This is a genomic window from Amycolatopsis echigonensis, assembly GCF_002846615.1.
Lineage (GTDB): Bacteria > Actinomycetota > Actinomycetes > Mycobacteriales > Pseudonocardiaceae > Amycolatopsis > Amycolatopsis echigonensis.
Genome location: NZ_PJMY01000003.1, coordinates 344,815 through 457,796 on the forward strand (window position 1 = coordinate 344,815; position 112,982 = coordinate 457,796).

Here is a 112,982-nt window from a genome sequence, read left to right on the forward strand (position 1 = left end):
CCCAGCGTGAGCCACTCCGCGTACTCCTCGAGCCGGGAAGCAGCCGAGTCAGGATCCAGCCTCAGCTCCCGCAGCTCCACCAGAATCGCCCCGCGAGGCGTGTCCTCCGGCAGCCCCAGCGCACGGCACAACGCCGCCTCGCCGATCTCGGTCTCCCAGCACCCCCGGCTCCCGCAATAGCAAGCCCGCCCGCCGGGCCGGATCGCCATGTGCCCGATCTCGCCGACGTACCCCGCGCCCCCGCGCAGCGACGATCCCTGCGAAATCACCCCGCCGCCGACGCCGACGTCCGCCGAGACGTACACCGAATCCGAAGACCCCCGAGCCGCCCCTCGCAAATGCTCGGCGACCGCGCCCAGCTCGGCGTCGTTGGCCACCAGCACCGGAATCCGCAGCACCGCCGACAGCCGGTCTCCGAGCGCCACGTCGGTCCACCGCAGGTTGGGCGCTTCGTGCACCAGGCCGTCGGCCCGCCGCACCACCCCGGGCACCGACACCCCGGCCGCGATCGGCTCCACGCCGAGGTCCCCGGCCAGCACCCGGGTCGACTCGATCACGTGGGTGATGACCTCGTCCGCCGTGCGCGTCCGGCCGTGCAGGTTCCAGCTGTTGCGCCCGAGGATCTGCCCGCCGAGCCCGACCAGCGCGATCGCCACGTGCTCGACCTGCAGGTCGACCGCGAGCACGACCGCGGCGTGCGGCTGCGGGAGGACCAGGAGCGAGGGGCGGCCCGCCCCTCGCCCCGGCCTCGGCACTTTCTCCTCGACCACGCCCGCCTCGGCGAGGCCGTCTACGAGGGTTTTGATGGTGCTCCGGTTGAGCCCCAGTTCGGTGGCCAGTGCGGCCCGCGTACTGGGCCCGCCGACGTGCAGCAGGCGCAACAGGGTCGTGCGGTTGTGCCGGCGCACCTCGTCCGGACGGGCGACGGGCGGGCTGCTCACCGGCTCATCTTCCCATCAGCCCTCAGCGGGCCGACGCTTCAGCCCGCCGTCGCGACAGCGCGTCGACAGTCGCGGCCAGCAAGAGCACCAGACCGGTGATGATGTTGACCACCGCGGCCTTCTGCTGGAGCAGGCCGAGCCCGTTGTTCACGATCGCCAGCACCGCGCCGCCGATCACCGCGTCCATGATCCGGCCCTTGCCGCCGAACAGCGAGGTGCCGCCGATGACCGCCGCGCCGACCGCGAACAGCAGCGTGTTCAAGCCGCCGGACTGGCCGCTGACGGAGCCGACCTTCGACGAGTACACGATCGCGCCGATCGCCGCGAAGGACGAGCTGATCACGAACACGCTGGTGCGCAGCTTCGGCACGTTGATGCCGGCCCGGCGCGCGGCTTCCTTGTTGCCGCCCACCGCGTACAGGTGCCGGCCGTACTTGGTGCGGTTGAGCACGTACGTGCCCGCCACCAGCAGGGCCAGGACGATCGGCACCACGTACGGCACGCCCGAGATCACGACGAGGTCGTTCGACGCCCGGTTGATGGTGAGCAGGTAAGTCGCGACCGCGGCGAGGACCGCGACGGCGGCGACCTTCGCCAGCACGATCGGCGTCGGCTGGACCACCAGCCCGCGCTTCAGCCGCGAGAAATGCTGTCCGAGCGCGAGGACCGCGTATCCGCCTGCCGCGACCACGAACAGCACCCAGCTGCCGAGGATCGAAAGATTGCCGTTGGCGACCGCGTTGAGCGTGTCGCTCGTGCTGATCGGCAGCGTGCCGCCTTCGCCGACGAACTGCAGGATCACGCCCTGCCACACGATGAACAGCGCCAGCGTGACGACGAACGACGGCATGCCGATCTTCGACACCAGGAAGCCGGTGATGCAGCCGATCGCGGTGCCGGTGCAGATCGCGATGACCATTTCGACCCACGCGTTCACCGGCGCGCCGATCAGGATCACCACGATGCCGACCAGCGAAACCGCCGCCCCGGCCCAGATTTTCTGCAGCAGCGCCAGCACCACCGCGAGCACGAGCACCGCGATGAACGTGATGAAGACGCCGGTTCCCATGACGCCCAGCAGGTTTCCGTTGCGGACGTAGTGCAGCGCCATCAGCGACGCGCACACGCCGGACGCGGTGCCCGCCGACAGGTCGATCTCGCCGAGCAGCAGCACGAACACGATGCCCATCGCGATGATGGTCTGCCCCGCGCCCTGCTCCAGCAGGTTCGCGATGTTGCGGAGCGTGAAGAAGTCGCCGGAGAGCGCGCTGAACAGGACGGCGAGCGCGATCACGCCGAGCACGGCGGGAATCGAGCCGAGCTGCCCGTCCTTCATCCGCGCGAAGTAGTCCTTGATCGCCTCGCCGGTGGACATCGAGGTGGTGTCGATGCCGAAGTCGGCGATCGCCCCCGCGGGGGCCTCCTGCTTCTCCGGCTTCGCGGAAGTTTCGGTCATGGCGGGTTCTTTCTCGCTGCTCACAGCGCGACGGCTTCGGGGCGGGCCAGGCCGAGATCGCCGGAACGGCCCGCGGTGATGAGTTCGACGACCTGGCTGTGCGTCACGTCCTTGGTCTGGACGTCCGCGACGAGCCGGCCGAGGTAGAGCACGTCGATCCGGTCGGCGACCTCGAAGACGTCGGCCATGTTGTGGCTGATCAGCACGACGCCGAGGCCCTGTTCGGCGAGCCTGCGCACCAGGTCGAGCACCTGCTTGGTCTGCGCGACGCCGAGCGCCGCGGTCGGCTCGTCGAGGATGACGACTTTGCTGTTCCACAGCACGGATTTCGCGATCGCGACGGTCTGCCGCTGCCCGCCCGAGAGCGCGGAAACGGGCGTGCGGACCGATTTCACCGTGCGCACGCCCAGCGACGCCAGCGTCTCGCGCGCGGCCTTCTCCATGCTGGCCTCGTCGAGCAGCCAGCTGCTGCCGCGCTCGCGGCCGAGGAACATGTTCTGCACGATGTCGAGGTTGTCGGCGAGGGCCAGGTCCTGGTACACGACCTCGATGCCGAGTTCGGCGGCGTCCTTCGGGCCGCGGATGTGCGCGTCGGCACCGTTGAACCGCACGGATCCCGTGTCGTACGGGTGAATGCCCGCGATGCATTTGACCAAAGTGGACTTGCCGGCCCCGTTGTCGCCGACGAGCGCGGTCACTTCGCCCGCCCGCACGCCGAAGTCCACGTCGTGCAGGACGTGGACCGGGCCGAAGCTCTTGTTCAGGCCGGTGATGTCGAGAATGGGCTCGCTCATGGATTCGCTTGTCTCTCGCGTGGGTGCCGGGCCGGAACGCGTGTCGGGGGAACGCGTCCCGGCCCGGCTGCTCTGGCGGGGAGTTACGGCGTCAGGAGATGCCGTTTGCGGTGCACTTGGCGGCGAGGTCGCCGGTGCAGATGTCGGACGCCTTGACGTAGCCCTGCTGGACGACGGTCTTGACGTCCTTGATCGTGATCAGCTGCGGCTGAAGCAGCACCGACTTCAGGTCGCGGTTGTTCTTCGGGTCGTGCAGCTTGCCGGTCGCGATCGCGTCCGCGGCCGCCTTGTCGCCCTTGGCCAGCGCGGCGGCCAGCTTGGCGGTGTTCTCGGCCTCTTCCTTGATCGGCTTGAAGATCGTCAGCGTCTGGTCGCCGCGCAGGATCGCCTGCAGGCCGGCCGGGGTCGCGTCCTGGCCGGTGACCGGGACCTTGCCGTTGAGCCCGTTCTTCTTCAGCACGGTGATCACCGCGCCGGCGAGCTCGTCGTTCGCCGCGACGACGCCGTCGACCTTGCCGTTGACCCGGGTGAAGATCTGCTCGAAGGTGGTGCCGCCGACCTGGGCGTCCCAGTTGTCGATGGCCTGCTTCTGCACCAGGTTCAGCGTCTTGGCGTCGTACAGCGGCTTGAGGATCTTGTCGTGGCCGTTGCCGAACAGCGTCGCGTTGTTGTCCGTCGGCGCGCCCTCGATCTGGACGACGTTGGCTCCCGGCTTGCTCTTCAGCGCGTCGGCCAGGCCCTGCGCCTGGATCTCGCCGACCTTCTCGTTGTCGAACGAGACGTAGTAGTCGGCCGAACCGCCGAGGCTCGGGCGGTCGTAGTCGATGACCGGGATGCCCGCGGTCTTGGCCTTGGCCTCGATCGCCGCGCCGACCGCCGGGTCGGACGGGGCGATGATCAGCACCTTGACGCCCTGGCTGATGAAGCCGTCGGCGAGGGTGGAGAACTTCTGGTTGTCGCCCTGGGCGTTCTCGATGTCGGCGCTGAAGCCCTGCGCGGAGAGCGCGGCCTGCAGCATCGGCTTGTCGAAGGCTTCCCAGCGGGCGGAAGTGGCGGTCTCCGGCAGGATCACGCCGACCTTGCCGCTGGCGCCGCCGCCCGCGGGAGCGGAGGCGGAGCTGTTGGTGCCCCCCGAGTTCCCGGAGCCCGCACTGTTGGCGCCGCACGCCGAAAGCGCCAGGCCGGCGCTCACCGTCGCGGCGAGGAGGGTAAGGGTTCTGCTGCGCATCCTCGTTCCTTCTCCGATCATGCTCGCGGGGTGATCGGGGAAGCCCCGGTGCACCGTCGCAGATATGTTGTGGCCGACAACATATGCCGCCGAGCGGCTCTGCGGAAGATGGCGGGATCGAGTAACTGACACCAAATGGACACGGTTCGGCAACGCAGCCCTAATCTGCGCCCTGAACTGACGGAGTGATCCGTGCCACGCACTGAGCGTAACGAGAAGGTGTCCGGACTTGTCCGGTCCGGGGCACGACGGTGCCCGTCGAGGCGCCCGGATCGAACCGGACGAACCGTTCTACCAGGAAAAGGAGGGTGCGCGAGGCGCGGCGAGACGGCCTTCGCCCCGCCGCGCGGCCCGGAGAACTACCAGGAGCGCAGCGTGACGATCCGCTCTTCCAGCTGCTCCACTGTCGCCATCGCGGTGGGCGGGCCGCCGCACTGGCGGCGCAGCTCGTTGTGGATCGCGCCGTGCGGTTTCTTCGTGCGGTGGTGGTACACGCCGACCAGCGCGTTGAGTTCCTTGCGCAGCGCGCCGAGCCGTTCGCTCACCGACTGCGGCCGGGGCGCCGGGGCGGCCTGCTCCTCGGCCTTCGGCTTGCGCCGCTTCTCGTCCGAGATCTGCTCTTCCTGCCGCTTGCGCAGCAGCGCGCGGACCTGGTCCGGCTCCAGGAGGCCGGGGAGGCCGAGGTACTCCTGCTCCTCGTCGGAGCCGGAGAAGACCGCGGTGCCGAACGAGTTGCCGTCGTAGATGACCTGGTCGAGCTCGGCCGAGGCGTGCAGCGAGGTGAACGCCTTCTCCTCCTCGCCCGGTTCGTCCTCGGTGCGGTTGGCCTGGGCGAGCAGTTCGTCGTCCCAGCCTTCCTTCTCCCGGTGCGGTTTGCCGAGCACGTGGTCGCGCTGCGCTTCCAGCTCGCTGGCCAGCTCCAGCAGCACAGGCACGCTCGGCAGGAAGATGCTCGCCGTCTCGCCCTTTTTCCGGGCCCGCACGTAGCGGCCGATGGCCTGGGCGAAGAACAGCGGGGTGGACGCACTCGTCGCGTACACGCCGACGGCCAGCCGGGGGACGTCGACGCCTTCCGACACCATCCGGACCGCGACGATCCAGCGTTCCGTGGTCTCGGAGAACTCCTTGATCCGCCCGGACGCCTTCGGGTCGTCGGACAGCACCAGCGTCGGCGTTTCGCCGCAGATCCGCTCCAGGATCTTGGCGTAGGCGCGCGCGGTGTCCTGGTCGGTGGCGATCACCAGGCCGCCCGCGTCCGGGATGCCCTGGCGCACCTGGCTGAGCCGGGTGTCGGCGGCCTGCAGCACCGCCGGGATCCACTCGCCCGCCGGATCGAGCGCGGTGCGCCAGGCCCGCGCGTTCTGCTCCGCGGTGAGCGGTTCGCCCAGCCGCGCGGTGAACTCCTCGCCCGCGCTGGTCCGCCACGACGCCTCGCCGGAGTAGGCGAGGAAGACGACCGGCCGGACCACGCCGTCGGCGAGGGCGTCGGCGTAGCCGTAGGAATGGTCTGCCTTGCTGCGCTGGAACCCGCCCGCGTCCGGTTCGTAGGTGACGAACGGGATCGGCGAGTCGTCGCTGCGGAACGGGGTCCCGGTGAGCGCGAGGCGGCGCACCGCGGGCGTGAACGCCTCGCTGGTCGCATCGCCCCAGGACTTCGCGTCGCCCGCGTGGTGGATCTCGTCGAGGATCACCAGGGTCTTGCGGTTCTCCGTGCGCACCCGGTGCAGCGTGGGGTGCGCGGCGACCTGCGCGTAGGTGACCGCGACGCCGCGGTAGTCCGACGACGTGACGCCGGTGGTGTTGCGGAAGTTCGAGTCGATCGGGATGCCCGCCGCCGCGGCCGAGGCCGCCCACTGGTGCTTCAGGTGCTCGGTCGGGGTGACGATCGTGACCGCCTCGACCGTGCGGTCCGAGAGCAGTTCGGCGGCGATCCGGAGGCCGAAGACGGTCTTGCCCGCGCCCGGCGTCGCGACCGCGAGGAAGTCCTTCGGCTTGCTCGACAGGTACTTCGTGAGCGCTCGGCGCTGCCAGGCGCGCAGCGGGCGCGCGGTGGAGTCCGTCGCTGCGGGCGGCGCCCCGAGGACCGGCTGGGTCGTCTCGGACAAAACTCGGTTCACCCCCTCCTCGGGCCGCTCAGCGCGGCCGTGACGTGCGAAAACCCCCACTGTGGCACCGGCTTCGCCGCCGGGCGCCGCGATGAGGGCACGTCGGCCAGCTTACCTTCCGAGTCCCCGGGCGCCCGCCACCGCCACGGGTGGTGTCGCCCGACACGCCCCCTCTCGGCGGGGGTGACGAGCCAAAACCGCGCGCATGGACCATGCTGGAACACACCATGGGCGAGGTGACACCGGACGCCGGCGAGGCAGTGCCGAACGGCGAGGCAGTGCCGAAGAAGAGCGTGCCGGAGAAGACCGTGCCGGAGAAGACCGTGCGCAGGGGGCCGTGGCGGCTCCTCACCCGCACGCTCGCGAAAGCATGGGACGGCAACATCTTCTCGGAAGCCGCCGAGGCGGCCTTCTGGCAGACGCTGTCGCTGCCGCCGCTGCTGCTCGGGCTGCTGGGCAGCGTCGGGTTCATCGGCGAGTGGTTCGGCCAGAACGTGGTCACCGCCGTGCACGACCGGATCATCACCTTCAGCCACACCATTTTCAGCGCCAACGCGGTGCAGGAGATCATCGAACCGACGGTGAACAGCATCCTCACCGTCGGCAAGGGCGAGATCGTGTCGGTGGGCTTCGTCATCTCGCTGTGGGCGGGCTCGTCGGCGATGTCGTCGTTCGTCGACGCGATCACCGTCGCGCACGACCAGTACGGCGTCCGCAATGAGGTGTGGCAGCGGATTTTCGCCCTGCTGCTGTACCTGTGCGCGCTGATCGGGCTCGTGATCGGGCTGCCGCTGCTGGCGATCGGGCCGGATCTGCTGCCGGAGTTCTTCCCGGTCGACTGGCGTCCGACGGTCTCGTCGTGGGTCGGCGCGCTCTACTACCCGGTGCTGGGCGTGATGATCGCGCTCGCGCTGACGACGCTGTACAAGCTCGCGCTGCCGCGGCGGCTGCCCTGGCACCGCGGACTGCCGGGCGCGGTGCTGGCCGGCGTGGTGTTCCTCGTGTCGAGCATCGGGCTGCGGATCTACCTGAACTGGATCACCAAAACCGGCTACACCTACGGCGCGCTGGCCGCGCCGATCGCGTTCCTGCTGCTGATGTTCTTCATCGGCCTCGCGGTGGTCGGCGGCGCGTATTTCAACAGCGCGATCCAGGAGCTGTGGCCGGCGAAGGCGACCCGGCGGCAGCGGCGCAAATGGCGGCGGCTGGAGATGGAGCGCGCGAACGAACGGATGCGCGCCGAGGAGGGCCGCCGGCTGTGGGACCGCACGACGATGCCGTTGCGGCGGCCGAAACGGCACTCCGAGAACGACGCCGACGCCGACGCCGGCCCCGGCGAACAGAACGGCGCCGAGGCGAACCACACCGGAGCGGAGACCGTGCAGCTCGCGAGGCCGGAGCGTTCGGACGAACGCGCCGGTTCCGAGTCGTCTTCCGGCCCGGAACCGCGCCAGGGCCGTCCGAGGCAAGGCTGACTCAGCCCTGGCGGAACCGCCACGTCTTGCTGTCGAAGGCGACGCAGACGCTCGGCGACATCACGACCACGCGCAGGGTGCCGTCGCGCTCGTCGTAGTCGATGCCCTCGACCTCGAAGGTGCCGCTGCAGCCGCTTTCCAGCGGAAGCTGGCCGAGCGAGGTGACGTGCCCGGTGACGTCGGAGCCGGAGACCGCGCCGGAGAGATCGACCTGCAGCAACGGTTTGGTGGTGCCGAAGAGGCTGCCGTCCGGGTCATCGGACGAGCACATGAGCCGGGTGGCGGAGACGAAATCGCAGCCCTGGACGTCGCGGACCGGGTGGTCGAGCCGGATCGCCGACGCGTACGGCAGGTTCTGGCCCGGATCGGTGGCCGCGACGCCGGGCATCGGGTAGACGAGCAGGCGGTCCATGGTGCCCCATTCGCCGGACACCAGCCAGCGCGCGTCGGGCGACACCGCGGCGAACGAATTGTTGTTGGCCTCCCACGATTCCAGCGCGTGCTGGTAGTCGGCGCGGGAGCCGTCCGGGGCCTCGACGCGGAAGAGTTTCGCGCCGCGGTCGTCCCGCTGGTAGGGCTCGACATACCAGCCCTTCGCGGACCCCGGGTCGCCGATGTGGTTCCAGCCCTTGGCGGCCAGACCCGGGTCGATCGTGCCGATGCCGGTGTAGCGGATGCTGGTGCCCGACGGGCGTTCGACGGTGGCGAGGCCCTGGCTCTCGTCGAGCGGACGGGCCCGGTCGGAGCCGACGGTGGTCCATCCGGTCACCGCGTCCGCGGCGCCCGCCGCGACGGCGCTGAAGGCGGACAGCAGGACGACGAGGGAAAGCACGATCCCGGTTGCGCGCATGCGGGGACACTCCTGCGGGGAGGCGACTGGCCGGACTGCAGGTCTACCAGTTCCTCCCCGGGTGCACAGCCACCGAGTGAAGGATTTTCACCTTTGTTCCCGCGCACCGGGACACGCGGGAAACTCGCTCAGTCGTCGCCGCCGGGACGGAGGCCCTCGTAGATCTTCTTGCACTTGGGGCAGACGGGGGACCCCGGCTTGGGCGACTTCGTGACCGGGAAGACCTCGCCGCAGAGCGCCACCACGTGCGTGCCCATGACCGCGCTTTCGGCGATCTTGTTCTTGCGCACGTAGTGGAACATCTTCGGCGAGTCGTCGTCGGTCGACTCGGTGCTGTCGGTCTCCGGCTTGGTCAGCGTTTCGGTGCTCACCCCACCATCATGCCTCAGCGCCGCGCCCGCGGTCATGCCCGGATACGCTCGCCTGACCTGCCCAGGGAGCCCTCAGGAGCCCGGATGCCGCACGAGTCCGCACCCCGGTGGCACACCTGCCTCGCCCGGCTCGGCGGCGACCACCACGTCGGCCAGGACGCCTGGGCCGACCTCGAAATGCGCTACCGCGAGCCGCACCGCCGCTACCACGACCTCGCCCACGCCTCCGCCGTCGCGCACGACGCCGAGCAACTCGCGGCCGACCTGCCCTTCCATGAACGCGCCGTCGTCGTACTTGCCGCGTGGGCACACGACGTCGTCTACGACGCCGTACCCGGCGAAGACGAACAGCGCAGCGCGGAATGGCTTCGCCGCTGGCTCACGCGCGCAGGGGTTGCCGACGCGCACATCGACCAGGCCGAAGCCCTCGTTCTCGCCACTGCCGCGCACGAAGCACCTGAAGGCGACTTCGCCGCAGCAGCACTCCTCGACGCCGACCTAGCCATCCTCGGCGCACCGCCCGCCGTGCACGCCGCGTACGTGGACAACGTGCGAGAGGAGTACGCGCGCTACCCCGACGACGCTTGGGCGACCGGCCGCGCCGCCGTTCTGGAAAACCTCCTCGCCCGGCCCGCGCTGTACCTCACCGAAAGCGCCCGCTCACGCTGGGAAGCCGCCGCGCGCCAGAACCTGCGGGCAGAGCTGACCCGATGCCGCATTGTGCTCGGCGATCGCAGATGATGTCCGTTTGTGACCACCCAGACCACTCCCCTGTTCGTGCACGAGGAAGTCGCCTCGGCGTTGCGTGACGGCCACCCCGTCGTCGCCCTCGAGAGCACGATCCTTTCGCACGGCCTTCCGTACGGGCGGAACCTCGACGTCGGCCGCCGCGTCGAGCAAACCGTGCGGGACGGCGGCGCCGTACCGGCCACCATCGCCGTGCTGGACGGACGGCCAGTCATCGGCCTCTCCCCCGCCGAACTCGAGCGCGTCTGCGCCCCGGACGCGGGCCTGGACAAGCTGTCCCTGCGCGACCTCGGCCCCGCCGTCGGCCTGGGCCGCTCCGGTGCCACCACCGTCGCCGGCACCTCGGCACTCGCCGCGGCAGCCGGGATCGGCGTCTTCGCGACCGGCGGCCTCGGCGGCGTGCACCTGGGCGCGGCACAGAGCTGGGACGTCTCGGCAGACCTCGGCGTGCTCGCCAAGGTGCCGACCGTGGTCGTGTGCTCCGGCGTGAAGTCGGTGCTGGACATCGCCGCCACCCTGGAAGTGCTGGAAACGAACTCGGTGCCCGTCCTCGGTTACCGCACCGACGATTTCCCCGCGTTCTACCTCCGCTCCTCCGGCCACCCGGTCGGCTGGCGGGTCGAGGACGCGAAACAAGCCGCGGCGGTCATCTCCGCCCACCGCCGCTACGCGAATTCCGGTGTGCTGTTGACCAATCCGATCCCGGAAGAGTCCGAAATGGACCGTGCCCTGCACGACCGGCTGTTGCAAGAAGGCCTGGCGAAACTGGCCGACGCCGACGTGCACGGCGCGGACGTGACCCCGGTGCTGCTGGAGCACTTCCACAGCGCCAGCGAAGGCGTCAGCATCGACGCGAACGAAGCTTTGGTGCTCTCGAATGCCAAACTCGCGACCGAGGTAGCGGTGGCCCTGTCGTGACCGGAATCGTAGTAGTCGGCGACGCAGGCCTGGACGTCGTCGCCCGGCACGACCAACCCCTCCCCCACGGCGGCGACGCCCGAGCGGCAATCCGCTTCACCGGTGGCGGCGCCGGCGCGAACACCGCGTTGTGGCTCCGTTCCCTGGGCGCGGAAACGACCCTGATCGCCCGGATCGGCAACGACTCCGGAGGCCGCCTGATCCGGGCCGAACTGGAAGCCGCAGGGGTCCGCTGCGCCTTCGCGACCGACCCCGAGGCCGCGACCTGCTGTGTGGTCGTCCTCGTAGACGGCGAAGGCCAACGCAGCATGCTCGCCGACCGAGGCGCCAACAAACGCTTCGCCCCCGAGGACGTCACCGCGGACGCCCTGACCGGCTCCACCCACCTGCACCTGTCCGGCTACGTCCTGCTCGACCCGTCCTCGCGCCCCGCGGGCCTGGCCGCCCTGGCCGCCGCCAAAGAAGCGGGCCTGACCACTTCGGTGGATCCCCAAGCAGCCGCCCACATCCACGACCCGGCAGCCTTCCTGGACGACGTACGCGGCACCGACCTGCTCATGCCGAACACCGAAGAACTGGTCGCCCTGACCGGCTCCGCGGACCCGTCCTCCGCCACGGAGCTACTGGACGCAGTCGGCGCGGTCGTGGTCACCGCAGGCCTAGCCGGAGCAAGCTGGATCGACGCGAACGGCGTCGCCTCAGCACCCGCAGTGGAAACGAACTGCGTCGACTCGACCGGCGCGGGCGATGCCTTCGACGCAGGCGTCCTCACCACCTGGCTGGCCGGAAAGTCCACAGTGGACGTCCTGCGCGCAGGCACCCAACTAGGCGCACTGGCCGTAAGCCGCATCGGTCCCCAGCCCTAACGACAGCGTTCCGTGAGGGGCCCCTTCAGGTACTTAGATTCCCTCAAGGAGCCCTTCACGGACCACCCAACCGCCGCCGGCGCTCCCAGACCAGCCAAGCACCCACACCACCCCCGCACCCCGATACGAAGCCGGAAATGCGGACGGCGGGTGCTTGTCAAGGCATCTTTCCCGCCTTGACAAGCACCCGCCGTCCGTCAGCACAATGGGCTTCGGGGTGCCCCCACGCACAACGGGGCGCAATGTCGCCGCCAGGCGACGAGCAGCCCCGGGACCTACCCGTCAATCACCCGATGCTTCCGCCCCTCGATCGCCCGGGCGTCCCGCGCATACCGGTTGACCTTCTCCGACTTCCGAGGCGGCCGGTCATTGGCGATCAGCACCGCGATCCACGGCAACGGCACCGAAATCACCAAGAACAAAATCGCCAGCCACCACGTGTGATACGTCAGCCCGGCCAGCACGAGGCACGGAATCCGGCACACCATCATGATGACGTACTTCCGCTTCCGTGCCGCGAGCTGATCGTCCAGCGACGGCTCGGCCTCGGTGATCAGCACAGGCTCGGGGCGGGGATCAGCTCCGTGGGGTGCGTTCACAGCACCACCTCCGCGTTCCATCGTCTCACTCACCGCCCTTCCGCGACACCCGGGCGAGCGAACCGGGACAAAGCGGCGACGACCAATGTCTCGACCCCGGTCCGCAGCGTCGGATGCAGCACCGGCGCGAACTTGGACGAGTGGTTCGACGGCACGTCGGTCTCGAACCGCCCCTCGGTCATCGCGGTGATCACCTGTTGCGCGTCGAAGCCACCGACCAGCCAGAACACCGACGGTACGCCTGCCGCGCGGCCGAACTCGCTGAAGTCCTCGCTGCCGGTCACCAACGGCGCGGGCATCGTCGCCTCAGCACCGAAGTGCCCGCGGAACACCTCGGTCAGCTCATCCGACGCGGCAGCGTCGTTCGCCGTGACCGGGTACGACGCGACGACCTCCACAGTCGGCGGCTGAGGCGCTCCCGCAGCGGCGGCTTCACCGTTCACGATCCGCTCGATCGCCTTGCGCAGCCGCACCAGCACCGCGTCGTCGAAGGCGCGAGTATTGACCTCCAGCACGGCATGGTCGGCGATCACGTTCGCCGCGGTCCCCACGTGCATCGAGCCGACAGTCACCACGGCAGGCTCAGTCGCAGCGGTCTCGCGCGACACGATCGTTTGCAGCTTGAGCACCACAGACGCGGCCAGCACCGCCGGGTCGACCGTGGTTTCCGGCCGCGAACCATGCCCGCCGCGGCCGTGCAGGGTGATCCGCAGCGTGTCGGTCGCGGCCATGATCACGCCGGGACGAGTCAGCACCCACCCAGCCGGACCAGGCACGATGTGCTGCCCGAAGACCACGTCGGGACGGCCGACACGCTCGAAAAGACCGTCCCGAACCATCCCGGCAGCGCCGTCGCCGGCCTCTTCCCCGGGCTGGAACAGCGCGAGCAACGTGCCTGACCACTCATCCCGCGAAGCCGCGAGGAGATGCGCCGCCCCGGAGAGCCACGTCGCGTGCATGTCGTGCCCGCAAGCATGCATCAACGGCACATCGCGCCCCTCGGAGTCAACACCGCGCGCAGTGCTCGCGTACGAGAGCCCCGTCTGCTCCTCGACCGGCAACGCGTCGATGTCCGCACGAAGCAGCACAGTCGGTCCTTCGCCGTTACGAAGCACGCCGACGACGCCGGTGCGACCGATGCCGGTGTGCACCTCGAAGCCGTCTTCAGTCAGCCGTCGGGCCAGCTCCGCTGCCGTACGGGTCTCGGTGAACGCCAACTCGGGATGACGGTGCAGATCGACGTACAGCGCTTCAAGCTCCGGCAGTGCCGCTTCAAGCGGAGCCAGGACACGCTCGGTGGTCTCGGTGGTCACGATGCTCATCGTGGCAGGCTTACCCATCGTGAGCACCAACACGCCTCTTCCCGACCTTTCCGACGACGTCTGCGCGCGGCTGCGCGAAGCGTTCCGGCGCACCGGCTACGACGCTGACGGCGTCGTCGACGCGCTCGGCGGCGCAGCGCACACGGCGCTCGGCCGCGGCGAGCCCGAACCCGCCCGCCGCGCGAGCCTCGACGCCGGGGACCTCGGCGTTTTCATCCGGCTGTTCCTGCTCGGTCTCGCCGAGCCGGAGAAGGCGGTCTCGTCGGCGTTCGCGCCGCTCACCGCGGACGACGCGGTGGCCGCGGGCATCCTCCGGGCTGTCGGGGACGAGTTCCGCGCCGCGCTCGACATCCGCCCGCACGGCGACGACGACGGTTCGTGGTGGGTCGTCTCCGACCTCGACGCCGACATGCTCGGCCACGTCGTGCCCGAGGACCACGTGCTCGGCGTCGGGCACGCGTCGCTGAGCCTGATCCGCGCGACCAGCCGCCGCCCCGTCGGCACCCTCCTCGACCTGGGCACCGGCAACGGCGTCCAGGCACTGCACGCGACCAGACACGCACAGCGGGTGACCGCGACCGACGTGTCGGCCCGCGCGCTCGCCCTGGCCGCGGGCACCTTCCGGCTGAACGAGCTGGAGGTCGAGCTGCTGCGCGGCGAATGGTTCGCGCCGGTCGCGCGCCGCCGGTTCGACCAGGTGGTGTGCAACCCGCCGTTCGTGGTCGGGCCGCCGCGCGTCGACTACACCTACCGCGACTCCGGCCTGGCCGGCGACGACGCGAGCGCGCTGGTCGTCCGTCAGCTGCCGAGCTTCCTCAACGACGGCGGCACCGGTCAGCTCCTCGCGTCGTGGCTGCACCGAAACGGCGAAGACTGGGGCGACCGCGTCTCGCGTTGGCTGCCGCCTGAGACCGACGCCTGGTTCGTACAGCGCGACGTCGCCGACCCAGGCCTGTACGTCGGCACCTGGCTGCGTGACGAAGGCATCGACCCGCGCTCGCCCGAAGGCCGCGCCAAGGCTGCGGCCTGGCTCGACTGGTTCACCGAAAACGACGTACAGGGCATCGGATTCGGCTTCGTGACGCTGCGGCGCGCAAACGGTCAGACGCCGACTGTTGTCTGCGAAGACCTGCGACAGGCTTACGACGACCCGCTGGGCCCTGAAGCAGCGAACTGGCTCGACCGCGTCGAGTGGCTGCGCACACACGGCGACAACGTGTTGGACGTAGCGTTTCGGGTACCCGACACAGTGCTGCTCGAACGCGTCGACTCTCCCGGCGATGAAGGCTGGGAAACGACCGTGCGCCGGTTGCACCGCACGGACGGACCCGGTTGGCAGCACGAGGTCGACGAACTCACCACGCGGCTGCTCGCGGGTTGCCGCGGCGCGCTGCCGCTGTCGGATCTGCTGGACCTGTTGTCCGCCGCGCAGGGCCTCGATTCGGCCGAACTGACCGCCGCCGCTTTGCCGATCGTCCGCGAACTCGTGCGACACGGCATGCTCGTGCCGGGTTCGCCGCAGTGAGGGCGGTCGCGGCGCGGGTAACCCGCGCGAGCGTGACCGTCGCGGGGGAGACTGCCGGAGAGATCAAAGAACCGGGCCTGCTCGTGCTGCTGGGCGTGCACCGGGACGACGATCCCGCAAAAGCCGAAACGATGGCGCGCAAACTTCACGAACTCCGGTTGCTGCGGGACGAAGAATCGTGCGCGACGACCGGTGCCCCGCTGCTCGTGGTGTCGCAGTTCACGCTCTACGGAGACACCCGCAAGGGCCGCCGCCCGTCGTGGACCGCCGCCGCCCGGCCGGAAATCGCCGAACCCCTGGTGGACGCCGTGGTCGCGGAACTGCGCGGCCGCGGCGCGACCGTCTCGACCGGACGGTTCGGCGCGGAGATGGCGGTGGAGAGCGTGAACGACGGCCCGTTCACCGTTCTCGTTGAGGTCTAGACCACATTGGATCAGCCCGCGTAACATCGAAGACACAGCGCGCGATTCGCACGCATTTCCCGGAGCGGACGGGTTCTCAGCAAAACCTCAGTTTTGGTGGAGCAACCGCGGGGCGGGTACGCCCGTCCTCATTTCAGCGAGCCGGGAACGTTTCACCTTCCCGGAGCGTTGAGACCGATGTCCAGCCAAGCCGGCTGGGCCCGCGGACACGGGATTCCACAGGCCCCGTTCCGCAGGCGCCGGCGAGACACGTTCAGCCCGTGACCGGGGAGGCAGAATGTCAGTCCAGACTCTCGAACGCGAAGCGCGCGGGATTCGCGAGCGCGGGATTCCAGCACAGCAGTCCGAGGAGCGGGTGAGCGTGGGGGCGCTCACCGACGCCGACCTCGACGCCCAGAGCCCCGCCGCCGACCTGGTGCGCGTGTACCTGAACGGCATCGGCAAGACCGCGCTGCTCACCGCGGCCGACGAGGTCGAGCTGGCGAAGCGGATCGAAGCCGGGGTCTTCGCCCAGCACATGCTCGACACCGCCGAGGACCTCACGCCGCAGCGCCGCAAGGAACTGCGCGCGCTGGTGCGCGACGGCCACACCGCGAAGAACCACCTGCTGGAGGCCAACCTCCGGCTCGTGGTGTCGCTCGCGAAGCGCTACACCGGACGGGGCATGCCGCTGCTCGACCTGATCCAGGAGGGGAACCTGGGCCTGATCCGCGCGGTGGAGAAGTTCGACTACTCCAAGGGGTTCAAGTTCTCCACGTACGCCACGTGGTGGATCCGCCAGGCCATCACCCGCGGCATGGCGGACCAGGGCCGCACCATCCGGCTGCCGGTCCACCTGGTCGAACAGGTGAACAAGCTGGCCCGCATCCGCCGCGACCTGCACCAGCAGCTGGGCCGTGACGCGACGCACGAGGAACTGAGCGCCGAATCGGGCATCCCGGTGCACAAGATCTCCGACCTGCTCGACCAGTCCCGCGACCCGGTGAGCCTCGACATGCCGGTGGGCACCGAGGAGGACGCCCCGCTGGGCGACTTCATCGAGGACTCGGAGGCGACCGACGCCGAGAGCGCCGTGATCTCCGGTCTGCTGCAGGACGACCTCCGCCGTGTCCTGGCGACGCTGGACGACCGCGAACAGCACGTCATCCGGCTCCGCTACGGCCTCGACGACGGCCAGCCGCGCACGCTCGACCAGATCGGCAAGCACTTCGGCCTCTCGCGGGAGCGCGTGCGGCAGATCGAGCGCGAGGTCATGGCGAAGCTGCGCCAGGGCGAGCGGGCCGACCGGCTGCGGGCGTACGCCAGCTGAGTTTCTTCCCTCTCCGGGACCGGGATTCGGGACCCGGTCTCCGGCGAGGGCGGAGAAGCCGGTCCGCGAGCTGATTCAGGCTTCCGTAGCGGACTGACCGGGCGCGGGGTCCGGTGAGCCCGGCCGCGGCGAGCACGCGGGCAGGCAGGTCGCGGTTTTCCGTGGGGACCGGGTGGGGCCGGTCAGGCGGGACGGAAACCTTCGGCCAGAAGATTGTTTCGATGGGCAGCGGTTCGCGCCGCTGGTTGCGCGGAACCCCCGGTTCGGCTTCCGGACCGGGGGTTTTGTCTTGTCCGGGCCCCGGATTCGCCGGCCCGGTCGCGGCGATGACCGGGGTTCGGATTGTCGGCACATCGCCTCATCGCCATCACCAGCCTCAGTAGCCCCCAAAAGCCACTTGAGTCACTTGAGCCACTTCTGGTGGACAAGATCCTCCTTTTCTGTCTTTATTTATCCGATTTGTCCAAGTTCTACTGGCACCCACCGCAATCCCGTCACCACTCCGCGCACCCGATCGTGGAATTCGTTGCTCATTCGCGTTTGGCCGTTCTGGGCAGTGGGTAGCAAGCGTTCGCGATCCCCGCCGTGCGGCGTCCGGTCAACGCGCCGGCGGGGTCCCGTTAGTCACGCGGGGCGGGTGTGTGCGCATCCGGCCCGCTTTCCCCGGGAGGTCGGGTCCGTCGGGGTGGGCCCGGCCTCCCGACCTTGCCCTGCGAAAACCCGCGGGAACCACCGTCGGCGTGCGCTATCCCACAGCGCCCCCGCGCCGGTGCGACCGGGCGAAACCCGCTGAGTACCGTGGGCCAATCCCGATCAGGGCAAAGGAGCCTCGCTGTGCCGCCCACCACGTTCCAGCACACCGAAGTCCTGCCGCTCGGCAAGGACACCACCACCGAGTACCGGCTGGTCACCGCCGACGGCGTCGAGACCGTCGAAGCCGCCGGGCGGAAGTTTCTGAAGGTCGACCCGGAGGCGCTGACGACGCTCGCGCGCACGGCGATCACCGACATCCAGCACCTGTTGCGTACGTCACACCTGCAGCAGCTGCGCGCGATCGTCGACGATCCCGAAGCCAGCGGCAACGACCGTTTCGTCGCGATGGACCTGCTCCGCAACGCGGCCATCTCGGCCGGCGGCGTGCTGCCGATGTGCCAGGACACCGGCACCGCGATCGTCATCGGCAAGCGCACCGAGGGCGTGCTGTCCGGGGGCGACGACGAGCGCGCGCTGTCGAAGGGCATTTTCGACGCCTACCAGCAGCTCAATCTGCGCTACTCGCAGATGGCCCCGCTGAACTTCTGGGAAGAGCGCAACACCGGCACGAACCTCCCGGCGCAGGTCGAGCTCTACCACAAGGATTCTGATGCGGCAGACCCGTCGTATGAGTTCCTGTTCATGGCCAAGGGCGGCGGCAGCGCCAACAAGACGTTCCTGTACCAGGAAACCAAGGCGGTCCTGAACCCGAAGCGGCTCGCCCGGTTCCTGGACGAGAAGCTGCGCAGCCTGGGCACCGCCGCGTGCCCGCCGTACCACCTGGCGATCGTCGTCGGCGGCATGTCGGCGGAGTTCAACCTCAAGGTCGCGAAGCTCGCCTCCGCGCGCTACCTGGACAACCTGCCGACCGAGGGTTCCGAACTGGGCCACGCGTTCCGAGACCGCGACCTCGAGCAGCAGGTGCTGGAGATGACGCGCCAGTTCGGCATCGGCGCGCAGTTCGGCGGCAAGTACTTCTGCCACGACGTCCGCGTGATCCGCCTGCCCCGCCATGGCGCGAGCTGCCCGGTCGGCGTCGCTGTGTCGTGCTCGGCCGACCGCCAGGCGAAGGCGAAAATCACGAGCGAGGGCGTGTTCATCGAGCAGCTCGAACGCGACCCGGCCCGCTTCCTCCCGGACGTCACCGAGGACGACCTGTCCGACGAGGTCGTGTCGGTCGATCTCAACCAGCCGATGGACCAGATCCGCGCGCAGCTGTCGCAACTGCCGGTGAAGACGCGCCTGTCGCTGACCGGCCCGCTGGTCGTGGCACGCGACATCGCGCACGCCAAGATCGCCGAGCGCCTGGACGCCGGCGAGGAGATGCCCCAGTACCTCCGTGACCACCCGGTCTACTACGCGGGCCCGGCGAAGACCCCGGACGGCTACGCGTCCGGCTCGTTCGGTCCGACGACGGCCGGCCGGATGGACTCGTACGTCGCCCAGTTCCAGGCAGCGGGCGGCTCGCTCGTGATGCTGGCGAAGGGCAACCGCTCGAAGCAGGTCACCGCCGCGTGCAAGGAACACGGCGGCTTCTACCTGGGCTCGATCGGCGGTCCGGCCGCGCGGCTGGCGAAGGACTGCATCAAGAAGGTCGACGTCCTCGAGTACGCCGAGCTCGGCATGGAAGCAGTCTGGAAAATCGAGGTCGAAGAGTTCCCCGCGTTCATCGTCATCGACGACAAGGGCAACGACTTCTTCTCCGAAACCAGCGAACCGGTGCTGCAGATCAGCTTCCGCTGATTCCCCTCACGCGCGCGCCGAGGTCAGCCGGGAAACATCCCGCCCAACCGGGCGAGGGTCTTCTCGATGGCCTCGGCGTTGCGCCGGGGAAACCCCAACAACCGAATCGCGAGCGGCGACCGCGCGGTAGACCAATCGAACGTCTCGGTGACTTCAGTGCGCCCGTCCCCCGCCGGCTCAAGCAGCCAGCGCCACCGATGCCCGGAGAAGTGCCGCCAGGCGATCAGCCGATTCTCCTCGAACTCGACCACAGTGTTCTGAATCCGGTACGGCGCACCCATCCGCATCTCCATGCCGAACCGCGCCCCCAACGACAACCGCGCCGGCGCCGACCCCCGGCTGGCCCGCACCGTCCCCGACCCGTCAATGAGCGGATGCTGAGCCGGATCAGCAAGCAACGCGAAAATCTGCTCCGGCGCAGCAGCGACAACGGCACTGCGCGAAACCTGGCGAGTTCCCATAGCCGCAGAGCCTAGGGCCCGACCGCCACAGAGGCCATCGGCGCACCCACGAAACGCCACCCTTCGCCGCATACGTCCGCGCCACAGTGTCCACTGTGGACTAGCCACCCCTGCCGCCCGTGAGGGACCCCTTCACGGACCACCCCGCACCCGCGCCCCCAACGCGACCACGCTCCCAAGCCACGCACCAAAACCGCAGCCGACGCATCCAACAATCGAGGCACCCACACCACCCCCGCACCCCGATACGAAGCCTCCCTGCGGTCTGGGGGTGCTTGTCAAGGCATCTTTCCCGCCTTGACAAGCACCCCCAGACCGTCAGCACACTTGGGCTTCGGGGTGCCCCACGCAACTATCCAAAGCAATGTCGCCCCCCAGGGCGACGAGCCGAACGATCCCCCGACAGCACCGTCCGACCCATCACCAACCCGGCATCACCGAGGCGGAGACTGCTTCAACACCACAGTCCTCTGCCCCAACGGCGCCCCCAACGCCACCGAAATCACCGGATGCCGCAAATCCATCGTGCACATCTGCCCGGTCTGCGCCTTGGTCTCGCTCAAATCCACGACCACCTTCTGCGCAGTCTGCTCGACAGCTTCCCCGAGCGCGTGCCCGCAGCCGCCTTCCTCTGCGCGCACCACCAGCACCGTCCCCCCGTTGTCCGAATAAACCTCCTTCGGGAACGTCTTGGGCAGCGCGGTCCCGTCCACCCGGTTGTCCGGAACCCGGACCGCTCCTCGCGGCGGGTCGAACTGGGGTTTGCCGGGCGGCGGCACCGAGGGCGAGCTGCTTGCGCTGCCGCCCTGCGGCGCGGTCTCGGACCCGGACGCTGGTGCGTTCGCCATGTTCGTCGGGCCGCCGCACGCGGCCGCCATCGTGAGCACCAGTGCCGCGCCTGCCAGTCGTGTCGTTCCGATCAGCTTCCTCGAGTACCTCATGATCCTTGGACGGCGCGAGCGCCGCGGCGGGTTGCACCCGATCTTCACGGACCGGGCTTCAGCACCAATTCGCGTCCGCCCAGCGGCGCGGCGAGCCGGACCGGCAACGAAATCTCCCGCACGTGCATTGGGCACATCTGCCCGTGCGGCGGCTTGGTGATCGTCACGACCACGACCACCTGAGTCGCCGTCTGCTCCCCTGCCTTCGCACTGATCTTGTCGCATCCGCCCTCCTCGGCCTGGATCACGACGACCGTGCCGCCCTCGGCAAGCGTGACGTCGTGCGGGTAGCCAGCCGGCAGTGCCGAAGCGTTGATCTGCTCCGGAGCAAGCGAGGTATCCCCAGGCGGCACACCCTGCGTAGGACGGCTATTCGGCGGCGCTGAGGTCGGCGGCGGCGCAACCGACGACGAAGACGGCGGCGGCGAGGAAACCGACACCGAACTGGACGGCGGGGACGCCGAGGAACTCGGCGCAGCCACGGTTCCGTTGCCCCCGCACGCCGCGACCGTCAGCAGCAGCGCGCTCGCTCCCACGATTTTCCCTGTAGTCCGCATGCAACGCGGACGGAATTACGGCCCCGGAGGTTGCACCCGAGCGCAAAACTGCTTCACCGAGCCGAAGCCTTCCCTCGCACCAGTCCCAGCAGCACCACTCCGGCCAATGTCACCACCAGCAACAGCACCGTGCTCGCCGACGCGAGAAACACCTGTCCCCGGTCAGTCAGGGTGAAAATGGTCGCCGGGAGCGTCCGCCAGTCCGGCGGGTACAGCATCATCGTCGCGCCCAATTCGCCCATCGACATCGCCAGCGCCAAACCGGCCGAAGCCGACATAGCGGGCAGCAGCACCGGCAACCGGACTCGCAGCAGCACTCGCACCGGACGCGCGCCGAGGCTCGCCGCGGCCTGCGCGAGCAGCGGATCAACGCGTTGCAGCGCGGCGGAAACCGTGCTGTAAGCGAAGGGCAGCAGGATCATCAGGTGTCCTGCCAGCACGATCCAGCGCGTGCCGTTGAACGCCAGCGGCGGACGGCTGAACGCGACCAGCAACGCGAGGCCGAGCACCACCGACGGCACCGCGATCGGCAGGTGGAACAGCGAATCCGCGATCCGGCGCAACCGCGGCGGCGCGTGGTCGACGGCCAGCGCGGCCCAGGTTCCGATCAGCACCGAGACCAGCGAAGTGATCACACCGGTCTGCACGCTCACCGACAGGCTCGCGAACGTCTCGCCGGACAGTGCCTCGGCGTAATGCGCCCCGGTGAGCCCGCTCGGCAGCACGCCGGTCCAACTTCCGGCGAACGACGCCAGCACGATCATCACTAGCGGCGCGGCCACCACGGCGAGGAAAACCACGCCGAACACCAGCCACACCAGCAACCGGCTACGCCGCGTCCACAGCAGCACGACGGCCTCCTCTCCCGACCACTCGCCGGTAAACCGCGTAGAGGACCAGCGACAGCACCACATTCACCACCGCGACCACCGACGCGGACGGGAAGTCGAACGTGACGATCCCCTTGCCGTACACCAGCATCGGCAACGTCGAGACGCCCTTGGCGCCGAGGAACAGCACGATGCCGAACTCGTTCATCGTCAACAGCAGCACCAGGCACGCCCCGGACGCGAGCGACGGCAACGCTTCCGGCAGCACGACCCGCCACAACACGCGACCTGGCCGCGCACCGAGACTCGCCGCCACGTCCAATTGCGCCGACGGAACTTGGCTGAACGCGGCGAGCGCGGGCCGCATCACGAACGGCGTGTAGAAGGTGATCTCAGCGAGCAGCACCCCCCACGGCGAGTACAGAAACCCCGCGGTGCCAAAGACTCCCGCACCGCCGTAAAGGAACGTGAAGGCCAGTGCGATCAGGAACGACGGGAACGCCAGCACCGTGTCCACCAGCCGGGCCAGCACCGTCGCCCCGGGAAACGGGACGAACGCGACAACCAGCGCGAGAAATCCGCCGAGCAGCACGCAGCCGACGGTGGACCCCAAGGCCAGCAACACCGTCTGCCACACCGCGCGGCCGAATTCCGGCGACGACAGCACTTGTGCCCACACCGAAAGCCCGAAACTGCCGTCCTGCGCGGTGAACGACTGCAGGATCACCAGCACCAGCGGGTAGCCGAAGAAGCCGGCGACCACGATCGCGGGCGGGAGCAGCCAGCCGATCCGGTACCGGCGAGGCCGGGTGCCGCGACGAATGGGGGCGACCGAGGCGGCGTCGAGGGCGAGGCCGGTCATCCGCCCACCCCCACCAGCGGACATCCGTCCGGAATGGACACCCCGACCCGGTCGCCGACCGCGGGCAGCGCCGGACCGTCCGGCACCTCGGCGCGGATGTCGCAGATCTCGTCGGTGAGCCGCAGGTCGAGCCGGTATCCGGAGCCGCGCCACTGCACCCCGCGCACCAGTGCCGGGAACGTGCCCGGTCCGAGTTCGCCGACCGAAATCCGGTGCGGCCGCACGCCGAGCGCCACCGGCCGCTCCGGCTGGAGAGTGCCGGACGGTTCGGCGGACAGTTCGCGCCCGGCCAGCCGGACCGTCGCGACCGTTCCGTCCGCGCGCACCAGTTCCACCGGGATCAGGTTCGCCGCACCGAGGAAACTCGCGGTGAACTCGGTGGCCGGGCGGCGGTACAGCTGTTCGCACGGGCCGAGTTCGACCAGCCGGGAGTCGCGCAGCACCGCGATCCGGTCGGCGAGCGCGAGCGCTTCGCTCTGGTCGTGGGTGACGTAGATCAGCGTCGTGTCCGGCAATTCGGCTCGCAGCCGCAGCAGTTCCGCGACCATGTCCTCGCGCAGCGCGGCGTCCAATGCGGACAGTGGTTCGTCGAGCAACAGCACATTGGGCCGGATCGCGAGCGCCCTCGCCAACGCGACCCGCTGCTGCTGCCCGCCGGACAGCTCACGGGGATACCGCCGCGCGTACTCGCTCATCCCGACCAGTTCGAGCACCTCGCCGACGCGCCGCGTCACGTCCGCCCGGCGCGTCTTCCGAGCCTTCAGTCCAAACGCGACATTGTCGGCGACCCGCTGGTGCGGGAACAGCGCGTAGCTCTGCACCACCACGCCGAGTCCACGCCGATGCGGCGGCAGGTCGGTGACGTCCTGGCCGTCGAGCAGCACCCGTCCGGCGCTCGGCCGGAGGAACCCGGCGAGCGCCTTGAGCGCGGTCGATTTGCCGGAGCCGGAGGGCCCCAGCAGGGCGAGCGTTTCGCCGCGCGCTACCGAAAGATCCAGCGGGGCAAGCGCTTGCGTCGCTCCGAAGTGGACGGATACGCCGCGGAACTCGACTGCCGGAGTCACTGTCCGGTGGCCTTCCGGTACGCGGCGAGGTCGGCGTCGAGGCGGCCGAGGACGGCGTTCCAATCCGGGTTCCACACGTCCACTCCGGACATCGCGGCGGTGATCTTCTCCGCCTTCGGTCCCTGCGGCTTGACGTCGGTGCGGGCCGGGATGCCGTACGCGTCGCTGGCCTTGGCCTGGGTTTCCGGCGAGAACAGGAAGTCGAGCAGCTTGCGGGCGTTGTCCGCGTGCGGCGCGTTGTTGACCAGACCGGCGAAGTACGGCAGCGCGAAGGTGGACCGCTTGCCCTGTGCGTCGGCCGGGAAGAACACCGAGAACCCGCCGCTCTTGTCGATTTCGGCGAGGTTCATCTGCAGGTCCCCGTTGGCGACGAGCACCTCGCCCTTCGCGACCTTCGGCTGCAGCTTGCCGGTGGACGACGACGGACCGACGTTGTTGGCCTGCAACCGGCCGAGGTAGTCGAGCGCGCCCTGGTCGCCGAAGACGTGCTGGGCCTGCAGCAGCACCGCGGTGCCGTCGCCCGCCTCGCCCGGCGTCGAGTACTGGAGCTTGCCCTTGTACTTCGGGTCGAGCAGGTCGTTCCAGGTCTTCGGAGCCGGGTTCGCCTGCTGCGGGTTGTAGATGAAGCTGAGGTAGTTGTTCATCATCGCGTAGTAGCGGCCCTGCGGGTCCTTCTGCGCGGCCGGAACCTGGTCGACGCCCTTCGGCGCGGACGTGGCGAGCAGGCCTTCCTTCGCCGCTTGCTGAACGAACGGCGGGAGCGTCACGAGGACGTCGGCCTGGGTGTTGGCCTTCTCCTTGCCCACGCGCGAAACGACTTCGGCGGAACCGGCGGTGACGGCCTGGACGGTGATCCCGGTCTGCTGTTTGAACTCGGCGAACCGGGCGTTGTACCAGTCCTCGAGCCCGTCGGCGGTGTAGACGGTGACGGTCTGGTCGCCGGACGCGCCGCCCGCCGTGCCGCCGCAGGCGGACAACAGGGCGGCGAGGGCCGCGACGAGAGCGACGACGGTCGCTTTCCGGAGGTTCATGACTGGGTGGCTCCTTCGAGGTCTAGCACGGCGGGGAGAGCGGAGACGGAGTCGAGAACGTGGGTGGCGCCTGCGGCTTCCAGGTCGCCTCGGTTGCTGGCGCCGGTGAGCACTCCGGCGGCGATTCCGGCGCCGGCGGCGAGGCCGGTGCGGACATCAGTGGGGGTGTCGCCGACCACCGCGATGTTGCGGACGTCGGTGACCTGCAGTTTCAGCGCGACGGCGAGAATCAGGTCGGGATACGGGCGGCCGCGCACGCCGTCGCCGGGAGCGAGCGCGAAGTCGGCGAGGTCCTGCCAGCCGAGCGCGTCGAGCAGCGCACGCTGTGTCGCGGGCGCGAATCCAGTGGTGAGAGCAACTCGGACGCCCTGGTCGCGCAGGCTTCGGATGGTCTCCTCCGCGCCGGGGATCGGCTTGCACTCCCCGGCCGCGACCAGCCGTCCGTACGAGCCCTCGAATTCGGTGTTCGCGCGCTGGGCGAGGTCTTCGTCGCCGAGCAGCGCGCGGAACACGGTGATCTTCGACTGGCCCATGGTTTCCCGGACGTAGTCGAGCATTCCGGCGTATCGTTCGTCCTCTTCGGACACTCCGGCGGCGGCGATCGCCGCGGTGAAAGCGCGTTCGACCAGTCCGTCGTCCGCGACGGTCGTGCCGGCCATGTCGAGCACGACGAGTTCGGTGGTCACCAGCCCAGCTCCTTTGCGGTGTCTTCGGCGATTGCGGGCGAGCAGGTCATTCCCCGGCCGCCAGGGCCGGTGACGAGGAAAGCGTTGCCGGACAACCGTTCCCGGTGCACCACCGCGGTCCGGTCGGTTGCCTGCGCGTACACGCCGGCCCAGCGACGGCGGATCTTCGGCAGCGGCCGGCCGAGCAACGCGCCCGCCACTTCGGCGAGGTGTTCGTACGGGTCTTCGGTGACGTCGAAGGGAAACGGCTGCGCGTACTCGTGCGTGTCGCCGATGGTGAGCGAGCCGTCACGACGCTGCACCATCAGCAGTTGCATCGCGTTCTGCGCGGCGATTTCGCCTTGCGGCTGGCGTTCGTTCATCGCGTCGAGGGCCGCGCCGCGGTAAGCCGGGTAGTAGCGGAAGCTGTCGCCGTCCGCGACGCTGGTGGGCAACGGTTCGCCGAGCGGTTCGGTCTGCGCCATCTGCAGCCGGACCCGCCGCACCGGGATCTCGCCCGCGATCTCGCGGACCAGCCCGCCGAGCCACGCGCCGGTGCAGAACACCACGACGTCGCCTTCGTGCCGCTCGCCGTGGTCGTCCACGACGCCGTGGTCGATGAGGTTCCGCACCTCACGGCCCGGCAACCAGCGGTACCGCCCGCTCGCTTCGAGGGCTTCGCGGAGCGCGGGCTGTGCGGTCCGAGGCTCGACCGCCGCGTCCCGCTCGCACCACAACGCTCCGGTGAAGTTGCCGCGCAGAGCGGGGTTCAGCGCCCGAGTCTCCTTCGCGTCAAGGAGTTTGAAGCCGCGCTCAGCCGCCCCCGGCCCGGCGACGACCTCCTGCGCGACGGCCAGTTCGGCCTCGGTGCGGACGACCGTCAGCGAGCCGTTCGGCCGGAAGCCCAGCGCGGGCACGCGTTCGCCGATCCGCTCCCACAGCTCCCGGGCGCGCACCGCCGTCTCCAGCTCCGGACCGGCGGCGCGACCGCCGACCCAGACCAGTCCAAAGTTGCGGACGGACGCTCCGCGCGCCTCCGGCTCGCGTTCGAGCTGGAGGACTTCGTGGCCGCGTTCCACGGCCTGCCAGGCGTGCTGGGTGCCGAGCACGCCGCCGCCAACGATGAGGATTCGCACGGCCGCAACAGTCGCCGCCCGCGCTCAACGGAGGCTGTCGGCACGGGGAACGCCAGGTGAAGCAGCCTCGAATATTGGACCGGATGAGTTACCGTTCTGTTATCTTTCCGGCTGGGCGGGCACGGGGAAACGCGCAGGACGACAGGCGCGCGGATGCGCTGGTCAACCACCGCAGGATCAGGCCGGGTGCCCGGCCCGCGACAGCTACTCGACTGCTCGACTACTCGACGCGGCTCAGTCGCGTGACGAAACTCAGCCGGTCCCCGCGGTAAAGCGACCGGACCCGCTCGAACGGCTCGCCGTCCGGACCCCACGACACGCGGTGCATCAGCAGCATCGGCAGCGCCGGGTTCGTGCCGATGAGCAGCGCCTCGCGGGGGGTCGCGAGCACGGTTTCCACGCGTTCCTCGGCCCCGTCGAAGACCACGCCCAGTTCGTCGCGCAGGTGCGCGTACAGCGACTGCTCCGGGTCGAAATCATCCAGCAACGTGGGGAATTTGTCGGCGCGGAGGAAGGTCGATTCGAGGCCGACGCGCTCGTCGTCGGCGAGCAGCACGCGTTCCAGGTGGAGCACCTCGGAGTCCGGTTCGATCCGCAGGTCGGCGGCCAATCCGGTGCCCGCGGCGCGGCGTTCGAGCGTGATCAGCGTGCGGCCGGGGCGGATGCCTTGACGCCGCAGGCCTTCGGTGTAGCTGACGAGCGCGAGCGGCTGGACCAGCTTCGGCGGGGCGACGTATGTGCCGCTCCCCTGCCGTCGCGACAGCCTGCCTTCGAGGACCAGCTCGCCCACCGCCTGCCGGACCGTCGCGCGGGAGACTTCGAACCGTTCGCACAGCTCGCGTTCCGTGGGCAACGCGCTGCCTTCGCCCAATTCGGCGATAACGGCGAGCAGCTCGACCTTCACCGCGTAGTAGCGCGGCACGCGGCCGTGATCCGGGATGCCGTCGCGGACCGGTCCGTCGGCGGACAGGCGGGACAGCGGCGAAGACGTGGGCACGAGAACCGAGCCTATGCCAGACACGCGGCGCGCGGTTCGCCGTCTCGCGAACTGACCCTATGGGAGGACGTCGCAATGCCTTTGGCCCGCAGTCTCGGCCTCGCCAAGTTTTATCGGACTCGGTTCGATGATCGGCACCGCGTTTGCCCAAACTGCGTGTGCCGCGGGTTCGGGCATCCGGTGGCACCTACGTGTACGGACGCGCTCGCGTGGGTGAACTTTGGGGATACATAGCGGGTTGGGGATTCGTCGCCGGGAAAACGGCGAGTTGCCCGGCTTTGACGCTGAGCGTCGCTGCGTACGCCGCGCCCGGACTCGGCCAGCTTCCCCGTGGACCCCGTTCTCATGGCGACGGAGTGCTCGAAGCGGCCGGATTGCCGTTCTTCGCGTTCGCCGATTATGCGCGCGGCTGGCCACGCTCGGAGTAAATCCGCGACCCGGCGCGGACGATTCCGCTCGCTTTGGACTGACACTGGCCATGTGGTGGATTGGGGCCGTACGCGATCGGCGCGAGTCCAGGCCCCCGCTCGCTTCGGCGGCGCCATGGCTGGGGTAAGCGGCGCTGGCGTTCAGCTTGCCGGTCGCTTCGGTGATCAGCGGCTGCTTGGTACTCGGGTCGGGCGCGGTGGCGCACTTGGTGCACCGTCGAGAGATCGCGCGCTGACCTGACTCGTTTTTGCTCCCTGGCAGGGCTTCCGGTTGGCCGGGCGTCGGTTTGCCGCATCCGGTGCGCGAAAGTCCCCCTCGCTCCGCCGCCGCACGGTTACCCCGATAACCATCCATGCCCAGGTCAAGGCCGCTTTTTACCGTCCTCTCCACCGCCGAAATATGGCGGATCTGGTGAAGAATCCGGAAGATCCGAAGAAAGTTGGTTGTCCGCTTACTGACGTTCTGGTGTAGTCGATTCATCACCATACGACACCTCCCCGCGCCTTGGAGCGGACGCTCCACAGTGGACACTGGAAGGACAATCCCCTTGGCCGACAAGAGAAACTTCAGCATGCTCACGCGAGTCTTGGCCGTCGCTGCGGCGCTCGCGGCCGCCGCCGGGTTGGCGACGCCAGCCGTGGCGTCGACACCTCCGTCACCCGCGGAAACACAGATCGTCGGCGGGACGCGCGCCAGCCAGGGGGAATTCCCATGGATGGTCCGGCTTTCGATGGGCTGCGGCGGCGCGCTGTACACCGATCAGATCGTGCTGACCGCCGCACACTGCGTCGACCGCACCGGAGCGGACTCGTCGATCACCGCGACGCTCGGTGTCGTCGATCTGCAGAGCTCGAGCGCGAAGAAGGTGCGCTCGACCTACGTCTACCGCTCCCCGACGTACGACACCACCGGCGGTGACTGGGCCCTGATCAAACTGGCGAGCCCGGTGAGCGGCATCCCGACGCTGCCGATCGCGAACAACCCCGACAACAACTCCGGCACGTTCACCATCGCCGGCTGGGGCGCGGCCAAGGAGGGCGGCGCGCAGCAGCGGTATCTGCTGAAGGCCGAGGTCCCGTTCGTGGACGACTCGACGTGCCAGTCCCAAGGCGGCGACTACGCCGACCTGAAGCCGGACGCGGAACTGTGCGCGGGCAAGGTCGACACCGGCGGCGTCGACACCTGCCAGGGCGACTCCGGCGGCCCGATGTTCCGCCGCGACGGAGCGGGCGACTGGGTCCAGGTCGGCATCACCAGCTGGGGCGACGGCTGCGCCCGGGCCCACGCTCCCGGCGTGTACACCGAGGTGAGCACGTTCGCCTCCGACATCGCCGAGACGGCGGGGAAGATCTGACCCCGCGCGTGACGGGCCAGGCGCCGGGACTCCGCCGGGGTTCCGCACCAGGCTCGCGCGGCGTCTCCCGGCGCGGACGCCCGGGCTCGGGTCGGGTCACGCTGGCACTCGAACACCGACAGCGTGTCGCGGGGACCTGCGCCGGGGAAGGAGTCCTGCGTCGGCGTGCAACCCGGCGGGAAGTCCCAGCGCTCAGGTCGTCCGGAGCGCGGCAAGCACCGACCAGCGCTAGGAATCGCAGGCCGCGCAGACGACCTCGCCATCAGTCCCGCCGTCCGTCCCCAGCGCGCAGCAAGCAGCGCGGATCCCGCCCCGGAACCGCGTCGCAGGCACCCGGCCCGGCGCTCCCCCTCCAGCCGCACCGGGTGCCGCACGCACCGCCGCCATCGGGAGACCCAGACCGCGGGAAGCCCAACGTTCCCCGCCCCCAGCGCACCTCACAGCTCGGCAAGCACCGCAGCCCATCAGCGGAACCCGCGAGCCCAGCCCGCGGGAAGCCCGACGTTCCCGCTACTCCACCACACCCCGCCAGCCCGCCGCCATCCGCGAAACCTAGCCCGAAGCAAGCCCACCGTTCCGCTCTTCCAAGGCACCCCACAACCCGACAAGCACCGCAGCCCACCAGCGGAACCCGCGAGCCCAGCCCGCGGGAAGCCCGACGTTCCCGCTACTCCACCACACCCCGCCAGCCCGCCGCCATCCGCGAAACCTAGCCCGAAGCAAGCCCACCGTTCCGCTCTTCCAAGGCACCCCACAACCCGACAAGCACCGCAGCCCACCAGCGGAACCCGCGAGCCCAGCCCGCGGGAAGCCCGACGTTCCCGCTACTCCACCACACCCCGCCAGCCCGCCGCCATCCGCGAAACTTAGCCCGCGGGAAGCCCGACATTCCGCTCCTCCAGCACACCCCGCAGCTCGGCCAGCACCGGAATAACCGCCGCGACCCGTTCCTCCCCCACCACCGAGCCGATCAACGTCTCGAGTTGTTCCTGGAACGTCTTCTCCGCCGCCTCGGCCAGCTTCCGCCCCGCAGGGGTCAGCTCGACGAGCGACGACCGCCGGTCCTCCGGGTTCGGCACCCGGCGCACCCATCCGCGCGCTTCCAGCCGGTCGATGCCTTTGCTGGTCGCCCCTATCCCGATCGCGAAGTTCACCGCGATGTCCGCCACCCGCGACTGCGGATGCCGCCCCAGGTACCGCAGGAATTCGAACTGCGAGGCGACGATCCCGTGCGCGGCCTTGAGCCGTTCCCCCAGCGCGTTGTAGATGCGGGTCTCGCAGCGCACCAGATGGTCGAAGAGCTGCTCGTTTGCCGACGTACCTTCCACGGCATATAGTCTAGCATTACATGCCTCGGCATATACTTCCGCAGAATCTTCAGGAGAGCAGATGAGCAGGGACCAACGCCGCGCGGTGGACGAGAAGCTGCGGCAGGCGCCGCAGGGGTCCGAGCCGTTGTCGGTCGAACAGATGCGGACCGGGTTCGCCGCGATGATGAGCGAGTTCCCCGTCCCGGCCGAGCCGCGGCAAACTCCGGCTACGCTCGCCGGGCGGCCCGCTGTCCTCGTCGAACCGCCAGGAGACCCGCGGCCGGGCACGATCCTGTACTTCCACGGCGGATCGTTCTCGCTGGGATCACCGCACACCGCGATGGCGCTGACGGCGAATCTGGTCCTGCGCACCGGAATCCGGGCGCTCTCGCTGGACTACCGGCTCGCGCCCGAGCATCCGTTCCCGGCCGGGATCGAAGACTGCCTCGCCGCCTACCGGAGCCTGCTGGAGGACGCCGACCCGTCCTCGATCGTCTTCGCCGGCGACTCCGCGGGCGGCGGCCTGTCCGTCACCACCACCCTGGCCGCCCGCGACGCGGGACTGCCGATGCCCGCCGGGATCGTCGCGTTCTCTCCGGGACTCGACCACACCCGCACCGGGGCGTCCATGGAGACGAAGGAGGGCATCGACCCGTTCTTCACGAGGGAAAGCATCGGACGCACCGGCGAGCTGTACCTGGCGGGCGCGGATCCCGCCCAGCCGCTGCTCGCCCCGGCGGTCCACGCCGACCTGACCGGTTTCCCGCCGATCCTGCTGCAAGTCGGCGGCAATGAAGTCCTGCTGGACGATTCGGTACGGCTGGCGAAACGCGCACGCGACGCGGACGTCGACGTGATCCTCGACTTCACCGCCGACGTCCCGCACGTGTTCCAAACCTTCACCGACGCCCTGGACGAAGCAGGGCAAGCCCTCGACCGGGCCGCCCTCTTCATCCAGCAACGCCTCGCCTGAACCTCAGCGGATCTTGTCCAACCGGGAAACCGTCTCCTCGAACCCCTGGACCAGATCCGCCATCACCTCGGCCACCGGGCGGACCCGGTCCATCCGGCCGACGATCTGGCCCACCGGCATGGACACCACCGACGGGTCGGCGGCGGCGTGGATCCGGTTGTGCGCGTGGGAAACCAGCAGGTTCTGCAACGGCATCGGCAACGGTTCCGGCGCGTCCGGCGCCGACCAGGCTTCCGTCCAGCGGGTCTTCAGCAGGCGGGCGGGCTTGCCCGTGTAGATCCGCGTCCGGACGGTGTCCGCGGAGGTCGCCGCCACCAGCGCGGTCTGCATCGCCTCGGATTCCGGCATCGTCTGGAGGTATTCCTCCGTCGCGAGCCAGTACGAGCCCATCCACGCGCCCGAGGCGCCCAAGGCCAGTGCGGCGGCGACCTGGCGGCCGGAGCCGATGCCTCCGGCTGCCAGGACCGGGGCGCGGTCGCCGACGGCGTCCACGATTTCCGGCACCAGCACCATGGTCGCGATCTCGCCGGTGTGGCCGCCTGCCTCATGCCCTTGCGCGACAACGAGATCGACGCCGTTGTCGACGTGCCGGGCGGCGTGCGATCCCTTTCCGGCGAGGGCGGCCACCGGGACGCCCGCGTCATGGGCGCGGTTGATGACATCGACCGGGGGCGAGCCCAGTGCGTTGGCGATCAGGCTGATCCGGTGGTTCAGGGCAACGTCCACATGGGACCTCGCGACGGAGTGCAGCCAGCCCAGCACCCCGGCGCGTTCGTCGGTGTCGTCGGGCAGCGGCGGGACCGCGAGATCCTTCAGCACTTTGTCGACAAACGCCCGGTGTCCCGGCGGGATCAGCTCGTTCAGGTCGGTCTGGGTGCCTTCGGACGGGATCTTCGCCGGCATCACGATGTCGACGCCGTACGGCTTTCCGTCGGTGTTTTCGTCCATCCAGGACAGCACCGCGTCGAGTTCGGCGGCGTCGTTGAACCGGACGCAGCCCAGCACGCCCATGCCGCCCGCGCGGCTGATCGCGGCCGCGACGTGTTCCGACGGGGTGAATCCGAAGATCGGCACCTCGATGCCGAACCGGTCGCACAACGATGTGCGCATGCGCCCTCCTAGGCGGGTTCGTGTTCGGCGGCGTACCGCTGAGCCCACGGATAGTCCGGCTTTCCGCTCGGCGAACGGCCGATTTCGTCGGCCAGCCACACCGTTCGCGGCACCTTGTATCCGGCGATCTCAGTGCGCACGTGCGCTTCCAAAGCAGCCAGATCCGGCCGCACGCCGGGGCGCGGCTGGACGACGGCGGCGACGCGCTGGCCGAGCCGCTCGTCCGGAATGCCGATGACCAAGGCGTCGAAAACGTCCGGATGCGATTTCAGCGCGCCCTCGACTTCTTCCGGGTACACCTTTTCGCCGCCGGTGTTCACGCACTGCGATCCCCGGCCCAGCAACGTAACCGTGCCGTCTTCCTCGTAGCGCGCGTAGTCGCCGGGCACGACATAGCGGACGCCGTCCACTTCGGTGAAGATCGTGCGGCTTTTCTCCGGGTCGCCGTAGTAGCCGAGCGGGACGTGGCCGCGACGGCCGATCAGCCCGACCGCGCCGGGTTTCGGTTCGACCAGGTTGCCGTCGTCGTCCAGCAGGATGGCGTCCTTGCCGAAGTTGACCCGCGGTCCCGCGGAATGGTCGGAATCCTTGCCCACCATGCCGATTCCGGTGAACCCGCTCTCCGACGAGCCGATCGCGTCGGTGATCACGACGTTCGGCAGCATCTCCAGGAATTCCTGTTTCACCGAATGCGAGAACAACGCCGCGTGGCTCGACACCGCGACCAGCGACGACGCGTCGTAATCGCCGGAGCGGTAAGCCTCTACGAGCGGCCGCGCCATCGCGTCGCCGACGATCGTCAGCACCTGCACCTTGTGTTCCTGCACCGCGCGCCAGACGTCGTGCGCGTCGAATTGCGGGACGAACACCACCGGACTGCCGGTGAACAGCGCGCCGAACGCGGCCCACTGCGCGGCCCCGTGGATCAGCGGCGCGGCCGGCAGGCGCACGAGCGAACCGGATTTGCCCTGTTCGCTGAGCGTCCATTCGTCCGGCACGTACTCGCCGGTGACGAAGTTGATCCCGCCGCCCAGCGCGCGCCAGATGTCCTCGTGCCGCCACAGCACGCCCTTGGGATAGCCGGTGGTGCCGCCGGTGTAGAGGATGTACAGATCGTCGGCGCTGCGCTCGCCGAAGTCGCGTTCGTCCGACTCGCCCTCGAGCGCCGACTCGTACTCGACGCCCGTCTCGTACGGCGTGTCCGACCCGTCCTCGACGACTACAACGTGTTTCAGTTTTGGTGCTTCCGGCAGCACCGCCGCCACCCGGTCGGAGTAGCGCCGCTCGTGCACCAGGGCCACCAGGTCGGCATTGGTGAACAGATAGCGGAGCTCTCCGTGGACGTAGCGGTAGTTCACGTTCACCGCGATCGCGCGCAGTTTGTACGCGGCGAACATGGCTTCCAGTGCTTCGATGGAGTTCCGGGAATAGACACCGATGTGGGAGCCGGGTCCCACGCCGTGCGCGGCCAGGTGGTGCGCCAGCCGGTTCGCGCGCTTCTCCAGTTGCGCGAAGGTGACCTGGCGCTGTCCGCACACGACCGCGACGCGTTCCGGCACGGCGTCGACGGCGTGCTCGAGTAGATCCGCGATGTTGAGTGCCACGCACCCAAAGTAGAACATGTTATCGTTCTGGGCAATGACCCCGGCCAGCTGAGAAGGAGGCCCCGGTGGCCGAACCCCACGCACTCGTCAGCCTCGAAGGCCACACGCTCGTGGTGACGATGAACCGCCCGGAAGCCCGCAACGCCCTCACCGGCGAGATGCTTTCGATCATGGTCGAGGCTTGGGACCGGGTGGATTCCGACGACCAGGTGCGCAGTTGCGTCCTGACCGGAGCGGGCGGCGCGTTCTGCGCCGGCGCGGACCTGAAATCCATGTCCCGCAACGCTCCCGACAAGTCTTTTTCGAACGGTTCCTTCGACCCGAGCCGCATCGAGGGCCTGCTGAAGGGCCGCCGCCTCACCAAACCGCTCATCGCCGCCGTCGAAGGCCCGGCCATCGCGGGCGGCACGGAAATCCTGCAGGGCACGGACATCCGGGTGGCTGCGGAGAGCGCGAAATTCGGCGTCTCCGAACCCCGCTGGGGCCTGTTCCCGATGGGCGGCTCGGCCGTACGTCTTCCCAGGCAGATCCCGTACACCGTCGCCGCCGACCTCCTTCTCACCGGCCGCCACATCACCGCCGCCGAGGCACGCGACATCGGCCTGGTGGGCCACGTCGTCCCCGACGGTCAAGCACTGGCTCGCGCGCTGGAACTCGCTGAACTGATCAACGACAACGGCCCGCTCGCGATACGCGCGATCCTCAAGACCATCCGCGACACCGAGGGCATGCACGAGGAAGACGCCTTCAAACTGGACGCGAAGTACGGCATCGAAGTCTTCGCCTCCGCGGACGCGAAGGAAGGCCCGAAAGCCTTCGCCGAAAAGCGAAAGCCGACCTTCCAAGGCCGCTGACGACCGTCCGTGAAGGGCTCCTTGAGGGAATTAGATTCCCTCCAGGAGCGGCGGATTCACGGGGTGGTTGCAACACGTGGTGTTTGTTGGTGTGAGAGTAGTCGTGCGAGGGTTTCGGCTGGGGTGTGCCAGTCGAGGGTTTGGCGGGGGCGTCCGTTGAGTTCGGCGGCGACGCGGGCGAGGTCGTCGGTGGTGTGGCGGGACAGGTCGGTGCCTTTGGGGAAGTACTGGCGCAGCAGGCCGTTGGTGTTCTCGTTGCGTCCTCGTTGCCAGGGGCTGTGGGGGTCGCAGAAGTAGATCTGCAGGCCGGTGTCGAGGGCGATTTTCTTGTGGTGGGCCATTTCGGTTCCCTGGTCCCAGGTCAGAGACCTGACCAGCAGCGGGGGCAGGGTCTGGATCGCCTCGGTCATCGCCGCGGCAACGGTGGCGGCGTCGCGGCCGTGGGGCAGGTGCAGCAGCATGACGAACCGGGTCTGCCGTTCCACCAGCGTCCCGATGGCGGACGTGTTGTTTTTGCCCAGGATCAGGTCGCCTTCCCAGTGCCCGGGCACGGCGCGGTCGGCGGCCTCGGCCGGCCGCTGGCTGATGTTGGCCATGTCCCGGATCCGGCCCCCGGACCGGGCCCGGCGGGCCTGGGCTTGGCGGCGCGGCATCCGCAGCGCACGCCCGGTCCGCAGCGCCGCGGCCAGTTCCCGGCGCAGCGCGCCCCGGCCCTGCACGTACAGCGACTGGTAGATCGTCTCGTGCGACACCCGCATCTCCGGCCGGTCGGGGAAGTCCAGCACCAGTCTCGCCGAGATCTGCCGCGGCGACCACTTCCGGGCCAGCCCCGCCCGCACCGCGTCGCGCAGCTCGGCGTCAGCGGCCAGTTTCGCGACCTTGGGGCGTTTCGCGCGCTGCTCCGCGGCGTGCTGGGCGCTGCTGGCCCGGTAACCCGAGGACCCGGTGTTGCGGGACAGTTCCCGCGACACCGTCGACGCCGGCCGCCCGAGCGCCCGCCCGATCGCGCGGACGCCGTGGCCCGCCGCCCGCAAACAGGCGATCTCTTCCCGCTCGGCCAGGCTCAACCGCACCGGCCCCGCCCGACGGGGCGCATTCCCGATCACCCCGCCAGCCTGGCGGAACAACCGCACCCCGGTGTTCGGGCTCAGCCCCGCCGCGCGGGCCGCCGGCTTCGCCGCCAGCCCGCGCCGCACCTGCTCCCAGAACACCACCCGCACCGACCGCGGCAACCACCGGTACCTCCGCACCCTCGCCATCACAACCCGCCCCCTCAACCAGACGGCGTTGCAACCACCCCATGACCCCAAGAGCCCCTCACGGACTTAAACCGCACCAGCGCACCCAAACCAGCCAGGCACCCACACCACCCCCGCACCCCGATACGAAGCCAAAACACGGCGCGGGACCGCTTGTCAAGGCATCTTTCCCGCCTTGACAAGCGGTCCCGCGCCGTAGTCACAATCAGGCTTCGGGGTGCCCACACTCACGACACGTACTGCTCCCGCAACTTCCGCTTGTAAAGCTTCCCATTCGGATCCCGAGGCAACTCCGCCAGATAATCCACCGACTTGGGCAGCTTGAACCGTGCCAGCCGAGTCTCCGCATACGCGAGCAGCTCCGCGGTCAATTCCGGAGACCCCTCAACCCCCTCCGCGGGCTGCACCACCGCCTTGATCTCCTCGCCCCAGTCCTCGTGCGGAATCCCGAACACCGCGACGTCCGCGACATTCGGATGCATGACCAGCTCGCCCTCGATCTCCGCCGGATAGATGTTCACCCCGCCGGAAATGATCATGTCGGCCTTGCGGTCGTGCAGGAACAAATACCCGTCCTCGTCGAGATGGCCGACGTCGCCGAGGGTGAACAAATCCCCGACCCTGGCCTTCTCCGTCTTGGCCTTGTCCTTGTGGTACTCGAATTTCGAGTCGCCCATCTTCATGTACACGACACCGGTCTCGCCCGTCGGCACCTCGTTCCCGTCGTCGTCGAGAATCCGGATGGTCGACCCCGGCCACGGCAGCCCGACCGATCCCGGCTTGCGCAGCCAGTCCTCGCCGGAAATCACCGTCCCGCCGCCTTCGGTCGCCGCGTAGTACTCAGTGACCACCGGCCCCCACCACTCGAGCATCTGCCGTTTGACCTCGATCGGACACGGCGCCGCCCCGTGAATCATCACGCGCAGCGAACTGAGGTCGTACTTCGAGCGCACCTCGTCCGGCAAGGCCAGCAACCGGCGGAACTGCGTCGGCACCATATGGCTGTGCGTCACCCGGTGCCGCTCGATCAACCGCAGCATTTCCTCGGCGTCCCACCGGTCCATGAGCACCGCGGTGTGCCCCAGCTGCAACGAAATGGCCACGAAATTGAGCACCGCCGTGTGATACAGCGGCGAACCGCACAAATGCACGTGATCGTCGAACGGCTGCAACCCGAACACTCCGAAGAACCACGTCGACGCGGCAGGCACCTGATCCGGATCCGCTCCGGTCAGCGGCCGCTTGACGCCCTTGGGCCGTCCCGTCGTGCCCGAGGTGTAGAGCATGGGCGACCCAGCGGTCCGGTTGTCCGGCCGCCCGTCTCCCAGCCCCGCGCCCAGTTCTTCGACGCGATGGAAGCCAGGCACGGAGCCGACCGCGAACCGCGCCGACGCGGGCACCCCGGCCTCGTCGGCCGCGGCGACCGCGACGTCCGCGAACCGCTCATGCGCCAGAAACGCCTTCGCTCCGCTGTCGGAGAGGATGTACGCGACCTCCGGTCCGACGAGATGCCAGTTCACCACCACCACGTACAGGCCGGTCTGGATCGCCGCGAAGTACGCCGCGACCAGGTCGTCGCCGTTCGGCAGCAGCAGCACCACCGCGTCGCCGACGCCGAGGCCGAGTTCGCGCAGCCCCGAGGCGTACCGGTTGGCTTTCGCTGTCAGTTCGCCGTAGGAGATTTCCCGCCCGTCCGGATCCACCAGCGCCACCCGGGCGGGCTCGGCCGCGGCGATGGTCCACAGTCCCAGGTCCATAGCTCCCAAATCTAGAACGCGTTCCACATAGACACAACAGGTTCCTTGCCTCGGATTCGAGAACGTGTTTCACTCGGAGCCGTGACGGTTTCGGATGCCCCTCTGTCGGCGCCGCTCAACGTCGGCTTCGACTACACCCGTTCGACCGGCCCGGTGCTCGGCCGGTTTGTCAACGCGCTGCGCGAACGCCGGATCGAAGGCGTGCGCGGCAGCGACGGACGCGTGCACGTGCCGCCGGTCGAGTACGACCCGGCCACCGCGGACCCGTTGACGGAGTTCGTCCCGGTCGCCGCGGAAGGCGTGGTCGTTTCCTGGTCCTGGTGCGCGGATCCGCTCGACGGCCAGCCGCTGTCGCGTCCGTTCGCCTGGGTGCTGGTGAGACTCGACGGCGCGGACACCAGCCTGCTGCACGCCCTCGACGCCGGTTCCCCGGACAATGTCCACATCGGACAGCGCGTGCGCGTGCGGTGGGCGGACGAAACGGTCGGCCACATCCGCGACATCGCGTACTTCCTGCCCGCGGACGCACCGGACACCACGCCCACCGAGGCTCCCCCGCCGGTGGCGGAACGCGAGGAAGGCGCGCCGGTCAGCGTCATCATCACGCCGGTGCACCTGAAATACCAGCATTCCGCGTCGCCGGAGGAAAGCCGGTACCTGCGCGGCCTCGCCGAAGGGCGGATGCTCGGCCAGCGCTGCCCGTCGTGCGGCAAGGTCTACATCCCGCCGCGCGGCGCGTGCCCGGTGGACGGCGTGCCGACCACCGACGAGGTGGAGTTGCCCGACACCGGCATCGTCACGACGTTCTGCATCGTCAACGTGCCGTTCCTCGGCCAGCGCATCAAACCGCCGTACGTCGCGGCGTACATCCTGCTCGACGGAGCCGACATCGCCTTCCTGCACCTCGTGCTCGGCTGCGCCGCCGAGGACGTCCGGATGGGCATGCGCGTGCGCGCCAACTGGCGGCCGCGCGAGGAGTGGTGGACGTCGCTGGAGAACATCAGCCACTTCGAGCCCACCGGCGAGCCGGACGCCGCGTACGAGACCTTCGCCCACCACCTGTGAGGAACCATGCCTGAAGTAGCCGTAGCCGGTTTCGCGCAGGCGCCCAACGTCCGGAAGACCGAGGGCACCACCAACGGCGTGGAAATGCTCGTGCCGATCCTCGCCGAGGCCTTCGCCGCGACCGGACTGTCCAAACAAGACATCGGGTTCTGGTGCTCCGGTTCGTCGGATTACCTTGCCGGGCGCGCGTTTTCGTTCATCGCCGCGGTGGACGCGCTGGGCGCGTTCCCGCCGATCAACGAGTCCCATGTGGAAATGGACGCCGCCTGGGCGCTGTACGAGGCGTGGCTGAAGATCCGCACCGGCGAGGTCGACACCGCGCTGGTGTACGGCTTCGGCAAAGCCAGTGCCGGACAGCTCCGCCGGGTCATGGCGATGCAGCTGGACCCGTACCTCGTCACTCCGCTGTGGCCGGACTCGCTGGCGATCGCCGGACTCCAGGCCCGATTGGGTCTCGAAGGCGGGCTGTGGTCGGAAAAGGACCTGGCCGAAGTCGCCGCCCGAGCACGTGCCGACGCGGTGAACAATCCGGCCGCGCAGCTGTCCGGAACCGTGGACGTCGCCGAGCTGCTCGACACCCCGTATGTCGCCGATCCCCTTCGCGCACACGACATCGCGCCGGTGACGGACGGCGCGGCGGTGATCATTCTCGCGTCGGAGGAACGAGCCCGCGACCTCGTGGAGCGGCCCGCGATCATCTCCGGGCTGGACCACCGGATCGACTCCCCCGTCCTCGGCGCGCGCGACCTCACCCGATCCCCGTCCACCGCCGCCGCGGCGGCCCGGCTGGACCTCGACGGCGTCGAACTGGCCGAACTGCACGCGCCGTTCACGCACCAGGAACTCATCCTGCGCCGCGAACTCGATCTCGACGACCGCGTCCGGATCAGCCCGTCCGGCGGCGCGCTCACCGGCAATCCCATGTTCTCCGCCGGTCTCGCGCGCATCGGCGAGGCCGCCGCGCGGATCCATCGCGGCGAGGCGGCCAAAGCGCTCGCCCACGCGACCAGCGGACCCGCCCTGCAGCAGAACCTCCTCGCCGTGCTGGAGGCACGATGACGAAACAGCTCGCCGCGGTGCTCGGGACCGGGCAGACGCACCACCGCGCGAAGCGCACCGACGTGTCGATGCCCGGTCTGCTCCGCGAAGCGATCGACCGCGCGATGGCGGACGCCCAGGTCGGCTGGGACGACATCGAGGCCGTCGTGATCGGCAAGGCGCCGGACCTGTTCGAGGGCGTCATGATGCCCGAACTGTTCCTCTCGGACGCGTTGGGCGCGAACGGGAAACCGCTGCTGCGCGTGCACACCGCGGGTTCGGTCGGCGGGTCGACCGCGCTGGTCGCCGCCTCGCTGATCCAGTCCGGCGCGCACCGGCGCGTGCTGACCGTGGCGTTCGAGAAACAGTCCGAGTCGAACGCGATGTGGGGTCTGTCGATCCTGCCGCCGTTCCAGATGCCGGTCGGCGCCGGAGCCGGTGGTTACTTCGCGCCGCACGTCCGGTCGTACATCCGCCGTTCCGGTGCGCCCGAACACATCGGCGCGATCGTGGCGGCCAAGGATCGCCGCAATGGCGCGCTGAATCCGTACGCGCACTTGCGGCAGGCCGACATCACGGTCGAGTCGGTGCAGGCGTCGCAGATGCTGTGGGACCCGATCCGGTACGACGAAACGTGTCCGTCCTCCGACGGGGCCTGCGCGATGGTGCTCGGCGACGAGGCCGCCGGGGACGCCGTGCCGGGCGGCGCGGCCTGGATCCAGGCGACGGCCATGCGGACCGAACCGACGACGTTCGCCGGACGCGACCAGGTCAGCCCCCAAGCCGGCCGGGACGCGGCGGCCGCGTTGTGGCGCGACGCGGGCATCAAGGATCCGCTGTCCGAAGTGGACGTCGCGGAGATCTACGTGCCGTTCTCCTGGTTCGAGCCGATGTGGCTGGAAAACCTCGGCTTCGCCGCCGAAGGCCAGGGCTGGAAGATCACCGAAGCCGGCGACACCGCGATCGGCGGACGGCTTCCGGTGAACCCGTCGGGCGGCGTTCTCTCGTCGAATCCCATTGGCGCGTCCGGGATGCTGCGGTTTTCCGAAGCGGCGAAGCAGGTGATGGGCCGCGCTGGCGACTACCAGGTGGACGGCGCCCGAGTCGCGCTAGGACACGCCTACGGCGGAGGCTCGCAGTACTTCAGCATGTGGGTCGTCGGGTCGGAGAAGCCCTCGTGAGTGTTCGTCGCGGTTAGAACCGGGATTGCCGCTCACGAGTCTTTCCGCCGCCCCCGCAACGCGAACAACGTCCCCAGCGCCCCGACCACCGCGCCCAGCAGAGCCGCCTTCCCGCTGTTCTGCTTGGGCGCGATGATCGGCCGCAGCTGTGTCGCGACCGGGGGCTGGACCGGTTTGCGGGGAGCGTCGCGGGCGGTGGCGGTCCAGGCGGTGATGTACACCAGCATCCGCGCGATCAGCGAGATGAAGAACAGCAGGCCGATCACCGACCCGAACGCGACGCCGGACGGCGATTTGCTGATCAAGTTCAGGTAGAACCCGCCGGCCAGTTTGAGCAGCTCGAATCCCACCGCCGCCGCGACCGCGCCGCGCATCGCGCTGCGCCAGCCGACGCGTTCCCGCGGCAGCCGGGTGAGCACCCACAGGAACACCAGCCAGTCGGCGAGCAGCGCCAGCGGCACCGGGACGAACGACAGCACGGTGTGTCCCCAGCTCGTGTCTTCGACGCCGACCAGTCCGAGCAGCGAGCGGCCGACCGCCGTGCCGGAAACCGAGATCCCGAACGACACCAGCAGCGCCGCGGCGAGGCCGAGCAGCGCCAGCACGTCCGTCAGGATCGTGCGCAGCAGCGGCCCCTCGGACCGGTTCTGGCCGTACATCGCGGTGAGCGCGTCCCGCAGCGCGTTCATCCAGTTCCAGCCGGAGTACAGGCCCACGACCAGACCGGCGACCCCGACGCCGGTCCGCTGCTCCACGAATCCCGTCAGGATCGAGGACACCTGCGCGCCGATCGGGCCGGGCAGCGAACCGGAAATCCCGCGTACCAGCGCGTCGAGCAGATGCGGCTGCGACGCGAGCACGAACCCGGCCGCCGACGAGGACAGCATCAGGATCGGCACCAGCGAGAGCAGGCTGAAGTAGGTGATCGACGCGACGTAGTGGTAGCCGCCGTAGTCGATGTACCGGTTGGTGGCGCGCGCGATGTGGTCGAGCCACCGGTACCGGGCACGCGCGCGGGCCCATCTGCTCGGCCCGGGTGTCTTGCGGGAACGCTTCACTGTCACTGTCTACCCAGCGGACGCGCTGTTTGTCGCAAAAGACACGCATTCAGGCCAGGACGACGGGGGCGTGCCCGTCGTCACGGGGCAGCGGCTCGTCGGTCGTCGCGAAGACGGTCGCGCCGAGGAAGTCGAGTTCGCACCCCAGCGTCGCGAGGAACGGGGTGTCGGCGGCGTCGCGTCCGGTCGCGATGCGGAGCATGGTCTGGCGCGGGGCCAGCCGGGTGGCGTCGAAGACGTACCAGCGGCCGTCGATGCCTGCTTCGAAGACCGCGTGGAAGTCCATCGGCTGCAAACCCGGCGCGTACACCGACGTGTAGCGCGCGGGTACGTCGACGAGCCGGCACAGCGCGACGCATACGTGCGCGAAGTCGCGACAGACGCCTTCGCCGGCGAGGAGCGTGTCGATGGCGTCGTGGGTGGGGCCGCCGGAGCCGACGACGTACGCGAGCCGGTTGTGCACGTGGTCGACGATCGCCTGCACTCGCGCCCGCGCGCCGTCCAGATCGCCGATGCCCGGCGGCAGCAACCCGCCCATCCGGTCGGACGGGCAATACCGGCTCGGCCGCGTGTACCGCGCGATGTCGGCGAGCGTGACGGGTTCGGCGTTCCCGCGGTGCAGGACCCGTTCGCCGTGATAGGTGACGCGATGCTCGCCCTCGGAGAGGTCGTAAACCTCCGCGCGGGTGCCGTGTTCGAACTCGGCGGTGCGCGCGGAACCCGCGTCGGACACGGTGAGTTCGCCGGCGTCCGCGCGCACGGCGGCGACCGAGATCGCGGCGAGACCGGGTTTCGTCACCCGGACGCCGAATTCCGCGTCTACCGTCGTGCGCACGGGGCCATCATGCCGGTGCGTCGCGCTCCTTGCCGACCAGGCTGGGCGCCCGGGCGTTTCGCCTGCTCAGGCGTAGCGGACCTGGTAGTGCTTGATCCCGTTGAGCCAGCTGGACCGCAGCCGCTCGGGCGGGGCGACCTCGGCGATGGCGGGCATCGCGTCGGCGATCGCGTTGAAGATCAGGTCGATCTCCAGCCGGGCCAGGTTCGCACCGATGCAGTAGTGCGAACCGGTGCCGCCGAAGCCGACGTGCGGGTTGTCCTCGCGCAGGATGTCGAATGTGCCGGGCTCGTCGAAGACCTCGGGGTCGAAGTTGGCCGAGCTGTAGAACATCCCGACGCGGTCGCCCTTGCGGATCTGCGCGCCGCCCAGCTCGGTGTCGCGGGTCGCGGTGCGCTGGAACGCGACGACCGGCGTCGCCCAGCGGACGATCTCGTCCGGCGCGGTCTTCGGGCGCTGCTCCTTGAACAGTTCCCACTGCGCCGGGTGGTCCAGGAACGCCTTCATGCCGTGCGTGATGGCGTTGCGGGTGGTCTCGTTGCCCGCGACGGCCAGCAGGATCACGAAGAACCCGAACTCGTCGGAGCCGAGGGATTCTCCGTCGACGTCGGCCTGGACGAGCTTCGTGACGATGTCGTCCATCGGGCAGCGGCGGCGGTCCTCGGCCATGTTCCAGGCGTAGCCGACGAGTTCCGCCGACGCGGCGATCGGTTCGAGCTCGTATTCCGGGTCGTCGTAGGCGACCATCTGGTTGGACCAGTCGAACAGCTTGAGCCGGTCTTCCTGCGGCACGCCGATCAGCTCGGCGATCGCCTGCAGCGGCAGTTCGCACGCGACGTCGGTGACGAAGTCGCCGGAGCCCTTCTTCTTGGCCTCGTGCACGATCCGCTCGGCGCGGTCGCGCAAGGTGTCCTCGAGCTTCGCGATCGAGCGCGGGGTGAACCCCTTCGACACGATGCGGCGGAGCTTGGTGTGCTGCGGCGCGTCCATGTTCAGCAGGACGAGCCGGTTGGCGTCGAGGCCCTCGGCGGTCATCTGGTCGTCGAACCGGATGATCGCGGTCTTTTCCCTCGACGAGTAGAGGTCGCTGTCGCGCGAGACCTCCTTGACGTCGGCGTGCCGCGTGACGACCCAGTAGCCGTCGTCGCCGAATCCGGCGGTGTTGTGCGGCTGCGGGTTCCACCAGACGGGCGCCGTGCGGCGGAGTTCGGCGAACTCCTCCAGGGGCAGCCGACTGGCGTAGAGGTCCGGATCGGTGAAGTCGAAACCGGCGGGCAAAAGCGGAGCTGCCACGGCTTGGCCTCCTGCGCGGGATCGGCGGTGATACCCAACTGCAACGCGTTCTATGACCCCAGTAGAGCATACGGTGTTAACCAACGGAACCCGCTTGAGTGAAACCTGTTTACTTGACCGTTCCAGAACCAATCCGCGCTGGTGAGCGGTTGCTCAGTCGATAGTGATCGACTTCCCCTCTGCTATGCGCTCGCTTGTCATCAATAGGAACGTGTTCTAGTTTTGCCAGGTACGGAGCTTCGGAAGGGGACACTCGTGGGCGAACCGGTGATCGTGGCCGCGGCACGCACGCCGATCGGCAAGCGCGGCGGCTGGCTGTCCGGCCTGCACGCGGCCGAACTGCTGGGCGCGGCGGTGCGCGGGGTGGTCGAGCGGGCGGGCATCGATCCGGCCGAGGTGGAGCAGGTGATCGGCGGCGCGGTCACGCAGGCAGGCGAGCAGTGCGGCAACTTGACGCGCACCGCGTGGCTGCACGCAGGCCTGCCGGAATCGACCGGCGCCACGACGATCGACGCGCAATGCGGTTCGGCGCAACAGGCCGCGCACTTGGTCGCCGGTCTCATCGCAGCGGACGCGATCAGCGTCGGCGTGGCGTGCGGAGCCGAGGCGATGAGCCGGGTCCCGCTTGGCGCGAACCGCGGCGAAGGCGTCGGCTCCCCCAAGCCGGACACGTGGTCGATCGACATGCCGGACCAATACGGTGCGGCAGAACGGATCGCGATCCGGCGAGGTATCACGCGCGAGGACGTCGACGCGTTCGGCGTGCGGTCGCAGGCCAATGCCGCGGCCGCTTGGGCTGCCGGGCATTTCTCCCGGGAGATCGTGCCGGTCACGACGGAAGCCGGGGTGGTGGACCGGGATCAGGGGCTGCGAGAGACCACAATGGAGGGTCTGGCGCGGTTGAAGCCGGTGGTGCCGGACGGAATCCACACGGCCGGATCGTCGTCCCAGATCTCCGACGGGGCCGCGGCGGTGCTGATCATGGACGCCTCCCTGGCCCGCTCGCTGGGCCTGCGCCCGCGCGCCCGGATCCGGCGGCAGGCGCTGGTCGGAGCGGAGCCGTACTACCACCTGGACGGTCCGGTCCAGGCGACGACGCGGGTTCTCGAAGCGGCCGGGATGAAGATCGGCGACGTGGACCTGTTCGAGGTGAACGAAGCCTTCGCGTCGGTCGTGCTTTCGTGGCAGCGCATGCACAATCCGGACGAGTCACGGGTGAATGTCAATGGCGGCGCGATCGCGCTGGGCCATCCGGTGGGAAGCACCGGCGCGCGGCTGCTGACGACGGCGTTGCACGAACTGGAACGCCGCGACGCGACGACAGCGCTGGTGTCGATGTGCGCTGGCGGCGCGATGGCTACCGCGACGATTCTGGAACGGATCTGAGCCCCTGGCCCGGGTCGGGTTGGTTTCCTGCCGCGCAAGCACTTCCGCCATTGCCGACTCGTCGCCGACGGCTACGAAGCCGCGGCGGCGAGTCAGCGCGGGGATCTTTCCGCCTTCGCGCTGCCGCGGTGTTGGCTAAGGCCGGTCGTCGGTCCAGAAACAGAACGGATGCCCGGCCGGATCCCGCAACACCCGCACATTCCGCTGCGGCTGGAACTCTGCGATGCGGGCCTCCGCGGCGACCGCCTTCGCGACCGCAGCCTCCAGCGCCGCGCGACCGTCGACCTCGAAGTCGAGGTGCAGCTGCATCTGCTGCTGTCCGGCGTCGGCTGGCCACACCGGCGGCACGTACTGCGGCTCCAGCTGAAACGACAACCCCGCCCCGCCACCGGGCGGACGCAGAGTGACCCACTCCGGCTCGTCAGCGCCGATCCGCCACCCGAGCAGCTCCCGGTAGAACTCCGCCAGAGCCCGGGGATCGGGTGCGTCGAGCACGGTGGCGGTGAGTTTCATCAGCCCAGGTTAGGACTCGTCGCGCTCTCAGCTCCACGCTTCTCCGGGCTCCTGCCTCCAGCGTTCCCTCCCGGCTGGCTGCTCCATGCCGACCATCCGGGCCCTTCGCCTCGGCCAAGCCCGTCTCTCCCGCCGACGGCTCCTCACCAGGCCTGCCCAGCTGCGCCGAGGCCGCCTGGGCCGGTGAAGCGCGCACGCGAGCTGGCTAGGCGAACCGAAGGGTGGCTGGAATGTGGAAGCTGGGCAGCCTCACGCACGAGCCGACAGACCGACTACCGACCCGCGTCGCCGCCAGACCGGACCGACTCGCCTCAACCGGCCAACCACGCCGCACGGCCCAAGCCACTCCACTCGACCGGCCAACCTCGCTGCACGCCCTGACCCACTCCTCTCAACCTGCTCGCCTCCCAGCTCACTCGCTCAACAAGCCGCTCCCGCCCCGCGACCCGACCAGCCCGCTTCAACCAACCACTCCCTCACCCCATCCGGCCCCTCACCCGCACCCTCACCCCCAACTCCAGCTCCGTCCGCACCACCGGACCGTTGTCCGGCCGAGCGAAGCGCACCCAGCTGCCCGGGTGCCAGGATTCGATCCACAGCGTGTTGTCCTCCACCCACGTCAGCACCGCCTCTCGCAGGTCCAGCCGGAACAGGTGGCTTTCCTGGCCGTCCTGGAGGCGCGCGACCTCCGCCGGGTCGGTGATCTCCACCGCGTGGCCGGCGATTTTCGCGTCGCCGCCTTCCTCGATGCCGGGGTAGGCGTGCAGGGCGAAGCGGTCGTCGCGCTGGAGGTCGCGGGCCTTGCGGGCGTCGAGCATCGACCCGACGTAGGCCTCGCCGTCGCGGAAGTCGATCTCCGAACCGCTTACCCGCGGCGAACCGTCGCTTCGCAGGGTGGCCAGGACGTGCGAATCCGCGGCGGCGAAGCGGGCTCGTACGCGCGAGGCCAGTGACGGAGCGGCGGCACTGAACTCATCCCAACTCGTCATTCCCGGAGTCTCGCACCCCCCACCGACAAAAACCCGCGTCCCGGGAGCGATCGGGTGCCCCGGGTTGTGCTTGACTTTCGGCATGATCGCGGAAGATGCGGAGACTGCCGAGCATCGCTGTCCGGTCGAGGGCGGCGAACTGGCCGTCCGCACGACCGGCGAGGGACCGCAGCTGCTGCTGATCCCCGGCGGGACCGGTGCGGCGGACTCGTTCCGGGCGCTGGTCAAGCTCTTGCGCACGGACTTCACCGTGATCACCTACGACCGCCGCGGCCATTTCTCCAGCACGGACACCACGACCGGGCCCGTGCCGGTGCCGCTGCAGGCGGACGACGCGCTCGCCGTTCTCGACCACGTCGGCGGGAGCGGGCCGGTTTCGATGTTCGGCACCAGTGCCGGGGCGCTGATCGGGCTCGATCTCGTCGCGCGCTATCCGGATCGGGTCGCCGCGTTCGTCGCGCACGAGCCGCCCGCGATCCAGTTGATGCCGGACGCCGCCGGGATTCTGGAGGCCGCCGCGGCGCAGGTCCGGCTGGCCCGTTCGGGTGATCTGATGGGCGCGGTCACGCGGTTCGCGGACGGGATCGCCGGCGCCGCCCTGCCCGATCTGCCGCACCTGCGGCTGCCGAACGAAGGCGACTGGCTCCGATTGTTCGACCGCGAGCTGACCGAGTTCTTCGACTATCTGCCGGATTTGCGTGCGCTGCGCCGGACGAACACCGAGATCGTCCCGGTCGCCGGGGAGGGCAGCCGCGGCTGGTACCACTACCAGCCCGCCAAGATCCTCGCGCTCGAACTCGGCCTGCCGTTCGTCGAGACGCCGGGCGCGCACCTGGCACCGCAACGCAATCCGGTCAAGTTCGCGGCCGCGTTGAAGGATCTCCTCGCCAACGAGTGAAGGTCCGCCTCACGGACCATCCGGAGCAGCGACGCGCCGACGCCGCGGAAACTCCCGCACCAGCCCCGGGAGCACCGCCACGACCAGCACCCACAAAAACCGCGCCGGAGTGAGCGCCCCGCCGGCAAAGCCCAGCCCGGCCGGAATCCCCGCTCCAGCGAGCACGGCGACGAAGTCCCACCGCTTCCCCGTCCCGGAAGCCACCCGCGCCACCACGCCCACCACCGTGAACGCCGCGACACAGCCGCACAGCAACCATCGCGTCCCCACCGCGACGTGCCCGTGCGACACGGACTCCACGACATCCCCGAACCCGGCCGCCAGCGCCGCCAGCAGCCCGGCCACCAGGCAGTGCACCGGCAACAGGATGCGCGGCCCCCAAGCGGTCTGCGCCAAGTAAGGAATTCCGCCGAACCCCTGGAACAACGCCGCGCCCCACAAGGCCGCGAGCAGCGCCAGAACCCCGAGGACAGTCCAGAACAACGGCCCTTCCCAGTCCGGGGCCTCGGTCATCGCCTCGGTGACCGTCAGCACGCCCTCGCCCAGCACGATGATCGTGAAAAGTCCCAGCCGCTCGCCGAAATGCGCGAGGTCCAGGTGTGCGAAGGCCAGTCCCGGCAACGGCCGCTTCGACTGGCTCGCCCGGTCCGCCAGTCTGGCCGCGACCCGCTCTCCGGACATGGTCAGCCCGGCCACCAGGTCGATTCCCAATCCCAGCGCCCACAGCGCGTACTTCCACGGCGCGTCGACCCAGAACGAGACGAACCACGGCACGACGCCCATCCCGGCGTGCACGACCGGCCATTCGACGATGATCCGCGTGTTTTCGCGGCTTTCCCACACCCGGCTCGCGAGCCCGCGAACCGCGACGTAAGCGATCGCGAAGGCCTGCGCGTGCTCGCCGATGTCGTGCACCGCGCCCGCCATGAAAACCAGCCCGGCCATCGCCAGCAGCACCGGCATCGTGCGGGCCGCTTCGCCGGTGACGTTGCCGTACACGGTGAAGCACATCCACGCGGTCCAGAACGCGAGGAAGCACACGACGTAGAGGCCGGCGTCGCTCCAGGAAGTCGTTCCGCGCACGAGGTGCGAAAGCTGGGCGACGCCGGCGACCGCGACCAGGTCGAAGAAAAGCTCGAGCCAGGACGCGTGCCGTTCCTCGGTTTTCCTGATCACGGCGGCCAGTATGCCGTGATCAGGAAAACCCGCCCCTAAACCGCGCGCACTCCGTCCTGCCACACTTCCCGAACGTTCCCCGCCAAAGCCGGGAAATCGTACACATCACCCGAAACGACCACGAGGTCCGCTCGGTACCCCGGAGCCAAGCGGCCCAGTTCGGCGTCCATGCCCAGCAGCCGAGCGGCCGACGACGTGGTGGCGACCAGCACGTCCGCCGGGCTCATCCCGGCCGAGTGCATCAGTTCCAGCTCTTCGAGGTTCGTCCCGTGCGGACCGACGCCGCTGTCGGTGCCCATCGCGATCCGGACCCCGGCCGCGGCGGCCCGGCGCACCGACTCCAGATGCACCTCGGCGACCTCTTTCGCCTTCTGCACCACCGCGTCCGGCAGAGCGGCGCCCGCGGCCGCGGCGCGGATGACGTTCACCGGGGCCACCAGCGTCGGAACGAGCCAGGTGCCGTGCGCGAGCATCAGGTCGATCGCCTCGTCGTCGAGGTAGATGCCGTGTTCGATCGACCGGATCCCGGCGCGGACGGCGTTCTTGACCCCCTCCGCGCCCTGTGCGTGGGCCATCACCGCGCGGCCCTGCATCGTCGCTTCGGCGACCAGGACGTCCAATTCCTCCGGCGTGAACTGCGAATGCCGCGGATCGTCGCGGGGAGACAACACGCCGCCGGTGGTGCAGACCTTCAGGACGTCGGCCCCGGCCCGCAACAGGGTGCGCGCAACCCGGCGCATCTCGTCGGGACCGTCGGCGAGCGCACTCGGACGGCCGGGGTGCGGGAGCGACAGCGGAACGCAATGCCCGGACGGCATCCACCCGTCGCCGTGCCCGCCCGTCGGGCTGATCAGGCCGATCGCGATTTCCAAGCGGGGCCCGGGAATCAGTCCGTCCGCGACCGCCTGTTTGATCCCGAGGTCGGCCCCGGCGGCGTCGCGCACCGTGGTGATGCCGAGTTTCAGCGTCGTCCACAGGTTCCGGGCCGCCTCGTAGAACTGGTAGGAGAACGGCTTCTGCACGCGCTGCAGCAACCCGAGGTCGGACACCGTGACGTGCACGTGGCAGTCGAACATCCCGGGCAGCAGCGTCGCACCGGTGCAGTCCACCGCGCGGTCGCCGTCGAGGCCGGTCCCGACCGCGACGATCCGGCCGTCCTCGACCACGACGTCCGCCGGCGCGGGCGCGCTGCCCGTCCCCTCGAACACCGTGCCGCCGGTGAAAAGGGTCCGCGTCATACCGGTTCTCCTGTCCGCACAACGTCTCCGGACCGGGTCACGGCCCGTTCGATGGCTGCCGCGATCGCGAGCACGACCACGTTGACCGCCAGCCCGACGAGCCCGACGTTCACCGTGCCGACGAGCTTGGTGTCCACGAAGGTCAGCCAGATCACGACGACCTCGCCCGCGAGCAGCCCGGCGAACACCGGGGCCTTGCCGACCGGGACCTTCTTCAGGAAGCCCAGCAGGTTCGCCGGGGCCAGTTGCACCGACCCGGAATAGGTGAGCAGCAGCAGGTTCGCCAGCAAGTCCGGCCGGAAGATGCCGAGCACCAGAGCGAGCGCGCTGGCCAGCACGACCGTCCCGTGGTTGATCCAGAACTGGGTGCGTTCGCTGCGCACCCGCGCGATGTTTCGTGCCACCAAAGAGGAAATGCCGATCAGGATGCCCGCCGCGGGCACCATCGCGGTGGCCGTCGCGGCGACGACCACGAGCCCGGTGACCCAGCCCGGCAGCGCGTCCTTGCTCAACGTCAGCAAGACGCCGTTCGGGTCGCTTCCCTTGGGCACCACCAGGATCGCCGCGAACCCGATGATCATCGGCAGCAGCAGGCACAGCTCGTACACCGGCATCCAGGTGTAGTTGCGGCGCAGCACCTTCGGATCCCGCGCGGACATCAGCGCGGGCCACGTGTGCGGCAGCGTCATCAGGCCGACGCCGATCGCACTGACCAGCATGCTCGTGATGAACCATGTGTGGTCGTTGGCCCCGGCGTGCACGAACAGCTTCTCCGGATGCAGCTGGTCGATCTTGTGGAACACGCCGGACACGCCGCCGGCGAAATGCGCGGGCACCGCGATGATCAGCACCACCAGGACGACGAGCATGATCGCGTCCTTGAAGTACGACGTCGCCGCGACACCGCGCAACCCGGCCCACAGCACGAACGCGACCACCAGGACGCTGCCCGCGATCATGCTGAGCGTGCCGGACGCGCGGTCGCCGGTCACGAGCCGGACGATCAGCCCGAGCCCGGTGATCTGCAACTGCAGGTACGGCAGCACGAACACGACGCCGAGGATCGCCGACACCGTGCCGAGCGCACGGCTCGAGTACCGGTCCTCGAGGAAATCGCCCTGGGTCAGGTAGCCGCGCTCCTTGCCCATCCGCCAGATCCGCTTGGCGAGGAAAAACAGGACCACGTAGGCGATCGGCACGTACGGCAGCGCGTACATCGCGGCCACGCCGCCGGAGAACGCCAGCCCGGCCATGCCGAGGAAGGTGAAGGTCGTGAAGACCTCGCCGGCTTGCAGGAACCACATGGTCAGCGCGCCGAACTTCCGGCCGCCGACAGTCCATTCCGCGAGATCCGCGGCGGGACGGCGGCGGCCGACGAAGCCGAGCACGCCGATGAGCACGATGCCGGCGAGAGTGAAGGCGAGGATCATCGTCAATCCTCCTCGCCGCGGCGGGCCATGAGCCGTTCGGACAGCAGCAGGGCCGGGGTGAACATGAGACACCAGAACGCGCCCCAGACCATCATCTTCGGCAAGCCGAGCCAGAGTCCGGAGGAGTTGACGAAGGGGAGGAACGGCATCAGGACGAGAGCGGCTACGGGGACGGCTGGGGGGAGGTAGTAGCTACGCATGGGAACACGCTGCCAGAAGCAACGCCGGTCGGCAGGTTAGTTTGATACTGATGCCGCACCCAACCCCCAGCGCGGGATCGCGTCGGCGTCTGGACGGAGCGGTGTGACCGGCCCCCGGCCGGGTGCGCCGCTTCGTCCAGACGCCGACTTGAAGGCGATCCCGCCCGCGCCGACGGAGTCGGCGCCATCCAACACCGCGTTACGGAGGGATGATCATGTCCGCACCATCGCGCCGAGTGGGTTTCATCGGACTCGGGAGGATGGGCACTGCCATGGCCGGTCGCCTGCTCGACGCGGGCTACGACCTCACCGTATGGACCCGCAGCTCGGGCAAGGCGGACGCGCTGGCCGCACGGGGCGCGACCGTCGGCGAGACGCCTGAGGACGCGATCGCCACCGGGACCGTCTTTTCCATGCTGAGCGACGAAGAGGCGGTGCGGCAGGTCTTCACCGCCGAGCGGATCCGCTCCGCGCCGGAGGGCTTTGTCCACGTCAACCACGCGACCATCAGCCCGGAGGCGGCCCGCGAGTTCGCCGCGCAGGGCGGCCGCTACCTCAGCGCTCCGGTGGTCGGCCGCCCCGAAGCCGTGACCGCCGGGAAGCTGACCGTGCTGGTCTCCGGCGACGCGGACGTCCGTGCCGAGGCGGAGCCGATGCTCGCCGCGATCGGACGGCGGGTCTGGGACTTCGGCGACGCCGCGGACGCCGCGCCGACGGCGAAGATCTCGGTGAACTACCTGATCATCCACGCGCTGCAGGCGCTGTCCGAGTCGATCACCCTGCTGGAGCACGCTGGACTGGACGCCGGGCGGTTCATCGACATGATCAACGATTCCGTCTTCCCCGGCCCGGTCTACCGAGGCTACGGGGACGCCATCGCCGACAGCGCCTACACTCCGCCGGGATTCACCGCCACGCTGGGGTTGAAGGACCTGAAGCTCGCGCTGGACACCGCCAGTGGGCTTGGCGTCGAACTGCCCACCGGTCCGGTTCTGCGGGACGTGTTCGCCACCGCGGTCGAGGAGGTCGGCGCGGACCTCGACTGGGCGAGCATCGCCGAGGTCACCCGGCGACGCTCCGGCGGCGAGCGGCCGTAAGCGGCCGGCGGGAACGTCCGGGGCGACGGGCGGCAGACCGCCGAATGACGGAAATTTCACCGGCATCCGGAGTAACCCGGCGATCCCGGGAGCCCCCGCCGGTACCGTCGCCCGCGCCTCGCGACCCGCTTGAGCAGCACCGCTTCGGGAATGCACAAGCACGGGGTAGGGGCAACCCCAGGACGATCCGTCGGGTCTGCAGGTTTCCCGCCGGGGCGCCGCGCCGCAATACTCGCCCGGGTGACCACCGAAAAGCTCGTCCTCCCCTCGCCCCCACGGCCGGGAAGCGACTTCGCCCGGCTCTGCCGCCGGATCACCGACGCCGGTCTGCTCGACCGCCGCCCCGGCTACTACACCGCTCGGATCGCGCTCGTCACCGTGCTGTTCGCGGGAGGCTGGGTCGCGTTCGCGCTGCTCGGCGACTCATGGTGGCAGCTCGCCGTCGCCGCGTTCCAGGCGTTCCTGTTCGGGCAGATCGCCCTGCTTTCGCACGACCTGGCGCACCGGCAGGTGTTCCGCACGCGCCGTCCCGCCGAGATCGCCGGGCGGCTGGCCGGCAACCTCGGCATCGGGATGAGCTACGGGTGGTGGATGGACAAGCACACCCGGCACCACGCCAACCCGAACCACGAGGAGCTGGACCCGGACGTCGACCCGGACGTCCTCGTCTGGTCCCAGCGGCAGGCTCGCGAGGCGCGCGGCGTGCCCCGGTTCATCGGCCGGCACCAGGCGGTGCTGTTCTTCCCGCTGCTCACCCTCGAAGGCCTCAACCTGCACTGGTCCGGCGTCCGCGCGGTCGCGCGCCCCGGACTGCGCCGCCGCGGGATCGAAGCGGCGTTGCTGTTCACCCACTTCGCGGTCTACCTCGCCGCGCTCTTCATCGTCCTCCCGCCGGGCCTCGCGCTGCTGTTCTTCGCCGTCCACCAGGGGCTGTGGGGCGTCTACATGGGTTCGATCTTCGCGCCGAACCACAAGGGCATGCCGACGCTGACCGGCAAGACGGACCTGGACTTCCTCCGCAAGCAGGTGCTCACCTCCCGGAACGTCGCGGGCGGACCGGTGGTCGACGTCCTGCTCGGCGGCCTCAACCACCAGATCGAGCACCACCTGTTCCCGAGCATGCCGTCGGTGCATCTGCGCCGGGCCCAGCCGATGGTGGAGGCGTACTGCGCCGAGATCGGCATTCCCTACCTGCGGACCGGGCTGGTGTCGTCGTACCGGCAGACGCTGCGGCACCTGTACGAAGCTGGGGCCCCTCTCAGGAACGCTTCGTAGACTCGGTGGCATGACGTTCGCGGCATTGACTCCGGTGGCCTTCGGTGCGAGGGCCACCGGAGCTCGTGCGGAGCGGATGCACCAGTCTCCGCAGTTCGCCGACGGCGTGTTCCGCAACGCCGCCGCGACTCGCGCGACGCCCTCCTCCCCCGGTGCGCTCGTGCGCGAATTCCTGTTCGGCGAGGACCGCGCCCGCCGCCGTCCGGGTGGTGCGGTCCCGCTGGTCTCCTCGCCCGCCGCCTCCTCCGCCGACGGCCTTTTCCTTACCTGGTACGGACACGCGTCCACGCTGGTGGAGATCGACGGCGCCCGCGTGCTGTGCGATCCGGTGTGGGGCGACCGGGTTTCGCCCGCCGCGTTCGCCGGGCCTCGACGGCTGCACGCTCCCCCGGTTTCGCTGCGCGAACTGGGCCGGCTGGACGCGATCGTGATCTCCCACGACCACTACGACCACCTGGACCTGCCCACCGTCCAGGCGCTGATTTCGCTGACCGACGCGCCGTTTCTCGTCCCGCTCGGCGTCGGCGCGCACCTCGAACGGTGGCACGTCCCGGCCGCGCGGATCATCGAACTCGACTGGCACGAGGCCGCGGTGGTGGCCGGGATCCGGTTCGTCGCGACACCCGCGCAGCATTTCTCCGGCCGCGGCCTCGCGAACGACAGCACTCTGTGGGCGTCGTGGGTGATCGCCGGTCCGGAGCATCGCGTCTACTACAGCGGCGACACCGGGTACTTCCCCGGTTTCGCCGAGATCGGCGAGCAGCACGGCCCGTTCGACGCGACGCTGATCCAGGTCGGCGCATACGCCCCGCACTGGCCGGACATCCACATGACGCCGGAGGAAGGGGTCGCCGCCCACCTGGACGTGCGCGGCGGCCTGCTGATCCCGGTGCACTGGGCGACGTTCACGCTGGCCATGCACACCTGGTCGGACCCCGCGGACCGGGTGTGGCGGGAGGCGAAGGCCAACGACCTCCCGCTCGCGATCCCGAAACCCGGGGAACGGATCGACGCGTCCGCTCCCCCTCCGGTCGACGGCTGGTGGCAGACCCTCGGCTAAACCGAGGCGGGAGAAGGCGCGAACTCGATCCGGTGGCGATGCAGGTCCCCGAACATCTTCTCCGGGCTCATCACCGTCTTCATCATCACCGGCATCAGCAGGTCACGCATGATCCGCGCCACCGGACCCGCCGCCTTGTCGTTGTTGATTTTCGCCGCCCGCGCGATGATCCGCTCGACCCGTTCCCGCCGGGCCGCCTCGTACTGGGCGAAAGCCGTTGCCACGTCCGGGTTGTCTCGCAGCGCGCGAGCCAGCTCGAGAGAGCTCTCGATCGCCTGCGACGCTCCCTGCCCGGAACTCGGCGACGTCGGATGCGCGGCGTCGCCGACCAGTACGACCCGGCCGCGATGCCACGTCCGCACTGTCGGGATGTCCTCCAGTATTCCCGGCTGGGCAACGTCTTCCGGCTTCAGCAGGGCGATGATGTCGCGCGCCGGGATGTCGTCCGCGTGCCGTTCCCGGAGCACCGCGAGCCAATGCTCCGGCGACGCGGACTTCGCTTCGGCTGGGTCGGCGGCGGGAACGTTGCTGAACCAGAGAATCTCGTCCGCGCCGATGAAGTAGCCGAAGAACGCGCGCTTGCCGAAGGCGAAATGCTGATAGCTCCCGGTGACCGGCAGGCCAGGATTGCGGATCCAGCCGCCGAGACCGAGCAATCCGGTGTAGCGCGGAGCGGGCGCCACCGGGTCCAAAGCGGACCGGACTGCCGACCGGATGCCGTCCGCACCGACCAGGATGTCACCAGCAGCGGAAGTACCGTCGGCGAAGTGCGCGATCACCCGGTCCGCTTTGTTCTCGACGGACTTCAGCCGTTTGCCGAATTCGACCGTGATTCCCCGGCTCCGCGCTTCGTCCATCAGCACGCGGTACAGCCGGTCCCGGCGCAGCAGCAGGCTGGACGGCAGTTCCGGCAGCCCGTCGAATCTGCCGACCACGCGGCCTCTGTGGTTCTGCATCACCATTCCGGGCACCTCGATGCCGACCGCGGCCACCGCGTCGTCGGCGTCGATCTGCCGCAAAGCGTTGCGGCCGTTGGGAGACAGCGTCAAAGCGGTGCCGACTCCGTCCGCCGCCTTGGGATAAGCCTCGTAAACGGCCGCTTCGATTCCCGCTTGCCGCAACGCCATCGCGGTGGTCGCGCCTGCGATGCCGCCACCGATCACTAGCACGTTCATGTTCTCCCCTTGAAATAGGTTTCCCACGCCTGCCGGTAGTCCTCCCCGGCAACCGACTCGGCGAGGCGTTCGACGAAGCCGCGCTCCGCCTCGACCTTCGTGAGCCGGTAGTCCTCCTCGACCAGGAACCACCAGGCGAGCCCCTGCTCCCGCCCGGCGTCGATCGTCGCGCGGATCTCGTCGGCGATCGCGGTCAGCGCGGCGAGCCGCTGCAGGAGCAACTCGTGCACCTCGTCCACGGGCAGCACCACGAACAGCGACAGCGCCGCGCCGAACAGCGGGTACTCAGTGGCCGGTTCGGCGACGAGTTCGCGCATCCAGTCGAACAGTTCGAGCCGGCCGGTCGGCGTGATGGCGTAGACCGTCCGCTCCGGCCGCGCCGAATCGCGCAGGGTCTCCCGCGCCGCGATGAACCCGGCCTTCTCCAGCTGTCCGACCACCATGTACAGCGAGCTGCGGGTGTACTTGAAATCCCGCTCCTTGCCGTACTCCACGAACCGCCGCGCCATCTCGTACGGATGCATCGGCTCCTCGAGCAAGCCCGCCAGCACGGCCAGCCCGAGCGGATTCCCCACCACGCGTCGCTTCACCACAAGCTCCTTAGTCAGGATCGACTATACGCGCAAGAGTAGTCGATGTCGACTATGAGTCCATGGGGTAGGAAGGAGCTATGAAGCTCAAGCTCGATCTTCACGACATCTACAACCGCGGCGAGGAGATCGACCGGGCACTGCGCGCGGTCATCGACGAGGCGGTCGCGAAGAAGGCACCGCTCGTGGAGATCATCCCGGGCAAGGGGTCCGGGCAACTGAAGAAGCACGTCCTGCGGTTCCTGGAGCGCAAGGACGTGAAGGCGCTCTACCACCGCGTCGAAAAGGACAAAGACAACTTCGGGCGGGTGTTCGTGCACTTCCGCTGGAAGTAGACCTCGTGAGTGGCGATCACGGTGAGAACCGTGATCGCCACTCACGAGGGCGTCAGAGCCAGTCGTCCGGGCGGGGCCAGGGCATCAGCGCGGCGAGCGCGTCCGGCACCGGTTCGGTGACCGTGTAGCGGCCGCGGTGGAACAGCAGCGGGCGGGCGTCGGACGTCTCGCCCAGCGCCGTCACGCGCCCGACCACCACGTAGTGGTCCCCGGCCGGGTGGACGGCCTGCACCTCGCAGTCCACCCAGGTCAGGGCCCCGTCGAGCAGCGGCGCGCCCGACGGGGCAGGCCGCCAGGACACTCCGGAGAACTTGTCGCCGCCCCGGCGGCCGAACTCGGCGCAGACCGCTTGCTGGTCTTCGGCGAGCACGTTCACCGCGAAGGCGCCCGCCGCGGCCAGCGCGGGCCAGGTGCGCGAGGTCCGGGCGACGCAGAACAGCACCAGCGGCGGGTCCAGCGACAACGCCGCGAAGGACTGGCAGGCGAAACCCACCGGGCCGGTGGGCGTGGCGGGACCAGCCAAGGAAGAGGAGCCCTCGACGTAGCCGGTCACCACCGTCACCCCAGTGCAGAAGTGCCCCAGCACCTCGCGAAACCGGTCCGGCACGACCTCCGGGACGGCGGCGGTCATTGCGCGCCCACGGAGAAATCGTGGCCCCACAACGAAACCGCGGTGCTCTCGCGAGCGATCCACGCCTCGTCCTCGACCTGACGGCCCTCGCAGCCGAACTCGACGTCGAAGCCGCCCGGGGTCTTCATGTAGAACGACAGCATCAGGTCGTTCACGTGCCGGCCCAGCGTCGCCGACATCGGGACGTTCCTGCGCTTCGCGCGGTCCAGGCACAGCCCGACATCGTCGGTCTCCTCGACCTCCACCATCAGGTGGACGATCCCGCTCGGCGTCGGCATCGGCAGGAACGCCAGGCTGTGGTGCCGCGGGTTGCAGCCGAAGAAGCGCAGCCACGCCGGATCGCCGTCGGCCGGGCGGCCCACCATCTGCGGCGGGAGGCGCATCGAGTCGCGCAGGCGGAAGCCCAGCACGTCCCGGTAGAACGCCAGCGCCGCCGCGTCGTCGTGGGTCGACAAAACCACGTGGCCCAAGCCCTGCTCGCCGGTGACGAACCGGTGGCCGTACGGGCTCACCACGCGCCGGTGCTGCAGCGCGACCCCGTGGAACACCTCCAGGGTGTTGCCCGACGGATCGGTGAAGCTGATCATCTCCGCCACGCGGCGGTCAGCCAGCTCTTCGGGCGTGCCTTCCTTGTACGGCACCGAAGCCGCGTCGAGCCGGGCGCGGACGTCGTCCAGTTCCGCGGCGTTGGCCGCCTCCCAGCCCGCTTGCGCCAGGCGGTCCTTCTCCCCCGGCACGATCACCAATCGCGCCGGGAAATCGTCCATGCGCAGGTAGAGCGCGTTCGGGTCGGAGCCCGAACCCTCCACCATGCCGAGCACCTTCAGCCCGTAGACGCGCCAGGCGTCCATGTCCGTGGCTTCGATGCGCAGATATCCCAGCGAACGGATAGCCATCACGAACTCCCGAGGAAGTCGAGGGCGAGTCGGTTGAACTCGTCGAACTTCTCCAGCTGCGCCCAGTGGCCGCAGCCGCCGAACACGTGCAGTTGCGCACGCGGAATCGTTTTCAGCGCCAGCAGCGCGCCGTCGAGCGGGTTGACCCGGTCCTCCCGACCCCAGACGAGCAGGACCCGTTGCCGCAGGCGGTAAGCCTCGCGCCACAACATGCCTTCCTCGAAGGAATCCGGCAGGGCGAACGACTTGCCCATCGCCCGCATCGCCGCGAGCGACTCGGGCGAACGCGCGATCTCGAAACGTTCGTCGATCAGCTCGTCGGTGACCAGCGCCTGGTCGTGCACCATGATCCGGAGGAACGCTTCCATCCGCTCCCGGGTCGGATCCGCGGCGAACCGGGACAGCAGCCGCACGCCTTCGGTCGGATCCGGGGCGAACAGGTTGACGCTCAACCCGCCCGCGCCCATCAGCACCAGCCGTCCCGCGCGGTCGGGATGGTTCAGCGCGAGCCGGACCGACGCGCCCGCGCCGAGCGAGTTGCCAACGAGATGCGCCCGCTCGATGCCGAGCTGGTCCATCAGGCCGACGACCGCGTCCGCACTGTGCCGGAAGTACTGCGGGTGCTCAGTCGGCTTGTCGGACCGGCCGAACCCGGGCTGGTCGATCGCCAGCGTCCGGTAGGACTTCCCGAACACCGGCAGGTTCCGGCCGAAATTGCTCCACGCCGAGGCACCGGGGCCGCCGCCGTGCAGCAACAGCACCGTCTCGGCGTTTTCCGCGCCGGATTCGTGGTAGTGCAGGCGAAGCCCGCCCGCAGTGTCTACATAGGAACCTTCGGGCGCCATCAGACCATCGCATTCTCGACGGGCAAGCCGAACTCGCCGGTGCCGAACATGACGTACGCGCGCTCCGCGTCGTTCGCCGCGTGCACCCGGCCCGCGTGCGCGTCGCGCCAGAAGCGCTGGATCGGCGTGCCCCGCTGCAGCGCGCGGCCGCCGGAGTTCTCGAAAAGCCGGTCGATCGCGGAGATCGCCCGCTCGGTGCCGCGCACCTGGTCCCGGCGCACCCGCAACCGCGTGCTGAACGGCAGCTTCTCGCCCTTGCAGGCCAGCTGGTACAGCTCGTCGATGTTGTGCGTCAGCTGCAGCCAGGCCGCGTCGATCTCGCTGCCCGCCTCGGCGATCCGCACCTTCGCGAACGGGTCCTCCTTGGACTGTTCGCCCGCGTACGCCGCCCGCACCCGCTTGCCCTGGTGCTCCACGTGCGCGTCGTACGCGCCCTGTGCCATCCCGATGATCGGCGCGGTGATGGTGCTCGGGTGGACGGAACCGTACGGAAGCCGGTACAGCGGGCCGGGGTTGACTTCCTGACCCGGGGTCTTGCACTTCGACGTCGCCATGAAGCTCAGCGCGCGGTGCTGCGGCACGAAAACGTCCTCGACGACGATGTCGTTGGACCCGGTGCCGCGCAGCCCGACCGTGTCCCAGACGTCCACAATGGAGTAATCCGAGATCGGCACGAGGTACGTGCAGAAGTCCACCGGTTTGCCGTCGGCGAACGCCGGCCCGCCCAGCAGCGCCCACGTGCAGTGGTCGCTTCCGGACGAGAAGCTCCATCGCCCGGACAGCCGGTAGCCGCCCTCGACGACGGTCGCCTTGCCCATCGGCGCGTACGACGAAGAAATCCGCACGTCGTGGTCCTCGCCCCACACGTCCGCCTGGGCTTGCGCGTCGAACAACGCGACGTGCCAGGGGTGCACGCCGAGAATCGACGCGACCCAGCCGGTGGACCCGCAGGCGCTCGCGATGAGCTTGACCGCGGTGTAGAAGGTGACCGGGTCGGCTTCGAGGCCGCCGTACGGTTTCGGTTGCAGCAGGCGGAAAAATCCGGTCTCCTGCAGCGCTTTCACTGATTCGGCGGGGATCCGACGGGCGTCCTCGGTCTCCTGTGCGCGTTCCCGCAGCACGGGAAGGAGGTCGCGCACCCCCGCGATCACGGCAGCCAGCTCGCTCATCGGCCGTCCTCTCTCGCTCGACACGCTCAAGACTAGAACACGTTCTCGTTTTTGTCGACGCGGTCCGTCCCGCGCGCGCCGTGAAGCCCCGCTCGACGACCGGAAAACACGCAGTCAGCCAGCGAGAGGCCGCTGACATACGACCTGGAACAGATTCCCACTGCGGTGCGTCCGGCCGCGTAGAGACCGCGTACGCCGGCCACCGCGCCAGTGTCCTCGTCGACCACCAGGCCGCCCAGCGTCAGCATCGGACACGGGTAGCCGAGATTGGGTTTCACCGACACGTCGATCAGCGAGTACGGCGGCGTGTCCAGCGGGCGCGCGAAGTCCGCCGGTTTGCCCGCCGGATCCGGACCGCGCTGGTACTCGGCGTATGTCGCCGCCAACCCTGCCGGGTCGATCCCGGCACGCGTGGCGACTTCTTCGATCGTCCCGCCGGTCACCCGGCCCTTGCCGAGCAGGTATCGCAGCTGCAGCGTCGCGAACCATTGGCCTTGTTTTCGGCCGTCCCGCCGGGCCTCGGCGACGATCGGCTCGTCGACCAGCAGCCAGCCGCGTCCGCCGTGCTCGGCGATCATGCGTTCGCCGATCGCCGCGCCGTACCGGGATTCGTCGATGATCCGACGTCCGTCCGCGCCCACCAGCAGCCCGCCGAGGAACGCCGACGGCGGCGTGAGGAACCGCCACGCCGACACCCGGTCCAGCTCCGCCGTGCGCCCGCCGACCTCCACGCCCATCCGGATGCCGGACCCGTCGTCGGCGGCAGTCCCGAGATCCAGCCCGCCGCGATACGCGGGCGCGTGCTCGCGCACCATCGCCCGGTTCACGATGAACCCGCCCGCGGCCAGCACGACGCCGCGCCGCGCGACAATCCGCAGCTCACGCGCGTGCTTGCGCTCGATCCGCTCGACCCGCTGGTGCAGCGATCGACGCATCGCGGGCACGTAGATACCCGGCTTCGCCGCCCAATCCGCGAGCCGCGCGTGCCGCGCCCGCACCCACGGAGGCGCGTCCCGCAAAGTGCGTGTCAGCACCCCCGTGACATTGCCCGAATCATCGGTGATCAGGTTCATCGCCTGCGTCTGCGGCAGCACCCGCACCCCGCGTCGGCGAGCCGTCGCCAGCAACTGCTTCATCAGCAGCTTCCCGGAGGTGCCCGGCCCCTTGACCCGGTGTCCGCGCGGCGCGGGTTTCGCCACGTCGCGGAAGCCGCCGGACAGTTCGCTGCCGGAGTAGTAGAGGTAATGCTTGTTGCTGGGATACGACGTCTTGTAGTCGCACATGCTGCCCTCGAACGGCACGCCTTGCCGCTCGAGCCACGCCACCATGTCGGCGCTTTCCTCGCAGAACCGCCGCAACGTCCGTTCCGACACGACGTCGCCGGTTTCCATCCGCAGGTACGCGTACATCGCGTCCACGCTGTCGTCGACGCCCGCGGCGCGCTGCTGCGGCGTCCCTCCCCCGGCGTAGACCACGCCGCCGCTCACCCGGCTGGCCCCGCCGCCGGAAAACCGGTCCACTAGGAGCACGCTGGCGCCCGCGTCGGCCGCCTCGATGGCCGCGCACACGCCGGCCGCGCCGGCTCCGATGATCACGACGTCCGCCCCGAACTCGTCCATAGCCCGCCACCCTAGAACTGGAACACGTTCTCGTCTATGGTGACGGAAGTGGCCCCGAGCAGGCCAGCTTTAGCCGATAACACGTTGCATGTGAGGTGGCATGTCGGACGAGTACGACGTGGTGGTGGCCGGAAGCGGCGCCGCCGGGATGACCGCCGCGCTCGCCGCCGCCCATCGCGGCCTTTCCGTGGTGGTGCTGGAAAAGGCAGCCTGCTTCGGCGGTTCGACCGCCCGCTCCGGCGGGGGCGTCTGGCTGCCCGGCAACCACGCGCTGCGCGCCGCGGGCATCGAAGAACCACCCGAACGCGCGAGGCAGTACCTGGAATCGATCGTCGGCGACGTGGTGCCCGAGCACGTCCGCACGGCCTTCCTCGACCACGGCCCCGAGGTGCTGGAGTTCGTCACACGGAACACGCCGCTGGAGTTCCAGTGGGTCCCGGGCTACAGCGACTACCACCCCGAGGCGCCCGGCGGACGTCCCGGCGGCCGGTCCGTCGAACCGAAACCGCTCGACGGCAAACTGCTCGGCAGCGACCTGGCGCAGCTCGAACCGCCGTACAGCGCACCGCCGCTCGGTGTGCCGATCACCCAGTCGGACTACCGCTGGCTGAGCCTGATCGCCCGGCATCCGCGCGGGTTCGCCCGGATGCTGTCGCTCGGGAGGAAATGGCTGGTCGGACGGGTCCGCGGGCAGCAGCTGCTGTCCATGGGGCAAGCGCTTGCGGCTGGGCTGCGGAAGGGCCTGCGCGACGCGGGTGTCGAGATTCTGCTGGACACGCCGCTGGTCGACCTGCAGGTGGAGAACGACGTCGTCACCGGCATCGTGGCCCGCCGCGACGGCACCGAAACGCTGTTTCGCGCGCGTCGCGGCGTGGTGCTGGCCTGCGGCGGCTTCGAGCACAACGAAGAGATGCGCACCAAGTACCAGCGCGCGCCGATCGGCACCGAATGGACCGTCGGCGCGGCGGCGAACACCGGCGACGGCATCAACGCCGGACTCAAGCTCGGCGCGGCGACCGAACTGATGGACGACGCCTGGTGGGGACCGACGTTCCCGCTCACCGGCGGCCCGTGGTTCGCGCTCGCGGAACGCTCCCGGCCCGGCTGCCTGATGGTCGACGCCCAGGGCACGCGGTTCGTCAACGAATCCGCGCCGTATGTCGAGGCCGTGCACGCGATGTACGGCGACGGCGACGGCCCGGGCAAGCACGTCCCGGCATGGCTGGTGTTCGACCAGCGCTACCGCGACCGCTACCTGTTCACCGGCCTCGGCCCGCGGCAGCCGCTGCCCGGGCGCTGGTACCAGGCCGGGATCGTGGCGAAGTCCGCGACGCTGGCCGGGCTCGCCGAGAAGATCGACGTGCCCGCCGAAGCGCTGGAACAGACCGTCACGCGGTTCAACGGCTTCGCGCGCAAGGGCGTCGACGACGACTTCCAGCGCGGGCTCAGCGCCTACGACCACTACTACGGCGACCCGCGCAACCGCCCCAACCCGAGCCTCGGCGAACTGGCCAAGGCCCCGTACTACGCGGTCCGCGTGGTGCCCGGCGACCTGGGCACCAAGGGCGGGCTGCGCATCGACGAGAACGCCCGCGTCCTGCGCGAGGACGGCACGGTCGTGCCCGGTCTCTACGCGGCGGGCAACACCAGCGCACCGGTGATGGGCCGGACCTACGCCGGGCCGGGCGCGACCATCGGCCCGGCGATGGTGTTCGGCTACCTTGCGGCACAGGCGCTGGCCAACGAAGATCAGACCGGCACGGGAGGCAGGCAGTGACGCCGAAGACCGATGGATCGCAGATCCGCACGATCGACGCCGGGGCGCCCCCGGCGCGGTACGCCCGCGGCTGGCACTGCCTCGGGCTCGCCGACAGCTTCCGCGACGGCAACCCGCACGCCATCCAGGCATTCGGCACGAAGCTCGTCGTGTTCGCCGACACCGCCGGGAAGCTGAACGTGCTCGACGGGTACTGCCGGCACATGGGCGGCGACCTGACCCAGGGCTCGGTGAAGGGCGACGAGGTCGCCTGCCCGTTCCACGACTGGCGCTGGGGCGGCGACGGCAAGTGCAAGTCGATCCCGTACGCCAAGCGGGTTCCGCTGCGGGCGCGCACGCGGGCGTGGCAGGTGCTGGAGGAGAACAAGCAGCTGTTCGTCTGGCACGATCCGGAGGGCAACCCGCCGCCGGAGAACGTCGTGATCCCGCGCGTCGAGGGCGCGTTCAGCGACGAGTGGAGCAACTGGACCTGGGACTCGATCCTGATCGAGAACGCCAACTGCCGCGAGATCATCGACAACGTGGTGGACATGGCGCACTTCTTCTACATCCACTACGCCTTCCCGACGTATTTCAAGAACGTGTTCGAGGGCCACATCGCGACCCAGTACCTCAACACCAAGGGCCGCCCGGACATGGGCATGGCGTCCAATTACGGCGGCGAGGAAAACCTGCTGCGCTCGGAGGCTTCGTATTTCGGGCCCTCCTACATGATCAACTGGCTGGTAAACTCCTTCCAGGGCTTCGAAATCGAGAACGTGCTGATCAACTGCCACTACCCGGTTTCGCCCACGTCGTTCGTGCTGCAGTGGGGCATCATGGTGAAGAAGATGCCCGGCGTTTCCGACGAGCACGCGGACAAGATCGCCGCGAAGCTCGCGAAGGGCATCGGCGTCGGCTTCCTGCAGGACGTGGAGATCTGGAAGAACAAGACCAAGATCGACAACCCCCTGCTGTGCGAGGAGGACGGCCCGGTCTACCAGCTGCGCCGCTGGTACGAACAGTTCTACGTGGACGCCGCGGACGTCACCGAGGACATGACGCGCCGGTTCGAGTTCGAAGTGGACACCACGAAGGCGAACGAGGCGTGGGCGGCCGAGGTGCAGGAGAACCTGGCGCGCCAGCGGGCGGAGGCCGAGGCGGCGGCCGCGTCGGCCCCGTCGGAGGAGGCTGGGGTGTGACGGCCGAAGCCACGGAATTCCTCACCTCCGGGCTGCGGCCGCACGAATGCCGCAGCTGCGGAACCTGTGTGCTGGTCAAGAAAAACAGCCTGAAGCACACCAGCATCCAGTGGACCACCGACGCCGCGACGAGCTGCCCGGTGTTCGCCGCGCACGCCGCGTCGGGCGGCAACACCGCGTTGCTGGACACCTGCGAGAAACTCGCGGACAGCATCGACAACGCGGTGCGGGACGGCGATTTCGGGCAGGTGCGCCATGACTGAGGTCGTCACGCTCACCGTCGCCGAGGTGATCGAGGAGACCGCGGACGCCCGGTCCATTGTGTTCACCGTCCCGGAGGAGCATCTCGACCGGTTCGCCTACTCCCCCGGGCAATTCCTCACGCTGCGGATTCCCAGCGACCAAACGGGTTCCGTCGCGCGCTGCTATTCGCTTTCGAGCGCGCCGCACGAGGGCCGGGTGCAGGTCACGGTCAAGCGGACCGCCGACGGGTACGGCTCGAATTGGGTGTGCGACGAGCTTCGGGTGGGCGCGACGATCGACGTGCTGCGGCCGTCCGGCGTGTTCTGTCCGTCCTCTTTGGATAGCGACTTCCTGTTGTTCGCCGCGGGCAGCGGGATCACGCCGGTGATGTCGATCCTCAAGTCCGCGCTGGAAAAGGGCAGCGGCCACGTAGTGCTGGTTTACGCGAACCGCGATGAACAGTCGGTGATTTTCGCCGCGGAATTGCGCGAGCTGGCCGAGCGGTTCGGCGACCGGCTCACCGTCGTGCATTGGCTGGAAAGCCTGCAGGGCCTGCCGACTGTCGCCGCGTTGCGGGCGCTCGCCCAGCCTTACGCGGGGCGCGAAGCGTTCCTCTGCGGCCCGGCTCCGTTCATGGCCGCCGCACAGGACGCGTTGCGCGAACTCGGCGCGCCGCGGGAACGCGTGCACGTGGAGAAGTTCCACTCGCTCACCGGAAATCCCTTCGCGGACGAACCGGAACCGGTAGACGACACAGGGGACGCCGGCGGCGAGACCACCGAGCTCACCGTAGACCTGGACGGCGAGACCCGGCAGCTGTCGTGGCCGCGGCAGCGGAAGCTGCTCGACCATCTGCTCGCCGAGGGCCTCGACGCGCCGTACTCCTGCCGCGAGGGCCAGTGCAGCGCGTGTGCGTGCCGCATCACCTCCGGCGAGGTGAAAATGCTGAACAACGAGGTGCTGGACGCCGAGGACATCGCCGACGGGATCGTGCTGGCCTGCCAGTCGGTACCGTTGACCGACGAGGTGTCCGTCAGTTACGAGTGAGTGGAGAGCCCGTGCCCATCGACCCCGCGCTCGCGATCGGCGCCGATCTCGGCGAGGTCCCTTTCGCGTGGACGCCGTCCGACGTGCTGCTTTATCACCTCGCCGTGGGCGCGGGCGCGGATCCGGTGTCCGAACGCGAACTGCGCTACACCTACGAGCGCGACCTGCGCGTGCTGCCGACCTTCGCCACCGTCGCGGCGAACCTGCGCACCTTCGAGCCGCCGAAGCTGAAGTTCCCCGGCGTCGACATCGACCTGGCGAAAGTCCTGCACGGCAAGCAAGAGATCGAACTGCACCGGCCGATCCCGGTCGAGGGCAAGGCGGTCGCTCGCACCCGGATCGCCGACGTCTTCGACAAGGGCAAGGCCGCGGTGCTGGTGCAGGAGACCGAGGTCGCCGACGAGTCCGGCGCTCCACTGTGGACAGCCCGGTCCAGCATCTTCGCCCGCGGCGAGGGCGGCTTCGGCGGCGAACGCGGGCCGTCCGACAAGATCGAGTGGCCCGGCCGCGAACCGGACGCGGTGCTCGACGTGCCGACGCTGCCCCAGCAGGCGCTTCTGTACCGGCTGTGCGGCGACCGCAATCCGCTGCACGCCGACCCGGAGTTCGCCAAGGCCGCCGGATTCGACCGGCCGATCCTGCACGGGCTGTGCACGTACGGCGTGGTCGCGAAGGCCGTGGTCGACGCGTTCCTCGACGGCGATCCCGAACGTGTCTCGGCATTCGGGACGAAGTTCGCCGGCGTCGTGTTCCCCGGCGAAAACCTGCGCGTGCGGGTGTGGCACGAAAACGGACGTCTGCTGGTCACGACCACCGCGCCGGAGCGCGACGACGCTCCTGTGCTGGCCGACACAGTGCTGACGCCCCGCTGAGCATCGGGACCGTTATACGGTTGTCCCATGGCGGACGAGCGAGACGGCACCTTCTTCGTGGTGCGCGGGCCAGTCGAGCCGGGCGACAAGCGCGGCCGTGAGCTGGGCTTCCCCACCGCGAACATCGCGCTGCGCGACCAGCGCGGCGAACTCGGCGACGGGGTGTGGGCCGGCTGGGCGGAGCGCGCGGACGGCACGCGCGTGGCCGCCGCGGTGTCCGTGGGCCGCCGCCCGACCTACTACGGGGCCGACGGCTACCGGCTGGTCGAAGCCTTCCTGCTCGACTTCGAGGGCGACCTGTACGGCGAGCGCCTCACCGTCTGGCTCGGCAAGCATCTGCGCAACCAGCAGGCCTACGGTTCCTCGCAGGAGCTGATCGACGCGCTGGGCCGCGATGTCGCCGCGACTCGCGAATGGGTCGCCGCGCACCCCGCGGACGCGCTGCCGAAGCTGGCCGAACTCCCGCCGGACGGCGAAGTCCAGCGCCTGGGCTGAGTCAGACGGCCGCGAGCAGCATGACTCCCATGCCCGCGCCCATCGCGGCGCGGCACAGCGTGCGCGACGCGTGCCCCGGCACCGTCGTGCCGCGCGACCGCATCGCGACCACGCCGGAGCAGACCGCGTCCACCACGAAGTAGGCCGCCGCGGCTATCGCGAGCACCGGCCACGCCAGTTTGGCGTCCATTGTGGACATCGTCAGCCACGGTCCGTGCGCCATTCCGCCGTGCGGCATCGCCGTGACCATGTACAGCATCGCCGCCGCCGACAGCGCGTGATGCGCACAGCTGTGTCCTTCCGAGCGGCCTTGCCAGGCGGACCAGGCGAACCAGCCCGCGGTCAGCACCAGCACCGCCTGCCAGCCCGCCGCCGGGATCGGGCCGCCGACCGGGGACAGCATCGCCACCATCGCCACGACGAGGAGCAGCTCGGCGAGATCGCCGTTGCGCACCCGATGGCCGAGGCGGACGTAATCGAGCCTCACCAGCCGCAGCACGCACGGCAGGGCCAGCAACGCGAACAGTGCGGTGAACAGCCAGGCCAGCGGGACATTCACCTCGGCACCTCACTCCTCTGGACACGCAGCGTCACCTGGTCCTTACCACCGTGACACGCGCCGGGCGCGGGGCACCAGCCAGCAATGAGGTGATCCGCGTTGACCCACAAGGGTTATGCAGCCGGGGGCAAGCCCCGCTACTCTTGTCCGATGCGCCCGCTTCGGTACTCCATCAACATCACGCTGGACGGTTGTTGCGATCACCGGGCCGGCCTCCCGGACGAGGAACTGCACCGGCACGCGACCGAGATCATCGCCAGCGCCGACGCTCTCCTGTTCGGCCGGGTGATCTACGAGATGATGGAAGCCGCGTGGGGACCGTCCGCGCCGGCCGGCGAGCGACCGGACTGGATGCAACCGTTCGCCCGGACGATCGACGCGGCGAAGAAGTACGTCGTGTCGAGCACTCTCGAGCGCGTCGACTGGAATGCCGAACTCGTGCGCGGCGACCTGCGCGAAGCGGTGCTGCGGCTCAAAGACCAGCCTGGCGAGGGTTTGTACACCGGCGGCGTGCAGCTGCCGCTCGCGCTGGCTTCGATGGGGCTGATCGACGAGTACGAGTTCGTGGTGCACCCCCGGATCGCGGGACACGGGCCGACGTTGTTCGCCGGGCTGCCCGAGTACCTCGACCTGAAGCTCGTGGACCGGCAGGAGTTCGCCGCGGGAGCGGTAGCGCTGCGTTACGTGCCGAAGAAGCCTCAGCGAGCCTGAGTCAACACCAGCCCGCTCGTCGGGACGCCGGTTCCCGCCGTGACCACAGCGGTACCGGCGTTCGAGACCTGATTCGCCGCTGTGCCGCGCAGCTGACGGACCGCCTCCGCGATGCCGTTCATGCCGTGGATGTAGGCCTCGCCGAGCTGGCCGCCGTGCGGGTTGAGCGGCAGCTTCCCGTCGAGGGTCAGCGTGTCGCCCGCGATGAAGTCCTTCGCCTCGCCGCGCCCGCAGAAGCCCAGTTCCTCCAGCTGCATCAGCACGTACGGAGTGAAGTGGTCGTACAGCACCGCGACGTCCACATCGGACGGCCCGATCCCGGACTGCGCCCACAGCTGCCGTCCGACCACGCCCATTTCCGGCAGCGCGGCGAGATCGTCGCGGTAGTAGCTGGTCATCACGTACTGGTCCGGTCCGCTCCCCTGCGCCGCCGCCGAAACCACGACCGGTTCCTGCCGCAGGTCGCGCGCGCGTTCGAGGCTGGTGATCACCAGTGCGACGCCGCCGTCGCTTTCCTGGCAGCAATCGAGCAGGTGCAACGGTTCCGCGACCCAGCGCGAGGCCTGGTGCTCCTCCAGCGTGATCGGCCGGCCGTGGAACCAGGCGTTCGGGTTGGTCGCCGCGTGCGCCCTGTCGATGACCGCGATCTTGCCGAAATCCTCGCTGGTGGCCCCGTATTCGTGCAGATACCGCTGCGCGACCATCGCCACCGTCGCGGCCGGGGTCGCGATGCCCATCGGGTAGTGGAACGCATTGTCCACACCGGAGGTGTTCACCTGCTGGGCCGCGGCCGCCGACACCCGCCCGAACCGCATGCCGGACCGTTCGTTGAATGCCCGGTACGCCACCACGACGTCGGCGATCCCGCTGGCGACCGCCATCGCCGCTTGCTGCACGGTCGCCGCCGCCGCGCCGCCGCCGTAATGCACCCGGCTGAAGAATGTCAGCTCCGGGATGCCCAGTTCGCGGGCGAGCGCGATTTCCGCGTTGCCGTCCATGGTGAACGACACCATTCCGTCCACATCGGACGGAGTCAGACCGGCGTCCGCCAATGCGTGGCTGACGCACTCGGCCGCCAGCCGCAGCTCGCTGCGGCCGGAATCCTTGGAGAACTCCGTCGCGCCGATCCCGGCGATGGCGGTGGTCCCGGTGAACGTCATGCGTCCTCCCGCGGCAGCGTCAGCGAAACCGTGCCGGTCACGTGCGCGCCCAGACTGTCCATAGCGGACACTTCGAGTTCGAGGTCGGCACCGTCGCGGGCGGTGACCCGGCCGGTGAAAGTGAGCGTGTCCCCGGCGTAGCACGGCACGCCGAGCCGGATCTTGATCGAGCGGATGAGCGCCTGCGGACCGGCCCATTCGCTCACGTATCGCTGCACGAGCCCGGTGTCGGTGAGAATATTGAGGAAGATGTCCTTCGACCCGCGCGCGACGGCGGCGTCCCGGTCGTGGTGCACGTCCTGGAAATCCCGGGTCGCCAGCGCCGTGCTGATCACGAACGTCGGAGTCGCCTCGAGCACCATCGGCGGCAGTTCGGTCCCGACTGCGGCAGTCATCGCGCCACCTTCCACGCGGGCAGGGTCAATTCGTCGTCGACGCGCACGAACGCGGCGGTCACCGGAAGTCCGATGTGGACCTCGTCCGGCTCGGCGTCCAGCAGTTCGGCCATCACCCGCACGCCTTCCTCGAGTTCCACCAGAGCGACCACGAACGGCAACCGCTTGCCCGGCACCGCCGGATGGTGGTGCACGACGAAGCTGTAGACCGTTCCGCGGCCGCTGGCGACGACGTAGTCCGGAACCGTGTCGAGAGATCCGTCCGGCGGCATCGGGCCGGGCGGATGGCGCAGCACGTCGCCCCAGCGCTGGATGCGCAGTTCGCCCTCGCGCAGGCCGTCCCAGAAGAACTTGGTGTCGTGGCTGATCACCGGCCGCAGCACGGGCGACGGCGGCGGTTCCGGTTCGCGCGGACGGAACTTCAGCACGCGGAACACCATGTCCGCCACCAGTTCCCCGTCGACGTACCAATTCGTCCGGGTGGTGACGAACCAGCCCTCGCCGAGCCCGGTGCGCTTCGGGCCGGTGACGTCCTCCAGCACGTTCGTGGTCGAAACGTGCTCGCCGGGCCGCAGGTAGCGGTGATAGGTCTGCTCGGAGTTGGTGGCCACAATGGACGTATACCCGGCGTCGTCGAGCACCATGAGGATCGCGCCGAGCGGGTCGTCGTCGCCGCGCACGCCGTGCAGCCCCGGCATCGTCCACACCTGCGCCATCGCCGGCGGCGCGACGAGTCCCTTGTGGACACTCGTCTCGGCGAACTCCTCGTCGGTGTAAACCGGATTGGCGTCGCCGATCGCCTCGACCCAGTTGTTCACCATCGCCTGGTTCACCGGATCACGCGCGTACCTCGGCGCGCTTTCGCCCTGTGCGGCGATTTTCGCGGCGGCTTCCTCGATCGTCATCGCGGCACCCTCGGCAGGTTCAGTCCGGCGGAGGCGATCAGTTCGCGCTGGATCTCGCTGACGCCCCCGCCGAACGTCAGCACCAGGTTCCGTTTCGCCAGCACGTCGAGCCATTCGGCGAGTTCCGCGGTGTCCGGGTCGGCGAGGTCGCCGTGCCGCCCGACCAGCTCCTCCAGCAGCCGCCCGATCCGCTGGATCCGCTCGGAGGCGAACACCTTCGTCGCCGACGCGTCGGCGATCTCGACCGACCCGTGCGCCGCTGCCGCCGCGACCTGCCAGTTCAGCAGTTCGTTGACCCGCGCGACCGCGAACGTCTCGGCCAGCACCGCGCGCACGTCCGGAAGGTCGAGCAGCGCCGTGCCGTCCGGGGTCCGGCGCGCCGCCGCCCACGCCCAGACGCGGTCGTGCAGGCCGCCGATCCGCCCGGCCGGGCCGAGCATCACGCGCTCGTGGTTGAGTTGCGTGGTGATCAGCCGCCAGCCGCGGTTTTCCTCTCCCACCAGCATGTTCGCCGGCACGCGGACGTTCTCGTAGAAGGTCGCGTTGACGTGGTGCGCGCCGTCGCAGGTGATGATCGGCGTCCACGAATAGCCGGGGTCGCGGGTGTCCACGATGAGAATCGAGATGCCCTTGTGTTTCGGCGCGTCCGGGTCGGTGCGCACGGCGAGCCAGACGTAGTCCGCGTCGTGCCCGCCGGTGGTGAAGATTTTCTGGCCGTTGATCACGTAATCGTCGCCGTCGCGCACCGCGCGCGTACGCAGGGAGGCGAGGTCCGTCCCGGCTTCCGGCTCGGTGTACCCGATGGCGAAATGCACCTCCCCGGCCAGAATCTTCGGCAGGAACAGGGCCTTCTGTTCCTCGGTGCCGAAGGCCTGCAACGTCGGCCCGACCGTCTGCAGCGTCACCGACGGCAGCTGGACGTCCGCGCGAGCGGCTTCGTCGACGAAGATGTGCTGCTCGATCTCGCCGAAACCGCCGCCGCCGTACTCCTTGGGCCAGCCGACGCCGAGCTTCCCGTCGCGGCCCATCCGGCGCACGACGTCGCGGTACACCTGGCCGTGCCGCTCCCGTAGCAACGCCCGGCGCTCGTCGGCGGTCAGCAGGCCCGCGAAGTACTCGCGCAGTTGCGCCCGCAGTTCCTGTTGTGCGGCCGTCAGTTCGATGTGCATGCTCATCCCGCCACTCGTTCGCCCAGCCGGCCGCGCCGGTGCGCCGCTCCCCCGACGGCGCGGCCGAGGTCCTTCACCGCCGAGGAATACCGATGCAGCGGGTAGGTGCGGTCGACGCCGACGCCGCCGTGCAGGTGATGACAGATCGCCAGCGCGGACGGCGCTTCCTCGGTCAGCCAGTACGCGGCGATGTCCAGTTCGGTGTCCGCGTCCAATCCGGACGCCAGCCGCCACACCGCCGACACCGCGGCCAGGTGCACGGTGCGGGAAGCGACGTAGACGTCCGCGATTTGCTGTGCCACCGCTTGGAAAGTCGCGAGGGGACGGCCGAATTGCGTGCGCTCGCCGACGTGCTGGGCAGTCAACGCCAGCGCTCCGGCGAGCAGCCCGTCGCCGAGCGCGACTGCTCCGGCCAACGCGTAACGGTGCAGCGTCTGCACTGCGTGCCCGGCCGTACGGTCACGCAGGAAGTCCGCTTCGCTCACCCGGGCACCGTCGAACCGCACGGTGTATTCCGGCGTCCCGGTCGCGTTGTACGCGGGCAGCACCTCGACCCCGTCCGCGCGCGGATCCACGAGCGCGACGCCGGTGCCGCCCGGCAACGCGATCGGCGTGAGAATCCGCGCTGCCTCCGCGGCGTACGGCACGTGCGTCTTGACGCCAGTGACCGCCCACGCGCCGTCCGCCGCCGCCCCGCTGGTCCCGGGGAGGGAGGTCAGCGGCGCGGACGGTTCGTGCAAGGCGGCAGTGAGAATGGTCTCCCCCGCTGCCGCGGGCGGCAGGAACTCAGCGCGCTGCGCCGGGGTGCCGAGCGCCTCGATCGGGAGGATCCCGAGCGCCAGCACGGCGTACGCGGGCACGGCCGCCGCGGCCCGGCCCACCTCGGTGAGCACCGGGCCTACGTGGCCGACGCCGAGCCCGTCGCCGCCGAGGTCGGCCGGCAGGGGCAGGGCGAGCAGGCCCGCGTCGGCCAGCGCTTTCCACTGGTCCGCGGGTTCGTCGGCCTTCCCGAGCACTTGCGCGGCGAGCGAGGCGATCTCGCCCTGCGTATCGTCGGGGGTGAAGTCCACTCCGGTCTCCTTCCACCTAGGTGGAACACGTTCTATTTTTAGCCGGTATGGGCTGGCTCGGCAACCCCCAGGACCCGGGGCCGGGCTGTGGATCGACCGGGCGAGCGGAGAGGGGCGGCACGCCGACGTGGGTGCGGAACAAGTTCTCAAATCAGCGCTGGGCGACGTCGGCTGGCAAGCAACGCGGAAGCTCGCGACCATCCCGCCCACCGCGGGCGTCCCGGATCCGAAGCCGCTGTCGCTGCCCGGCCGGGGCCAAACGGTCGTGGTGGACGTCGGCCCGCGGCACGCGCCCACGGTGATCCTGCTGCACTCGGTGGCCTGCACCGGGCTGCTCACCTGGTATCCCGCGCTGGAACGGCTGTCGAAGAACCACCGGGTCGTGGTGTTCGACCAGCGCTGGCACGGCCAGGGCATCCGCTCGCAGGAGTTCAGCCTCGAAGACTGCGCGGACGACGTGGTGGCGGTCGCGGACGCGCTGGGGATCGGCCGGTTCATGGTCGCGGGCTACTCGATGGGCGGCATGGTCGGCCAGCTGACCGCCCACCGCTTCCCAGAGCGGGTCACCGGATTGGTCCTGTGCTCGACGGCGAGCAACTTCCGCCGAGGCATCCGGCAACGCGTGGCGCTCGACCTGTTCGGCCGCACGCTGCACCTGCTGCGCGACCAAGCGCGCATCGGCCTGGTCCCCGGCGAACCCCGCCGCGAACGCCTCGCCCGGCTGGAGGACCACCGGTGGGCACTGGAGGAATTCCGCTCGACGAGCCCCTGGGCGATCGCGGTCGCACTGGACGAGATCGGCCGCTTCGATTCGACGCCGTGGCTGCACACCCTCACCCTGCCGACGGCGGTCGTGGTGACTTCGCGGGACGGGTTCATCGCTCCGGCGCACCAGCGGAGCCTCGCGCGACGGATCGCCGATGCGGCGACGTACGAGATCCCGGCGGGACATACCGCGTGTGTTTTCGCGGCGGACCAGTTCGTGGCAGCGCTGATGGCGGCGTGCACTTCGGTACAGGCGGCGATCGGCGTACAGGAGAGGGCGGCGGAGATCCCGGACTCGGCCTAGCAGTCGTGAGTGGCAATGCCGGTTAGAACCGTGATCGCCACTCACGAGGTCCTAGTACGTCGACACCAGATCCGCCGGACGAAGCTCCATCCGGTACGGCACCTCAAGCCGCACGACCTCGTCGCCTGTCGCCTCTCCGTCCAGCACGTATTCGCCGTCCGCCAGGCGGTAGCAGCTCAGCGTCGGCTCGTTCGGCTCGATCACCCAGTAGTACGGGCAGCCGGCGAGCGCGAGGCGGGCCGGCTTCAGGAAGCGGTCGATGTGCCTGCTCGACGGCGAGACCACCTCGACCGCCAGCACCGGGACGCCGACCAGCGCGCGTTCGGTGAACGTCTCGCGCCGGCCGACCACGACGTCCGGGATCATCACGGTGAACTCGTCGAGCACCACGTCCACCGGCGCGGGGAGGACCTCGCAGTCGGCAGGGCAGACCGGGGTGAGCGCGGCCAGGAGGCGCGCGACCACCCGCTGATGCAGCGGACGCGGGGACGGGCTCACCAGAAGCGTCCCGTCCACCAGTTCGTACCGGCGGTGTTCATCCGAGATCGTCTCCAGGTCCCGACGCGTGAGACGGTCGCCGTGCGCGAACATCGGGACTGTCATCATGCTGCCCCCGCAGGCGGGCCGACCGGAAACGACTCAGCCAGGGTAGTCGGGCACGCGCGGCAGCGCGAACCGCCCCGCGGCGGGCCGCCGACCCGGCCAGCCCATTCGCCGCCGCGCGCGCCCGGCGAATCGCTCACGGTAGGTCACCACAACGCGGAGAAATCGCCTCGGACAGCCCAGTCGTGCCCGGCGAACAGGTTCTTTCGCGGCGGCGGAGCGATTTATCTGAATCGCCATTCCGCGTCCAGTAAACGGCCATCACGGGATCACCTGACCGTTGCCTGGCCTCGCAAAACCCTCGCACAACCCGCTGTGGCGCATCCCGAAAGGAAACCCTATCATCGGCCGTGCGCGCGTCCCGTGAATGGGTGATTCAGCGGAATTTCACCATTTCGCACGCCATTCGCGCTCCGTGATTAACCGGCTGGACCGACGCGGCTCCTAGGCTGATCGGACGTCCCGGAATTCCTTCCTTCGGTGGTGGTCATGCCTGCCCCCAGCCGTCCGGCGTCCCTCTTCCGTCTCGACGGCTCCGCGGCGGAAACCGACCTGCTGACCCCGCTCTCCCCCGAACAGATCAGCGCCGACCGCCCGGTCGACCTGCCCGGCACGCGCGGCCGGCTCGTCGCGGGCGCGTTCCGCACCGAGGCCCCGCAATGGCTGCAGCACGCCGAAGCGCTCGGCGGCGGTCCGCTCGACCTGCCCTCGACGCTGCCCTTCGCCGTGCTGCTCGTGCCGCGCCCGCCGTGGACCTACGCGGTCACCTGGGGCGCGGGCCATCTCGTGCTCAACGACGAACACGTCGAGCAGGGTTTCGGGCTGCGCTTCGGAATCCGCCGGCTCGACCCGTTCGACCTCGGCCTGGTCGCGAGCGCCGCGCTGGACATTTCCGCGCGGGCCACGCAAGTCTCCATTCCGGGCGGCGGCGACCTGTCCGCATTCCGGCTCGAACCGTACGGCGATCTCGTGCACCGGCTCGCCGGTTCGGCGGATCTCACGGACCTGACCTACGGCCGGGTGACCGGCAAGCGCTACCGCATCCGCGTCGGCACCTCGCTGTGGGCGCCGCTGGCCAAGGATCCCGAGGCGTTCCTGGCCGACCTCGACGCGGTCGGAGCCGTGGTCGACGAACCGGACGAGGATTCCGCACTGCGGTTCATTTCCCAGACCCGCCCGATGGACCGGCACCATCCGCTCGTGCCCGAACTCGAACGGCAACTCGCCGAAGCACTCGGCGGCAGCGACGCGCTCGGCCTGGCGTGGCCGTCCAGCGCCGCGAACGACGCGGAGAACGCCGGTTCCTTCCGGATCACCGGCCTCGGCCCCGGCGGCCCGATCCACGTCCCCGGCCGCCTGGAACTGGAGCACCTGACCACGCGGCTCGGCGGGATTCCCGTTGAGCGGCGGCTGAAAGCCCTGCGGGCGGGCCGCATCACGACGTGCGCCGACGAGGCGGGTACGGAACCGACCGGAGCACCGCTGCCCGCCGCTCGCTGGCTGGTGTTCGAGACGACTGTCGAGCACACGCGGTACGTCTACCACCAGTCGCGCTGGTACCGGATCGGCGAGACTTATGTGGCACAGATGCGCGATCAGGTGCGCGATCTGCTGGCACGCAAGCATGTCTGGCCAGAGGTCACGTGGAAACCGAGCGGGCAACCCGATGACGAGCACCGGTACTGCCAGCGAGTCGCCGCTCTCGCGCCGGGATATCTCTGCCTGGACAAGGACTTCGCGAGCACTCCCCTGCATCCGCGGTTCGAGCTGTGCGATTTGCTGGGGCCTGGCGACGAGCTGATCCACGTCAAATGGCTGGGTCGCGCCACCGCGGCGAGCCACCTCTACACCCAAGCATTAGTGTCCGCCGAAGCTCTGCACGACGAGCCGGAAGCGTTGGCGCAGCTGGCCGATAAAGTGTCCACATTGGATCGCGGCCGTGTGCTGGGCGGCGCGCCGGACACCGTGGTGCTCGCCGCCGCCGGACGGGCGTGGAACGTGGACGAGCTGTTCACACTCTCGCAGGTCGCCTTGCTGCGGCTGGACCGGGCGGTGCGCAGCCTGCGCGCGACGCTGAAATTCGCCGACATCCCGCACACGGCGAAGCAACGGCACCGTCGCGGCGGAGGGTGACCAAACGGGCGAAAGCTGACAGCATGGCTCTCCGGATGGGGGCGATGTCTGAAACGTCTGAGAACGACACCGCCGGGCCCGCCGACGCCCGGTCGGCGGCGGCCGAACTCCGCGGTTACGCCGCCGAGTTCGACCGGGCCGCCGACGAGGCGGCCACCAGCCGGGTACGCGGCAAGATCCGGATCGTCGCGAGCGGTTTCGAGAATCACGATTTCGAGGGAGCCACAGCGCTGGCCAGCACGATGGACTCCGACTGCCGGGCCGCGATGCTGCAGTGCTCCTAGCCCCCGGTCACACCGGCGCGGCCTTGCTCAGCTCGTCCAGCGCCTCCGGCAACGCGTCCGCCAGCGGCCACAGATCCTTCACCAATTCCTTGGCCCCGAGCAACCCGACCCCCACCTTGCCGTCGTTCGACAGCACCGTGATGTTGAGCCCCGCCCCGTGGAAGACCGGCCCCAGCGGGTACAGCCCGGTGATCCGCGCACCCAGCAGATACAGCGGCATCGGCGGGCCGGGAACGTTCGAGATGATCAGGTTGTGCACCACCGGATGCCGTTCGGCCAGCCGCAGCGCCGAATACGCGCGCACGGCGAGCCCGAACACCGTCGCCGGGGAGAACTGGGCCCAGTCGGCGAGCATGTCGGCGTCGATGTCGTAATGGTGGTCCTTCGCCCGCCGGTTCGCCTCGGCCAGGAAGAACACGCGCGCGGCCGGATCCGGCAAATGAGTGGGCAGCGAAGCGAAAAAGGCGGACACCCGGTTGCTGCCGCGGTCGCGTTCCGTGCGTTCGTGCACGGACACCGGAACCGTCGCCACCAGCGGGTCGCCCGGCAGTTCGCCTCGGCTCAGCAGGAATTGCCGCAGGGCGCCGGAAACCAGCGCCAGCACCACGTCGTTCACGGTGACGCCGAACGCGTTCTTCACCTGCTTCACCGCATCCAGGTCCAGCTGCGCGAACGCGACTGAACGGTGTCCGGTGATGGTGCCGTTCAGCGAGGTCCGCGGCGCGGTGAACGGCACCGGCATCCCCTTGCCGCGCAATGCTTTTCCGAGCCACCGCGGGACCAGTTCCAGCAGCTCCGGCAGCAGCCGGGCGATCTCGAACGGCCGGTGCAGCAGCGAATCGGCGCTCTCGCGCAGCAGTCGCAGCCGGGTGGGCAGGCCGTCGTTGTGCTGCTCGCCGGCGGGCAGCTCCGGCAGCGGCGCGTCGGGTTCGAGCCCGGCGAGGTAGCCGATCAGGCTGGCCCCGCCGACGCCGTCGACGCTCGCGTGGTGCATTTTCAGCAGCACCGCCAGCCGTCCGTCCGACAGTCCTTCGATCACGTACAGCTGCCACAGCGGATGCGAGCGGTCGAGCCGCTGCCCGGCGATGTGCGCGCACATCTCGGCGAGCTCGCGGTCGTCGCCCGGCGCCGGGAGGCCGATCCGGTGCACGTGGTTGTCGAGGTCGAAATCCTCGTCCTCGACCCACACCGGATGGTTGAGGTTCCAGAGCGGATTGTGGAGTTTGCGGCGGAACGCCGGGATCACCGCGACCCGTTCGGCCAGGCGGCGCTTGAACTCCCCGAACGCGTAGCCGCCGGGCATGGTCGAGCCGTCGAGGGTGAGCAGGCCGCAGACGTGCAGGACCTGCGAGGGCGTCTCCAGGTAGAGGAAGCTCGCGTCCAGCCCGCTCAGTCGCTGCATGTCTTCCAGCGTAAGGCAGAACCCGGGCCGGGGCGCTCGGCGGAGGTAGCATCGGGCAGGTGAAACCGGACTTCGTGACCCGCCGGGCGGCGCAGCTCGGCCTCGCCGCGCTCGCCTTGCGTCCGCCGAAACCGCGGCCGACCTCGATCCCGGTGTTCTTCGCCGGCTGGCTCACCGGCGAACTCGCGCCGCACCTGCTCGCGCTCACCGCGGCCGACACCGCGCAGCACGTCGCGCGCCACGGGGTGCGCCGGCCCAGCGATCGGGTCGGGCTGGCTTTGGCCGGGCTGTCCGCGGCCGGTTTCGCGTCGCTCATCGGAACCTCGCTGAAGGCGCGCCTCGAGGTCGAGGCCGCGCTCGTCGAAGCGCTCGGCGAGGACTACCGGGACCACCTCGAGAACCCTTCGGACTTCTCGACGCCGTGGGGACGCCTGCTGATGCCGTTCCGGATGCACGAGCCGGACGTCGTGCGCGACCGGAATGTCGCGTACGCCCCTGGCGGCAAACGGTTCCTGCTGGACGTCTACCGTCCGCGCGAGCCGGTCCGCGACGCACCGATCCTGCTGCAGATCCACGGCGGCGCGTGGACGATCGGCAACAAGGAACAGCAGGGCCTGCCGCTGATGCGCCACCTCGCCCGCCGCGGCTGGGTCTGCGTGGCGATCAACTACCCGCTCTCGCCCGCCTCGCGCTGGCCCGCGCACATCGTCGCGGCCAAACAAGCGCTCGCCTGGATCCGCGAGCACATCGCCGAGTACGGCGGCGACCCGAGGTTCGTCGCGGTCACCGGCGGTTCGGCGGGCGGGCATCTCGCCGCGTTGCTCGCGCTGAGCCAGAACGATCCGGCGCTGCAGCCCGGATTCGAGGAGGCGGACACGAGCGTGCAGGCCTGCGTGCCGCACTACGGCGTGTACGACATCGCCGCGTCGACCGGCGAAGCGGAAAGCCGCTACCGGCTGGAAAGCCTGATGGCGCGGCGGGTGTTCGCCCCGGAGCACCGGATGGACGACTACCTCGCCGCGTCCCCGATGGACCGCGTCGCCGAGGACGCGCCGCCGTTCTTCGTGATCCACGGCAAGCACGATTCGCTCGTGCCGGTCGCGGAGGCGCGGGAGTTCGTCGCCCGGCTGCGGGCCAAATCCGCCCATCCGGTGGCGTACGCGGAACTCGCCGGCGCGCAGCACGCGTTCGACGTGTTCCCGTCAATCCGCAGCACGCACGTGGTGCGCGGCGTCGAGCATTTCCTCGACTGGGCGCACGCTCAGGCGTTGACGCCGGTCAGCGAGAAGAACTCCTGACGCGAGCGGGCGTCCTCGCGGAGGGTGCCCATGAGGGTGGACGTGACCGTGGACGAGCCGGTCGCCTGCACGCCGCGCAGGGTCATGCAGGTGTGCTCGGCCTCGATCACCACGCCGACGCCCTTCGGCGACAGCTGGTCGCCGAGCCAGCCCGCGATCTGCTTCGTCAGCCGCTCCTGCACCTGCGGACGGCACGCGAAATGCTCGACCACGCGCGCGAGCTTCGACAGCCCGAGGATCCGCTCGCCCGGCAGGTACCCGACGTGCGCGACCCCGGTGAACGGCAGCAGGTGGTGTTCGCAGACCGACCGGACCGGGATGTCGCGGGCCAGCACCAGCTCGTCGTAGCCCTCGTCGTTGGGGAACGTGGTGAGGTCGAACGAGCGCGGCGTGAACAGCTCGGCGTACGCGCGGGCCATCCGGCCGGGGGTGCCGCGCAGGCTCTCCGAATCGAGGCTGATGCCGAGCGCGCGCAGGAAGTCGCCCGCCGCGGTTTCGGCCGCGGCCAGGTCGAAGCCGGGGACGGGCTCGTGGACGACGCGGAGGGCGGTTCCGGACGACTGCATGGGCGATCCTCGGGCTTCGGGGGCGGCGGGACAGGGTTTCGCCGATAAATCTTTGTCTTATTGCCCGGTGGAGTCAATGTGACCAGGTGAACAAGCCAGGTGGCGGGTTCGGGGAACCTCGCTGGGCGTTATCGTGGGTAGGTGACGAGCGACCTGGCGACCATCCGCGCGGTAGCGGCGCTGGACGAGGACCTGCGCCGGGGGATGTACGCCTTCATCCGCGACGCAGGCCGCCCGGTGACGCGCGAGGAGGCGGCCGCGGCGGTCGGCATCTCGCGCAAGCTGGCCGCGTTCCACCTGGACAAACTCGTGACGGCCGGCCTCCTGCGCGCCCGCTACGAGACCGTCGGCGGCGTCCGCAAGGTGGGCCGCGCCCCGAAGGTCTACGAACCGGCGGCGACCGACTTCGCGATCACCATCCCGCCCCGGCACCCGGACGTCCTGGCCGCGATCCTGGTGGACGCGGTCACGTCGGCGGCCCCCGGCGAACCGGCCCGGGACGCCGCCCTGCGCGAGGCCGGACGGCACGGCGCCGCGGCCGGCGCGGCCGAACGCGAACGCTCCCGGCCGGGCAGGCTGGGCACGGAACGCGGGCTGACGCTGACGAGCACGGTCCTGGCCCGGCACGGTTTCGAACCGAACCGCGAGACGCCGGTGTGCCTGCGACTGCGGAACTGCCCGTTCCAGCCGCTGGCGGGCCGCGCGCCGGACCTGGTGTGCGGGATGACGGACCGGTTCCTGAGCGGGGTCGTGGAAGGCCTGCAGGTGCCGGGCGTGTCGACGGCCCGAGTCACGCCACGCGACGGCGGATGCTGCGTGGAACTTCGGGGGACGGAGTCAGCCGGGAGCTGACCGGTTTAGCCTGCGCGCGAGGCAAACGGCGACGTGACCGAACACCGCAAGTGCCGCGAGCACCGACAACCCGAGTCACGCCGCACGACGGAGGGCCCAGTGTCGAGTACGACGGACCGGGTCAGGCCGGAGCTGACCGGGACTCCTTCATCCTGCGCTCCAGGTAGGCGGGAACGTCGCCGAGCTTGACGTGATCGTCGAAAACGCCGGTGCTGTCTTCGAAGACGGCTACGGAGTGATCGGGGACGACCAGGGCATCGAACTCGGTGCCGTCGAGGTCGAAGGAAAGCCACCAGTCCCACGGGGTGGTCGGTGCACGCACCGATTCCGGGTACAGCTCCACGACGACGCTCCGCGCCAGACCGCGGGTTTCGAGGTCGGCTTTCCAGGCTCGGCAGAGGTCGAGCAGGAACGGGCGTTGCTGCGCCCACCTGCTGGGTTCGGACCGCACCCCGGCTCCTGCTCGCGCCCAGCGGCTGCGGGTTCATCGCGAGTCATCGCCGCACTGTGCCAGACAGGTGGCCAGGAGACAGGTCATTTCCTTTCGAGCAAAACCAGCGGCCGGACGACACCGCGCATCTGCCCGGATGCGCGTCGAGCAGGTGCTCCACGACATTCCGGTGTTCCGGCGTGCGGACGGTCGCCAGCACCCGGTCGCCCGCTTCCGGCCATCACCCGTCACGGTGCAGACGGCAGCACGCAACGACACGGACCGTCTCGTTTCAGCTCGTGCTGGCGTCCTCCGCGGGATAGGCGAGATCGACCGGCTGCTCAGCCGGAGGCCCGTCCGGCCACCATTGCCCCGCGACGCGCACGAAGCGGTACCACCGGCTGTCCCGTCCGTACCGCAGCTGCACCGGCCCGACTGTCACCCGGTTGCGCCATACCTTCACCTCCCCCGGCAATTCCGCCAGTTCCGCGCGCGCCACCGCCAACGGGCCGGGACCGGGATTCCACACGTCCCGCAGCGCCGCCAGCCCGTTCCGGCCCGCTTCCCGCCAGGCCTGCGCCGACACGATCAGCTCCGACGGCGCGACCTCCGCGGCGGCGGCCAGCCCGAACACGTCCGCACCCGGCCGGGCGGCGCGGCGGGCCAGGTCCTCGGCGAAAGTCAAGTCCGCCAAGGCATCTCGCGTCTGCAGCAGGTCGAGGGCGAGCGACGCGGCATCGGCCGCCAGTGCGGCGAGGGCAGCGGACGTCAGGCCGGAGCGGGCGGGCGGATCGAGGTCGAGCACCGCGGGCGGACCGGGCTCGCCGGGGACGGCGGGCAACGGCGGCAGCGGCGCGATCCGCCGCGAGTACGCCTTTTTCGGCGTCAGGCCGACCTCCGGCGCGCGAGCCGGCCGAGCGGCGCTGGGGGTCCGCAATTCGCGCAGCTGAGCCAAAACCTCGTCCCGGCCCCGGCCGCGCAGGGTGAACAGGACGAACGGATCGGCGTCCACCTCGTCGGCGACCAGGTAGTACACCGCCGCCACGTGCTTGCAGGGATTCGCGCTGTCCGGGCAGGAACACCGCGGCCGCAGATCGCCGGGACCGGGCAGCAAATCGGCCCCGGCCTCGCGCGACTGGACGGCCAGTTCCTCCGGCAGCTCGCCGTCGAGCAACGCGGCGGCGTGCCCGAGCCGGCGACCGGCGACGTCGAGCAGCTTCTCCCACTCCTCCGCACTGAACTGGCGCATCCGGATGGCGACGCGGTACGGATCCGGGCGGCTTCCGCGCACCCACGCGGTGATCTCGCCCGCGCTGATCGCCAGCTGGTCCACGACGCCCTTGCGCGCGTACGTCCGCCCGCGCGGCAGCCGGTTCGGGTCCAGTTTGGCGCGCTGCTCCAGCGCTTCCACCCACGCCCGGCCCCACCACCGCTGCCCGAACGTCCGCCGCGGCGGCATCAGCCGCTCCCGAGCCGGACGAGGTCGGCGAGCTGGTCGTCGGACAGTTCGGTGATCCAGTCCTCCCCCGCCCCGACGACCGCGTCGGCCAGCCCGCGCTTGGTTTCCAGCACCGCGGCGACGCGTTCCTCCAGCGTGCCCTCCGCGATCAGCCGGTGCACCTGCACCGGCCGGTCCTGGCCGATCCGGTACGCGCGGTCGGTGGCCTGGTCCTCCACCGCCGGGTTCCACCAGCGGTCGTAGTGGATCACGTGGGTGGCCTGGGTGAGGTTGAGCCCGACCCCGCCCGCCTTCAGCGACAACAGGAACACCGGCACCTCGCCGGACTGGAACGCGGCCACCATCTCGTCGCGCTGCTTCGGCCCGGCTTCTCCGGACAGCAGCGCGGTGGGTAACCCGCGTTCGGCGAGCCGCCGCTCCAGCAACCGGCACAGCCGCACGTACTGGCTGAACACCAGCACGCTCTCGCCCTCGTCGAGGATGACGTCCAGCAGTTCCTCGAACGCGGCGAGCTTCCCCGACCGTCCGGTCAGCACCCCGGCGCTTTCCTTGAGGTAGTGCGCCGGATGGTTGCAGATCTGCTTGAGTTCGGTGAGCAGCTTCAGCACCTGGCCGCGCCGCTGCACCCCTTGCGCCTCCCGGATTTGCGCGAGGTTCTCCCGGACCACCGCCTCGTACAACGTGGTCTGCTCAGCGGTGAGCGGAACGTACCGGTCGGTCTCGGTTTTGCGGGGCAATTCCGGCGCGATGTCCGGGTCGGTTTTGCGGCGGCGCAACAGAAACGGCCGGACCGTCGCGGCGAGCCTTCCGGTGACCGTCTCGTCCCGATCCCGTTCGATCGGCCGCGCGACGGTGCGGCGGAACTTCTCCAGCGGGCCAAGCAGCCCCGGCGTGGTCCAGTCGAGCAGCGACCACAGTTCGGTGAGCCGGTTCTCCACGGGCGTGCCGGTAAGTGCCACGCGGGCCGCCGCGGGCACCTGCCGCAGTTCCTTCGCCGTGGCGGACAACGGGTTCTTGACGTGCTGCGCCTCGTCCGCGGCGACCATGCCCCAGTCCACTTCGGACAGCAGCTCCCGGTCTCGGCGCAGCACCCCGTACGTGGCCAGCACGACCTCGTCCGGGGCCAGGTCGTCGAGGTGCCGTCCGCCGCCGTGGAACCGGCGCACGGGCACGTCGGGGGCGAACTTGCCGAACTCCCGTTCCCAGTTGCCCAGCAACGACGTCGGGCACAGCACGAGCGTCGGCCCCGCTGCCCGCGCGCGTCGATGCAGGTGCAGGGCGATGAGCTGGATTGTCTTGCCCAGCCCCATATCGTCGGCGAGGCAGGCGCCAAGTCCGAGTTCGGTCATCGCGACAAGCCAGCCCAGCCCGGCACGTTGATACGGACGCAGGGTGGCGGTGAGTCCTTCCGGTTCCGCGACGGGCGCGGGCTCCCGTTGCCGCAGGCGTTCGGCAAGCCCGGACAACGCCGGTTGGGGCGCGAACTCGACTCGTTCGCCGTCGACCTCCAGTTCGCCGGTGAGAGCCGCGGCCAACGCTTCGGCTCCGGTGAGCCGCGACCGCCGTGCCCGCATCCGCGCCAGCAGAGCGGGATCGAGCTTCACCCACTGGCCGCGCAGCCGGACCAGCGGACGTTTGGCCTCGGCGAGCGCCGCTACCTCCTCGTCGGTGAGTTCGCTGCCGCCGAGGCTGAGCCGCCAGCGGAATTCCAGCAGGCCGTTGAGCGGGAACGCGGGACCGGATTCGCTCGCCGGGGACTGCGTGACGCTCGCCTTCGCCCGCACCTCTCCGGAGAAAAGATCCTTGGGCCAGAGGACTTCGATGCCCGCGCCGCCCAGGTCGCGGGCACCGGTGCCCAGCAGGTCGACGACCTCGTCGTCGGACAGCGGGAGCGTGGTGGGCGCCGGTTCGGACAGGACCCGGCCCAGCGGCGGCCAGGCTCGGGCGCCTCGCCGCAGGCCGAGCAGAAGCTGCGTTTCCACCTGGTCGCCCAGCCGGTGCAAGACCGCTTCGGGAGCGTCCCAGAGAGTGGCCGCTTCGACCACCGGGCTCGGTTCGAGAGTGGAGCGGACGGCCAGGACTCCGGAGAATTCCTCGTCGGTCGCTTCGATCCGCAGGAGCAGCTGCGCGCCGTCCGGGCGGCGGGCTTCCAACTCGGTGAGCCAGGCCGCGCCGTCCGGATCCAGCAGCGTGGGCTGAGATTCCGCGAACGCCGCTCCCCCGGATCCGACCGCCGCCGCCGGACTGCGCACCAGCACGTCCGCCGCCGCGTCCCACACCGCGCGAACCAGCGATTCCGGCGAGTGCAGCCGGATCCGCTTGACGCCGGACAGCGGCAGTGCGTGCGCTTCCGGCGGCAACGCGGCCGCGAGCCCGCGCAGGAGTTCTTCGTCGGCCGCGTCGAGCGGACCCGCTCGCCAGGTGCCCAGCCCGCTCGGGGTGGCAGCCGGACGCAACCGCCCGCGCGCCACGAGATTCACCCCGGCGTTGACCACCGCCGACCACGCCGCCAGCGCCGGACTGGTTTCGTCCGGCACGACGAGCAGCCGCGGGATGGCCTGCGCCAGCGGCACGAGCCGCGCCACCACCTCGGTGCGGGCGAATTTCCCGCCGCCGGGCAGGACGAGCTGGATCGGGGTGTCCCCCTCGATCTCGTCGCCCCACAGCGCCAGGACTCCCTCTCGCGGGGGATCCGAGGGGAGGTAGGTGGCTTGGGTGGTCTGGTCGAACTCCACCCACGCACGGTAACGGGTGGGGCCGACAATTCTGCTCGTCGCCTGGCGGCGACATTGCCGTGAATGGTGCGTAGGGCACCCCGAAGCTGGATTGTGCTGACGGTCTGGGGGTGCTTGTCAAGGCGGGAAAGATGCCTTGACAAGCACCCCCAGACCGCAGGGAGGCTTCGTATCGGGGTGCGGGGGTGGGGCTGGGTGCCTCGATGGTTGGGTGCAGCGGTTGCGGTTTGCGGGTGGGGCGTGGACGGCTACTTGTCCAGGAGCAGGTGGACGGAGAGCTCCAGGCGGCTGGCCACGTCCGCCGCCGACGCGCGCCGGGTCACCCACGCGACCAGGTTCGCCATCCACACGTCGGCCACCACGTGGAAGATGTCGCGGTCCGCCTCGGTGGGGTCCTCGATGCCCATCGCGCTCGCGAACATGTCCTCCATCAGCCGGCCGACCAGCTCGACCTCGGCGGCCGCGGACGTGTCGGCGAACATGAACGCGCGCACCATCGCCTCGGTGAGGTGCGGATCGCGTTGCATCAGGCGGGTGTTGCGGCCCAGCACGAACATCAGGCGTTCGGCGGGGGTCTCGCCGGGGATCGCGCTGCGCTGGATCTTCTCGTGCGCGGCCTCGAACTGCTGCGCCAGGCCCGACACGAGCAGGTGGATCTTCGACGGGAAATACCGGTACAGCGTGCCCAGCGCGACGTCGGCCTTCTCGGCGACCGCGCGCATCTGCACCGCGTCGTAGCCGCCCTTGGAGGCCAGCGCGAGCGTCGCGTCGATGATGCGGCGGCGGCGGTCCCGCTGGGCCGCGGAGCCCAGTTCCTCGCCCATCGCGCCGAGGCCGTTCGCCCGCGTTTTCGCCGGCGTCTTCGCCTTCCCCGGCATGCCATTCCCCTCCGTCGCCACGCAAGCAGCCTTGCGGAACTCGTTCCAGTTTCCGACTTAGCGTACCTGCCCTGAAGAAAGGTTCAACTCTCGACCGCCTGGCGGAAAAACTGCAACACGTTCTACACTCGCGAGTAGCTCTGTACCCCGCGAGGAGGAGACCGATGCCGGTCGCGCTCACCGAGGAACAATCCGCGCTCGCCGCCGCCGTGCGGGACTGGGCGGCGGCGCACGATCCCGTCGGCGCGGTGCGCGCGGCCGAAGCTACCGGTGCCAGCCTGCCGGAGGGGTTCACCGCGCTCGGCCTCACTGGCATCGCGCTGCCGGCGTCGGTGAACGGCGCGGACGGGACTGTCGCGGATCTCGCGGCCGGGCTCGCCGCCGCGGCGGAAGCGCTGGTGCCGGGGCCGCTGCTGAGCACCGCGCTGGCCGGGCTGTTGCTCGCGGAGCATTCGAAGGAACTCGCCGCCGAGATCGCCGACGGCACCGCGCAGGTCGCGGTGCAGTTGGAGGAATCGGCGACCGTGCCCGGCGCGTACGCCGAGTCGTGGCTGCTTGTGCCGCGCGGCGAACAGTACGTCTTGGTCCCGCCCGGGGAGGCGGTGGAACCGTTGGCCCCCTTCGACTTTTCCCGGCCGCTGGCGCGCGTGAAGGCCGACGTGCCGGGCGAGGTCCTGGACCTGCCGGACGTCCGCGATCTCGCGGCGACGCTCGCGGTCGCGGAAGCGGCGGGCGTGGCGCGCTGGTGCCTGACGACGGCGGTCGAGTACGCCAAGGTCCGCGAGCAATTCGGGCAGGTGATCGGCGCTTTCCAGGCGGTGAAACACCTCTGCGCGGAGATGCTGTGCCGCACCGAAGCGGCCGAGGCATTGGCGTGGGACGCGGCTTCGGCGGTCGGCGATCCGCTGGCTGTCGCGAGCGCTGCGGCGGTGGCGTTGGACGCTGCCGTCGAGAACGCGAAGGACTGCATCCAGGTACTCGGCGGAATCGGGTTCACCTGGGAGCACGAAGCGCACCTGTATCTGCGACGCGCGTTGGCGTTGCGGCAGTGGCTCGGCGGTTCTCAGCGCTGGCGGAAGCGAGCCGCGAACCTGGCGCTGGCCGGGAAGCGGCGGACACTCGGCGTCGAGGTCGGCGAGGACGCCGAGGTGACGCGGCGGGTCGCGGAAATCGCTGCGCTGCCGGAAGAAAACCGCCGCACCGCACTCGCGGACTCGGGATTGCTGGCCCCGCATTGGCCCCAGCCCTACGGCCTGGGCGCGGACGCGGCGACGCAGCTGCGGATCGACGCCGCGTTGGCAGCGGCGGACATCCGGCGGCCGGACCTGGTGATCGGCGGCTGGGCGGTGCCGACGATTCTCGCGCACGGCACCGACGACCAGCGCGAACGTTTCGCCAAGCCGACCCTTCGCGGCGAGGTGACGTGGTGTCAGCTGTTCAGCGAACCCGGTGCCGGCTCGGATCTGGCGTCGCTGCGCACCGTCGCGCGCCGGACGGACGGCGGCTGGCTGCTGACCGGGCAGAAGGTGTGGACGTCGCTCGCCCACGAAGCGGATTGGGCGATCTGTCTCGCTCGCACCGACCCGGAGGCGCCCAAGCACAAGGGAATCACATACTTCCTGGTCGACATGCGCGCGGCCGGAATCACGACGCGGCCGCTGCGCGAGATCACCGGGCGGAGCGTCTTCAACGAGGTCTTCCTGGACGACGTGTTCGTTCCGGACGCCGATGTCGTCGGCGAACCCGGCGCGGGCTGGAAGCTCGCGCGCACGACACTGGCGAACGAACGCGTCGCACTGGGCCGCGGCTCGGCGGTGGGCGAGACCGTGGAGGCACTGCTGGAATCCGCGCCCGCGGACGTGGATCGCGACCGGCTCGGCGCGTTGATCGGACAAGGCAGCGCGTGCTCGGTACTCGACCTGCGGGCCACCCTGCGGCGGCTGGACGGCCTCGGGCCGGGCGCGGAATCGTCGGTGGCGAAGCTGCTCGGGGTACGGCATCGGCAGGAAACGGCCGAGTTCGCCCTCGATCTCGAGCCGGAATTAGTCGCGGAAACCCCGGCGGCACAAGAGTTCCTGCTGACCCGGTGCCTGTCCATCGCGGGCGGCACCACGCAAGTCCTGCTGTCCGCCGCCGCCGAACGCGTGCTCGGCCTCCCCCGCTGAAGGTCCGTGAAGGGCTCCTTGGGGGAATCTGATTCCCTCAAGGAGCCCTTCACGGCGCGTCACTCGGCTCGGAAAGCGGCGGCGAGACGGGCGTATTCGTCCAGCAGCTCCAGCGTTTCCGCCTCCGGCAGCGTCGGCAGCATGAACCCGTACTGGTTCAGCCCGGCGTCGGCGTACTGCTTGATCGCGTCCGCGTCGGCCGGTCCGCCGAAGAGCTGCGACGGCATGTCCGCGCGCCCCGCTTCGGCCAGCCGCTGCCGCACCCGGCGCACCTCGTCCGGCGTCACCGCGGGGTTCGGGATCCAGCCGTCGCCGTGCTCGATCAGCCGCTTCAGCGCCGCGTCGCTCGCGCCGCCGACGTAAATCGGCGGATGCGGCGTCTGCACCGGCTTCGGCCACGCGAAGAACGGGTCGAAGTCCAGGTGCTTGCCGTGGAACTCGGCCTGCTCCTGCGTCCAGATCTCCTTCAGCACCTGGATCTGCTCGTTCAATAGCCCGCCGCGGGTCTTCGGATCGGTGCCGTGGTTGACCATTTCCTCCCGGTTCCAGCCGGCTCCGACGCCGAAGACGACCCGCCCGCGCGACACGAGGTCGAGCGACGCCACCTCCTTGGCGGTGTGGATGACGTCGCGCTGGATCAGCAGCGCGACACCGGTGCCCAGCACCAGGTTGGAAGTGTTCACCGCGGCCGCGGTCAGCGCCACGAACGGATCGAGGGTGCGGTAGTAGACCCGCGGCAGTTCGCCTCCGCTGGGGTACGGCGTTTCGCGGCTCGCCGGGATGTGCGAGTGCTCCGCGAGGAAGAGCGACGCGAACCCGCGCTCCTCCGCTGCCTCGCCCAGCACGTCGGGCCGGATGCCTTCGTCGGTCACGAACGTCGAGATCCCGAAATCCATGTCTCCTTCTACTCCGCGGATCGGGCAGGTATTCCCGCGGGCTGTTGACAGATCACCCGTCCCGTCCGCTAGCGTTAAATCATCACCCGTTGAATAGGGAGGCTCCGGATGGACGTGACGGACGTCGACTTCGAGGAGATGTACCAAGGCAAGACCCCGATCGGCGAGAAGGTCCCGTGGGACATCGACGGCCCGCAGCCCGCGGTGGTCGCGCTCGAAGCGGACGGCGGATTCCACGGCGAAGTGCTCGACATCGGGTGCGGCTTCGGCGAAAACGCGATGTACCTCGCGTCTCGCGGACACCGGGTAACCGGCCTCGACGGTGCGCCGACCGCGCTCGCACGGGCCCGCGAAACCGCCGCGAAGCGCGGCCTGGACGTCACCTTCGACCAGGCCGACGCAACCCGGCTCGAAGGGTACGAAGGCCGCTTCGACTCAGTGTTGGACAGCGCGCTCTACCACTGCCTCGACGAAGAGCAGCGGCACGCGTATGTGGCCGCGCTCGTGCGCGCGACCAAGCCCGGCGCGCGGCTGAACATCTTCTGCTTCTCCGAGAAGGTACCGGCGAACTTCCCGGTGCCATACCGGATCACCGAGCAGAATCTGCGCGAAACGGTCGGCAACGGCTGGACGATCAGCGTGCTCGAACCCGCCGTCTACACCACCGCGATGAGCCGCGAGGGCCTCATCGCCGCGGTCTCCGCCGTCTCCCCGGACGAGAAACCGGACCCGGCCTCGCTCGACTCGCTGGACGTCGACGAGCAGGGCCGGGTCCTCGTCCCGATGTGGCGGCTGGCCGCCGACCGGGCGTGACGGTCAGACGTTGCGCCGGTACTGGCCGCCGACCTCGAAGAACGCCTCGGTGATCTGACCGAGCGAGCACACCCGCGCGGCATCCATCAGCACGTCGAACAGGTTGCCGCCGCGGGTGGCCGCGTCGCGCAGCGCCTTCAGCGCCTGCTGGGCCTCCTCGCGGTGCCCCTGCTGGAAATCGGCGAGCCTGCGCAGCTGCGACTGCTTCTCGTCCTCGGTCGCGCGGGCCAGCTCCACCTCGACGTCGTCCTCCCCCGCCTTCGGGTTGCGGAACGTGTTGACGCCGACGATCGGCAGCGAGCCGTCGTGCTTCTTGCGTTCGTACAGCAGCGATTCGTCCTGGATCCGGCCGCGCTGGTAACCGGTCTCCATCGCGCCGAGCACGCCGCCGCGTTCGGAGATCCGGTCGAACTCCGTGAGCACGGCCTCCTCGACCAGGTCGGTCAGCTCGTCGATGATGAACGAGCCCTGCAGCGGGTTCTCGTTCTTCGACAGGCCCCATTCCTTGTTGATGATCATCTGGATGGCCATCGCGCGGCGCACCGACGATTCGCTCGGCGTGGTGATCGCCTCGTCGAACGCGTTGGTGTGCAAGGAGTTCGCGTTGTCGTACAGCGCGCACAGCGCCTGCAGCGTGGTGCGGATGTCGTTGAAGCTCATCTCCTGCGCGTGCAGCGAACGGCCGGAGGTCTGCACGTGGTACTTGAGCTTCTGCGACCGGTCGTTCGCGCCGTACCGCTCGCGCATCGCCACGGCCCAGATCCGCCGCGCGACCCGGCCGAGCACCGAGTACTCCGCGTCCATCCCGTTGGAGAAGAAGAACGACAGGTTCGGCGCGAAATCGTCGATGTCCATGCCGCGCGCCAGGTACGACTCCACGTAGGTGAACCCGTTGGCGAGCGTGAAGGCCAGCTGCGAGATCGGGTTCGCCCCGGCCTCCGCGATGTGGTAGCCGGAGATCGACACCGAGTAGAAGTTGCGCACCCCGTGCTCGATGAACCACTCCTGGATGTCCGCCATCATCCGGAGGCTGAACTCGGTCGAGAAGATGCAGGTGTTCTGGCCCTGGTCTTCCTTGAGGATGTCCGCCTGCACGGTGCCGCGGACGTTGCGCAGCGTCCACTCGCGCAGTTCGGCGGCCTCGGTCTCGGACGGCTCGCGTCCGTGCTCCTCGCGGAACGCGGCGAACTTCTGGTCGATCGCGGTATTCAGGAAGAACGCGAGGATCGTCGGGGCGGGGCCGTTGATCGTCATCGACACCGAGGTGTTCGGCGCGGTCAGGTCGAAACCGTCGTAGAGCGCCTTCATGTCGTCCAGCGTCGCGATGGAGACACCCGAGGTGCCGACCTTGCCGTAGATGTCCGGGCGGGTGTCCGGGTCGTGGCCGTAGAGCGTGACCGAGTCGAACGCCGTCGACAGCCGCTTGGCCTCGGAATCGGCGGACAGCAGCTTGAACCGGCGGTTGGTGCGGAACGCGTCGCCCTCGCCGGCGAACATCCGCGCCGGGTCCTCGCCCTCGCGTTTGAACGGGAACACGCCCGCGGTGTACGGGAAGTAGCCGGGCAGGTTTTCCCGGCGCAGGAAGGAAAGCAGCTCGCCGGACTCGGTGTAGCGCGGCAACGCGACGCGCGGGATCCGGTTGCCGGACAGGGTTTCCCGCCACAGCTGGGTGCGCAGCTCCTTGTCCCGGATCTTCACTACCAGCTCGTCCTGCCGGTAGTCCGCGGCGAGCGCCCTGAACCGCTCGAGGAGCTTGGTCGTCTCGCCGTCCACATCGGACTCCGCGGCGGCGAGCAGCCCGTCCAGCGCGTCGGTGTTCGCGTCCGCTTCGGCCAGCGCGGCCTTGGCCGCGGCCAGATGCTCGCGCTTGCGGACCGCGGCGACCTGCTTCTCGGTCTGCTCGTGGTACCCGCGCACCGTCTCGGAAATCTCCGCGAGGTAGCGCGCCCGGTTGCCCGGGATGATCGTGCTGGCGTCCGTCGAGACCTTGCCCGACACCGCCGGCAGCGTACCGGCCGACACCGACAGCCCGCGGTCGGCGAGCATGTCGCGCAGGTGCTGGTACAACGCGGTCACGCCGTCGTCGTTGAACTTCGCCGCGCTCGTGCCGTACACCGGCATGTCCTCCGGCGCGGAGCCGAATGCCTCGCGGTTGCGCACCAACTGGCGCGCTACGTCACGACGCGCGTCCTCGGCGCCGCGGCGCTCGAACTTGTTGATCGCGACCACGTCGGCGAAGTCGAGCATGTCGATCTTCTCCAGCTGCGACGCGGCGCCGAACTCCGGCGTCATCACGTACAGCGATTCGTCCACGTAGTCGACGATGCCCGCGTCGCCCTGGCCGATGCCCGGCGTCTCCACGATCACCAGGTCGTACCCGGCCGCCTTGCACGCCAGGATCGATTCCTTGAGCCCGGCCGGGATTTCGCCGCTGGTGGTGCGGGTGGCGAGCGAACGGAAGTACACCGGCGAGCCGTCGAGGCAGTTCATCCGGATCCGGTCGCCGAGCAGCGCGCCGCCGCCCTTGCGCCGCGACGGGTCCACCGCGAGCACGGCGATGCGCAGCTTGTCTTCCTGGTCGAGGCGGAAGCGGCGGATGAGCTCGTCGGTCAGCGACGATTTGCCGGAACCGCCGGTGCCGGTGATGCCGAGAACCGGCACCCGCCGCTTTTCGGCGGCCTCGGTGATCGCCGACAGCCATTCGGCAGGCAGGTTTTCGCGCTGCAGCTGGGTGATCACCCGCGCGAGCGCCGGCACCTCGCCGGACAGCAGCTTGTCGACCGAGGCGGGCGGCTGTGCGGACAGGTCGCTGTCGCAGGCCTTGATCATCATGTTGATCATGCCCGGCAGGCCCATCTCGTAGCCGTCTTCCGGCGAGAAGATCCGCGCCACGCCGCGCGAATGCAGCAGGTCGATCTCCTCGCGCACGATGACGCCGCCCCCGCCGCCGAACACCTTGATGTGCCCCGCGCCGCGCTCGTTCAGCAGCTCCACGAGGTAGCTGAAGTACTCGACGTGGCCGCCCTGGTAGGCGGAGATGGCGACGCCCTGCACGTCCTCGGCGATCGCGGCGGTGGCCACCTCGTCGACCGAACGGTTGTGGCCGAGGTGCACCACCTCCGCACCCTGGGACTGCAGGATCCTGCGCATGATGTTGATCGAGGCGTCGTGGCCGTCGAACAGGCTGGATGCCGTGACGAACCGGACCGGGTTCGCGGGACGGTACAGGTCGCTGGCGCTCATCCTCTCAATTTACTAGGACTTCCTACTATTGGAAACCGGAGCCCTGAGTGACCCGGCTCTCAAGAGTTGACATCCGAGCTATATTCAACCGATTAGTTAATTAACCTATGAGTTGAGTACTGGATGCCGACAGATCCGCTGAGCACCACCTTCGCCGCGCTGGCGGACCCGACCCGGCGCGCGATCCTCGCCCGTCTCGCCCGTGGCGAGGCCACCGTCAACGAGCTGGCCGCGCCGTTCGAGGTGAGCCTGCAGGCGGTGTCGAAGCATTTGAAGGTGCTGGAACAGGCCGGGCTGATCAGCCGGGGCCGCACCAGGCAATGGCGGCCCTGCCGGCTGGAAGCCGGACCGCTGGCGGACGTCGCCGGCTGGGTCGCGGAGTACCGGCGGTTCTGGGAGTCCGGATTCGACCGCTTGGACGAACACCTGCGGCAGGTGCAGGAGGGAGCCGAATGACCGAGCTGACCATCGTGCGGGTCTTCGACGCACCGCGGGAACTGGTGTTCCAGGCCTGGACCGACCCGGCGCACCTGGCCGCCTGGTTCGGCCCGCACGGTTTCGTCGCGTCCGAAACCAGCACGGCCCCGCGCCCCGGCGGCGCCTGGCACAGCCGGATCACCCCAGGCGACTACACCGCGGGATCGCGTCGGCGTCTGGACGGAGCGGTGTGACCGGCCCCGGCCGGGTGCGCCGCTTCGTCCAGACGCCGACTTGAAGGCGATCCCGCCCGCGACGGCGGAGCCGGCGCCGAAGACACCGGAGCCGGTGCCGAAGACACCGAAGCCGAGCGCGACGGCCACATCGACGGCTGGCAGTCCGGTTTCGAAGATCTCGACCGCATTCTGGAGGCAATGAAATGACCATCGCACTCCCCCGCGTTGTCTCGGCCGAAGAATGGACCGCTGCGCGCGAAGCCTTGCTGCGCAAGGAAAAGGAGCACACCCGAGCGGGCGACCGGCTCGCGGCCGAGCGCCGCCGAATGCCGATGGTGCAGTACTCGAAGCGGTACGAATTCACTGGCCCGGGCGGCACCCACAGCCTGCTGGACCTCTTCGAGGGCCGCCGTCAGCTGATCGTCTACCACTTCATGCTGCACCCCGGCGACAAAGCCGGATGCCCAGGCTGTTCCTTGCTGGTGGACAACATGGCCCACCCCGCGCATCTGCACGCACGCGACGTCACGCTCAAGGTCGTAGCGCCCGCGACAGCGCCGGAGATCGAGCGCTACTGGAACCGGATGGGCTGGACAATCCCCTGGGTTTCCGCGGCAGGCACGGATTTCCCAGCCGACTGCGGAATCGACGGCGGTTTCGGCGTGAGCGTGTTCCTCCGCGACGGCGACGACGTCTACCGCACCTACTTCACCGACGGCCGCGGCGGAGACCAGTTCGTGTCGACCCTGCGGTACCTGGACGTAACCCCGCTCGGACGCCAGGAAGCGTGGGAAGAAGAATCCCGCGGCACCGACGCCCCCAGCAGCTGGTGGCGCCGCCACGACGAGTACTGAAACTCCCCCGCCAACCCAACCCCGGCTAAGCCGCCCGACCGCGGGATCGCGTCGGCGTCTGAGGGGCAGTGCGCACGACCCCCAGGCCGGGTGCACTGCCCCTCAGACGCCGACTTAAAGGCGATCCCGCACGCGACGGCGGAGCCGGCGCCATGTCACTGGTGCGCCTTCGCTGCCCGCAAGGCGATCCACTGCCGCATCGCGTACTCGACCAGCGTGATCAGCGTCTGCTTGGTCGATTCCCGCTCGCGCGCGTCGCACCGGACGATCGGAATGCTCGAATCGATCGACAGCGCCTCGCGTACGTCGTTGATGTCGTGCTCCAGCACGCCGTCGAACGTGTTGACGCCGACGATGTAGGGCAGGCCGCGGTCCTCGAAGAAGTCGATCGGCGCGAACGAGTCCGCGAGCCGCCGGGTGTCGGCGAGCACGACCGCTCCGATGGCGCCGCGCACCAGGTCGTCCCACATGAACCAGAACCGCTGCTGGCCGGGCGTGCCGAACAGGTAGAGGATCAGGTCCGCGTCGAGCGAGACGCGGCCGAAGTCCATGGCGACCGTGGTGGTCGTCTTGTACGGGGTCTGGTCGAGGTTGTCGATGCCGCGGCTGGCGTCGGTCATCATCGCCTCGGTGGTGAGCGGAACGATTTCCGACACCGAACCCACGAAGGTCGTCTTGCCCGCTCCGAAGCCGCCCGCCACCACGATCTTCGCCGATGTCATGGTCGGGGGCGCGGTTTCCCGCGGTGCCTTAAAGCCGACGGAGTCCACTCAAAACCCTTTCCATCAACATCAAGTGTGCTTCGGCGCCGTCCTGGCCCGAGATCGTCCGGTGCACGGTGACGAGACCGGCGTCGGCCGCGTCGCTGATCAGCACGCGCGCCACCCCCAGCGGCACCGACAGCACCGCGGCGATCTCCGCCACCGAACGCGGGGTCCGGCAGGCTTCCATGATCGAGATGCTCTCGATCTGCTCCGCCGCCGCCTGGGGGAAGCCCCCCGCGGCGACATGGTCCTTGGTGGAGATCAAAGTCTCCAGTTCGAGCGCGTAGTTCGCCCGGGTGCGCCCGCCGGTGAGAGCGTACGGGCGCACGATCGACGTCTCCTCGGCCGGGTCCACCCGATCGTGGCGCTCGGGCCGGACAATCGCCGACGGCATCGAGAATTCCCCGCTCGGCGGTCCCGGGTCGAAGAGCCCGCCTGGTCTGGGGCCGTCGGAGTCCGTACTGCCCGGTGGAGAGACGAGAGAGGTCACACCATCTCCTTGGTCGGCCGGCGGCACGGGTGCCGCCGGCGGGTCCGCTGCCGCGTGCGCTCCCGCGGCGGGCGGCGCTGGGGACTGGGATTCCTTCTTTTCTTTGCCGCTCTTCTTCCGTTTTCTGCGCGAGCGGCCCGAATCCAGGCTGAACCCGTTGAGGACGTCGGCGAACGTGCCGTCGTCCCCGGCGGCGGCGGGCTTGTCCCCGCGCGGGGGTTCGCCGCCGGTACCGGGCTCTTCGCCGAACAATCCGGACCCCTGGCTCATCGCGCCATCATCCCACCGGTTCGCCGATCAGCGAGCCCCCGGCGCCCTGCAGCTGCGCGCGCAGCTCGGGGGTCAGGATCTGGCCGACGCGGTCGACGAGCATCGTCATCTCGTAGGCCACCTGCCCGATGTCGCAGTTGGGCGCGGCGAGGATCGCCAGGCAGGAGCCGTCGCTGATGGACATCAGCACCATGATGCCGAGTTCCATCTCGACGACAGTCTCGCGCACCGAGCCCGCCTCGAAACAGCGCGCGGCACCCTGGGTGAGGCTGACCAGTCCGGACGCCACGGCGGCGAGCTGGTCGGCACGGTCGAGCGGCAGCCGGTTGGAGGCCGTCAGCAGAAGACCGTCGGCGGACACGACGACCGCGTGCGCGACGCCGGGGACGCGGTCGGCGAAGTCGTTCACCAGCCAGCCGAACTGGTTCTGCTGCGGCTGGGCCGCATTCGGCGAGGTCATTCACCCTCCAATGTTTCGTGGTTCTTCTCAGCGGCCTGCGCGGTGCGGTGCCTGCCGCGCTGGATCCCCTGCTGGAAACTGCTCAGGCGACCGCGCACGTCGTGCGCATCGCGGGACGGACGGGGGCTCGCCGACCCGGCAGGCGGCGGTGCGCTGCCGGGAAGAAGCTGTTCGCCTCGGCGGCGCCGAGGCAATCCTGCCGAAGTGAACGAAGCGGGTGTCGACTGGGACACCGACTGGACGGTCCGCCACTCTTCGTCGGAACCGAAGTTCCATTCCGTGGCGCCTTCGGCAGGAGTCGTGGAGGGGCTTGCCGAGCCGTCTGAACCGGTCGGCGCGGCCGGGGTCCGCGGGGCGTCCTGTCCCGCGGAGGATTCCCGCGACGGAGCCTGTCCCGGCACCAGCGGCTGACCCCACAACCCGGTCTGTCCCGACGTCCCGGACTGGCCCGGGGTGTTCTGGCCGGGCACCCGGGTCTGGCCCAGTCCCTCGTCCGAAGCCGGAGCCTGGTCCGCCGTCGTGCTGGACTGCTCGGCGTTCTCCGTCGGACGCCCCGGCGCGGCGGCCGGCGTCTGCGCGGCGCGCCACGTCGTCAGCGGCGAAGCCGTGCCCGAGTTCTCGGCGGGCGCCGAAGCCTGTCCGTTCTCCGAAGCCGGGCTGTCCGTCTTCTCCGGCGCCGCGGTCTGGCCGTTGGCCGAAGCCTGTGCCGCCTGCGACGCGGGAGTCTGTCCCGTTCCGGAGACCGCGGCTTCGAGCCCGGCCACGGCCGCCGGGACCTGGTTCGGGTCGGCGGTCGGCGGGGCGGGCGGGAGGCTGCTCGCGCCCTTGCGTCGGGTCGGCAGGCTTTCCGGCTTCTCCGGCCGGACGGTCCGATCCGGTTGCGGCGCGGGCAGTTCCGTGCGCGCGGCGGGCTCCTGGCGCGGCCAGCCGCCGTCCGGGTCGAACGCCGGAGGGACGGCCGGGACGGGAGCCGTCTCGCCGGCCGATTTCGCGTCCGCGGGCCGTTCGCCGAATCCGGCGGGCGCGTCCGTCGCGCCGGAACCGGACTGGCCGCCGAACGGAGTGGCCGAACCCGGGGAGCGCTGCGGCATCCCGCCGGGACGGTTCTGCTCCGCCGGAACGCCGAACGCACCCGCGACCGTCTGCCGCCGCCGGATCGCCGCGTCGTGGGCGCGAGCCCGCTCGGGCGACGGCGTCGTCGTGGCGCTCGAGGTGTCCGCGGCACTCGAATCCCCTGTGGCAGCAGGGGTTTCCGGCGTGGCAGCGGTGCCGCGGACCTCCTGCCGGCCGCGCGTGACGCCGCGCTGGAAGCTGTTCAGCCGGCCCCGCACGTCCGCCGGGTCGCGGACCGGGAGGTCGCTTCCCTGCGTTTCGGCCGCGGTGGCCGCCGGTTCCGGCGTGGCGCTGCCCGGCATGAGCTGTTCGCCGCGGCGGCGCCGGGGCAGGCCCGACTTGGTGAACGCGGTCGGCTCCACTTGGGACAGTGCCTGCACTGTCCGCCAGTTTTCGTCGCTCGCGAAATCCCAGTTGCGCTGCTGCTGTTCGGAGTCCGCTTCCGGTTCGGCCGCGGCCTTGCCCGACGCGGCGGACGAGGGCTGCGCCGGCGAACGGAACCAGGCCGACAGCATCTCGTCGAAGATCGGCGTGTTCTCGATCGTCGTCTCGGCCGCGGACGGCGGCGGGACCTCGGGCACCTGCTGCGCGGCCTGGTTCCACCAGTCGCTCAGCGTCGTCGCGTTGGCCGCGGAGAAAAGGTCCTTGCCCGAGGGCAGTTCGCCGTCGCGCTCGTCGCGGCTTTCCGCGGCCGGCTCGGGTTCGGGCTCCGGACGCGGCGGCGGGACGTCGACCGACTGCGGCAGCTTCGGCGCGGGCGGCCGCGGGGCGGGCGTGTCGTCGTCGCGCGGGATCGGGCTGAACAGCGCGGTGCCCGACACCTCGAGGTCGGACGGCGGACGCGCGACCTGGTCCCCGGAGAAGCCGGCGAGGTCGCCCGCCGACGGCCACCGCTGCGTCTCCTCGGACTTGCTGCCCTGCTGCGGAACGAGACCCGGCACGGCCGACCCGTTGGCCGGACGCTGGCGCCGCGGCAGTCCGCCGGGCGCGACGGGCGGGGCGGCGACGCTCGCCTGGGGGCCGGGCAGCTGACCGGGCTCCGACCGGTCGCCCGGCGTCGTGGCCAGACCGGTCATCACCAGCTCCGGCGGCACCACCACGGTGGCCCGCACGCCGACGATGTCCTTGCCGCCGTGCAGCGAAACGCCGATGCGGTGGCGGCCGGCGAGGCGGCCGACCACGAACAGGCCCATCCGGCGCGAGGTCGCGAGGTCGACCGAGCCCGAGTCGGTGAGGCGGCCGTTGGCCTCCACCACCTCGTACTCGTTCATGCCGATGCCCTTGTCGAGGATGTCGACGTTGAGCGAACCGTCCTCGGCGAGCCGCGTCGCGACCGTGACCTGGGTTTCCGGCGCGGAGAACGCGGTCGCGTTGTCCAGCAGTTCCGCGATGAGCCGCTGGACGTCGCTCGCGGCGAACCCGACGATCTTCACGTCGGGCGGGTGCTGCACCGAAACCCGTTGGTACTGCTCGATTTCCGACACCGCGGCGCGCAGCACGTCGCGCGTGGCGACCGGCTGCCCGGAACGACGGCCCGGCTCGGCGCCGGAGAGGACCATCAGGTTCTCGTTGTTGCGCCGCATCCGGGTGGCGAGGTGGTCGAGCTGGAACAGCGTGGCCAGCTGGTCGGCGTCTTCCTCGTCGCGCTCCAGCCGCTCGATGAGCTGCAGCTGCCGCTGCACGAGGCTCTGGCTGCGCCGCGACAGGTTGACGAACACGCTCGAGTAGCCGGCGCGCATGGCGGCCTGCTCGGTCGCCAGCCGCAGGGCCTGGCTGTGCACCTTCTCGAACGCCCGCGCGACCTCGCCGACCTCGTCCTGCACCTGGAGCGGCACCGGTTCGACCTCGACGCTCTGCGCCCGGCCCTCCTGGATGTTGCGGACCGCCTCGGGCAGGTCCTTCTCCGCGACTTCGAGCGCGCTGCGCCGCAGGATCTTCAGCGAGCGCAGCAGCTGACGGGAGATGACGAACACGACCGCGGCGGCCGCGGCGAGCGCCGCGAACAGCAGCACCGCCAGCAGGCCCGCGCTGCTGCCGGCGTCTTCGACCAGCGAGGACGACGCCGCGGTGAGGTCGGCGCTCATCCGGCCGGAGACCTCGGTCAGCTGCGCGGTCACCGCGTTCGAGGCGTTGGCCCACTCCTGCGGCGGGATCCGCTTGAGCGCGTCGTCGGAGGAGACGCCCTGTCCGCCGAGCACGGTGCCGAGCATCCGCTTGCGGTCGTAGGAGGTGTCCGGCTTGAGCGTGCTCTCGAGGTCGAGACGCTGCGGCGCGGTGGCTGCCGCGTTGAAGTCGGCGAGGCGGTCGTCGAAACGCAGTTCCGCGTCGCGCACGTCGCTCAGCTGCTGCGGGGTGAGCGTGCCCGCCGAAATGCCGTAGGCGACCAGCGACTGGGTCACCGACGCCTGTTCCTTGGCCGCTTCGAGGTCGTGCAGCGCGCTCGGGGTGCTGCCGAGCGCGTCGGCGCTCGCGCCCGCCGACACCGCGGTGTCGGCGCCGATCAGCGCGCTGGTGACGGCGTTGTAGTCGCCGGCGGCCTCGGCCGCGTTCAGCAGGCCGGCCCCGACCTGCTGGCGGATCACCGCGATCTCGTTGACCTGGGCGGTCGCCGAGTTCACCGCGCCGGACACGCTCGAGCCGTCGGCCCCGACCCGGGCGGCCGCCTCGGTGAACGGCGCGACCGCGGCGTCAGTGGCCGCGCGGGCCGCCTTCAGTTCCGGGGTGACGCCCGAGGTACCCGCGATGAGCTGGGTGGCGGTCTGGGTGCGTTCGCGCTGCAGCCCGTCGATGAGCGCGCGCAGCTGGGTGCTCAGCGCGACGAGCCGGTCGATCCGCTGGTAGTCGCTCGACCGCGAGACCTGGCCCGAGATGGCGGTGATGCCGAGGACGAGCGCGAGCACGATGGGAACGAGCGTGACCGCGGACAGCTTGACCGGCAGGCTCCAGTCCCGCCAGCGCAACGCCGCCCGCCAGCCCGACGACCAGCGCGACCGCTTGGGCGGGCGGCCGAGCAGCTTCTCCACAGGCACTTGGCCTTCTCCTGCAACGGTCACGAAAGTGACTCCCTGTCCGGCGTCGTGGCGGCCCGTCGGCGGTGCCCTCGGCTCTCCGTGCTCCCGGTGCGCTCAGCGTTCCCGGCGCGGAGTCCCGCGGTCCGCCTGCCCGCGCGTCCGACCGGAGGCGGGCACGACCGGGCTGATCCGGCACCGGTCCGGGAGACGATCGGCTTCCCGGGACTATGCACGTGCACGGCGCAACTTGCGGACTGCACGGCGGTGGTCGAGATCAACTTGTCTGCGCCTATCGATCGCTGCGGGCGGCTGGGGCCAAAGAATCGTACACCAATCGCCGCCCGAGTTATTGCGTTCCGCATCGGGGTGCTGACCTGGGAAAATAGTCGGACCGCGCGAACTCGGAGCCGCGGATTCGGCAAGGAACGCCCGGCGCGGGAATTCCGGTTACCCGCCGCTCTCGGCCTCGGCATCCGGCGGTCACCCGATTAGCCCACACAGGGTAAGCAACACCCTCGATAGGACTACGCTCCGTGCCCCCATCGGGTGGGTGCGGCCGGAAGTTGAACCCGATGTTGTGGAGATGCAGCGACGCGCCGCCCGACCCGGTGATTTTTGCCAGCCTCCCTTCCCTGCCTGGGAATCCCCGCCCGGCCGGCGACCTGCCCGCGGAAGCGGAGCGGCCGCCCCGCCCGGCGGCTACGACCGGTCACCGTAGTGGATCATGACCGGCCCGTCACTCCGCCGTCTGCCGCAACCCGAACCGGACCCGGCAACTCCCCGTGACATCGGTGCTCACTATTCCGAGTGATCGGCCTGTGATCTGCGCGGACGCGCCGTTTCGCGCTATTTCCCGGGCGAAAAGGAATTTCCGGTGCCCGCGCGAACCGGCTTTTTCCGCGTTCCGGCGGCGTCGTTACTATGGCCGCCTCCCAGTCCGCAAGGGCGATCCGGGCGCTTTCTCGAACGATGCCCGCCGCCATCCACCGCGCAAGTTGCCGGAGGCAGCCATGCACAACGTCGCGCGCACCACCGGACCGGCCGTGTCGGCCGAGGACACCGGCCAGATGCCCGCGCTGTTCGACCGCGAAGGAGGCGACGCCGCCCCGCGCGGCAGGCGCCGCAAGCCCGGCCCGGACTACGAGCAGATCCAGCGCAGCCCCCAGTTCCGCTCGCTGCGCAGCCGCTTCCGCCGGTTCGTGTTCCCGATGAGCATCGGGTTCTTCGTCTGGTACCTCGCCTACGTCGTGCTCGCCGCCTACGCGGGCGAGTTCATGAGCACGCCGGTCTTCGGCCTGGTCAACGTCGGCATGCTGCTCGGCCTCGGCCAGTTCGTCACCACCGCGGCCATCACCGCGCTGTACGTCCGCTTCGCCGACCGCGAGATGGACCCGCGCGCCGCCGAAATCCGCGCGCAGGCCGCCGCTGTCCCGGAAGGAACCCGTCAGTGACTACCGCTTGGCTCGCCGAAGGAGCTTCGACGAGCAATCCCTTGATCAACACCGGGGTGTTCGCGCTGTTCGTCGCGATCACCCTCTACGTGGTCTACCGCGCCGGCAACCGCCGATCGTCCACGTCGGGCTACTACACCGCCGACAGCGCCTTCACCGGAAGGCAGAACGGCGTCGCGCTGTCCGGCGACTTCCTGTCCGCGGCCTCGTTCCTCGGCATCGCCGGCGCGATCGCGATCAACGGCTACGACGGTTTCCTCTACTCCATCGGCTTCCTCGTCGCGTGGCTCGTCGACCTGCTGCTGCTCGCCGAACTGCTGCGCAACACCGGCCGGTTCACGATGGGCGACGTGCTCAGCTTCCGGATGAAGCAGCGTCCGGTGCGCGCCGCGTCGGCCACGTCGACGCTGGTGATCTCCTTCTTCTACATGCTCGCGCAGATGGCCGGCGCGGGCGGCCTGGTCGCGCTGCTGCTGGACGTCCACTCCAAGTGGGGACAGGCACTGGTGATCACCGTCGTGGGGCTGGTGATGATCTCGTACGTGCTGCTCGGCGGCATGAAGGGCACCACGTGGGTGCAGATCATCAAGGCCACCATCCTGCTCACCGCGGCCTCGCTGATCACGGTGTTCCTGATGGGCAAGTACGGCTTCAACTTCTCGAGCCTGCTGCGCGCGGCCGCCGACCGCAGCCACATGGGCAAGGACCTGCTGTCCCCCGGCGGCTCCTACGGCAAGAACGGGACCACGAAACTCGACTTCGTGTCGCTGTCGCTGGCCCTGGTGCTCGGCGTCGCCTCGCTGCCGCACGTGCTGATGCGCTTCTACACCGTGCCGAACGCCCGCGAGGCGCGCCGCTCGGTGGTGTGGGCGACCGCGTGCATGTTCGTGTTCTACCTGTGCACGCTGGTGATCGGCTTCGGCGCGGCGGCGATCGTCGGCCCGGACGAGATCAAGGCCGCGCCCGGCGGCGAGAACTCGGCCGCGCCGCTGCTGGCCCTGCACGTGGGCGGGACGGTGCTGCTGGGCATCATCTCGGCGGTCGCGTTCGCGACGATCCTCGCCGTGGTGGCCGGGCTGACGCTGACGGCGTCCGCCTCCTTCGCGCACGACGTCTACGCGAACGTCCTGAAGCGCGGCAAGGCGGAGCCGGAGGACGAGGTCCGCGTCGCCCGGCTGACCGCGGTCGTGATCGGCGTGTTCGCCATCGTCGGCGGCATCCTCGCCAACGGGCAGAACATCGCGTTCCTCGTGGCGCTCGCGCTCGCGGTGGCGGCGTCGGCGAACCTGTCGACCCTGCTGTACTCGCTGTTCTGGAAACGGTTCAACACCACCGGGACGCTGTGGAGCATCTACGGCGGGCTGATCGCCTGCGTCGTGCTGGTGCTGTTCTCGCCGGTGGTGTCGGGCGCCTCGGATTCGATCTTCCCGAGCGTCGACTTCCACTGGTTCCCGCTGAAGAACCCAGGCCTGGTGTCGATCCCGGTGTCGTTCCTGTGCGGCGCGATCGGCACGTTCGTCGGCCGCTCGAAGGGCGACCCGGCCAAGCACGCGGAGATGGAGGTCCGGTCGCTGACCGGCGTCGGCTTCGGCTCCTGATCCTGGCAGTAAAAAAAACCGCGGCGCCGGACTTCCGGCGCCGCGGTTTTTTTACTGCTCAGAAGATGTCGCGCCCGGCCTGCACGCGGTGCGTCACCCGGCGCTCGACGACGAACGACACGAACGGGACGCACCCGGCCAGCAGCACCAGGACGGTGCTCTTGATCGACCAGCGGGCCTTGATCGCGAGGTCGATGGTGAGCACCAGGTAGATCATGTAGAGCACGCCGTGGATCGGCGAGTACACCTGGGCGGGCGTGGCGTTGCCGAAGCCGTACTCGATGATCATGGTGGCGCACAGGGCGAGCAGGCCGACACCGGTCACGTACGCGCTGGCCCGGAACCGGGTCAGCGAGCCGGTCACCTTCGACTGGCGAGCCGGGGCGGCACCGTCGGTGCTGGTCGTCATGGGAGCGTCCTCACTTCCGCGGGCGTTCAGGACTGCTGGTCGCGGGCGTTGAGCTCGCGCAGGTAGCGGTTGTAGGCGGCGAGTTCGTCGTCCTCTTCGACGGGCGCCGCGGCCGGTCGCGGGGCGGGCACGCGCACCGGCGCGGGGGCGGATGCGGTCTGCTCGCCTTGGTCGGCGGCTTGCTCCTCGCGTTCGCGCAGCTTCTTGATGCGCCAGAACATGAACGCGGGGAACAGCCCGAAAAGCGGCCATTGCAGCACGTAGCCGAGGTTCTGGAAGGTGCCGGTGGCGGACGTGAACCGGTCCCACTGCCACCAGGCCAGCCCGCAGCACAGCGCCAGGCTCACGACGCTCGTGGCGACGATCAAGAGCCGGCGCCCGAGCGGGGACGCGGCCGGGCCGGGATCTGCGGGCACGGTATCGACGCTAGCACTGGCCGGGGAATGCGTTGCTGAGAGGCGGCGAGGTCGTGACCGGGGCCCCATCCGGCGCTTGCGGCCGGATTCGGGAGGCGGCCGGGTCTTGGCTCGCCTCTGCCCCATCGAACACCGCGCTGCGTCCTCTCATCGCACCCGCAATCGCATCGGATGGCTCCGCAGCTCAGCTCGGTCAAACGCATCCAATGCCACATTGAGGGCATTCCGGACGGCAGCGGCAGTGGTCCGGTAAGGAGTCCTTCACGGACGGCGGCACGATATGCGGGGAGCCCTGAGGACTCAGAATCCGTGAAAGGCCCCTCACCGACCGCAGGTCAGGGGACCAGCGCGAACGGCAAGGGCCCGGGGTCAGCCCGCTTGCACCTTCTGCGCCGCCTTAGCGTAGCCGTCGGCCAGGCCGAAGACCTTCTGCGCGTACTCGGTCGAGTTGTTGTACGAGAGGATCCCCGCCCACCAGCCCGCCGGGCTGGCCATGTCGCGGCCGCCCGCGCACAGGTAGCGGGCGGCGGTCAGGGCGGCGTCGTCGATCTGCTGCGGGTCGGCGCGCCCGTCGCCGGTGGCGTCGGAGGCCCATTTCCGCCAGGTGCTCGGGATGAACTGCATCGGGCCGACCGCGTGGTCCGCGAGCGGGTCGCCGTCGAGCTGGCCGCCGTCGGTGTCGCCGATCGCCCGGACACCGGGGGAACCGTCGAGCGGGACGCCGATGATCGGTTTCGACGGGCGGCCGTCCTCGCCGAGGACCGCTCCGCCGTACTGGCCGTGGTTGGACTCGATGCGGCCGATGCCCGCGAGCGTCGCCCAGGAGATGTGGCAGCCGCGGTCGACCTCGCGCATCGCGAGTTCCGCGTTGCCGTACGCGCGTACCGCCCGCGCCGGGATGCCGGTGACCGGCGCGACCCTGTCCGCCCAGGCCCGCAGCGGGTCGCCGCCGGTCGGGCGCGCCGCCTGTGGCGCGGTGCCCTGCTCCGCCGCCCCGCCCGCGACGACGGCGTTGACCGGCGCGATCGAACCGGGTTTCACGTCGACCGCCTTGACGCTCAGCGCCGGGATGTCCGTGGTGGTGGGGCTGGCTTCCGGGGCGGCCGCCCTGGTGACGATCCAGACCCCGCCGCCCGCGACCGCGAGCACCGCGACGACGACGGCGAGCCGCACCGCGAGCGCGGCGCCGGGACCGCGACGGGCGGGCGAGGGGGCGGCAGCGGGAGCCGCGGTCTCGTCCCCGGTCCGCGCGGTGTCGGGGGTCTGTCCGGTGGCGGGCACGAAACTCCGGTCCTCCAGCGTGGCTTGGGGTTCGCAACACACAACGAGCCCGCGCAGGTTAGCGTTACGCACGCATCGCCATGGCCCCCGCCACGCCGGTTCACCCGGCCGGGTAATCGGGTCCCGTCAGGTGGACGGGCGACGCCGCACAAACACCACGAATCCCACGTCGAAGCGGCTTCCGTTGCCGCTCGCGTGCAGCTGTTTCGATTCGCCGACCGGCCGCGCGGTCTCGATGCGGTGTCCGGCTTCGGCCAGGAACACCGGCTGAAAAACTGCCGCGCTCAGTCGCGTCCGGCAGGTCCCTCAAGGAGTGCTTCCACGGCGGGAGCCGCGTCGCCGTGTTGCCTGGCCGATTCACCGACCAGGCAACACAGCTGTCACACAGGCTTCTTCCGCCGCGCGAACCGCCCGAAAACCCCCAGACGGCCCGTCGAACAGGTCAGGCAGGCTTCTGCTGCCGCGCCAGCCGCGCGACGCACCACGCGGGCGCGCTGCCCCGGCGGAGGTGCTGCAGGACCGTCATCGGGCCGAGCCGCCGCGCCAGGTCGGACGGCGCGAGACCGGCCGCCCGGTAGTCCAGGGCGCGCTGGTCCAGCGGGCTGATGCCGGCGTCCCACCACTGTTCGGCTTCGGCGACGTCGCCGACCATCTGCCACCAGCCGGCGGCGGCGACGAGCAGTTCTTCCGGGACCTCCGGCAGCCGGGCGCGCATCGCGTCGAGGTAGCCGGGGTCGGCGGCCTCGACCGGGGCCCAGCGGGCGGGTCCGGACCGGGCGCGCTGGCCGGGGATGCCGGGCGGAGCGGCCGGCGCGTCGGCCAGCCAGGCCGAGGCGATGCGGTCGACCTCCTGCTCCTCAGGGGTCTTCTCGCGTTCGGCCGACCACTGCCGGATCAACGCGTCCACTCCGGGATCTCCGGTCATCCCTGCCTCCTCATCGGTCCCCGACGGGCAGGCATTTCGACCGCCTGCCCCGTTGCGCGTCCACGATTGGCTCCCCACGCGTGACCGGGCCGAAAACCCGCCGTGACCCGGCTCCCGGGGGACCGGAGAACCGGCTGATCACGCAATGTGAGCACCGTAGGGCGGCACCCGCTTTCTCCGCCATACCCCGGACCCCGGAAATTCCGTGACCAGGCGGTTTCAGGGGCCAATCCACCCGGATGGTCGAGCGAAGTGCCCGAATCCCGGGATCCGGTGACAAAGCGTGACTAGGTGCCCGGACGGCACCCGGAAGCGGTCCGGCGGGCGAGGAAAAGCGGGTCAGGCGAAGAGGCTCTTGAAGAAGGTGACGATCGCTTCGGCGCCGTCCTTGAGCCAGCCGAGCACGCGGTGCACGAAGTCCGCGGAGTTGGTGGGCTGCGTGATCAGGAAGAACAGCACGAGCGCGACCACTCCGACGACGATGATCTTCTTCAGGCCGCTCGACATGGTTCCGTCCCCCTCCGCTCCCCCGGCACCCGGGCGGACGCCGGCCCCGCCTCGGCAGAGTCGGCTACCACTCTAGTGAGGAAGCGCCGGAATGGCCCGTCGCAGGCCCCGATCCGGCCGGAAAGCTCACGTCCGGGTGACCCCGGTCACCATCGGGTGAGCAGGGCCCGGACGGCTCCCCCGGTACGCTCCGGCGATGGACGACGGCCCAGTGACTCTCCGCCCGGTGCGCGAGTCCGACCTCGGTCTGCTGGAAGCCCTGACCAACGACCCGGACACGGTCGGCGAACACCAATGGTTCGGCTGGCACGACCCCGGCTACGTCCGGCGGCTCTGGCGCGAAAACGGCATGCTGACCACCGACAACGGCATGCTCGTCCCGACGCTCGACGAGCGCCCGCTCGGGCTCGTGTCGTGGCATCGCACGCGGACCGGCCCGCACACCTACTGCTGGAACATCGGCATGGTCCTGCTGCCGGAGGCGCGCGGGCACGGCCTCGGCGCGCAGGCGCAGCGACAGCTCGTGCGCTATCTGTTCGCGCACACGCAGTTCAACCGCGTCGAGGCCAGCACCGAGGTCGGCAACCGGGCCGGCCAGCGTTCGCTGGAGAAGGCCGGGTTCACCCGCGAGGGCATCCTGCGCGGGTTCGATTTCCGCGACGGGCAGTGGCGCGATCACATCCTCTACTCAGTGATCCGTTCCGATCTGCCGCTCTGACGGTGTTCGCGGCGGCAGCTCGGCGCGAGCGTCCGCGCGGAGCGATCAAGCCCCGCCGGCCGCCTTGCCGATCGGCCCTCGCCGGTTCCGGCCTGCCGGGCGCACAACCGCCTTCACGCGATCGCGCCCGCCTTCCGCAGTGCCGCGACCCCGGCGTCGTCGTAGCCCAGCTCCGCCAGCACTTCCGCGGTGTCCGAGCCCGTCTCGTGCGGTGCTTCCGGCGTGGCGGCGGGCGTCCGGTCGAACCTCGGCGCCGGCGCGGGCTGCACCGTGCCGCCGATGTCCACGAACGTCCCGCGCGCCGCGTTCTGCGGATGCTGCGCGGCCTCCCACGGCGACAGCACCGCGGTGAGGCACGCGTCGGTGCCTTCCGCCCGCGCGACCAGTTCGTCGCGCGTGAACCGGCCGATCGCCTCCGCCAGGATCTTGCGCAGCCGCGGCCACTGGCTCTGGTCGAGGTGGAACGGCAGGTCTTCGTCCTCGAGCCCGAGCACCTTGACGAGATCGGCCCAGAACCGCATCTCGATCGCGCCGACGGCGACGTACTTGCCGTCCGCGGTCTCATAGGTGTCGTAGAACGGGGCGCCGCCGTCGAGGAGGTTCTCGCCGCGCTCCCCCGGCCACACGCCGGACGCGCGCATCCCGTGCAGGCTCGTGGTCAGCAGCGCGGCGCCTTCCACCATCGACGCGTCCACGACCTGGCCGCGTCCGGACGTCGTGCGCTCGTGCAGCGCGGCCAGCACGCCCATCGCGAGCATCAGGCCGCCCCCGCCGAAGTCGCCGACCAGGTTGAGCGGCGGCACCGGACGCTCGCCCGCCCGGCCGATCGGGTCGAGCGCTCCGGCGACGCCGATGTAGTTGATGTCGTGCCCGGCCGCCGACGCGAGGGGACCGTCCTGGCCCCAGCCCGTCATCCGGCCGTACACGAGCCGCGGGTTGCGCGCGTGCACCTGCTCCGGGCCGATGCCCATCCGCTCCGCGACGCCCGGCCGGAAGCCTTCGATCAGCACATCGGCGCGGTCGGCCAGCTTCAGCACGAGCTCGACGCCCTCGGGCGTTTTCGTGTTCACCCCGACCGACCGCCTGCCGCGGGCGAGCGGGTCGTTCGGGATGCCGAGCACGTCGGCGCCCGGGGTGGCGCGGTCGACGCGGATCACGTCGGCGCCGAGGTCGGCCAGGATCATGCAGGCGAACGGGGCCGGCGCCAGCCCGGCCAGCTCCACCACCCGCAGCCCGGCGAGCGGACCTTGCTTCACGGGGAAGTCCTTTCGCAGCAACGGTTTTCAGAGCGTGCGGGAGATGATTTCCTTCATGATCTCGCTGGTGCCGCCGAAGATCCGCGAGATCCGCACGTCCGCCCAGGCCCGCGCGATCGGGTACTCGGTCATGTAGCCGTAGCCGCCGAAGAGCTGCACGCAGTCGTCCACGACCTTGTTCACCCGCTCGGTCGTCCAGAGTTTCGCCATCGCCGCGCCTTGCACGTCGAGTTCGCCGCGCAGGTGCCGTTCGATGCACTGGTCGAGGAACGCGCGCGACACCGCGGCCTCGGTCGCCGCCTCGGCGAGCTTGAACTTCGTGTTCTGGAAGTTGAAGATCGGACGGCCGAACGCCGTGCGTTCCTTGGTGTAGTCGATGGTCAGGTTCACCGCGGCTTCCAGGCCGGCCACCGCGGTCACCGCGATGATCAGCCGTTCCTGCGGCAGCTGCAGCATCAGCTGGATGAAGCCCTGCCCCTCGGCGTCGCCGAGCAGGTTCGCGGCGGGCACGCGGACGTCGTCGAAGAACAGCTCGGCGGTGTCCTGCCCCTTGAGCCCGACCTTGTCGAGGACACGGCCGCGGCGGAAGCCCGGGGTGTCGGTCTCGACCACGATCAGCGACACGCCCTGCGCGCCGGCGTCCGGGTCCGTCTTGCACGCGACCACGACGAGGTCGGAGTGGAAACCGTTGGTGATGAACGTTTTCGCGCCGTTGATCACGTAGTGGTCGCCGTCGCGGACCGCGCGGGTCTTGATGTTCTGAAGGTCTGAACCAGTGCCGGGCTC

The 112,982-nt window shown here is 69.8% G+C and carries 108 protein-coding genes (2 of these 108 only partly in view); 40 read left to right on the plus strand and 68 right to left on the minus strand.

The window, feature by feature from the left end:
* The 5 genes from ATK30_RS06070 to ATK30_RS06090 form a co-directional block, all read right to left on the minus strand.
* Positions 1 to 941, minus strand: partial view of an ROK family transcriptional regulator gene (locus ATK30_RS06070; RefSeq protein WP_167441845.1) — the 5' portion only. It extends 229 nt beyond the left edge of the window; the window shows 941 of its 1,170 coding nt (coding positions 1-941); it begins with the start codon at positions 939 to 941; its stop codon lies off the left edge, out of view.
* 22 nt (positions 942 to 963) lie between these two features.
* Positions 964 to 2,397 carry a sugar ABC transporter permease gene (locus ATK30_RS06075; RefSeq protein WP_101440660.1) on the minus strand — a complete coding sequence of 478 codons (1,434 nt, stop codon included), beginning with the start codon at positions 2,395 to 2,397 and terminating at the stop codon, positions 964 to 966.
* Positions 2,398 to 2,417: 20 nt separating this feature from the next.
* On the minus strand, positions 2,418 to 3,191 hold the full coding sequence (locus ATK30_RS06080; RefSeq protein ID WP_101434700.1) for an ATP-binding cassette domain-containing protein: 774 nt from the start codon (positions 3,189 to 3,191) through the stop codon (positions 2,418 to 2,420).
* Positions 3,192 to 3,282: 91 nt separating this feature from the next.
* Positions 3,283 to 4,419, minus strand: a complete 1,137-nt coding sequence (locus ATK30_RS06085; RefSeq protein ID WP_101434701.1) for a sugar ABC transporter substrate-binding protein — start codon at positions 4,417 to 4,419, stop codon at positions 3,283 to 3,285.
* A gap of 359 nt (positions 4,420 to 4,778) precedes the next feature.
* Entirely contained in the window at positions 4,779 to 6,524 is a 1,746-nt protein-coding gene (locus ATK30_RS06090) for a DEAD/DEAH box helicase (protein WP_101440661.1), read from the minus strand.
* Positions 6,525 to 6,736: 212 nt separating this feature from the next.
* Between ATK30_RS06090 and ATK30_RS06095 the strand changes: the two genes are divergently transcribed.
* Positions 6,737 to 7,999 carry a YihY/virulence factor BrkB family protein gene (locus tag ATK30_RS06095; RefSeq protein WP_167441846.1) on the plus strand — a complete coding sequence of 421 codons (1,263 nt, stop codon included), beginning with the start codon at positions 6,737 to 6,739 and terminating at the stop codon, positions 7,997 to 7,999.
* A 1-nt stretch (position 8,000) separates the two neighbouring features.
* Here the strand turns inward: ATK30_RS06095 and ATK30_RS06100 are convergent, their stop codons facing one another.
* The gene (locus tag ATK30_RS06100) at positions 8,001 to 8,849 is read right to left on the minus strand and encodes a hypothetical protein (RefSeq protein ID WP_167441847.1); all 849 of its coding nucleotides are present in this window, start codon (positions 8,847 to 8,849) and stop codon (positions 8,001 to 8,003) included.
* A gap of 128 nt (positions 8,850 to 8,977) precedes the next feature.
* Complete coding sequence (locus ATK30_RS06105) at positions 8,978 to 9,220, minus strand: DUF3039 domain-containing protein (protein WP_020657970.1); 243 nt, start codon at positions 9,218 to 9,220, stop codon at positions 8,978 to 8,980.
* 84 nt (positions 9,221 to 9,304) lie between these two features.
* Between ATK30_RS06105 and ATK30_RS06110 the strand changes: the two genes are divergently transcribed.
* The 3 genes from ATK30_RS06110 to ATK30_RS06120 are packed head-to-tail and all read left to right on the plus strand — an operon-like array spanning position 9,305 to position 11,751.
* A complete protein-coding gene (locus ATK30_RS06110; protein WP_101434703.1) occupies positions 9,305 to 9,961 on the plus strand; it encodes an HD domain-containing protein in 657 nt (218 codons plus the stop codon).
* A gap of 9 nt (positions 9,962 to 9,970) precedes the next feature.
* The gene (locus ATK30_RS06115) at positions 9,971 to 10,885 is read left to right on the plus strand and encodes a pseudouridine-5'-phosphate glycosidase (RefSeq protein ID WP_101434704.1); all 915 of its coding nucleotides are present in this window, start codon (positions 9,971 to 9,973) and stop codon (positions 10,883 to 10,885) included.
* Positions 10,882 to 11,751, plus strand: a complete 870-nt coding sequence (locus ATK30_RS06120) for a carbohydrate kinase family protein (RefSeq protein WP_101434705.1) — start codon at positions 10,882 to 10,884, stop codon at positions 11,749 to 11,751. Before ATK30_RS06115 ends, ATK30_RS06120 begins: the two co-directional genes overlap by 4 nt.
* A gap of 275 nt (positions 11,752 to 12,026) precedes the next feature.
* On the opposite strand, the gene ATK30_RS06125 is transcribed toward ATK30_RS06120, so the two are convergent.
* Both ATK30_RS06125 and ATK30_RS06130 read right to left on the minus strand, forming a co-directional pair.
* A complete protein-coding gene (locus ATK30_RS06125) occupies positions 12,027 to 12,371 on the minus strand; it encodes a DUF3099 domain-containing protein (RefSeq protein WP_101434706.1) in 345 nt (114 codons plus the stop codon).
* An 8-nt stretch (positions 12,372 to 12,379) separates the two neighbouring features.
* Positions 12,380 to 13,672 (minus strand): amidohydrolase, encoded by a 1,293-nt coding sequence (locus ATK30_RS06130; protein WP_101440664.1) that lies wholly within the window; start codon positions 13,670 to 13,672, stop codon positions 12,380 to 12,382.
* Between the two features lie 19 nt (positions 13,673 to 13,691).
* Between ATK30_RS06130 and ATK30_RS06135 the strand changes: the two genes are divergently transcribed.
* From ATK30_RS06135 to ATK30_RS06150, 4 genes are all read left to right on the plus strand, one after another.
* Entirely contained in the window at positions 13,692 to 15,197 is a 1,506-nt protein-coding gene (locus tag ATK30_RS06135) for a DUF7782 domain-containing protein (protein ID WP_416332611.1), read from the plus strand.
* On the plus strand, positions 15,194 to 15,619 hold the full coding sequence (gene dtd, locus ATK30_RS06140; protein WP_101434707.1) for a D-aminoacyl-tRNA deacylase: 426 nt from the start codon (positions 15,194 to 15,196) through the stop codon (positions 15,617 to 15,619). Before ATK30_RS06135 ends, dtd begins: the two co-directional genes overlap by 4 nt.
* Positions 15,620 to 15,896: 277 nt before the next feature.
* Entirely contained in the window at positions 15,897 to 16,928 is a 1,032-nt protein-coding gene (locus ATK30_RS06145) for a sigma-70 family RNA polymerase sigma factor (RefSeq protein ID WP_101434708.1), read from the plus strand.
* Between the two features lie 834 nt (positions 16,929 to 17,762).
* On the plus strand, positions 17,763 to 19,424 hold the full coding sequence (locus ATK30_RS06150) for a fumarate hydratase (RefSeq protein ID WP_101434709.1): 1,662 nt from the start codon (positions 17,763 to 17,765) through the stop codon (positions 19,422 to 19,424).
* Positions 19,425 to 19,447: 23 nt separating this feature from the next.
* Here ATK30_RS06150 and ATK30_RS06155 read toward each other — a convergent pair whose 3' ends face one another.
* From ATK30_RS06155 to ATK30_RS06200, 11 genes are all read right to left on the minus strand, one after another.
* Entirely contained in the window at positions 19,448 to 19,885 is a 438-nt protein-coding gene (locus ATK30_RS06155) for an SRPBCC family protein (protein WP_101434710.1), read from the minus strand.
* Between the two features lie 434 nt (positions 19,886 to 20,319).
* On the minus strand, positions 20,320 to 20,826 hold the full coding sequence (locus ATK30_RS06160) for a hypothetical protein (protein WP_244194531.1): 507 nt from the start codon (positions 20,824 to 20,826) through the stop codon (positions 20,320 to 20,322).
* A 44-nt stretch (positions 20,827 to 20,870) separates the two neighbouring features.
* Positions 20,871 to 21,179, minus strand: coding sequence for a hypothetical protein (locus tag ATK30_RS46035; RefSeq protein WP_244194532.1), 309 nt, complete (start codon positions 21,177 to 21,179; stop codon positions 20,871 to 20,873).
* A gap of 16 nt (positions 21,180 to 21,195) precedes the next feature.
* Positions 21,196 to 21,327, minus strand: coding sequence for a hypothetical protein (locus ATK30_RS46825; protein WP_279629984.1), 132 nt, complete (start codon positions 21,325 to 21,327; stop codon positions 21,196 to 21,198).
* A gap of 109 nt (positions 21,328 to 21,436) precedes the next feature.
* Positions 21,437 to 22,234: an ABC transporter permease gene (locus ATK30_RS06170; RefSeq protein ID WP_101434713.1), complete on the minus strand. Its 798-nt coding sequence runs from the start codon at positions 22,232 to 22,234 to the stop codon at positions 21,437 to 21,439.
* A complete protein-coding gene (locus ATK30_RS06175; RefSeq protein WP_101434714.1) occupies positions 22,212 to 23,075 on the minus strand; it encodes a 2-aminoethylphosphonate ABC transporter permease subunit in 864 nt (287 codons plus the stop codon). The genes ATK30_RS06170 and ATK30_RS06175 overlap by 23 nt, the downstream gene beginning before the upstream one ends.
* Positions 23,072 to 24,139, minus strand: coding sequence for an ABC transporter ATP-binding protein (locus ATK30_RS06180; RefSeq protein ID WP_101434715.1), 1,068 nt, complete (start codon positions 24,137 to 24,139; stop codon positions 23,072 to 23,074). Before ATK30_RS06180 ends, ATK30_RS06175 begins: the two co-directional genes overlap by 4 nt.
* Positions 24,136 to 25,170, minus strand: coding sequence for a 2-aminoethylphosphonate ABC transporter substrate-binding protein (locus ATK30_RS06185; RefSeq protein WP_101434716.1), 1,035 nt, complete (start codon positions 25,168 to 25,170; stop codon positions 24,136 to 24,138). Before ATK30_RS06185 ends, ATK30_RS06180 begins: the two co-directional genes overlap by 4 nt.
* Positions 25,167 to 25,859, minus strand: coding sequence for a phosphonatase-like hydrolase (locus tag ATK30_RS06190; protein ID WP_101434717.1), 693 nt, complete (start codon positions 25,857 to 25,859; stop codon positions 25,167 to 25,169). The genes ATK30_RS06185 and ATK30_RS06190 overlap by 4 nt, the downstream gene beginning before the upstream one ends.
* The gene (locus ATK30_RS06195) at positions 25,853 to 26,971 is read right to left on the minus strand and encodes a TIGR03364 family FAD-dependent oxidoreductase (protein WP_101434718.1); all 1,119 of its coding nucleotides are present in this window, start codon (positions 26,969 to 26,971) and stop codon (positions 25,853 to 25,855) included. The genes ATK30_RS06190 and ATK30_RS06195 overlap by 7 nt, the downstream gene beginning before the upstream one ends.
* A gap of 220 nt (positions 26,972 to 27,191) precedes the next feature.
* The gene (locus tag ATK30_RS06200) at positions 27,192 to 27,968 is read right to left on the minus strand and encodes a GntR family transcriptional regulator (protein WP_101434719.1); all 777 of its coding nucleotides are present in this window, start codon (positions 27,966 to 27,968) and stop codon (positions 27,192 to 27,194) included.
* 976 nt (positions 27,969 to 28,944) lie between these two features.
* On the opposite strand from ATK30_RS06200, the gene ATK30_RS06210 reads away from it, so the two are divergent.
* On the plus strand, positions 28,945 to 29,751 hold the full coding sequence (locus tag ATK30_RS06210; protein ID WP_244194533.1) for a S1 family peptidase: 807 nt from the start codon (positions 28,945 to 28,947) through the stop codon (positions 29,749 to 29,751).
* Between the two features lie 866 nt (positions 29,752 to 30,617).
* On the opposite strand, the gene ATK30_RS06215 is transcribed toward ATK30_RS06210, so the two are convergent.
* Positions 30,618 to 31,079, minus strand: coding sequence for a MarR family winged helix-turn-helix transcriptional regulator (locus ATK30_RS06215; protein WP_101434720.1), 462 nt, complete (start codon positions 31,077 to 31,079; stop codon positions 30,618 to 30,620).
* 61 nt (positions 31,080 to 31,140) lie between these two features.
* Here ATK30_RS06215 and ATK30_RS06220 point away from each other — a divergent pair, with 61 nt between their 5' ends.
* Positions 31,141 to 32,034 (plus strand): alpha/beta hydrolase, encoded by an 894-nt coding sequence (locus tag ATK30_RS06220; RefSeq protein ID WP_101434721.1) that lies wholly within the window; start codon positions 31,141 to 31,143, stop codon positions 32,032 to 32,034.
* A gap of 3 nt (positions 32,035 to 32,037) precedes the next feature.
* Here ATK30_RS06220 and ATK30_RS06225 read toward each other — a convergent pair whose 3' ends face one another.
* Positions 32,038 to 33,144 (minus strand): NAD(P)H-dependent flavin oxidoreductase, encoded by a 1,107-nt coding sequence (locus ATK30_RS06225; RefSeq protein ID WP_101434722.1) that lies wholly within the window; start codon positions 33,142 to 33,144, stop codon positions 32,038 to 32,040.
* A gap of 8 nt (positions 33,145 to 33,152) precedes the next feature.
* Positions 33,153 to 34,748 (minus strand): acyl-CoA synthetase, encoded by a 1,596-nt coding sequence (locus tag ATK30_RS06230; RefSeq protein ID WP_208637286.1) that lies wholly within the window; start codon positions 34,746 to 34,748, stop codon positions 33,153 to 33,155.
* Positions 34,749 to 34,813: 65 nt separating this feature from the next.
* Here ATK30_RS06230 and ATK30_RS06235 point away from each other — a divergent pair, with 65 nt between their 5' ends.
* The gene (locus ATK30_RS06235) at positions 34,814 to 35,602 is read left to right on the plus strand and encodes a crotonase/enoyl-CoA hydratase family protein (protein WP_101434724.1); all 789 of its coding nucleotides are present in this window, start codon (positions 34,814 to 34,816) and stop codon (positions 35,600 to 35,602) included.
* 56 nt (positions 35,603 to 35,658) lie between these two features.
* Here the strand turns inward: ATK30_RS06235 and ATK30_RS06240 are convergent, their stop codons facing one another.
* Together ATK30_RS06240 and ATK30_RS06245 are read right to left on the minus strand one after the other, a co-directional pair.
* On the minus strand, positions 35,659 to 36,861 hold the full coding sequence (locus ATK30_RS06240) for an IS30 family transposase (RefSeq protein WP_244194534.1): 1,203 nt from the start codon (positions 36,859 to 36,861) through the stop codon (positions 35,659 to 35,661).
* Between the two features lie 227 nt (positions 36,862 to 37,088).
* Positions 37,089 to 38,618 (minus strand): acyl-CoA synthetase, encoded by a 1,530-nt coding sequence (locus ATK30_RS06245; protein WP_101434725.1) that lies wholly within the window; start codon positions 38,616 to 38,618, stop codon positions 37,089 to 37,091.
* 81 nt (positions 38,619 to 38,699) lie between these two features.
* Here ATK30_RS06245 and ATK30_RS06250 point away from each other — a divergent pair, with 81 nt between their 5' ends.
* Genes ATK30_RS06250 through ATK30_RS06260 form a run of 3 tightly spaced genes read left to right on the plus strand, consistent with a single transcriptional unit; the run spans position 38,700 to position 41,902 of the window.
* Positions 38,700 to 39,683 (plus strand): Zn-ribbon domain-containing OB-fold protein, encoded by a 984-nt coding sequence (locus ATK30_RS06250; RefSeq protein ID WP_101434726.1) that lies wholly within the window; start codon positions 38,700 to 38,702, stop codon positions 39,681 to 39,683.
* 6 nt (positions 39,684 to 39,689) lie between these two features.
* Positions 39,690 to 40,742 carry a thiolase domain-containing protein gene (locus tag ATK30_RS06255; protein ID WP_101434727.1) on the plus strand — a complete coding sequence of 351 codons (1,053 nt, stop codon included), beginning with the start codon at positions 39,690 to 39,692 and terminating at the stop codon, positions 40,740 to 40,742.
* Positions 40,739 to 41,902 carry a thiolase domain-containing protein gene (locus ATK30_RS06260; RefSeq protein ID WP_101434728.1) on the plus strand — a complete coding sequence of 388 codons (1,164 nt, stop codon included), beginning with the start codon at positions 40,739 to 40,741 and terminating at the stop codon, positions 41,900 to 41,902. The genes ATK30_RS06255 and ATK30_RS06260 overlap by 4 nt, the downstream gene beginning before the upstream one ends.
* 32 nt (positions 41,903 to 41,934) lie before the next feature.
* On the opposite strand, the gene ATK30_RS06265 is transcribed toward ATK30_RS06260, so the two are convergent.
* From ATK30_RS06265 to ATK30_RS06275, 3 genes are all read right to left on the minus strand, one after another.
* Positions 41,935 to 42,966, minus strand: coding sequence for a YhjD/YihY/BrkB family envelope integrity protein (locus ATK30_RS06265; protein ID WP_101434729.1), 1,032 nt, complete (start codon positions 42,964 to 42,966; stop codon positions 41,935 to 41,937).
* Between the two features lie 43 nt (positions 42,967 to 43,009).
* Complete coding sequence (locus ATK30_RS06270) at positions 43,010 to 43,795, minus strand: transglutaminase-like domain-containing protein (protein WP_101434730.1); 786 nt, start codon at positions 43,793 to 43,795, stop codon at positions 43,010 to 43,012.
* A 66-nt stretch (positions 43,796 to 43,861) separates the two neighbouring features.
* The gene (locus ATK30_RS06275) at positions 43,862 to 45,088 is read right to left on the minus strand and encodes a cytochrome P450 (protein WP_101434731.1); all 1,227 of its coding nucleotides are present in this window, start codon (positions 45,086 to 45,088) and stop codon (positions 43,862 to 43,864) included.
* A gap of 255 nt (positions 45,089 to 45,343) precedes the next feature.
* On the opposite strand from ATK30_RS06275, the gene ATK30_RS06280 reads away from it, so the two are divergent.
* Positions 45,344 to 46,474: a steroid 3-ketoacyl-CoA thiolase gene (locus ATK30_RS06280; protein WP_101434732.1), complete on the plus strand. Its 1,131-nt coding sequence runs from the start codon at positions 45,344 to 45,346 to the stop codon at positions 46,472 to 46,474.
* 135 nt (positions 46,475 to 46,609) lie between these two features.
* Here the strand turns inward: ATK30_RS06280 and ATK30_RS06285 are convergent, their stop codons facing one another.
* Entirely contained in the window at positions 46,610 to 46,987 is a 378-nt protein-coding gene (locus ATK30_RS06285; protein ID WP_101434733.1) for a VOC family protein, read from the minus strand.
* 476 nt (positions 46,988 to 47,463) lie between these two features.
* On the minus strand, positions 47,464 to 47,976 hold the full coding sequence (locus tag ATK30_RS06290; RefSeq protein ID WP_101434734.1) for a pyridoxamine 5'-phosphate oxidase family protein: 513 nt from the start codon (positions 47,974 to 47,976) through the stop codon (positions 47,464 to 47,466).
* Between the two features lie 82 nt (positions 47,977 to 48,058).
* On the opposite strand from ATK30_RS06290, the gene ATK30_RS06295 reads away from it, so the two are divergent.
* Complete coding sequence (locus tag ATK30_RS06295) at positions 48,059 to 48,874, plus strand: alpha/beta fold hydrolase (RefSeq protein ID WP_101434735.1); 816 nt, start codon at positions 48,059 to 48,061, stop codon at positions 48,872 to 48,874.
* A 9-nt stretch (positions 48,875 to 48,883) separates the two neighbouring features.
* Here the strand turns inward: ATK30_RS06295 and ATK30_RS06300 are convergent, their stop codons facing one another.
* The 4 genes from ATK30_RS06300 to ATK30_RS06315 are packed head-to-tail and all read right to left on the minus strand — an operon-like array spanning position 48,884 to position 52,918.
* On the minus strand, positions 48,884 to 50,050 hold the full coding sequence (locus ATK30_RS06300; protein ID WP_101434736.1) for a low temperature requirement protein A: 1,167 nt from the start codon (positions 50,048 to 50,050) through the stop codon (positions 48,884 to 48,886).
* Positions 50,051 to 50,085: 35 nt separating this feature from the next.
* Entirely contained in the window at positions 50,086 to 51,288 is a 1,203-nt protein-coding gene (locus ATK30_RS06305; RefSeq protein ID WP_101434737.1) for a metal-dependent hydrolase family protein, read from the minus strand.
* Positions 51,285 to 52,718 carry a sodium:solute symporter family protein gene (locus ATK30_RS06310; protein ID WP_101434738.1) on the minus strand — a complete coding sequence of 478 codons (1,434 nt, stop codon included), beginning with the start codon at positions 52,716 to 52,718 and terminating at the stop codon, positions 51,285 to 51,287. The genes ATK30_RS06305 and ATK30_RS06310 overlap by 4 nt, the downstream gene beginning before the upstream one ends.
* A 2-nt stretch (positions 52,719 to 52,720) precedes the next feature.
* Positions 52,721 to 52,918, minus strand: a complete 198-nt coding sequence (locus ATK30_RS06315; protein ID WP_101434739.1) for a hypothetical protein — start codon at positions 52,916 to 52,918, stop codon at positions 52,721 to 52,723.
* Positions 52,919 to 53,133: 215 nt separating this feature from the next.
* Between ATK30_RS06315 and ATK30_RS06320 the strand changes: the two genes are divergently transcribed.
* The 3 genes from ATK30_RS06320 to ATK30_RS06330 all read left to right on the plus strand — a co-directional run bounded on the left by ATK30_RS06320 (position 53,134) and on the right by ATK30_RS06330 (position 56,350).
* A complete protein-coding gene (locus ATK30_RS06320; RefSeq protein ID WP_101440667.1) occupies positions 53,134 to 54,015 on the plus strand; it encodes an NAD(P)-dependent oxidoreductase in 882 nt (293 codons plus the stop codon).
* Positions 54,016 to 54,255: 240 nt separating this feature from the next.
* Positions 54,256 to 55,290, plus strand: a complete 1,035-nt coding sequence (locus ATK30_RS06325) for a fatty acid desaturase family protein (RefSeq protein WP_101434740.1) — start codon at positions 54,256 to 54,258, stop codon at positions 55,288 to 55,290.
* 10 nt (positions 55,291 to 55,300) lie between these two features.
* Positions 55,301 to 56,350, plus strand: a complete 1,050-nt coding sequence (locus tag ATK30_RS06330) for an MBL fold metallo-hydrolase (protein WP_101434741.1) — start codon at positions 55,301 to 55,303, stop codon at positions 56,348 to 56,350.
* Here the strand turns inward: ATK30_RS06330 and ATK30_RS06335 are convergent.
* Positions 56,347 to 57,525, minus strand: coding sequence for an FAD-dependent oxidoreductase (locus tag ATK30_RS06335; RefSeq protein WP_208637288.1), 1,179 nt, complete (start codon positions 57,523 to 57,525; stop codon positions 56,347 to 56,349). The genes ATK30_RS06330 and ATK30_RS06335 overlap by 4 nt on opposite strands.
* Entirely contained in the window at positions 57,522 to 58,115 is a 594-nt protein-coding gene (locus tag ATK30_RS06340) for a PadR family transcriptional regulator (protein WP_244194536.1), read from the minus strand. The genes ATK30_RS06335 and ATK30_RS06340 overlap by 4 nt, the downstream gene beginning before the upstream one ends.
* A gap of 80 nt (positions 58,116 to 58,195) precedes the next feature.
* Here ATK30_RS06340 and ATK30_RS06345 point away from each other — a divergent pair, with 80 nt between their 5' ends.
* Positions 58,196 to 58,450 carry a Smr/MutS family protein gene (locus ATK30_RS06345; protein ID WP_101434744.1) on the plus strand — a complete coding sequence of 85 codons (255 nt, stop codon included), beginning with the start codon at positions 58,196 to 58,198 and terminating at the stop codon, positions 58,448 to 58,450.
* A 52-nt stretch (positions 58,451 to 58,502) separates the two neighbouring features.
* Here the strand turns inward: ATK30_RS06345 and hsaB are convergent, their stop codons facing one another.
* The 5 genes from hsaB to ATK30_RS06370 are packed head-to-tail and all read right to left on the minus strand — an operon-like array spanning position 58,503 to position 63,610.
* Positions 58,503 to 59,081, minus strand: coding sequence for a 3-hydroxy-9,10-secoandrosta-1,3,5(10)-triene-9,17-dione monooxygenase reductase subunit (gene hsaB, locus ATK30_RS06350; protein WP_101434745.1), 579 nt, complete (start codon positions 59,079 to 59,081; stop codon positions 58,503 to 58,505).
* Positions 59,078 to 59,977 (minus strand): iron-dependent extradiol dioxygenase HsaC, encoded by a 900-nt coding sequence (hsaC, locus tag ATK30_RS06355; RefSeq protein ID WP_101434746.1) that lies wholly within the window; start codon positions 59,975 to 59,977, stop codon positions 59,078 to 59,080. Before hsaC ends, hsaB begins: the two co-directional genes overlap by 4 nt.
* Positions 59,977 to 60,822 carry a 4,5:9,10-diseco-3-hydroxy-5,9,17-trioxoandrosta-1(10),2-diene-4-oate hydrolase gene (gene hsaD, locus ATK30_RS06360; RefSeq protein WP_208637289.1) on the minus strand — a complete coding sequence of 282 codons (846 nt, stop codon included), beginning with the start codon at positions 60,820 to 60,822 and terminating at the stop codon, positions 59,977 to 59,979. Before hsaD ends, hsaC begins: the two co-directional genes overlap by 1 nt.
* A complete protein-coding gene (hsaA, locus tag ATK30_RS06365; RefSeq protein WP_101434747.1) occupies positions 60,822 to 61,991 on the minus strand; it encodes a 3-hydroxy-9,10-secoandrosta-1,3,5(10)-triene-9,17-dione monooxygenase oxygenase subunit in 1,170 nt (389 codons plus the stop codon). Before hsaA ends, hsaD begins: the two co-directional genes overlap by 1 nt.
* A 32-nt stretch (positions 61,992 to 62,023) precedes the next feature.
* Entirely contained in the window at positions 62,024 to 63,610 is a 1,587-nt protein-coding gene (locus ATK30_RS06370; protein WP_101434748.1) for an FAD-binding protein, read from the minus strand.
* Between the two features lie 100 nt (positions 63,611 to 63,710).
* On the opposite strand from ATK30_RS06370, the gene kstD reads away from it, so the two are divergent.
* Genes kstD through ATK30_RS06400 form a run of 6 tightly spaced genes read left to right on the plus strand, consistent with a single transcriptional unit; the run spans position 63,711 to position 69,225 of the window.
* Positions 63,711 to 65,387, plus strand: coding sequence for a 3-oxosteroid 1-dehydrogenase (gene kstD / locus ATK30_RS06375; RefSeq protein WP_101434749.1), 1,677 nt, complete (start codon positions 63,711 to 63,713; stop codon positions 65,385 to 65,387).
* A complete protein-coding gene (locus ATK30_RS06380) occupies positions 65,384 to 66,568 on the plus strand; it encodes a Rieske 2Fe-2S domain-containing protein (RefSeq protein ID WP_101434750.1) in 1,185 nt (394 codons plus the stop codon). The genes kstD and ATK30_RS06380 overlap by 4 nt, the downstream gene beginning before the upstream one ends.
* On the plus strand, positions 66,565 to 66,831 hold the full coding sequence (locus ATK30_RS06385) for a hypothetical protein (protein ID WP_101434751.1): 267 nt from the start codon (positions 66,565 to 66,567) through the stop codon (positions 66,829 to 66,831). The genes ATK30_RS06380 and ATK30_RS06385 overlap by 4 nt, the downstream gene beginning before the upstream one ends.
* Positions 66,824 to 67,858, plus strand: coding sequence for a ferredoxin--NADP reductase (locus ATK30_RS06390; protein WP_101434752.1), 1,035 nt, complete (start codon positions 66,824 to 66,826; stop codon positions 67,856 to 67,858). The genes ATK30_RS06385 and ATK30_RS06390 overlap by 8 nt, the downstream gene beginning before the upstream one ends.
* 11 nt (positions 67,859 to 67,869) lie before the next feature.
* Complete coding sequence (locus ATK30_RS06395) at positions 67,870 to 68,730, plus strand: MaoC/PaaZ C-terminal domain-containing protein (RefSeq protein WP_101434753.1); 861 nt, start codon at positions 67,870 to 67,872, stop codon at positions 68,728 to 68,730.
* A 27-nt stretch (positions 68,731 to 68,757) separates the two neighbouring features.
* The gene (locus tag ATK30_RS06400) at positions 68,758 to 69,225 is read left to right on the plus strand and encodes a riboflavin kinase (protein WP_101434754.1); all 468 of its coding nucleotides are present in this window, start codon (positions 68,758 to 68,760) and stop codon (positions 69,223 to 69,225) included.
* A 1-nt stretch (position 69,226) separates the two neighbouring features.
* Here ATK30_RS06400 and ATK30_RS06405 read toward each other — a convergent pair whose 3' ends face one another.
* Complete coding sequence (locus ATK30_RS06405) at positions 69,227 to 69,784, minus strand: DUF5134 domain-containing protein (protein ID WP_101434755.1); 558 nt, start codon at positions 69,782 to 69,784, stop codon at positions 69,227 to 69,229.
* 150 nt (positions 69,785 to 69,934) lie between these two features.
* Here ATK30_RS06405 and ATK30_RS06410 point away from each other — a divergent pair, with 150 nt between their 5' ends.
* Positions 69,935 to 70,495 carry a dihydrofolate reductase family protein gene (locus tag ATK30_RS06410; protein ID WP_101434756.1) on the plus strand — a complete coding sequence of 187 codons (561 nt, stop codon included), beginning with the start codon at positions 69,935 to 69,937 and terminating at the stop codon, positions 70,493 to 70,495.
* Here the strand turns inward: ATK30_RS06410 and ATK30_RS06415 are convergent.
* The 5 genes from ATK30_RS06415 to ATK30_RS06435 are packed head-to-tail and all read right to left on the minus strand — an operon-like array spanning position 70,483 to position 75,194.
* Entirely contained in the window at positions 70,483 to 71,655 is a 1,173-nt protein-coding gene (locus ATK30_RS06415; protein WP_101434757.1) for a lipid-transfer protein, read from the minus strand. The two genes, ATK30_RS06410 and ATK30_RS06415, sit on opposite strands and share 13 nt — an antisense overlap.
* Positions 71,652 to 72,050, minus strand: coding sequence for a MaoC family dehydratase (locus ATK30_RS06420; protein ID WP_101434758.1), 399 nt, complete (start codon positions 72,048 to 72,050; stop codon positions 71,652 to 71,654). Before ATK30_RS06420 ends, ATK30_RS06415 begins: the two co-directional genes overlap by 4 nt.
* Positions 72,047 to 72,955 carry a bifunctional MaoC family dehydratase N-terminal/OB-fold nucleic acid binding domain-containing protein gene (locus ATK30_RS06425; protein WP_101434759.1) on the minus strand — a complete coding sequence of 303 codons (909 nt, stop codon included), beginning with the start codon at positions 72,953 to 72,955 and terminating at the stop codon, positions 72,047 to 72,049. The genes ATK30_RS06420 and ATK30_RS06425 overlap by 4 nt, the downstream gene beginning before the upstream one ends.
* Complete coding sequence (locus tag ATK30_RS06430) at positions 72,952 to 74,124, minus strand: acyl-CoA dehydrogenase family protein (RefSeq protein WP_101434760.1); 1,173 nt, start codon at positions 74,122 to 74,124, stop codon at positions 72,952 to 72,954. The genes ATK30_RS06425 and ATK30_RS06430 overlap by 4 nt, the downstream gene beginning before the upstream one ends.
* Before the next feature lie 2 nt (positions 74,125 to 74,126).
* Positions 74,127 to 75,194, minus strand: coding sequence for an acyl-CoA dehydrogenase family protein (locus tag ATK30_RS06435; RefSeq protein ID WP_101434761.1), 1,068 nt, complete (start codon positions 75,192 to 75,194; stop codon positions 74,127 to 74,129).
* A gap of 127 nt (positions 75,195 to 75,321) precedes the next feature.
* Here ATK30_RS06435 and ATK30_RS06440 point away from each other — a divergent pair, with 127 nt between their 5' ends.
* Positions 75,322 to 76,263, plus strand: a complete 942-nt coding sequence (locus tag ATK30_RS06440; RefSeq protein ID WP_101434762.1) for an alpha/beta fold hydrolase — start codon at positions 75,322 to 75,324, stop codon at positions 76,261 to 76,263.
* 51 nt (positions 76,264 to 76,314) lie between these two features.
* Here the strand turns inward: ATK30_RS06440 and ATK30_RS06445 are convergent, their stop codons facing one another.
* Entirely contained in the window at positions 76,315 to 76,854 is a 540-nt protein-coding gene (locus tag ATK30_RS06445) for a Uma2 family endonuclease (protein ID WP_101434763.1), read from the minus strand.
* 501 nt (positions 76,855 to 77,355) lie between these two features.
* On the opposite strand from ATK30_RS06445, the gene ATK30_RS06450 reads away from it, so the two are divergent.
* Both ATK30_RS06450 and ATK30_RS06455 read left to right on the plus strand, forming a co-directional pair.
* The gene (locus tag ATK30_RS06450) at positions 77,356 to 78,999 is read left to right on the plus strand and encodes a TIGR04141 family sporadically distributed protein (RefSeq protein WP_101440669.1); all 1,644 of its coding nucleotides are present in this window, start codon (positions 77,356 to 77,358) and stop codon (positions 78,997 to 78,999) included.
* Positions 79,000 to 79,043: 44 nt separating this feature from the next.
* Positions 79,044 to 79,283, plus strand: a complete 240-nt coding sequence (locus tag ATK30_RS06455; RefSeq protein ID WP_101434764.1) for a hypothetical protein — start codon at positions 79,044 to 79,046, stop codon at positions 79,281 to 79,283.
* Between the two features lie 7 nt (positions 79,284 to 79,290).
* Here ATK30_RS06455 and ATK30_RS06460 read toward each other — a convergent pair whose 3' ends face one another.
* Positions 79,291 to 80,685 carry a WS/DGAT/MGAT family O-acyltransferase gene (locus ATK30_RS06460; protein ID WP_101434765.1) on the minus strand — a complete coding sequence of 465 codons (1,395 nt, stop codon included), beginning with the start codon at positions 80,683 to 80,685 and terminating at the stop codon, positions 79,291 to 79,293.
* Between the two features lie 59 nt (positions 80,686 to 80,744).
* Here ATK30_RS06460 and ATK30_RS06465 point away from each other — a divergent pair, with 59 nt between their 5' ends.
* A complete protein-coding gene (locus ATK30_RS06465) occupies positions 80,745 to 81,983 on the plus strand; it encodes an alpha/beta hydrolase (RefSeq protein WP_101434766.1) in 1,239 nt (412 codons plus the stop codon).
* Here ATK30_RS06465 and folE read toward each other — a convergent pair.
* Complete coding sequence (folE, locus tag ATK30_RS06470; RefSeq protein ID WP_101434767.1) at positions 81,947 to 82,549, minus strand: GTP cyclohydrolase I FolE; 603 nt, start codon at positions 82,547 to 82,549, stop codon at positions 81,947 to 81,949. The genes ATK30_RS06465 and folE overlap by 37 nt on opposite strands.
* A 141-nt stretch (positions 82,550 to 82,690) precedes the next feature.
* On the opposite strand from folE, the gene ATK30_RS06475 reads away from it, so the two are divergent.
* Positions 82,691 to 83,401 (plus strand): helix-turn-helix transcriptional regulator, encoded by a 711-nt coding sequence (locus tag ATK30_RS06475; protein ID WP_101434768.1) that lies wholly within the window; start codon positions 82,691 to 82,693, stop codon positions 83,399 to 83,401.
* A 121-nt stretch (positions 83,402 to 83,522) separates the two neighbouring features.
* Here ATK30_RS06475 and ATK30_RS06480 read toward each other — a convergent pair whose 3' ends face one another.
* The 4 genes from ATK30_RS06480 to kstR form a co-directional block, all read right to left on the minus strand.
* The gene (locus ATK30_RS06480; protein WP_101434769.1) at positions 83,523 to 83,852 is read right to left on the minus strand and encodes a hypothetical protein; all 330 of its coding nucleotides are present in this window, start codon (positions 83,850 to 83,852) and stop codon (positions 83,523 to 83,525) included.
* A gap of 271 nt (positions 83,853 to 84,123) precedes the next feature.
* Positions 84,124 to 85,290: an SWIM zinc finger family protein gene (locus tag ATK30_RS06485; protein ID WP_101434770.1), complete on the minus strand. Its 1,167-nt coding sequence runs from the start codon at positions 85,288 to 85,290 to the stop codon at positions 84,124 to 84,126.
* Entirely contained in the window at positions 85,290 to 88,025 is a 2,736-nt protein-coding gene (locus tag ATK30_RS06490) for a DEAD/DEAH box helicase (protein ID WP_101434771.1), read from the minus strand. Before ATK30_RS06490 ends, ATK30_RS06485 begins: the two co-directional genes overlap by 1 nt.
* Positions 88,026 to 88,273: 248 nt before the next feature.
* On the minus strand, positions 88,274 to 88,903 hold the full coding sequence (gene kstR / locus ATK30_RS06495) for a cholesterol catabolism transcriptional regulator KstR (protein ID WP_101434772.1): 630 nt from the start codon (positions 88,901 to 88,903) through the stop codon (positions 88,274 to 88,276).
* A 164-nt stretch (positions 88,904 to 89,067) separates the two neighbouring features.
* On the opposite strand from kstR, the gene ATK30_RS06500 reads away from it, so the two are divergent.
* Positions 89,068 to 91,068, plus strand: coding sequence for an acyl-CoA dehydrogenase family protein (locus tag ATK30_RS06500; RefSeq protein ID WP_101434773.1), 2,001 nt, complete (start codon positions 89,068 to 89,070; stop codon positions 91,066 to 91,068).
* A 59-nt stretch (positions 91,069 to 91,127) separates the two neighbouring features.
* Here ATK30_RS06500 and ATK30_RS06505 read toward each other — a convergent pair whose 3' ends face one another.
* Positions 91,128 to 91,964: an LLM class F420-dependent oxidoreductase gene (locus ATK30_RS06505; protein ID WP_101434774.1), complete on the minus strand. Its 837-nt coding sequence runs from the start codon at positions 91,962 to 91,964 to the stop codon at positions 91,128 to 91,130.
* 108 nt (positions 91,965 to 92,072) lie between these two features.
* Between ATK30_RS06505 and ATK30_RS06510 the strand changes: the two genes are divergently transcribed.
* Positions 92,073 to 92,777 carry a class I SAM-dependent methyltransferase gene (locus ATK30_RS06510; RefSeq protein ID WP_101434775.1) on the plus strand — a complete coding sequence of 235 codons (705 nt, stop codon included), beginning with the start codon at positions 92,073 to 92,075 and terminating at the stop codon, positions 92,775 to 92,777.
* Positions 92,778 to 92,780: 3 nt separating this feature from the next.
* On the opposite strand, the gene icmF is transcribed toward ATK30_RS06510, so the two are convergent.
* Positions 92,781 to 96,020 carry a fused isobutyryl-CoA mutase/GTPase IcmF gene (gene icmF / locus ATK30_RS06515; RefSeq protein WP_101434776.1) on the minus strand — a complete coding sequence of 1,080 codons (3,240 nt, stop codon included), beginning with the start codon at positions 96,018 to 96,020 and terminating at the stop codon, positions 92,781 to 92,783.
* A 123-nt stretch (positions 96,021 to 96,143) separates the two neighbouring features.
* Between icmF and ATK30_RS06520 the strand changes: the two genes are divergently transcribed.
* From ATK30_RS06520 to ATK30_RS06530, 3 genes are all read left to right on the plus strand, one after another.
* Positions 96,144 to 96,476: an ArsR/SmtB family transcription factor gene (locus ATK30_RS06520; protein WP_101434777.1), complete on the plus strand. Its 333-nt coding sequence runs from the start codon at positions 96,144 to 96,146 to the stop codon at positions 96,474 to 96,476.
* A complete protein-coding gene (locus ATK30_RS06525) occupies positions 96,473 to 96,691 on the plus strand; it encodes an SRPBCC domain-containing protein (protein WP_101434778.1) in 219 nt (72 codons plus the stop codon). Before ATK30_RS06520 ends, ATK30_RS06525 begins: the two co-directional genes overlap by 4 nt.
* A gap of 185 nt (positions 96,692 to 96,876) precedes the next feature.
* Positions 96,877 to 97,527, plus strand: a complete 651-nt coding sequence (locus ATK30_RS06530) for a DUF899 domain-containing protein (protein ID WP_101434779.1) — start codon at positions 96,877 to 96,879, stop codon at positions 97,525 to 97,527.
* Positions 97,528 to 97,682: 155 nt separating this feature from the next.
* Here ATK30_RS06530 and ATK30_RS06535 read toward each other — a convergent pair whose 3' ends face one another.
* Genes ATK30_RS06535 through ATK30_RS06550 form a run of 4 tightly spaced genes read right to left on the minus strand, consistent with a single transcriptional unit; the run spans position 97,683 to position 103,653 of the window.
* Positions 97,683 to 98,297, minus strand: coding sequence for a GTP-binding protein (locus ATK30_RS06535; protein WP_093574469.1), 615 nt, complete (start codon positions 98,295 to 98,297; stop codon positions 97,683 to 97,685).
* Complete coding sequence (locus ATK30_RS45555) at positions 98,278 to 99,051, minus strand: DUF742 domain-containing protein (RefSeq protein ID WP_183122977.1); 774 nt, start codon at positions 99,049 to 99,051, stop codon at positions 98,278 to 98,280. The genes ATK30_RS06535 and ATK30_RS45555 overlap by 20 nt, the downstream gene beginning before the upstream one ends.
* A gap of 7 nt (positions 99,052 to 99,058) precedes the next feature.
* Entirely contained in the window at positions 99,059 to 99,511 is a 453-nt protein-coding gene (locus tag ATK30_RS06545) for a roadblock/LC7 domain-containing protein (RefSeq protein ID WP_037809909.1), read from the minus strand.
* Positions 99,508 to 103,653: a sensor histidine kinase gene (locus ATK30_RS06550; RefSeq protein ID WP_167442127.1), complete on the minus strand. Its 4,146-nt coding sequence runs from the start codon at positions 103,651 to 103,653 to the stop codon at positions 99,508 to 99,510. The genes ATK30_RS06545 and ATK30_RS06550 overlap by 4 nt, the downstream gene beginning before the upstream one ends.
* A 992-nt stretch (positions 103,654 to 104,645) precedes the next feature.
* On the opposite strand from ATK30_RS06550, the gene ATK30_RS06555 reads away from it, so the two are divergent.
* On the plus strand, positions 104,646 to 105,086 hold the full coding sequence (locus tag ATK30_RS06555) for a DUF485 domain-containing protein (RefSeq protein WP_101434781.1): 441 nt from the start codon (positions 104,646 to 104,648) through the stop codon (positions 105,084 to 105,086).
* Positions 105,083 to 106,684: a solute symporter family protein gene (locus ATK30_RS06560; protein ID WP_101434782.1), complete on the plus strand. Its 1,602-nt coding sequence runs from the start codon at positions 105,083 to 105,085 to the stop codon at positions 106,682 to 106,684. Before ATK30_RS06555 ends, ATK30_RS06560 begins: the two co-directional genes overlap by 4 nt.
* Before the next feature lie 58 nt (positions 106,685 to 106,742).
* Here ATK30_RS06560 and ATK30_RS06565 read toward each other — a convergent pair whose 3' ends face one another.
* From ATK30_RS06565 to ATK30_RS45300, 6 genes are all read right to left on the minus strand, one after another.
* The gene (locus ATK30_RS06565) at positions 106,743 to 107,093 is read right to left on the minus strand and encodes a DUF3817 domain-containing protein (protein WP_101434783.1); all 351 of its coding nucleotides are present in this window, start codon (positions 107,091 to 107,093) and stop codon (positions 106,743 to 106,745) included.
* 26 nt (positions 107,094 to 107,119) lie between these two features.
* Positions 107,120 to 107,509, minus strand: coding sequence for a hypothetical protein (locus ATK30_RS06570; protein ID WP_376772089.1), 390 nt, complete (start codon positions 107,507 to 107,509; stop codon positions 107,120 to 107,122).
* Between the two features lie 369 nt (positions 107,510 to 107,878).
* Positions 107,879 to 108,790, minus strand: coding sequence for a lytic transglycosylase domain-containing protein (locus tag ATK30_RS06575; RefSeq protein ID WP_101434784.1), 912 nt, complete (start codon positions 108,788 to 108,790; stop codon positions 107,879 to 107,881).
* A gap of 126 nt (positions 108,791 to 108,916) precedes the next feature.
* The gene (locus ATK30_RS44985; RefSeq protein ID WP_158242454.1) at positions 108,917 to 109,054 is read right to left on the minus strand and encodes a hypothetical protein; all 138 of its coding nucleotides are present in this window, start codon (positions 109,052 to 109,054) and stop codon (positions 108,917 to 108,919) included.
* Positions 109,055 to 109,232: 178 nt separating this feature from the next.
* A complete protein-coding gene (locus ATK30_RS06580; protein WP_037356257.1) occupies positions 109,233 to 109,715 on the minus strand; it encodes a hypothetical protein in 483 nt (160 codons plus the stop codon).
* A gap of 339 nt (positions 109,716 to 110,054) precedes the next feature.
* Positions 110,055 to 110,222, minus strand: a complete 168-nt coding sequence (locus ATK30_RS45300) for a hypothetical protein (protein ID WP_167441848.1) — start codon at positions 110,220 to 110,222, stop codon at positions 110,055 to 110,057.
* A 196-nt stretch (positions 110,223 to 110,418) separates the two neighbouring features.
* Between ATK30_RS45300 and ATK30_RS06585 the strand changes: the two genes are divergently transcribed.
* Complete coding sequence (locus ATK30_RS06585) at positions 110,419 to 110,940, plus strand: GNAT family N-acetyltransferase (protein WP_101434785.1); 522 nt, start codon at positions 110,419 to 110,421, stop codon at positions 110,938 to 110,940.
* A 113-nt stretch (positions 110,941 to 111,053) separates the two neighbouring features.
* Here ATK30_RS06585 and ATK30_RS06590 read toward each other — a convergent pair whose 3' ends face one another.
* Positions 111,054 to 112,196, minus strand: coding sequence for a CaiB/BaiF CoA transferase family protein (locus tag ATK30_RS06590; RefSeq protein WP_101440671.1), 1,143 nt, complete (start codon positions 112,194 to 112,196; stop codon positions 111,054 to 111,056).
* 27 nt (positions 112,197 to 112,223) lie between these two features.
* A protein-coding gene (locus tag ATK30_RS06595; protein ID WP_101434786.1) for an acyl-CoA dehydrogenase family protein crosses the window boundary here: on the minus strand, positions 112,224 to 112,982 show its 3' portion. The gene runs 393 nt beyond the window's last position; the window shows 759 of its 1,152 coding nt (coding positions 394-1,152); its start codon lies beyond the right edge, outside the window; it ends in the stop codon at positions 112,224 to 112,226.

Coding starts and splice junctions, on each gene's coding strand:
- ATK30_RS06075 (WP_101440660.1), bottom strand. CDS start 2,397: ATGACCGAAACTTCCGCGAAGCCGGAGAAGCAGGAGGCCCCCGCGGGG.
- ATK30_RS06080 (WP_101434700.1), bottom strand. CDS start 3,191: ATGAGCGAGCCCATTCTCGACATCACCGGCCTGAACAAGAGCTTCGGC.
- ATK30_RS06085 (WP_101434701.1), bottom strand. CDS start 4,419: ATGCGCAGCAGAACCCTTACCCTCCTCGCCGCGACGGTGAGCGCCGGC.
- ATK30_RS06095 (WP_167441846.1), top strand. CDS start 6,737: ATGCTGGAACACACCATGGGCGAGGTGACACCGGACGCCGGCGAGGCA.
- ATK30_RS06100 (WP_167441847.1), bottom strand. CDS start 8,849: ATGCGCGCAACCGGGATCGTGCTTTCCCTCGTCGTCCTGCTGTCCGCC.
- ATK30_RS06110 (WP_101434703.1), top strand. CDS start 9,305: ATGCCGCACGAGTCCGCACCCCGGTGGCACACCTGCCTCGCCCGGCTC.
- ATK30_RS06125 (WP_101434706.1), bottom strand. CDS start 12,371: ATGGAACGCGGAGGTGGTGCTGTGAACGCACCCCACGGAGCTGATCCC.
- ATK30_RS06130 (WP_101440664.1), bottom strand. CDS start 13,672: ATGAGCATCGTGACCACCGAGACCACCGAGCGTGTCCTGGCTCCGCTT.
- ATK30_RS06145 (WP_101434708.1), top strand. CDS start 15,897: ATGTCAGTCCAGACTCTCGAACGCGAAGCGCGCGGGATTCGCGAGCGC.
- ATK30_RS06155 (WP_101434710.1), bottom strand. CDS start 19,885: ATGGGAACTCGCCAGGTTTCGCGCAGTGCCGTTGTCGCTGCTGCGCCG.
- ATK30_RS06160 (WP_244194531.1), bottom strand. CDS start 20,826: ATGAGGTACTCGAGGAAGCTGATCGGAACGACACGACTGGCAGGCGCG.
- ATK30_RS06175 (WP_101434714.1), bottom strand. CDS start 23,075: ATGACCGGCCTCGCCCTCGACGCCGCCTCGGTCGCCCCCATTCGTCGC.
- ATK30_RS06185 (WP_101434716.1), bottom strand. CDS start 25,170: ATGAACCTCCGGAAAGCGACCGTCGTCGCTCTCGTCGCGGCCCTCGCC.
- ATK30_RS06220 (WP_101434721.1), top strand. CDS start 31,141: ATGAGCAGGGACCAACGCCGCGCGGTGGACGAGAAGCTGCGGCAGGCG.
- ATK30_RS06225 (WP_101434722.1), bottom strand. CDS start 33,144: ATGCGCACATCGTTGTGCGACCGGTTCGGCATCGAGGTGCCGATCTTC.
- ATK30_RS06240 (WP_244194534.1), bottom strand. CDS start 36,861: ATGGCGAGGGTGCGGAGGTACCGGTGGTTGCCGCGGTCGGTGCGGGTG.
- ATK30_RS06245 (WP_101434725.1), bottom strand. CDS start 38,618: ATGGACCTGGGACTGTGGACCATCGCCGCGGCCGAGCCCGCCCGGGTG.
- ATK30_RS06255 (WP_101434727.1), top strand. CDS start 39,690: ATGCCTGAAGTAGCCGTAGCCGGTTTCGCGCAGGCGCCCAACGTCCGG.
- ATK30_RS06260 (WP_101434728.1), top strand. CDS start 40,739: ATGACGAAACAGCTCGCCGCGGTGCTCGGGACCGGGCAGACGCACCAC.
- ATK30_RS06285 (WP_101434733.1), bottom strand. CDS start 46,987: ATGAAACTCACCGCCACCGTGCTCGACGCACCCGATCCCCGGGCTCTG.
- ATK30_RS06290 (WP_101434734.1), bottom strand. CDS start 47,976: ATGACGAGTTGGGATGAGTTCAGTGCCGCCGCTCCGTCACTGGCCTCG.
- ATK30_RS06295 (WP_101434735.1), top strand. CDS start 48,059: ATGATCGCGGAAGATGCGGAGACTGCCGAGCATCGCTGTCCGGTCGAG.
- ATK30_RS06305 (WP_101434737.1), bottom strand. CDS start 51,288: ATGACGCGGACCCTTTTCACCGGCGGCACGGTGTTCGAGGGGACGGGC.
- ATK30_RS06310 (WP_101434738.1), bottom strand. CDS start 52,718: ATGATCCTCGCCTTCACTCTCGCCGGCATCGTGCTCATCGGCGTGCTC.
- ATK30_RS06315 (WP_101434739.1), bottom strand. CDS start 52,918: ATGCGTAGCTACTACCTCCCCCCAGCCGTCCCCGTAGCCGCTCTCGTC.
- ATK30_RS06320 (WP_101440667.1), top strand. CDS start 53,134: ATGTCCGCACCATCGCGCCGAGTGGGTTTCATCGGACTCGGGAGGATG.
- ATK30_RS06330 (WP_101434741.1), top strand. CDS start 55,301: ATGACGTTCGCGGCATTGACTCCGGTGGCCTTCGGTGCGAGGGCCACC.
- ATK30_RS06335 (WP_208637288.1), bottom strand. CDS start 57,525: ATGAACGTGCTAGTGATCGGTGGCGGCATCGCAGGCGCGACCACCGCG.
- ATK30_RS06345 (WP_101434744.1), top strand. CDS start 58,196: ATGAAGCTCAAGCTCGATCTTCACGACATCTACAACCGCGGCGAGGAG.
- hsaB (WP_101434745.1), bottom strand. CDS start 59,081: ATGACCGCCGCCGTCCCGGAGGTCGTGCCGGACCGGTTTCGCGAGGTG.
- hsaC (WP_101434746.1), bottom strand. CDS start 59,977: ATGGCTATCCGTTCGCTGGGATATCTGCGCATCGAAGCCACGGACATG.
- hsaD (WP_208637289.1), bottom strand. CDS start 60,822: ATGGCGCCCGAAGGTTCCTATGTAGACACTGCGGGCGGGCTTCGCCTG.
- hsaA (WP_101434747.1), bottom strand. CDS start 61,991: ATGAGCGAGCTGGCTGCCGTGATCGCGGGGGTGCGCGACCTCCTTCCC.
- ATK30_RS06370 (WP_101434748.1), bottom strand. CDS start 63,610: ATGGACGAGTTCGGGGCGGACGTCGTGATCATCGGAGCCGGCGCGGCC.
- kstD (WP_101434749.1), top strand. CDS start 63,711: ATGTCGGACGAGTACGACGTGGTGGTGGCCGGAAGCGGCGCCGCCGGG.
- ATK30_RS06390 (WP_101434752.1), top strand. CDS start 66,824: ATGACTGAGGTCGTCACGCTCACCGTCGCCGAGGTGATCGAGGAGACC.
- ATK30_RS06400 (WP_101434754.1), top strand. CDS start 68,758: ATGGCGGACGAGCGAGACGGCACCTTCTTCGTGGTGCGCGGGCCAGTC.
- ATK30_RS06410 (WP_101434756.1), top strand. CDS start 69,935: ATGCGCCCGCTTCGGTACTCCATCAACATCACGCTGGACGGTTGTTGC.
- ATK30_RS06415 (WP_101434757.1), bottom strand. CDS start 71,655: ATGACGTTCACCGGGACCACCGCCATCGCCGGGATCGGCGCGACGGAG.
- ATK30_RS06420 (WP_101434758.1), bottom strand. CDS start 72,050: ATGACTGCCGCAGTCGGGACCGAACTGCCGCCGATGGTGCTCGAGGCG.
- ATK30_RS06425 (WP_101434759.1), bottom strand. CDS start 72,955: ATGACGATCGAGGAAGCCGCCGCGAAAATCGCCGCACAGGGCGAAAGC.
- ATK30_RS06430 (WP_101434760.1), bottom strand. CDS start 74,124: ATGCACATCGAACTGACGGCCGCACAACAGGAACTGCGGGCGCAACTG.
- ATK30_RS06445 (WP_101434763.1), bottom strand. CDS start 76,854: ATGTTCGCGCACGGCGACCGTCTCACGCGTCGGGACCTGGAGACGATC.
- ATK30_RS06450 (WP_101440669.1), top strand. CDS start 77,356: ATGCCTGCCCCCAGCCGTCCGGCGTCCCTCTTCCGTCTCGACGGCTCC.
- ATK30_RS06455 (WP_101434764.1), top strand. CDS start 79,044: ATGTCTGAAACGTCTGAGAACGACACCGCCGGGCCCGCCGACGCCCGG.
- ATK30_RS06460 (WP_101434765.1), bottom strand. CDS start 80,685: ATGCAGCGACTGAGCGGGCTGGACGCGAGCTTCCTCTACCTGGAGACG.
- folE (WP_101434767.1), bottom strand. CDS start 82,549: ATGCAGTCGTCCGGAACCGCCCTCCGCGTCGTCCACGAGCCCGTCCCC.
- ATK30_RS06485 (WP_101434770.1), bottom strand. CDS start 85,290: ATGCCGCCGCGGCGGACGTTCGGGCAGCGGTGGTGGGGCCGGGCGTGG.
- kstR (WP_101434772.1), bottom strand. CDS start 88,903: ATGCCGGGGAAGGCGAAGACGCCGGCGAAAACGCGGGCGAACGGCCTC.
- ATK30_RS06500 (WP_101434773.1), top strand. CDS start 89,068: ATGCCGGTCGCGCTCACCGAGGAACAATCCGCGCTCGCCGCCGCCGTG.
- ATK30_RS06505 (WP_101434774.1), bottom strand. CDS start 91,964: ATGGATTTCGGGATCTCGACGTTCGTGACCGACGAAGGCATCCGGCCC.
- ATK30_RS06510 (WP_101434775.1), top strand. CDS start 92,073: ATGGACGTGACGGACGTCGACTTCGAGGAGATGTACCAAGGCAAGACC.
- icmF (WP_101434776.1), bottom strand. CDS start 96,020: ATGAGCGCCAGCGACCTGTACCGTCCCGCGAACCCGGTCCGGTTCGTC.
- ATK30_RS06520 (WP_101434777.1), top strand. CDS start 96,144: ATGCCGACAGATCCGCTGAGCACCACCTTCGCCGCGCTGGCGGACCCG.
- ATK30_RS06525 (WP_101434778.1), top strand. CDS start 96,473: ATGACCGAGCTGACCATCGTGCGGGTCTTCGACGCACCGCGGGAACTG.
- ATK30_RS06530 (WP_101434779.1), top strand. CDS start 96,877: ATGACCATCGCACTCCCCCGCGTTGTCTCGGCCGAAGAATGGACCGCT.
- ATK30_RS45555 (WP_183122977.1), bottom strand. CDS start 99,051: ATGAGCCAGGGGTCCGGATTGTTCGGCGAAGAGCCCGGTACCGGCGGC.
- ATK30_RS06545 (WP_037809909.1), bottom strand. CDS start 99,511: ATGACCTCGCCGAATGCGGCCCAGCCGCAGCAGAACCAGTTCGGCTGG.
- ATK30_RS06555 (WP_101434781.1), top strand. CDS start 104,646: ATGCACAACGTCGCGCGCACCACCGGACCGGCCGTGTCGGCCGAGGAC.
- ATK30_RS06565 (WP_101434783.1), bottom strand. CDS start 107,093: ATGACGACCAGCACCGACGGTGCCGCCCCGGCTCGCCAGTCGAAGGTG.
- ATK30_RS06580 (WP_037356257.1), bottom strand. CDS start 109,715: ATGACCGGAGATCCCGGAGTGGACGCGTTGATCCGGCAGTGGTCGGCC.
- ATK30_RS45300 (WP_167441848.1), bottom strand. CDS start 110,222: ATGTCGAGCGGCCTGAAGAAGATCATCGTCGTCGGAGTGGTCGCGCTC.
- ATK30_RS06585 (WP_101434785.1), top strand. CDS start 110,419: ATGGACGACGGCCCAGTGACTCTCCGCCCGGTGCGCGAGTCCGACCTC.